Here is a 104,279-nt window from a genome sequence, read left to right on the forward strand (position 1 = left end):
GCCTTATGGATTTAAACAGGTTCAGTGGCGGGATTTCCCGGACTACTTCAAGTTGCCACTAGGACGTTCAACGTATAAGCACATTGACGACGCAACTTATGCCCGGGTTAAGGCAATCGAGACCCAGGCGCCGTTTGACAGTGCATTGATGGTGCCATTACTCATTAACCATGCGTTTCAAGATTGGCGTGACGTGATTAAACAGCTCAACGTGCCGTTTTTGATTATTGCCGGTGAGCAGTCCCCGTATTTTGATTCAGATTTTGCGGCGGTCACGGCTAAGATGGCGCGCCATGGTCAGAGCCTTGTGATTCCCGAAGCGGGACATATCGTGATGGCTGAACAGTCGGCTGCCTTTAATGAAGCGTTACTAACGTTTTTAAAAACGCTTTGATGATTTGAATGAATGCTGAGGTGTTTAAATGTCAATTCATAGTAACAACTTTTTCTCGAATACGTTACGGCGCTCAGTAACGGTACAGGTCGTTTTACCCGAACCATTGACGCCGACGGGGAGTGTGGCACCCGATTATTGCAGTGGGCGTCAAGCGTTACCGACGGTGTGGTTGTTGCACGGGTTAGGGGGAGACGCCACGACCTGGCTGCGCGAAACGGCGATTGAGCGGTTAGCGACCCAGTACCGGGTGGCCGTCGTGATGCCACAAACGGAACGGGGCTTTTACACGGATATGGTGGCGGGACCGAAGTACTGGACGTTTATGACGACCGAATTACCGGCGCGAATGCGTTACCTCTTTCCACTGAGTGATGATCCTAAGAAAAACATGGTGGCGGGAAACTCGATGGGTGGCTATGGTGCGTTGCGCTGGGCGTTGACGTATCCACAACGGTTTGCGGCGGTGGCGGCGATGTCACCAGTCACGGACATTGCCCAGTTTCGAACTGACAAGGCGGCCATTATGCCGGATATGGACATTGCGTTTGATCCAGATAAAATGACGGGTACCGCCAACGATGTGAACTGGTTACTTGAACAGCTAAAGCCTGAACGGTCGACGCTCCGCGTGTTAATGACGACGGGAAGTCAGGACATGTTGCGAGCCATGGATGAGGCGAGTCGGCCACACTTTGAGGCCAAACTCGGTGACCGCTTCACTTGGCGTGAGTTACCCGGTCGCCATGATTGGCCCCTGTGGGTTGCGCAGTTGCCCGCGGTGATGCATTGGCTAGTTAAGGGGACATGGCGAGAAGTTTAAGCAAGCCAAGATTTTTGAGAGTTAAAATAAGACCGATGGGTACACGAAAAGAGCAGCACCTCATATATGTAGGCGCTGCTCTTTTAGATTGTCGTTTAATTAGTCTAACACTTCGTCACGAGCAAACCGGAAACGTAGGAACTTCCCAATTTCCGTCACGATCAGGACGACGATTCCGCAGACGATTGGAATACCCCAACCGTACCAGAAGTTGATGTTGGTAGTATGGAAGACTGATTGCATGAACGGCAAGTAGATAATGCCGAGCTGCAACAGGATCAGGATACCGATGATATAGAACGCCATCTTGTTTTGGAAGAAGTACTTGGAAATAACCGGGTGGTCGTTTCGCAAGTTGAACAGGTAGAAGATCTTCCCAAAAATGATAATGTTCAGTGACATCGTACTTCCGACTACGTTTGGTAGCCCAATTGCGGTCAAGTAGTCGTAAGCAAAGATGCCTAAGCCAGAAATCAACAAGGAAACGTAGAATATTTCAAACGAGTCCAGCTTGTTTAGCAAGCCCGCCTTAACGTTCCGTGGCCCCCGGGACATGATGCCAGCCTCGGGTGGCTCGAAAATGAACGCAAACTGGATGGTCAGTGCGGAGACCATGTTGATCCATAGCAACTGGGTCGGGTACAGTGGTAATTCGTGTCCCATCAAGATACTGATGATAACGACTAACCCTTCAGCAAAACTAGTTGGGAGTAAGAAGCGAATCGTTTTCCGAATGTTATCGAAGACGTGGCGACCTTCACGCACGGCGGCAACGATATCAGCGAAGTCATCGTCCGCAAGTACCATGTCAGCGGATTCCTTGGCCACTTCGGTCCCCTTGATCCCCATCGCAACCCCAATGTCAGCTTGCTTTAGGGCGGGCGCATCGTTGACCCCGTCACCAGTCATGGAAACCACGTGATCGTTTGCTTGTTGCGCACGGACAATTCGCAATTTGTTGTTAGGTGTCGCGCGTGCAAAGACGTTGTAATCGTCAATCTTAGCCTTTAACTCGGCGTCATCCATGGCGTCAATTTCAGGCCCCGTAATGGCATTGACGGTTGGTGCCAAGTTTAACTTGTTGGCAATTGCCATCGCAGTATCCGGGTGGTCCCCGGTAATCATTTTAACTTGTACGCCAGCTTGGCGGAGTTCGGCAATGGCTTTAGCCGCTTCTTCGCGTGGCGGGTCAATGATCCCAACTAAGCCGGCTAAGTTTAAGCCGCCAATTTGTTGGGCATCGATTTCCGTGACGTTATCGGAAACGGGGAGGTAAGCCAAACCAACGACCCGTAAGCCGTCCGCCGTTAACTCATCCATCGCCTGGTCCCAGTAAGTAGGTTGATCAGCTTGTTTGGTTAACCGTAAGATGGTTGCGGGTGACCCTTTGACCATCAGGAACCGTTGGCCATCTAAATCGGCTAAGCGGGCGGAAAAACGAAAGGCGGAGTCAAATGGGAGTGAGTCGACCTCATCAACTTCGGGATCGTGACCAGTCATTTTCCGGTACAAGGTTGTTAACGCCCCGTCGGTTGGTTCACCGGTCAGTTCCCAACGATTATTTTCAAAGTGTAACTGTGCGTCGGTTGTTTGTCCGGCAATTTTGACGAGCCATTCCATGTTACGGTCGGCATGCCAGTCAACGGCTTTACCGTGTAACTTCAACGCACCGTCAAAGTTAACACCACCGTTGTCGTCGTAACCCACACCGGTCACGTCAAACGTGTTGTCAGGGGTAACGACTTTAGTTACGGTCATTTCGTTTTTAGTTAAAGTCCCGGTTTTATCAGTGTTGACGATATCCACGGCCCCTAAAGTTTCAACGGCGGGAAGCGACTTAACGATAACGTTTTTCTTCGTCATTTGACGGGTTCCCATCGCAAGGACCACGGACGTGCTAGCTGGCAATCCTTCAGGCATTGAGCCCACGACCATTGTAATAACGGCGATTAAAAGGGTTGGTAAGCTGTAAATCTTCGTTACTAGCCCTAATACAAATAGTAAGACGGCCGCCACAACGATGGCGACGGAAAGCCAGAGACCTAAGGAATTTAAGTTCCGCATTAATGGTGTTGAAGTTTGTTTAACTTCACTAACGGATTGTTGAATATGCCCAATTTCAGTATCTTCAGCGGTGGCTGTAACGAGCCCGAAGGCGGAACCACTAGTGACCGCGGTTGATGCGTAGACCATGTTTTTACGGTCGGCCAAGGCTAACTGGTCAGCCGTCATGGGTTCTTCTTGTTTCTCAACGGCGTTCGTTTCACCGGTTAAAACGGATTCCTGAACGTTGAAGTTGTCCGCGGAGATAAGACGCATGTCCGCGGGAACCGCGTCACCGGCTTCCAAGTTAACGAGGTCACCGACGACTAGGTCACGCGCATCAATTTCGAGTTTCTTTCCGTCACGAATCACAAAGTTTTTTGAAATCAACATTTCGCGGATACGCTCTAAGGCGTTACCCGCTTGCCGTTCTTGAACATATCCGATAATCGCGTTGGCAATGATAACTAAGCCAATAACGACGGAGTCCGAGTAACGGTGCATGAAAAACGTTAAGATCGCGGCGGCCGCTAAAATATAAATAATACTGTTATTAAACTGCTTGATGAATTGGACGAACCGGGATGTACGTTTCGTTTCCAATTCGTTTCGACCGTCGTGTTGTAAACGGTCAGCAGCTTCGGCAATACTTAGCCCATCTTGTGGATCCGTATGGTACTTAGTAGCTAAAGCCGATTCATCAAGCTGCCACAACTTGACCGGATCAGGTGGGACCTGATCATCAGTAGTTGCTTCCGTGGTGTTCAATCTATGGGTGTTATCTTTTATCATTCAATCCACTCCTAAAAAATTTATTATATTATCGATTGGGGTCATTAAAGTCTCGGCGTTTCTTGCGCATTGTGTAGGACAATTTCGCCACATCCCTTCCATATATGCATTGTTTGTTTAATATATTATATATGATGAACGTTATTTTTAGGTATTAAAATGTTTAACAATTTTGTGTCTGAAAATTACGAGTGTGACAATTGGGTATCACTGAATAGTGATAAAAACAGGTGACGCCCGGATAAAGGGGCACCACCTGCATGTGATTACGCTTCAATTGGATCCTTCATTAATAACCATAAAATCAAATAAACGATGATTCCTGGAAACACGGGTGTAATAGATAAAACAACAAATAGTAGCCGTGCGACGTTAGCATTCCAGTTGAAATGTTCAGCCAGTCCACCGACAACGCCAGCAAAGACGCGGTCGTGTGCTGAACGATGAATATTAATTTTCATAGTTTAGTACCCCTTTTTAAATTACTACACTTAATGTAGCAGGTTTACTTACAAACGGCCACTAATTCGCATAGGGTTTAAGAATTAACTAGCAATTAGCAGTCCAACATCTGGAGTGCTAATTGCTTGCATCGATAAATAAAGCTGGTAGTATATAAGTCGAAGGTCAGGAAAGGTCAAATAAAATAAAACCGCCGGCCCGTATAATTAGCCAAGCATTATGAATGAAAGGGGACTGTTAGTATGGCTAACACTTTAATGAACAAAAATGATTTTGGTATGTTGGATCCTTTTGCACGAATGGCGCAGGATTTCTGGGCACCGTTTACTAGTATGGATCAAGCGTTGAAGACGGACATTGATGAAACGGATGACCGTTATCAAGTTAAGGTCGACGTTCCAGGAATTGATAAGCAGGACGTTAAGTTAGATTACCGCGACAACGTATTGTCGATCAAAGTTCAAAAGAACAGCTTTGTTGATCATGAAGACAAAGATCAAAACGTTGTCTTGAATGAACGTCATGCTGGCACGTTACAACGTCAGTACGTTTTACCAAACGTCGCCGCTGATAAGATCAGTGCGACCCAAACGGCTGGTGTTTTGACGATCACGTTACCTAAGACGGCACCCGCAAAAGATGCTGGTCACATTGAAATTCAGTAATTAACGTTATAGATAGTTAAAAAGCACGCGTCCGTAATCACACGGACGCGTGCTTTTTGCTGTCTCGGTGAACACACCCAAAAATTTCCCGGGAAATAGCTGTAATTTCGTGCAAAAAATATGATAAGCTAATTATCATGACACTTACTGAAAATTAGTTGTTACTAGATTTGGAGATGACAGACGTGGATGACGCAGAACGTGAGCGCGGACCATGGCATCGTAATTTAATTGTTCTATGGTTTTGTACGTTTGTTGCCGGGATGGCTTTTAGTGAAATTATGCCATTCCTTTCATTATTCGTTAGTCAATTAGGTGATTTTACTAAGGCGCAGGTCACGTTTTATAGTGGTTTGGCCTTTGCTGCGGACTACGCGATTTCTGCAATCTCAGCCCCGTTATGGGGAATCATTGCGGATAAAAAAGGCCGTAAGATTATGCTGTTACGGGCTTCACTCGGAATGGCCGTTGCGATGGGGTTAATGGGATTTGTGACCAGCGTTTGGCAATTGATTGCTTTACGGGCGCTTCAAGGCGTTTTTGCGGGCTTTATTTCTAACGCGCAGGCGCTAGTGGCCTCACAGACCCCGCGCCAATATAGTGGCCGGGCGCTCAGCACTTTGATTACTGGGGCCGTTAGTGGGCAATTGTTCGGACCAGTTATTGGTGGCTTTTTAGCTCAATTGTTTTCCATTCGCAATACCTTCTTCATTACGGCGGGCCTCTTGATGGTCGCATTTTTGATGAGCTTGATCTTTGTTCAGGAGCACTTTAAGCCGGTGGAACATCATCGGCAACCGGGTGAGAGTCGTAACCCGTTAGCGGCGTTTAAAAATCCAATGCTGATCATCGTTATGCTTTGTTCAACGGCAATTGTTCAATTTGGGAATGCGTCAATTGCGCCCATCATTAGCCTGTATGTGCGAGAACTAATGAATTACCGTGGCCCCATTACGGTGGTTGCGGGAATTATTGCCGCGCTTCCCGGGATTTCTAACATTATTGCTGCGCCCCGGTTAGGACGTTATGGCGATCATCATGGTTCGGGACGTGTACTTGTCTTCGGCTATATTTTTGCGGTCATTATGTACTTCCCACAGGGGATTGTAACGAGTGTCATTGCACTTGGAATACTGCGATTTGCGATTGGAATTTCTGATGGTGCGTTGTACCCGGAGATTCAAACGGTTTTAACCAAAAATACGCCAGTCCACTTAACGTCGACGGTCTTTAGCTATAATCAATCGTTTCAAGCGATTGGGAATATGCTGGGGGCGTTACTAGGCGGGCTTGTCGCAGGTTGGTTTAATTATAATGCCGTCTTTATCATGACGGCGGTGTTGTTGTTGATCAACTTGGGATTAGTCTTGTGGTTAGTACCCGATATTTGGAAAAGAGAAAAACGAAGTACCGAGTAAATGATGAGCGTTTGGGGAGCAACAGTCCCAAGCGCTTTTTTGATGAGGATAATTTTTGGCAGAAAAAATCATTGTCTTCGAGTAGGTCGAAGGGGCTAAACTAGCCATATTTCAATTATAGAAGTTATGTAGAGGTGTTAAATATGGCAATTATTCAAATCTTAATGGTCGTACTAGTAGCAACTGGGTTACTTACTTTAGTGGGGGACCCCACCGTTCATGTGCAACCACAACGGATCAAACAGCATCAATTAAATCACAAACACTAACGGATAACGATTGTTCTCCGGTAATGAGCAGTTCCCGTAGAGTGGGTAAAATGTTTGACCCACTCAATACTGGGAGTAAACTGGGTTAGGATAACGAAATAATACTGATTATGATAGGAGCGATTGAATGACAACAATTAATGCAGCTAATGCGGGAACGTATTCGTTTGATGATCAGTTCAAGGTTAATCGGCTTGGGTACGGCACCATGCAATTAACGGGTCCTGGAACTTGGGGTCCCTATGCTGATCCTGAAAATGGAATCAAGGTTATTAAAAAGGCTTTGGAATACGGCGTCAACTTCTTTGACACGGCGGATTCGTACGGGCCATGGTTTGCGGATCGGTACTTAGCAGCCGGCTTAAGTGGTGCGCAAAATCGCGATCAAATTTTTATTTCGGATAAGGTTGGTCAAACGCGGCAAGGGCCAAATATTTGGACGCCGCATGGTGAACCTAACTATCTGCGGCAACAAGTAGAAGTTTCAATGATGACCTTAGGAATCGATCATGAAGACCTCGTATTCTTACACCGAATCGATGATCATTTTTCAATTGCGGATCAAGTTGGTGAATTGAAGCAGTTACAAGACGAAGGCAAGATTAAACATATCGGGTTGAGCCAGGTCACCGTGGACCAAATCAAAGAGGCTCAAAAAGTGGCTAAAATCGATGCGATTGAAAACTTGTTCAACGTTTCAGATCATCGTGATGACGACGTGGTTGATTACGCGGCTTCACAAAACATGGCGTTCTTGCCGTGGTTCCCGTTAGCAACCGGTGAACTGGCACAGCCAGGTAGTGTACTGAGTACCATGGCACAAAAATACCAAGTTAGTCCTGCGCAAATTGCGTTAGCTTGGTTGTTGAAGCGGTCGGATAATATTTTGCCAATTCCTGGGACGAGTTCCGTGGAACATTTGGCAGATAACGTTGCAGCCGCAAACGTTGAATTATCGACGGCCGACTTTAATGGGTTGAGCCAATTGAGTCAAAAATAATCACAATATGAAATTATTATAACCGCCCAAGATAAAGCCGTTCGCTGGTTTCATCTTGGACGGTTTGTTTGTGATGCTTGTTTTCAAAACGCCCTGTGGTTAAAATGGATAAACAGATTGAGAGAGGATCGATGAAATGAGTACACGACTAATGAGTGACCACCCAGCAATTTATTTGGCGGGTCCTTGGTTTACGCCGGGACAACCCGAACGATTAGCAAAAATCGAGCGGTTAATGGATGATATGGGGCTGACCTACTACAGTCCGCGACTGGACGGCATTGATTTGACGCCTGATGCGACTGAAGCAGACCGAAACACAGTCTTTGCGGACAACGTGTTGCATTTAAAACGGGCTAAGTTAGTGGTCGCCGTTGTTGATGGTTTTGACACTGGCACAATTTGGGAAACTGGAACAGCGTATGGTCTGGATATTCCAGTGGCCTACTATGGTGAAACTTTAGGTGAGGGCACCTTTAACGTGATGTTAGCAAAATCTGGGAAGGCCACGATTGAAAATATGACCGATTTAAAAGCTTTTTTACAAGATCCAACCTCGGATGCGTTTCAATATACGGGTACGATTCGTTAATCTTGAATGAACAGTCAAGATAAGAAACGTGGTCCAAAAGGCAGTTTGTTTCGCTTAACCCGAAATCAGCGACCGTTCTAAACCCAAGAATAATCACTGATTTCACGTTAATGCTCACAAACTAACCGTCTTTTGGGCCACTCTTTTATCGTGAATTGAATTTAAAGTTATGAACGAGCTTTGGAAAGATATACTGATCAGCAGCGGCAATGATGACACCGTTCATCAGGATCGAGTAGAGGGTCCCAATGTTCACGGCCAAAACTCGATGGGTGATCACAAAGGTTATTAAAATAACGATAATTGGTGGGACGAAGTCGATCAACTGCGATGCGGTTGCGTTTTCCTTTAAATACATAAAACGCAAAATGTTCGTTGTATCATCGTTAGGGTGCATAAAGATGTTAGCGCGTTGGTACATCGAAATGGCAATGCAAAAGGCAGAGACACCTAAAATCGATAGAAGCATGCGCACAAACCATGGTAGCGCGGGCACCCCGAGCCATGTAAAACCTTTGATAAAAATATCAATAAAATAGCTAAAAACTAGCACGTAGACGATCTCGCCCCCGAAGCGAGGTAAGTCTATGTGCCGAATCAGCACTTGATTAGTCAGTGCGTTGATCAAGCCAATGATGAACAGCAAGATACCGACGTCCGGACCAAAGGCAGCGTGTAAGTTGACCGCTGCGGCCGTCCAAATGCCGCTGCCGACATTGGAAGTCACGCACAGTGCGTTACCGCAGGCGTTTAAAGCCAAACTAAAAATTAATGCGATGATTCGGGTGGGTAACGTATTACGAGTAGGACCGTTTACCGGCAAAAAAATCCCTCCAAAAATAATGATTCGATAGTTAATCTTAAAGCATTTAATGGGCTGGTAAAAGGGGCACAGCTCATAATATTAATAGAAAGTTTAAATGGTTTTTGATTTTATGATTAAAATAATTCAAACTTTGCGACTAAACTAACGCTAACGTAAAGTTTGAATGGCAAGCGATGGCGTTAATAACTAACGGTGTTATAGGATTATCGTGACAACACTTATTAAGCTTTTATGAAAAGAAGTAAAAATTTTCAGTTCAAACTGGACAAGCACTATCCAAGTTGTATAATGTACCTGTAAGCGTTATCAAACATTGAAAAACCTATTTTGGGGGCGTTATTATGGTTAAAAGTAAAGCAATTATGATTGGTGCCGGGCTATCAAACATGGCCGCGGCTGTATATTTGATTCAAGATGGTCATTGGGATGGCAAGGACATCACTTTCTACGGCGTTGATATGCATGGTGCTAACGATGGTGGTTCTACCACTGATTTTACCAATGAGTATTGGAACAAGAATCATCCGATGGAAAACACAACGGGTTACGTTGCCCGTGGTGGTCGGATGCTGAACTACCGGACGTACGTTGACTTAATGGATTTATTGGACCGGATTCCTTCCGTAACGGAACCAGGGATGACGGCCGCTGAGGATACGCGTGATTTTGACTCGAAACATCGGACTTACGACATTGCACGTTTGATGCAAGGTGGTAAGGGCATTATTGATGCAGGCAAGTTGGGCATGAATAACAAGGACCGGACGTTACTAAGCAAGTTAGTTTTGATGCCAGATAGCGAAGAAACTAAGCTCGATAACGTTTCAATTGCGGACTACTTCAAAGAAGACCCACATATGTTCCAGACCAATTTCTGGTACATGTGGGAAACCACGTTTGCATTCAGAACCCAAAGCTCCGTTCAGGAACTGCGGCGTTATATGCACCAAATGATTTATGAATTCACACAAATTGAACATTTGGTTGGGGTTAACCGGACCCGTTACAATCAATTTGAAAGCATGATTTTACCACTGATCAAATACTTGGAAGCTCAAGATGTCACCTTCATCGATAACAAGATTGTTAAAGACTGGAAGTTCAAAGACACCGAAATGCAAGACGAGATCACGGTCACTGGCTTAGTCGTTGAGGATGTTAAGAGTGGTGATACCGAAGAAGTTGAAGTGGACGACGATACTGCCGTGATCTTCACGAACGGGTCAATCACCGACTCCGCAACGATGGGTGATTTCAACACACCAGCACCAGAAAACATGGAATACGGGCTCAGTGCGGCACTCTGGAAGAAAGCTACTGAACGTTTCTACAACTTAGGGACGCCAGACAAGTTCTTCAATGACCGCAATGCGAGTGAATGGTCCAGCTTCACGTTGACGACTAAGAACCACTTGTTCTTAAACGAAATCGTGCGGATCACCACTCAGGAACCCGGAAATGCGTTGAACTCCTTCCTTTCAACCACGCCAATTACGCCGTTGAATCAAAAGGATGTTAACATGTCGATCGTGGTTCACCATCAACCACACTTTACGACCCAGAAGCCAAATGAAACGGTTCTTTGGGGCTACTTCCTCTACCCACGTCGTAAGGGTGAATTTGTACACAAGCCTTACATTGAAATGACTGGGAAAGAAATGGCCCAAGAATTGATTGGCCAGTTATCCAAGGTTGATCCTGGTCCTGGTAACATTAAGGATAAGGAAAAAGAAATCATGGATAGCATCATTAACAACATTCCTGTTTACATGCCATATGCCTCCGCACTCTTCAACAACCGGGCAAAGTCCGATCGTCCAGAAGTTTTGCCAAAGCATTCGACTAACTTGGCCTTCACGGGTGAATTTGCGGAACAACCTTACCAGATGATCTTCACAGAACAAAGTGCGGTTCGTTCTGGTGAAATTGCCGCTTACCACTTTGCCGGTGTACCAATGGAAAACTTGGTTAAGACACCACGTTACGACAAGGATCCTAAGACCTTGCTCAAAGCAACTAAGAAAATGTTTAGCTAATTAATTAGCCATTAAAATATGAAACGGCGTTGTGCAATTGCACGGCGCCGTTTTGTTGTGTCTTTGGGGGTTCTTTCTGAAGACGTGACGGTAAGATATGGTATGCTAGAACGGCACCTTTTTAAGAGGGGAGTGGGCGCCATGCCAGCGATGACCACTTTAGTGACACCCGCAGAAAATCGCTTCTTTTTGTTAAGCGAGCGGGTACGGCGGCAAAGCAGTTTGCAGCAAATTAGTCCACTATTACGTGAACACGTCACAATCAAAGCGGACAGTGACTTTTTGAAGCCGACGGTCCGTAACTTAATTATTCAAAAACACGCGGATTGGTTAACCGCTTGTAGTCACGAGTGGCAACTACTAGCTAGCTTGCCTTACGTGATTAATCCGAGTGAATCCCGGACTCAGTGGCGGCATTGCGAACTGTGCCACAAGCCGGTGCGCTATGAATATCACGTTCAAAATAAACACAACCACCAGGAATTAGTGGTGGGTTCGGAGTGCGTTAAAAAGTTCATGAACGCTGAAACCCGCTATTTGATGGTGATTACAACTGAAGATAACCGCAACGCGGTCCAGCAGTATCAGACTCTGACAGAGGCAGTGCCCGTTGTGCCAACAATTATGTTTAAGCAGCCGTGGCTACCGGATCTACCAGTGAGCCAGCGTCCGCAGGCACAACAGCTGCGGCAGACGACAACGGATACGGTGACGACGTACCTAAGACGCAGAACGACTAAGCTCCCGTTGCGTGAGTTGCGTCCGGCCGAGCAGACTTATCAGCGTCTGGCTGCCGACGAACAAGCCGTTGTGGCTGCTGAAAAGCACGCTGCCCAACAGCGATTAGTACAAGACCAGCAACAACGCCAAATCGATGCGCAACAGTCTGTGAATGCGGCCGAACAAAAGTTACGCAATAGCCGGGCATACCGCCGTTACTTGAGTCAGTTAGCCGCAATTATCGTGACGCGTCCTGAACGCCCAGAAGCCAAACAACGATTTGAAAAGTTAACGGTACCTGCCATGTCAAAAACGTTAGTCAATTCCTACCAATTTGGGCAAATGGTGATTGAGTACCGGCAGACGGGACGGATTCAAGTACGTCGGCTGGCCATGTTAGACCACCAATTCGTACAAGATCTCGACCAAACGACCCGTGAATTAGATCAGCGGCAAACGACCCGTTTCTACGACGACGTCTTCAACAGTTGTTGGGGATGGACTTATCATCAAGCAGCGAACCAGCGAGCGGATTGGCAACGATTGTTAACGACGCGCTGGGCGTCCCAACTGACGCTGACATGGTTTGAGCAATTGTGTGACCAGTCGACAGTGACGCAGATTGAAACGTGGTTAGGGGCTCACGCAACGGAAACGATGCAACGTGAACTTGGTCGGCGGTTGGCTGCCAATCCCGAGTTAGGGGTAATTGCACGGCAACGACTGACTAAGGGTGAGCTACAAACCTTTTGTCGGCGTGAACTGGCGACTAGCGAGACGATGGCAGACTTTAACCAGCGCTTTGATCAGCAGTATCACTTAGCAATGGAACGACAAGCCGAATTACACGAAACGTTAAGTTACTTTTATGTGGCGCAACATAGTGAGACTGACCACCAGACGGCGATTCGACGCTTCCAGTGGCTATTAGAACACCGGTAAGAATGTTTCACGTGAAACATCTTAATTGAGTGGCAAGATGCTTCTGAAACGATAAGACAAGCTAGAAAAAAGATGGCTGTAAGCCATCTTTTTTTGACTGTTTTCATTATCCATTTTGAAAATTAGTAGATATTATGAAATTAATAACTAGTGTGTGATGATGCGTTGATAGCCCCATACGCGCGTACTATTTGTTCGCCAATTTGCGTTTCAACTTTGCTGATGTAATGAGTGTCATCTAAAGGAAATTCAGAGTTGGCTTTAACAGGTATAATGACTGCACCTGCGATTTTTTGATTGATTTGCTCAACATAGTGTTCAGTTGTGTCCTGTTGAAGATGATAGTATTCAGCTAAAGCCTTAGCCGTATCTCCCAGTGGAAACGTGTATTTTTTGAGCAGATCATTGTATCTTATCGTAGTTCTACCAACTACTACTACTTTTCCCATATCTGATATTTCTACCCAGAGATAGCTATCCAGCAGTCTGCGATTGTTTTGCGAAAACTCTTTAAATTTATTTTTGATATACTGTTCCTTATCTTTCTGGTCTTGATTAGTAAGATCCAGTGAGACAGAAAAGATGTTTTCGACATCAGCAGCAGAAGGATTAACAAGACTGTTTGCCAAAGGCTCTAAATTTGTACAACACAAGTCAGAATCTGCTTTCAGAGTATTACACCCCAGACCAAGTAGTTGTTTAATTTGATCCGCAGCTTCTTCTGGTGATCCAAGCGATACTAAATGAGTGCATTTTGGTGTAGTTGTCATACCATTTTCTCCTCAGTAGTCGGTTTAATTTAGTAATCTGTTCTTAAAGCAACACAGGTTACAAAACTAACTATGCAATAATAAATGTGAAAATTCCAAAATAAACACCTCTAGCATAAAGAAATTATATGGAATTATTTGGTAGTAGGAAAGTTGGGCCTTAGAAGGCCGGTGGCACACTGAAATAGTATTGGATTGTTCCACGTGAAACATTATTTAGTTAGATTTTTGACTAAAATAGGGCCACCCAACAGCGTTTGCTGGGTGGCCCTATTTAAAAGGTTATTTATTTAAATGGATTCCAAAAACGTCCGCCGTTAACCTTAAACAGGGCAATGCCAAGTAAAATTAACAAGGCCACGACTAGTAACGCGAGGTAATCGTTACGCTTGAACTTCTGCGCCATGTACCACGTCCGTTTTTTGCCCTTACCAAAGCGGCGTAATTCCATCGCTTGGCTGATCACTTCAATCCGATCCAGGCTGGAAAAAATCAGGGGTAGCATAATTTGAATACCACCTTTGACTCGAGTCATAAATTTCGCCTTTTTAGAAATTTCAAACCCACGGGCTTGTTGCGCTAAGCTGATTGTCCGGTAATCCGATTGAACATCCGGAATATAGCGGAGCGCAATGGCGACCGAGTAGCTGATACGATAGGAAATCCCAATCTTATTCAGACTAGCTGCGAATTCACTAGGGTTGGTCGTCATCAAAAAAATCAATGCCAACGGAACCGCGAACGTGTACTTAAGAAGTAAGTTGAACTCGTAAAAGAGTTGCTCCGTCGTCAAGTTAAAGTAGTGGTTAGAACTCCCTAGTAGTAGGTGTTCGGTGCCATAAATATCGACTCCATAATGGGGGGCAAAGACGTAGACCATGACGAGGTTCAACACGGAAAAACCGATGATAACACTCATCACAAAGGATACGTCGCGATATTTGATTTTTGAAAATCGAAATAAGATTAACGAGAAGACCATGATACCGAGCAAATAACGGGTATCGAATGTCATCATGCCAATGACGGATAAGCCGACAAAGCTAAGCAACTTGGTACTACCACTCAAACGGTTTAAGAAGGTGTGCCTGTCATCGTAACCAATCAATAGTTGATGTTGCATCAGCGCGCCTCCCGTTCAGCCTGAACAAACTTAGCCACAAATTCGGTTGGATTGATCGCGTGGGCCGCCGCCAACGAATAGAGGCTCGTCTTGGCTAATGAAGCTTGGTCAATAATGGTGTCGTTTGTGAGAACGTCGGCCGGCGCTGCGTCCATTAAAATATTCCCACTACCCAGAACAATCGTCCGGTCAGTGTATTCGAGCATGAGGTGCATGTCATGGGTAATCAACATGATGGTCATGTCCTTTTCATGGTTGATTTTCGTTAAAAAGCCCATCATTTCGGTATAGTGTTGTAGGTCTTGTCCCGCAGTAGGTTCATCAAGAATGAGCATCGCTGGTTCTAGGACTAAAATTGCCGCAATCGTCACGCGTTTCTTTTGGCCAAAACTCAGTGCCGAAATGGGCCAGTGCCGGAATTCGTAAAGTCCACAGACTTTTAAAACGTCGTAAACGCGTTGCTCAATGGTATCAGGATCAACACCCCGTAAAACTAGTCCGGCCGCGACTTCATCGTAGATCAGTGTTTTTGAAATCATCTGGTTAGGGTCTTGCAAAATGTAACCGATCTGATCGGCCCGTTCTTTGACGGATTGGTGTTCCAACGGTTGCCCGTTGAAGGTCATGTGACCCTGTTGAGGGGTCAAAAAGCCAGTAATCAAGTTACTGAGCGTCGATTTACCAGTCCCGTTTTGGCCAACGAGGCTGACCATCTCACCCCGATTGAGGGTAGTCGAGAGGTCATTAATGATGGGTGCCTTGGGGTCGTATCCAAAGGTCAAGTGGTCGATGGTTAGTAGTGGGTCCGGGTGCTGGACGGGTGCCTTTAAGGTTACCCCCGCTGTCCAGCGTTGTAGCTGGTCCGTTAAATCTGGAACCTGTAAATTGGCTAAAGAATCGATGTGTTGGCACGTGTCGAGATCAACGCCAGCAAGCTTTAAAGCCGATAAATATAACGGCTCACGCAATCCAAGCTGGGCCATTAAGGACTGCCGCAAAATGGCTTCGGGCTTGTCATCGGCCACAATGGCACCGTCTTGCATGACGATTAAGCGGTCGATTGGCTGTTGCAACACATCTTCAATTCGGTGTTCGATAATCACCACGGTCAAATCTTGCGTATGGGTCAAGTGATCGATCAAGGCCATCGACGCCTTACCAGAAGCGGGATCGAGGCTTGCCAACGGTTCGTCAAACAGCAAGATTTTACTGTTGTCGATTAAGACGCCGGCCATGGAGACCCGTTGTTTTTGACCACCGGAGAGTTCCTGTGGCCGATGGGTCAATAAGTCCTTTAAATCTAACGTCGTTGCCCATTTTGCGGTTGCTTTTTGCATCTCGTCCTGCGATTGTTGGTCGTTTTCCAGTGAGAACGCCATGTCTTCGACAACGGTCAGGCCAACAAATTGGCTGTCGGGGTCTTGGAGGACGGTACCGACGTTCATGGAGAGGTCAAAAATAGAACTCTTCGTCACTTCTTTGCCGGCGACCATGGCAGTTCCAGCCACTTTTCCAGGATAGGATTGTGGAATGAGTCCGTTCAAACATCGCCCTAAGGTGGACTTTCCAGAACCGGATGGTCCCGCGATCAGAACCTTTTCACCGGGATAAATATCCAGATTGATATGGCGTAACGTCGGTTCAGTTTGGCTGTTATATTGAAATGAAAAGTCTTTAAAGCTAATGATTGGTGCGGTCATAGTATTAACGTTCCTTTTTTAGGCTCCCACGTTGGGTCCGAGTCCGTGAGTATAAAACTAGTAGGATGGTCCCAATGATGGCAACTGAGATTGAGTCGATGATCCAGGTTGTGACGCCTTGCACGTACACTTTCGTTGCTGGTTCATGATAAATAATGATATCACCGGTTGGTGCCAAAAGCACCCACCCAACAAAGTTAACGACGACTTGGTAAATGTTGAACCAAACTAATTTTGATGTGGAAAGGGCGCCGTTAGCGATTTTGAGCCGGTTTTTTGCTAACCCGAATGCGACTCCGATTAAACCATCAACGATGACCCATGTCCACCATGGTGAACCATAAGTGACGAAATCGTTTAAAGCGTGGCCGATGAATACGGCTAGGCCGGCAGCGACTGGCCCAAAGATGGCGCCGAGTAAGGCCAGAAAACCAATGGAGACGTTGACCTGGGTATTAGGAATCCCGGTTGGAATGGCCACGAACTTCATTAAAACAAAGATGACGGCGGCGCCAATCCCAGTAGCGACGACGGTACGGATTGAATTAGATTGCTGATTTTGCATGCAAAACACTCCTTAGATATGAATAATAATGGCAAACAACGGTGATGAGCGGTATGGCAACGAAAAAAACGCGCCTGAAAGTTTACACTTTCAAGGACGCGTTTGTGCGTGTTACCACCTAGATTTTCCCCAAAGGGACTCGTCTTGATGTTAACGGATCGCTCCGACTAAGGTTGATTAGTGGCCCTAGTAGCTTCTTCGAGACCATCTTCGATTAACGTTGTCACCGTTTTGCACCAAACACGGCTCTCTAAAGGCAAAGGTTAATCTACTCATCTCGTCACAGCTTTTTCTCATCTGAATTTAACTTATTACAGCATACGCCAAACCGTAAACCATCGCAAGCAAAACCAAGCGAAGGGCAGCGGTTACATGGGATTGGTCAGTAATTACTTTATGTCTGCAACGTAAAGTAATCAAACTATTATAGTAGGTATTAAAGGACAACGACGGTTCGACAGCACTAATTGAACAAAGATAATAAAAGTATATACAAATGATTTCATTTAGCTATTAAAAGGGGTAAACTAGTTACCAAGAACTTATTAAAGAAAGAATGTGACTAATTTGGCTTACAAGTATGAAACGATTGCCGACAGCTTACGAAACGATATCAAGTCCGGCAAATATACACCAGGTGAATTAATGCCGGATCAAAATAAGCTAGCGGCAAAGTTTGATACGACCCGGATTACGATCCACAAAGCGATTCAATTATTGATCATTGAAGGCATGGTCTACTCGAAACGGGGCGCCGGGACCTTTGTACGCAAAGACTTCAGTTTAACGGAGCATCGGCAAGAAACGCAAGTTGACCGCCCGCTGGGAACGACCCGGACGCATGAGGGAAAAAAGGTCACGAGTAAGGTTTTGGAACTAGAAGCCCGTTTACCGACCAAACGTGAAGCCGAACAGCTGATGATTGACGAAATGGATCCCGTTTACGTGATTCGGCGGACACGGTTCGTTGATGGCAAAATTTGGGCCTACGAGCACACGATTATGCCAACTGGCCTGGTCACATTGACGAAGAAAGTTTTGGAAGGTTCTATTTATGGCTATTTGGAACGGGAGCACGGCATGAAGATTGCCGGCTCCCACCGGATCATCTCTGCGGCCAAGGCAACGGATGAGGATGTCGAAGCCATGGGTGCGACCTTAAATGAGCCCGTTTTAGTCATTAACCAGGTCAGTTACATGGATGATGGTCAACCGTTTGAAGTTTCGGAATCACATTTTCCGTACGCAACGAGTACCGTGGTTGCGGACATTCAAGTGCATTAAAAAGACGTTAGTACGACCAAAGAATAGTGAAATAACGCTTCTAAGAAGTCACCGCAGATTTCCGCGGTGACTTTTTTGATATGCAGTGTGATTATACCGCCTAAAACACTGGTGTAGATTGCATTAGATTACTAAGAGCGTCATAATTAAGTTAGTGAAAGTAAGCGCTTTATTTAGCCTAATTAGGGGGGAACGCATATGCCAGAAAATTTTTACCAACGGCTGATCGATAAGTATGAACCAATGACGGAAGCCGCTTTTTTAACGCTCGTGAGTGTTCGTAAGCCAATCAAAAGTGAAGATATTCCCGCAAAGATTGCGGCGTTGACGGACAACAAGCTACAACTTGGTTTGGGGACGCTATTCACTAATTTACATGCCATGACAAGGGACTATCTCATGACCGAACAAGTGGATGATGACGATGTACACACGTACGAAATCACGGGGAGTGGTGAATCCGTTTTGGAAGCGGAATACGCACGTTTAAAGCTACTCAATCAAATCTGCGAGAATGAAAAGATTCAGGAATAACCGACAAATAATCGGGGGAGTATTGGAAAGAAGGGGATTCAATGCGTCGGTATAAATTGATAATCAAGGGTTCAGAGACTGAATTAAAATGGTTGAACCACTTGGCTAAAAAGGGGTGGCTCTTAACAAGTGTTCGCGGCAACTGGTACCAGTTTACCAAGACGTCCAAAACGTACCGCCTGTTTAGTGAGTACGTCACGGATGACGTGGCCACTGATTTGAAGCAGCCACAAGGACCGTTTCAAGTGTTAACAACGGTTCATTTAACGAATCCAGAGATTTGGGTTTGTTACTCGGGAACGACTGAGCCGCAATTACAAGCAACCAGGGTCGATGCGGGTGATGCGGAATTGCAATTAAAAATTGCCTTAGCGATGCGAGCACACCTGTTAAATAGGATGAACATTCTCTTTGCGTTAGGATTGCTCCTCGTTATCGGGTTAATCTACTTTAACGTTTTCACGGATGACGGTATGGAGTGGATCGTTTTCTTTTGGTTAGTGATTAGCTTTACACCGGCCTTTATGGCGGGAAAAGTGCACCGGCAGTCCAATGCTTTGCGCGTCCGCACCGGTGACTATCGGGGCGCTTGGCGACCAACTCAGCACGTCTTTTTGAATCATATGTCACATGATTTGGACTTAGATAAGGTCAAAGATATTGGTGAATGGACGTTGGTCGGCCATGATCAAAAGGGGATGTACTGGTATGACGTGCGGTCATTAGCCAGTTTAGCTGAAATTAAGAAAACGCTACAGCCAATTGTTGGTGATAGCGTTGACATATCGGTTATGAGCTACTTAGGCTTAGCGCCAATCGGGTATATTTAACCATTACAGGGAAGTGATTTTATGTGGAAGCATCGGTTTATGATCAAGGGGTCCAAGGAAGAGTTGGCGTGGCTGAATCGGGAAGCTAAACGCCATTATTTGTTAGTCGGTATTTGGAACAGTTGGTACCACTTTAAGCGGGTCACAACGACCTACCAAATTTTTAGCGAGTACGTCGCTACGGATTTTGTGCCAGAGTTGGCGAAGGCGAATCAACAGTTCAAGGTGTTGGCAACTTATGAAGTGTCCAATCCAGATATTCAAGTTGTCTACACGGGGACGGATCGAGCGACCACCACTAAGGTGTTACCTGGCGACCCTCAAATGCGGTTAAAAGTGGGCCTTCGAATGCGTGATCAGGCCATGAATACCGTCAACGTGGTGATCTATTCGGCGGTGGCACTCTTAGGAATTGTGATATTCCTGATTTTAAATATCGATGATGCAAATCAGGGTGAAAATGCGATGACCATTTGGTTCTTTGCGGCGGTGATCATCGGGGTGGTCGTCTTTCGACTTTACCGGGCAGCTAAGCAACTTCAAGATCAAATTGTTATCTTGAGACGGGATACGGAAAACTATGATGGCGCGTGGATGCCGACGATGCACGTGTTCATCGATCCGTTGACGACGGATTTGGATACCGAAGCGTTAAAGAGCCTTGGTCGGTGGTCGTTAGTTAATCGGACGAGTAAAGGGGCTTACTGGTACGACCTGCAGACGTTGGCCAGTGCGTCAGATATTAAAGCGAGTTTAAAGCCATATACCACGCCAACAACGCGTGTCAGCGTTGTCAGCTGGCTGGGCTTGGCACCATTAGGGTGGTTTATGTAATCAAAAGTGAGACTAGGATAACGACCTGGTCTCACTTTTTTTACTTTTTCTTATAAATTAAATAATATCAAATGACAATAAATAAAATAAGTAGTATTCTGAATTAGAAGACAAAGCCGGAATGTGTGGTATGTTTATTAAGTTATTTTTGATTATTAAAATGAAAATAAATTATACTATGAATATTTTTGTATTCATCACATTATTTTCACAAAATCAGTTTACCTTATAGATATAAACAATCAGTCAAAGCTGGCTGAAGAGTCGTCAAAACTTAGCGAGGTGATTTTGATGCGACTAAAAGATTTAACAGGAGAGACCTTTAGCCGTTTAACAGTGGTTGAACGTGCTGAAAGTGCGCCTAACGGTAATGCGCGGTGGTTGTGTCAATGTTCATGCGGTCGGCAGGTCGTTGTTGACAGCTACCGGTTGCGAAAAGGAATCACAAAGAGTTGTGGCTGTTTGCGCGCCGATGTGAGTCGGAAAAATATTTTTGAAAATCCTAAGACCCGTAAGAATATGGGCCGTAGTGATAATTTACCCCTATATCAAGGAACGTCGGTTGATCGTTTGAAGCCCAATAGTCGGAATCGTAGCGGCGTGATTGGCGTATCGTTTGATCGTTGCTCACAAAAGTGGGTCGCACGCTTAATGTATCGCGGTCGGTTAGTGTTGAACCAACAATTCGCCGATATGGATGATGCCATCTTGGCGCGTCGGCAGGCTGAAAAGCGCTATGTGATGCCCGTTTTGGCAGAATACGAGAAAAGCAGTGCAGAATAGTTTGGTACATAGAAGCCACCAGTTAAATTTTTTGACTGGTGGCTTTTTTGCATTGAAATTTCCCGGGAAATAATCCGCTTAATTTTAACAAGCCGATAAAATTGAGTTGCTTTAAGGAATCATTTAGACTTAGCAGTAGTCAAAATGAACGGAGGATGTAACGGATGGAAATGGGATTGGAACATAAGCGGGTGTTAGTAACTGGTTCGACTAAAGGAATTGGGCGCGCCATTGCGACCGCCTTTGCTAAAGAAGGTGCGGACGTCGTCATTAATGGTCGGCGGGCGGACACGGTCCAAGCAGTCGTTGAGCAACTAGCAGCTGCGTATCCAGAAACGACGCCAGTGGCAGCGCCGTTTGATATTAGCGACCCAACGGAAGCTGAAAAGTTATTCAAGTCAGTGTCGACGGTCGACGTTTTGGTCAACAACATGGGGATTTTTGCCCCCATGGCGTATGCCGATATTGATGATGCAACTTGGGACCGCTTCTTTAAGGTCAACGTCTTGTCTGGTAACCGCCTAGCGAAACATTATTTGCCATCGATGTTAGCTAATGACTTTGGACGCATTATTTTTATTGCGAGTGAAGAGGCGGTCATGCCGTCCGGTGAAATGCCCCAGTATTCAATGACCAAGTCCATGAATTTATCATTAGCAAAAAGCTTGTCCAAGTTAACCGTGGGAACGCACGTGACGGTGAACACGGTCATGCCCGGTTCGACTTTGACGGAAGGCGTTCAGCATATGTTGGACGAAATGTACGCGGATTCTGATTTACCAAAGGATCAGTGGGAACATGACTTTATGGTAAATCACCGGCCGTTGTCTCAGATCCAGCGGTTGATCCGTCCCGAAGAGATTGGCCGGTTAACGGTGTTTGTAGCCAGTCCGTTTGCTAGTAGCTTTTCCGGCGAAGCGTTGCGTGCCGACGGTGGCTTGGTCCCAACTTTGTATTAAAATAGTCAACAGTAAGCGTTTGGAAATTATCCAAACGCTTTTTTGGTGCGTAAAAAGCGGTTATAGCGGGGAATCTGGCATGTTAGTAAATAGAAATTTAAAATATTGACTGGTCAGTCATTGACTTATGAGTCAATGACGATTATGATTGCTTTTGAATTTAAACGGACGGCAAATTGCCGCCGTGATGGGAGTGAAAAATATGTCAAAACAAGCACCAGTACTAGAAGTAACCCATTTACAGAAACGCTTTGGTAAGTTTAACGCATTGAAAGATATTGATTTTGCAATTTATCCCGGAGAAGTTTTTGGTTTTATTGGCCCCAACGGCGCCGGTAAATCGACGACGATTCGGATTTTATTAGGAATTTTACGGGCCAGTGGGGGTTCAGCGACCATCTTTGGTCAGGACGTCTGGCATGACAGTGTTGCAATTCACCAACGGATTGCGTACGTTCCCGGCGACGTTTATCTGTGGCCTAATTTGAGTGGGGGCGAAGTCATTGACCTCTTCTTAAAGTTAAACGGTGAAAAGCATAGCGCCCATACCGACGAACTAATTAAAAAGTTCGCACTTGATCCACGCAAAAAAGCGCGCACTTATTCGAAGGGTAACCGGCAAAAAGTCGCGTTGATTGCGGCGTTTTCAACGGATGCGGATTTCTATATTTTTGACGAACCAACCTCTGGGCTAGATCCGTTGAACGAGCAGACGTTCCAAAATGAAGTCTTGAAGCTAAAACAACGGGGAAAGAGTGTGCTGCTATCGAGTCATATTCTTTCCGAAGTGGAAAAAATGTGTGATCGGATCGGCATTATTCGTGAAGGTCAAGTCGTTGAGACCGGGACCTTGGCCGAGATGCGTCATTTGACCCGAACAACCGTCGACGTTCAAACGAAGCAGGTCCTAGATGGTATTGACCAACTACCCGGTGTTCATGGCATGACGGTTAAATCAGGTCCTAACCACGTCAGTCTAGCGGTTGATGCTGATCAGCTCACAGCCGTGATGGCATTTCTAACGGCACGGGAACTCGTTAGCTTAACGACGACGCCCCCAACGTTGGAAGACTTGTTCATGCGCTATTATGAGAAGAACGGGCAAACGCCGGATGGGAAGTGATGGTGATGAATTTAACACAACTATTTCAGCGGACTGGCTTGCTAATTCGTTTTAATCTCAAACGCGACTGGGTCAAACTGGTTTTGTGGATCGTCATTATGGCGAGCCTATTAACGGCAGTTGCAGCTAAATTTGATACCATTTACAGTGATCAAACGGCTATTAATGAAATTATTAAAACTTTGAAGACGCCTGCCATGGTTTCACTCTTTGGGGCGTTTACGGCGCAACATCCGTACACGACGGCCAAGGTATTTGCGACTGAAATGGTCGTCTTTATGGCCCTGTTTATGGTCATTATGAATATTATGATTGGGGTCGCGGCAACTCGTGGGGACGAAGATGACGGATTACTAGAATTGATCCGTGCACACGCAGTTGGTCGGGGGGCGCCCCTGCTGGCTGGTGCGGTTGAATTGACCCTGCTTAATGGGTTGATTGGCTTACTCTTTAGCTTGGGATTACAAGTTGCGGGGATGCCCGGTGCGGATACGACCGGTAACTGGTTAATTGGTTTGGCGTTAGCAGCGTTGGGCTGGGCATTTGGTATGCTGACCCTAGTCGTTGCGCAGTTGGCCAACAACGCGAGTGGGGCAACCATGCTAAGTTACGCTATTTTAGGTGTGATGTACGTGGTTCGAATGAGTACCGATGTCAGCCATCCAAAATTGACGTGGTGGATTCCATTTGGCTGGATCGAAAAAATCAGCGCCTATCAAGCTAACCATTGGCTACCAGTCATTGCGTACGTCCTATTTGGATTAGTTTGCCTAGTCTTAGCGCTAGGATTGAGTCTTCAGCGTGACCTCGGTGCGGGGCTAATTACCGTGCGTCAAGGCCGGCAACGCGCTAGTCGCTGGCTTCGGGGGCCCGTTAGCCTGTTATGGCGGCAATCACGGGGCGTAATAATTGCCTGGATCATCGGGAATCTTATCCTCGGGGTGGCCTATGGATCGGTCTTTAATACCATTGGTGACCTGGCAAAAAGTAACCCAATGATTAAGCAATTATTGGGAGCGACGGCCCTTGCATCCGCGAACCGACTCATTGTGAAAAACTTTATTGCTATTTTGGCGGTTGTGATGGTAATCGTGGCACTCATTGCCGCAGTTCAGCTCATGTTGAAGCTGGTCAGTGATGAAAATAAAGGCTATTTACACCAAATTTCTGCAACGGCAACCTCACGTTGGCACGTCTGGGCTAGTTATACTGGTTGGGCCATGTTGACGAGCATCGTGGTTCTGTTTGCTGGTCTTGGCGGGATGTATCTGATGGGTGCCGCTGATATGAAGGACCCGATTAGCTGGTTGACTTACTGGCACGTCTTTTTGGCGTATGTCCCAGCAATGTTAGTAATGATCGCCTTTGCCAGCCTATTGACGGGGTGGCTACCAAAGTGGCGGTACTTAGCCTGGGCCTGGGTGGCCTACGCCTTTTTCTCCCTGTATTTAGGCAACTTGATTGACCTGCCGAAGTGGGCGAAGCATTTGACCCCGTTAGGCTTTGTGAATAAAGTTCCGCTTAAAGCCGTTGTTTGGTCAACCAACTGGTGGTGCCTTGCGCTGACTGTGCTAATATTAGTTGTAGCAGCAATTGGCTACCGGCGACGTGATTTAGCCCAGTAGCGGAAGGGAGTCAGGGAGATGACCAAACAAAAAACGTCTAAGGATCCCCAAAAAGAGGCCCGTATAATGCAGGCCGCACTCCACGCTTTTGCGGAAGCTGGTTATCGGGATGCTAAAACGGATCTGATTGCGGAAAAAGCCCAGGTCTCTAAAGGGTTGATCTTCCACTATTATGGCAGTAAACAAGCGCTATACGTACTCACCGTACAGACCGCCACGCAGACGATTATGGACAGTATTGATCCCCGGGCGTACGAAGCACCCAGTGACTTAGTGGCATTGGTCGTGCGGGGCACTAAATATAAGAGTGCGTTCGGTCGCACCCATCCAGACGAGATGCAGTTATTAATTAACGCATACGGTGAGGTCGATCAATTACCAGCGAAGGTCCAGACACAGATCAAAGAACTGTATACGCAAAGTATTGCGGTCACTCAGCATTTGATTCAAGACGTTTTGGCGCAGATGAAATTACGTCCGGAATTGAAGCAAGACGATGTCGTTGATTTGATTGTGGGTGTCTATAATCAGATTTTTGCGGAATTTCAAGTCCACATGGCTAAAAATCATGACGTTAAGTCGATGGACGATGTGCAATGGATCGTTGAGCGGGCTAAAACCTACATGGGAATTTTAGAATATGGCTTTACTGAACCAAAGCAGTAATTAATTTTAGAGTTTGGATACAAAAAATGAACGGCTAACTGGCGATAATCGTCGGTTAGCCGTTCATTTTTTAGTTGAGCTCTAAGGGTTAAAAGTCATAAAAAATTGATACCAGCAATATACCAACAAATTTGGTGAACTTGCCGTTTCCGGCCGGCCATGATTTCACCTTGAGTTGAGATGTTAAAGGTTTCAAGCTGAAATATTGGATCAGCTATTCGACGGTGATGAGGACTTCTTCCGAAATTACTTGGTCAAAGTTAGGTTGAATAAAGAGAACGGTGACTTTGGCTTGGCCGCGTTGAAGGCCCTTGATAACCCCCGCATGTGAGACGGACAAAATAGTGTCGTCTTCAGAAGTAAAACTATAGTGGCCCCCGCGAGTGTTTGCTGGGAGGGTCATCGCGGCAATTTGGACACTTTCGTTAACTTTAAGGTGTTGGTCAACTTTAATAATCAGTTGGCGTGCTTTAAATTCGTCTTCGGGAATGTCCGAATTGACGTCATCAGTTGGTCGAATAACACTGGCCGGATTCCCGCCAAGAATAACTGAACCGTCAACGTAAGAACGGGTCACGACGGCCCCAGCACCAACGATGGTTTTGTTTCCCAGGGTGACGCCACCCATGATGGTTGCGCCAGCGCCAATCCAGCAATCGGCCCCGATTTTAATGGGCTTGGTGAACATTTTACCCAGCTGGCGGCTGTCCGCGTGTAGGGGATGGTAGTCAGTAATCAGTTGGCAGCGTGGGCCAATTAAAGTTCGGCTACCAATTTCAATTTTGGCATGGTCCATAAAATCACAGTCGTAATTGATCATGGCACCTTCACCGAGAAAGGTATTGATGCCCGTACTCATCCGAATGGGACCAAACACTAAGTTGGACTCGTCGGCCTGACCGAATAAATGTTGTTTAACCGTTTCCGGATCCATTTCTTGATCCCCGTAATTAAATTTAAACGTTAATTGACTAGCTCGTGTCATGACGCGGGCAATTTCTGGGTCTGCGACGTCGTACCACCCGCCATTTTTCATTTTATTAAATTCTGTTTGATCTAACGTATGCTCCTCCATGCGTGTTCCTCCTCAAATCCTCAGGAATAAGTCCTGTGTAAAGTATAGCAGTGCACGGGACCTATTTGGCTTGACTAAATAATACAGTTATCTTTTTATAGTATGTCGTTATTTTTGATCAAGGTGATCAATGAACGCTTTTTAACCCTTGAAGGGGGCCAAAATGTGGTAAGTTAGAGGTAATAAATTAACGAGGTGAAAAACCAGGATGAATTTGAATTTAACCGCTAAACAGAGCCAACAGTGGCGGCAACTGCTGAGCTTAATGGATGATAATTTAATGGCCCTGGTGGCCGATATGGAAGCGTCAGGTAAAATGGCGCCTACCGTTTTGACGGCGCTACAAAAACGTGGCTTGCCACGAACAGGATTGTCCGCCGACGCGGACCGGTTGAGTGAGCAGACCTTGGGTGTTCTTGCAATGGCACAGCAATCGGCTAGTTTGGCCACGCTACTGGCAACTTGGTGGCAAGTGGTTGATGCCGTTACAACTTACGGAACGGCACAACAAAAACACGATTACTTAGAAACGCTACAGCTAATGGGATTACCCGCTATGGGTGCACCCGCAACGGCTGCCGTTACGGCCATGCCAGTGGCCGACGGTTGGCAGTTGACGGGGACGGTGACACACGTAATTAATACGGGAATGGCACAGACGTACTTAGTTTTAGCTCAAACGCCACCTGACGTGCCAAGTGCCTTCTTAGTGCGGGCGGATCAACCTGGGGTGAAAGTCGTCAATCAGCTTGAAACGTTAGGCTTGCGGGGCTTAGCACTGGCGGATTTAACGCTTGAACAGGTCAAAGTGACGGCTAGTGATCGGCTAGGCGCCATTGGGCAGGGCTTGGCGATCTTTCAGCGGGTTCAAGCCGTTGGTCAGATGATGCTCAGTGCCGTTGGTGCGGGGATTTTAGAGCATGCGGGTCGGCAGATTCAACAACTGGCCCTGATGGAACAACCCCCGTTAGCCGAATTAACGCCACTGCTGGCAACGTCCCGTGCGTTGACCCTGGGTGCTTTATCAACGGCCAGTCAGGCTGATGAAAATGACGCCTTTTTCCAGTCAGCTGCTCTGACGGCTTGGCAAACGGTGAGTCAAAGTACGCCCCAGTTGCTCAGCGTGACGACCTTGATTGGGGACTTAGCGTACGGTGTGCGATCACCAATGATGGCACTCACACAGGACCTAGAAATGCTGCCACTATTAGTCGGAACGGCGCATCACCTGGCCACCACATTTGCGACCCATACGTTGAACGCCCCAGCGGTTGAAGCGGCTACTAGTGAAGCTCACAAGGAGCCCGAACAGTTAGCCGTATCAGATCTGCACCGGGTTGTTAAGAAGCTGAATTTGACCAAGGACGTTCCCGTTAACGTAGGGAGTATTGCGACGGCCAAACGGATTGTGACTTTGGGCCGGGGCGCACTGGATCCTGCCGTATTATTACAAGCACAACAGCTAGCTAAGTGGATTGGGGCGGCCATTGCGGTCACTCAACCATTGACGAGCTTGGAGCAGTTCAGTATTGATCAACAGATCGGTGGGGACGCGGTGTCCGTAGCTCCCGAAGTCTTGATCAATCTAGGCGTATCGGGTGATGACCAATATTTAGCTGGTATCGCGGGTGCGCGGCACGTCCTATCCGTTAATCGCGATGCGACTGCACCGATTATGGCGGCGTCACACCAAGTATTTGTAGGCGACGTGACAACGTTTTTAGACGGAATGGTCGCCGCGTTGAATTAAAGATACGTGTCATTATAAAGAGAGTGGTCCAAAAGGCGGTTAATTTGCGAGCATTAACGTGAAAGCAGTGATTATTCCTGGGTTTTGGAATAGTCACTGCTTTCGGGTTAAGCGGAACAAATTGCCTTTTGGCCCACGTTTCGACCATAACAATAGGAAAAACCAACCATTTTCTGATTGGCTTTTTGAGTTTTGTCCCAAACGCTTTTTATATTGTGAAGGCTTATCAATCTGATGGGTAAGAAGTTGATTAGGATTTACGCTTAGGGGTTATTAAGCTAAAGCTGGCATGTTAAACTAAAATAATAAATTCACAATATCTTATTTATCGAGGGGGAACAGATAATGAAGACACGCTTATTTTCAGTCATTGCCAGCTTAACGTTGGTGACTGCTAGTTTGGCAGGATGTGGTAATGCCAACACGACCAAGAAGAGTAGCAGTAGTAGCAGTTCCAAAAAAACGGAGGTGACTACGGGGGCGTCAAAGACCCAGTATTCAGCCGTTAAAGACCTGAAGTCGAAGTACGACGTCGTCATCGTTGGTGCCGGTGGTGCTGGGATGTCTGCCGCATTAGCTGCGAAAGAAAAAGGACTCAAACCCGTTATCTTAGAAAAGATGCCGGTCGCTGGCGGGAACACGTTAAAGGCTTCCTCCGGGATGAACGCTTCGGAAACGAAGGTTCAAAAGAAAGCGGGCGTCAAGGACTCTAACGATAAGTTCTACAAAGAGACGCTTGAAGGTGGCCACGGGACGAACGACAAGAAGATGTTACGCTTCTTCGTTGACCATTCCGCCAGTGCTGTTGATTGGTTAGACGGCATGGGCATCAAGCTGAATAACTTAACGATTACCGGTGGGATGAGCGTTAAACGGACGCACCGCCCAGCGGATGGTTCCGCGGTCGGGGGTTACTTAGTCAGTGGTTTACTCCGCAACGTTAAGAAAAATAACATACCAATTTATGTCAATGCCGACGTCACTAAAATCAATGAAAAGTCGGGTAAAGTTGACGGTGTCAAAGTTAAGTTTAACCAAGATAAGACAAAAACAATTAGTTCTAAAGCAGTTATTGTGACAACCGGTGGCTTTGGTGCAAGCAAGGCCATGATTAAGAAATACCGTCCGGACCTGTCCAAGTACGTCACGACCAACCAAGCCGGGAGTACTGGTGACGGAATCAAAATGATCCGGTCACTGGGTGGCTACACGGTTGATATGGACAAGATTCAAATTCACCCAACGGTTTACCAAAAGCCGCCATACTTAGTTGGTGAAGCAGTACGTGGTGAAGGTGGTATCCTGGTCAACAAACAAGGGAAACGGTTCACCAACGAAATGGGGACCCGTGACGTGGTTTCCGCAGCCATTAACAAGCAATCCGGCAAGTACGCTTACGTGCTCTTTGACGGCGGCGTTAAGAAGCGGGTCACGGCTATCAACCAGTACCAGAAGAAGGGTATGGTCGTTTCAGCCGACAGTCTCGCGGGCTTAGCTAAGAAGCTTGGCGTTTCCAGTGACAACTTAGCCACAACCGTTAAAACGTGGAATAAGGACGTCAAGAACAAGAAGGATGGCCAATTCAAACGGACGACTGGGATGGATCATCAGCTGAATACACCGAAGCATTACGCAATTAAGATTGCACCTGGGATTCACTACACAATGGGTGGGGTCAAAATCAATCCACAGACCGAAGTATTGAAGAAGTCTGGTCAAGCAATCCCTGGTCTCTACGCTGCTGGTGAAGTCACCGGTGGACTGCACGGGGACAACCGGATCGGTGGGAACTCCGTTGCGGAAATCGTGATCTTTGGTCGCCAAGCTGGGACGCAGGTCGCAAAATACGTTAAATAATAGTGCATCAAAAAAAGAGCTGAATTTCAGCTCTTTTTTGATGCGCTAAATTTAAAGTTCCGACGCCTCCGCTCAACACAGTCTTGCTAGTGTAACTATGGTTAGCGGTGATTGAGTAGTCATTTAGCATTAGCTTCTTAGTTATTGCAGGTTAAATTTACTTGTGAGTTGGTTGAGTACTGGAATCTTGAAGAGCGCCAGTAGAACCGCGGTGTAGATCACGTACGTCACGATTTCTTGAATGAAGCGAGTCGTCAAGAGCGCCGCCCACGGTGTGAGGTACATGATATGTAACCACAAGCTGTTTAAAATGAAATTCCAGATGAAGACGACAATGAAGTTGGCGAGTAGTATTCGGGGCAAGGTCGCTTTGTGTTGAAACGTAATGCCGAAGGTTAACCCCGTCAAGAAGGCAGTCAGAATGAATCCCGGGAAAAAGGTAAATTTCGGGAAGAGGAGCATGCCTAAAAAATAGGCAAGAGCGGTGCTACCAGCCGTGACCAGTGGTGAAAAGAGGCGAGCCGTCAACGCAACGATGATAAAGGCAAAGGCAATTTTAGTCGTTAAAAATTGAATGGATAGCAAACTCCCCAGCACAATCTGCATAGCGGTGAGCACGCCTAGCGTTGTGATCTTTTTGACAATAGTTTGTGAGCCCATAGCGAATTGTTTCCCCCTAAGTGATGAATTAACTAGTATTGTAAGGGAAAAGGTGGGGTATTACTAGTCTAAATTATCTTTTTACGAGTGATATTGAGTTGAACGATATGGATTCAATGGTGACTAAGCTAGTCATGCTCGTAGTTAGTTGGTCGCTGGTAGCGTATTGTGAGTAAATTACGCAATACTTATGCAATCGCTTGCAATAATGTTGAAAACGTTTTATATTTAAGCCTGTAGAAACATTCGATTGGAGGGGACAACATGGCAACAATCAAAGATGTTGCCAAGCGCGCGGGGGTTTCGCCATCAACGGCGTCCCGTGCAATGCATGGTAGCAAAGTCATCAGTAAGCCAACGCGGGATAAGGTTATTAAAGCTGCTCGTGAATTGAACTACGCACCGGATTTCAATGCGCAAAATTTAGCCACTAAAGCTAGTAATACGATTGGCGTCGTTTTACCAGTTGATCATCATGAAATTTTTTCAAACCCATTTTTCTTGGAAATGATTCGGGGAATTAACGAAGTTTGTAGCAAGAACGGGTCAATGACGACCCTCGCCACGGGGATTTCCAGTGACGAACTCGTGCATAATATTGACGTCATGATTGCGCAAGGCCACATTCGCAATTTTATTTTGTTGTACTCAGAAAAAAATGATCCGGTGGTCGAACGACTGAATCATTTTGACGTGCAGTACGTCATTATTGGTAAGCCCTATCAGGAAGTCAATAAAACGTCCTACGTCGATAACGACAACGTACAAGCCGGAACGGACGCGGCCCAGTACTTAGTTGATCGCGGTCATCAGCGGATTTGTTTTCTATATTCAGACTTGTCCAAAATGGTTCAGGGTGACCGGATGCTCGGGTACCAGCGGACAATGATGCAACACCAATTACCAAGCATTTTATTAGAAGCGCGATTCGAAGACCATGCCTCGGGAGTCAAATCCATGAAGCATTTCTTTGAACAATATCCAGATGTGACCGGTTTTGTGGCGGTCGATGATATGATGGCGCTTAAGCTGCAACAAGTGTTACATAACGATCCGGAATGGAAGGTCAAGCAGTTCTCACTGATTGGGTTCAATAATTCGATCTTTTCAGAGTTAGCGCACCCGACCTTGACGTCAGTTGCGGTCTTTCCACAACGCTTAGGCGAAGAAGCGGCTAAAATCGTGATGACTGACCGGCCGGCTGAAGAGTTATCAACGGCTGTGATTGTGCCCCACCAAATCGTTACCAGACATTCGGTGCACCCAATCAGGTCATTAAAATAAAGCATCGGGATTGAGCGGCAGCTAAAGAGGGGGAATTTAGTCGATGGCAACGTTAAACGACGTCGCTAAGCGGGCCAACGTTTCTAAAATGACGGTTTCGCGAGCGATCAATCATCCAGAACAGGTCCGACCAGAATTACGAGATAGTATTTTGCACGTGATGGCTGAGTTAAATTATCAGCCCAATGCGGCTGCGCGAGCGCTGGTCAGTCGGCGGACCCGTGTGGTCAAATTAACGATTTTTGAAGATATGGACACCACTGAGCCTTATTACATGATGTTATTAGCAGGAATCGCGAATGAGTTAAACCAACATCAATACGCGCTACAATTGGCGACTCGCAATAGTTACGAGGTCGGCGAATGTGACGGCTACATCTTAACGGGAATTCGGCAAAAAAATTACGCCTGGGTCGAGCAACTCAAACAACCAGTTGTCTTTTTTGGCCGTAATCAGCAGGGTTATGACTACGTTGATACGAATAACTACCAAGCGATTCAAGATAGTTCGGCGTATGCCATTCAAAGTGGGTACACTAACCTCGTCTTTGTTGGCATTGCAGTAGATGAGCCTTTTGAACAGGACCGTGAACGGGGATTCCGTGATTTTATCACGGCTAATCAGGTTAGCGGCCAGTTGGTTCAGTTGGCCAATCACTGCCACGTCGCAACGGACTATGTGCGGCAACACTGGGCCGATTTTCCTAGCAATACGGCGTTTATTTGCGCAAGTGACCGTTTAGGAATTGGCATTGAAGACGGCATTATCCTGCAAGGAAAGCGGGTCCCTGAAGATTACGGCGTGATTGGGTTTGATGGGGTCCTACTGAATCAAATTGCGTCGAAACGCCTAACAACAATGAAGCAACCTTTGGAAGCAATGGGTCGAGCTGCGGTCAGACTACTTTTGGCAAACATTGCCAATCCTGGTTCACCCGCTACCCCCCATGACCAAGAAAAAATTATTATTAATTCACGGTTGTCGATTGCAGAATCGACCCGGTGATAGAGGAGCTTAGTAATGAGTAAACACTGGTATGACCAACAAACGATTTATCAAATTTATCCTAAAAGTTTTAACGATAGTAACCACGATGGCATTGGGGATATCCCCGGTATCACGGCGAAAGTGCCCTATTTAAAAAAACTAGGAATTACGACGCTGTGGTTGAATCCGATTTATCAGTCACCGCAAGTCGATAACGGTTACGACGTCTCGGATTATTACCAAGTTGATCCAAGCCTGGGGACGATGGCTGAAGTTGAAGAACTCATCAAGACGGTCCACGCAAACGGGATGTACATTCTGTTTGATTTCGTTTTAAACCACACTTCTGATCAACACCCGTGGTTTAAAAAAGCGGTAGCTGATCCGAATAGCCCGTACCGGGATTACTACTTATGGGAAGATCCAGCCGCGGATGGCGGCCGTCCTAATAATTGGGGGTCCTTCTTCGGCGGGAGCGTCTGGGAAAAAGATCCTGCGGGCGGGCCACAATATTATTTCCACTTATTTGATAAGCGGATGCCCGATTTAAATTGGAAAAATCCAGCCGTCCAGCAGGCGATGCGCGATGTCGCTGAGTTCTGGGTGGAAAAGGGAATCGATGGCTTACGGTTGGACGCCTTTATCCACTTAGCTAAGGCTGATTTTCGTCAGAATTATCCGAGTGCGACTGGGGATCAAACGCCAATTATTAGTGACATGTTTTACGCGCATCTTCCTAAGGTACATCAATATTTACATGACTTTGTCGCGGGAATCAAAGCAAAACATCCTGAAACTTACGTTGTGGGCGAAGCGTCGTCAGCCGATGCCCATTTGATGGTCGATTACACGAAGCCGGGGACGGACGAATGTGATAACGTCATCACGTTTAAGACGTTTGCGGATGATAATTCGGGGGATGACCCAACGTTCTCTGACATGTTCCAACCACGACCAATGGATGTGACGACTTATAAACAGCATACGGTTGGGATTCAAGCCGCCTTGGCAGATACCAGTTTACCAACGCTTTATTGGAATAATCATGACATGGCGCGGGTGGCAACGCGTTATGGCGATGCTAATTATCCACTGGCAAGTGCCAAATCGTTAGCGACGGCGCTGTACTTGCAGCGCGGAATTCCAATCATCTATTATGGTGAGGAATTGGGCTTAACGAATATTCGTTACGATAACGTGGCCGACTTTGAAGACCAAACGGTACCGGGATTTGTTGCCAGTGCTAAAGCGGCGGGTAAGTCACAGGCTGCCATAATGGACATGCTCAACCGCACCCATAAGATGGCGGGCCGCGGTCCGATGCAATGGGATGACAGCCAGTATCACGGTTTCTCAGATCACTTGCCATGGAAACACGGTGCAACCGATCGCATGAATGCACATGATGAGATGACCGATGAGAACAGTGTGTTCAATTACTACCGTGAATTGCTTAAATTGAAACGGCAAGCACCGTTCACAAGTGGCCAGTTCATCATGTTACCGAGTGATCAACGGTTCTTTACTTACTTGATCGATGATACGAGCGAACGCGCTGCGGTCATCTGTAACTTAACGGATCAACCACAAACTTATACGTTACCGTTTGCAGGGAAGCGGGTCTTGCTCGTGCAGGGCGGGGCAACCGTTGCGGCTGACCAAGTGACCTTACCCGCTTGGAGTAACATCGTTGTCCAAGCAAAGTAATGCAAGTATTGGTTGATTATTCAACGATTGGTATAGTATTAACTACACTAATGTTTGTAAACAAAAATCGTTAACATTTTATAAATTGGTATAAATGTTGATATGACAGTAAATCCCAGCTAATTATCTAGCTGGGATTTATTTTTTAACAAATATTGTTAACGTTAACATTACGAAAACGCTTGCGAAAGCGTTTGCACAGTTGCATAATAAATTATGGTAAATGAATTAAGATACTTCGCAAGGAGGAAGCACTATGAGTACTTGGAAAAAGTTGGGGATGGGTGTTTTAGCCACGGGCTTAGCACTCACGCTTGTAGGTTGTGGTAATAGTAAGTCTTCATCCAGCTCTTCATCAAAGATGGGTAAGACATTAAAGGTTTCTGCGGACCCTTCATATAAATCATATATGAAGTCTGTGATTCCTGCGTTTGAAAAGAAGAACAACGTTAAGGTGAAGGTTTCATACAAGGCCATGCTTGATGAAGACGACGCTTTGAAGTTGGACGGTCCTTCAGGTAAGGGTCCTGATGTTTTGATGGCACCATACGACCGGGTTGGTCAAATGGCGTCACAGGGACAATTAGCAACGGCCAAGTTAGTTAACGGTCGTTACAATGCAACGGGTAAGAAATCCGTTACCTATAAAGGTAAGGTTTACGCCGCACCCGTTACGATCGAATCTGATGTGCTCTACTACAACAAGAAGTTGATCAAGAACGCACCTAAGTCATTCACTGAACTTGAAAAGTTAACTAAGGATAAGAAGTATGCTTACGCTAACGACAAGTCGAAGTCAGTTGCTTTCTTAACACAATGGACTAACTTCTATAACTCATTCGGTGTGATCAAGGGTTACGGTGGCTACGTCTTCGGTTATAACAACACCAACGCTAAGAAGATGGGCTTGAACAACTCTGGCGCCGTTGAAGGGTTAAGCTACATGACCAAATGGTTCACGAAGTACTGGCCAAGTGGGATGCAAAACGTCACTTCAAACGAAAACTTTGTAACGTCACAATTTACTTCTGGCAAGACCGCTGCCGTTATCGATGGTCCTTGGATGGCTGCAACTTACAAGAAGTCTAAGATTGATTACGGGGTTGCCGTTTTACCTACTTTGAACAATGGTAAGGATTATCAAGCGTTTGCCGGTGGGAAAGCTTGGGCGGTTTCTAACTACTCTAAGAACAAGACCGCAGCACAAGCTTGGTTAGACTACATTTCAAACGATGCTAGTCAAAAGAGTCTTTACAAGTCTGCTAGTGAAATTCCAGCAAACACCGCTGCACGTAAGTCAGCTGTTGCGACTGGTAATGACATGGCAAGCGCTGTTTCCAAACAATATGACAAGGATGTTCCTTTGATCAACTTGCCACAAATGTCTGAAGTTTGGACCCCAGCACAAACAATGGTTACTAACGCTGCTAGTGGCAAGATGACACCAAAACAAGCTGCTAACAAAGCACAAAAGACCATTTTAACTAATATTTCTCAGAAATATGATAAATAGTCATTATTTTAAATAGCGTTTAAGGGGGCTGAAACAAAATTCGTTTTGTCTCAGCCTTTTTAAAAGAAAAAAAGCACTTAATTTAGGATTTATTAGGAAAGGGGTACGGGCGACATGCAGAAAAAAGATGCAAAAAAAGCGCAACGCCTGTCAATTATTCCCGGGTTGGGTCAGTTCTATAATGGCCAAACAATCAAGGGTGTCCTCTTTATCATCATTTTATTGGCATTCGTAGCAGAGTTTGCCTTAGTTGGGGTTAGCGCGTTCGCTAACTTGTTCACATTGGGTTCTGTCTCAATGGAAGACAACTCATTGTTCATGATGATTTATGGGACGTTACAGATTTTACTGACCATTGTGTTCCTAGTATTTTGGATCGCGAACATGTACGATGCCAAGCACGTAGCACAATTGATCAACAATGGTAAAAAAGTTTCACACACGTTTAAAGAATTAGGCGCGAACTTGTTGGACGGTGGGTTTGCTTACTTACTGACCACACCAGCTTACTTCCTGATGATTTTCACGATCGTGTTCCCGGTACTGGTTACCTTACTGATGGCCTTTACCAACTATGACTTTGCCCACATTCCACCAGCAATGTTGCTGGACTGGATTGGCTTCAAGAACTTCACGTCAATGTTCTTCTTGAGTAGTTACCGGGCAACGTTTAACGCCGTCTTTGGCTGGACCGTTATTTGGACGGTCTGCGCGACGACTTTACAAATCATCATTGGGATCGCAACGGCGGTTATTGCCAACCAAAACTTTATCAAGGGCAAGCGGCTATTTGGGGTTATCTTCTTACTCCCATGGGCCATTCCAGCCTTCGTTTCCATCATGAGTTTTTCAAACATTTTCAACGATTCAGCCGGTGCCATCAACGTGCAAGTCATTGGCTTATGGAACACCTTGGTTCCATTTGCCCACATTGCACCGATCCACTGGATGACCGATACGTTCTGGACGAAAGTTGCCATTATTATGATTCAAGGCTGGCTTGGATTCCCATACATCTATGTGATGATTACCGGGATCTTGCAAGCCATTCCCGAAGATTTATACGAAGCCGCAACTTTGGATGGGGCGACCGTGATGCAAAAGTTCAACAAAATCACGTTACCAACCATCTTTGCGATTGCAGCACCAATCTTCGTGACACAATACACGTTTAACTTCAATAATTTCTCGATGATCTACCTGTTCAACCAAGGTGGTCCCGGTGATGTCGGTGCAAATGCCGGTGGGACTGATATCTTGATTTCATGGATTTACAAATTAACGACTGGGACGTCACCACAGTACTCACTTGCGGCTGCCGTTACGTTAATTATTTCCGTACTGGTTATTGGGATTTCACTGATCGTCTTCAAGAAGACGCACGCGTTCGAAATGGGGGACTAGGTTATGGAAAATGCAACTGCACCAACTAAAAATGTAAATTCCAAACAAAATAGCGCCCGGCGGCATCGTTTTTGGAAAGAGTTCTTCACGTATTTTTACATGGCGATCTTAGCGATTATTATTATCTATCCGGTATTAATTACCTTCATTACCGCCTTCAAGGATGCCAACGTATCCGCGTTCGTTCTTGATTTCGGCGGCAAATGGACCTTAGCCAACTTCAAAGACCTCTTTACCACGACGCTGTACGGTAGCTGGTACTTGAACACCATGGTGATTTCAATTTCATGTATGGTCATTCAAGTTATCGTTGTAACCTTAGCGGGTTACGTTTACAGTCGTTACCGTTTTGCTGGTAAGAAATTCAGTTTAACTTTCTTCATCGTTATCCAAATGGTGCCAACCATGGCTGCCTTGACCGCTTACTACGTCTTGGCCAACATGTTAAATGCGTTGGACCACTACTGGTTCTTGACCGCCATTTACATTGGTGGTGGGATTCCACAAAACACTTGGTTGATGAAGGGTTACTTTGATAACGTTCCTTATGACTTGGATGAATCAGCTAAGTTGGACGGGGCCGGAAACTTCAAGATCTTCTGGTCAATCGTCTTACCACTAGTTAAACCAATGATCGCGGTTCAAGCGCTCTGGGCCTTCATGTCACCAGTTCAAGATTACCTGATGGCGAAGTTCTTATTGACGTCTGAATCACATTACACGGTTGCCGTGGGGTTACAAACATTCATTAATAACGCTCAAAATCAACAAGTCGTCTTATTCTCGGCCGGTGCGATTCTAGTGGCGTTACCAATTGCCTGCCTGTTCTTCTACCTACAACGGTTCTTCGTTTCTGGACTACTTGCCGGTGGGAGCAAAGGTTAAAACAAATTTTAGTAGGGGTGAATTTAGATGCAGATTTCAGCAAAAAAGGAAGGATCCATCGCATTTCCGGTCCGGTTTTTTGGCAGCCTCTTCTCACCTCGAAGAATGTTTGCGAACCGTGACAAATATAACTGGTTACAAATCATCGTGATTTTTCTATTCTTAACCGCGGTGATGTTGATGCCAATTCCGTTTTATTATAATCATCAAACCAACTTCAACTTAAAGCCGTTTTTACCAACGATTGATCGCATGGCTGACAGTTCGGCGATGCAGACGGCCTTTAAGCAAGCAACGTTTAAAGATCAACAATTTACCAACGTGAAACACCAAGTGATCCTGAGCAATCAGCATGAAGTGGCGGGCTTTAACTTAACCGCTGCGGACGTGGCCGGACGTAAAAGCGTGATTAATTTACACGCCAAAACGTTCCAAGTCAAAGCAGTCGGTAGTGAGTTTAGTGCTAAGTACGTACCAACGTACAATTTAAAGACCAATGCGCATGACTTCTTGGTGGACTCTTGGTATCAAAGTAACAAAGTGATGATTGGGCTCTTTATGTTAATGACGCTTGGCCTAATCATCGTGGGGGTCAACTTGATCCTCGTTAATGGCGCGGCGTTCTTCTTATTCTTGTCGCGACATAACAAAATCACTCATATTCGCAACTACCGTGAAGCTGTCAACCTGTCATTAATGATGATGGGGATTGGTAGTTTGCTTGCGATGGTCATTGGCTTGATTCACTTTGACGTGACGATCGAGCTAACGGTCCAGTCGTTGAGCTTAGCCTTCGTTGTGTTATGGGTTTACCTTAAGACTAAATTTAAAGATCCAGAAGTTGATGAAGCCGGTGTCTTTTAACGGCTGGTCAACAATCAAAGAGAAATGAGGAAGATTAATGGCACGCGATACGCAAACGAATTTACGCAACGACATGATTTATTCCGTGTTCGTACGTAACTACTCAAAATCTGGTAAATTCGCCGCAGTCACTGCTGATCTACAACGGATCAAGGACCTCGGTACTGATATCTTGTGGTTATTACCAATTTATCCAATTGGTGAAGCCAACCGTAAAGGGACCCTCGGATCACCTTACGCCATTAAAGATTATCGCGGAATCAACCCAGAATATGGGACCTTGGACGACTTCAAAGCGTTGACGGACCGAGCACATGAACTCGGGATGAAGGTAATGTTAGACATCGTCTATAATCACACGTCACCCGATTCCGTACTGGCGACAAAGCATCCAGAATGGTTCTATCATGATGCTGATGGTCAGTTGATGAACAAAGTCGGTGACTGGAGCGACGTAAAGGATTTGGATTATGGTCAGCATGATTTATGGCAATACCAGATCGACACCTTACTTTACTGGAGCCAGTTCGTTGATGGGTTCCGTTGCGACGTTGCGCCATTAGTCCCACTCGATTTTTGGCTAGAAGCTCGTCGACAAGTTAACGCCAAACATCCTGGTACGTTGTGGTTAGCTGAATCAGCCGGAAGTGGCTTTATTCAGGAACTACGGGCACAAGGGTACGTAGGGTTATCTGATAGTGAACTGTACCAAGCCTTTGATATGACTTACGATTACGACGTCTTCGGTGATTTCAAGGATTACTGGCAAGGACGGCGCACGGTGGATGGCTACGTGGACTTGCTTCAACGGCAAGACGCGACCTTCCCCGCAAACTATATCAAGATGCGTTTCTTAGAAAATCACGACAACGCCCGAATGATGAGCTTGTTACACAGTCAGCCGGAAGCCGTCAATAATTTGACGTGGATCTTCTTGCAGCGCGGGATTCCGCTAATTTACAACGGGCAAGAATTTTTAGCCGAACACGAACCGTCACTCTTTGATAAGGATGACATCGTGGACGACAAGCATGGTGACATCACGGCATTGATTCAAAAGCTCGTTGCAATTAAGAAGTTGCCAATTATGCGTGCCGCTGATTATCAGCTTGCGGTGGTTGAAGATGGCATCATCAAAGTGACGTATCGTGGTGCGGGTGAAGCACTCGTTGCCTGGATTCCGTTAAAGGGCCAAGTAAGTGAAGTTGCAACGACCTTGCAAGCCAACACTTATCAGAACTTATTAACGGAAACCGCCGTTAAAGTCAGTGACGGTAAAATTGCGGTTAACGGCCAACCCGTTTTAATTAAATATGCCACGGATACAGCGGCCACTAAGGTTGCTGATCAATCTAACTAGCTGAAAGTCAGCTTTAATTTTTGAACGTAAAAGCAACCGGTTGCAGTCGGTTGCGTATTAGGACGTAGCTTAGTAGTGAGAAAATAGGGGAGTGGATTTCGATGGTTGAAATGAATCTCGAACACATTTACAAAAAATACGAAGGTAACGAAAAGTACTCCGTTACTGATATGAACTTAGATATTAAAGATGGGGAATTCATCTTCTTCATTGGCCCATCTGGTTGTGGGAAGTCAACCACGTTACGTATGATTGCCGGACTAGAAGACATCACAAAGGGTGACTTCAAGATGAACGGTCAAGTCATGAACGACGTGGAACCTAAGAACCGAGACATTGCGATGGTTTTCCAAACTTACGCTTTGTACCCAAACATGTCCGTTTTCGACAACATGGCCTTCGGGTTAAAGATTCGGAAGACGTACAGCAATACTGAAATTAAGAAACGGGTCGACAACGCTGCTGAACAACTTGGTTTGACCGACTTCTTGCAACGGCGCCCCGCTAACCTTTCCGGTGGGCAACGTCAACGGGTTGCTTTAGGCCGAGCAATTGTTCGGGATGCCGGCACGTTCTTACTTGATGAACCACTATCTAACTTGGATGCCAAGTTACGGGTCGACATGCGGACCACGATTGCCCAAATGCACCAGCGTTTAAAGACTAACATGATTTACGTCACCCATGACCAAATTGAAGCGATGACCATGGCTGACCGGATCGTGATTATGAACGATGGTAAGATCATGCAAGTTGGGACCCCGCATCAACTTTATAATGAACCAGTTAACCAATTCGTGGCTGGTTTCATGGGGTCGCCATCAATGAACTTCTTTAACGCAACCTTACACGATGGTCGCGTGACGGATGGCGAAGGCTTGGACGTTGCCGTACCAGAAGGGCAATTAAAGACTTTGAAGGCCCAAGGTTACGACCAAAAAGAAATGATTGTCGGGATTCGTCCAGAAGATATTCACGCTGAACGGATTGCGCTTGAAGCAATGCCAGATTCAATCGTTAACACGAAAGTCGTCGTTTCAGAATTCTTAGGTGCCGAAAGCATGCTTTATTGCAAAGCTGGCAAGTCTAAGTTTACGGCCCAAGTTGATGCGCGTGATTACCACAATCCTGGTGAAAACGTCGAAGTTGCTTTTGAAATGGCCAAGGCACATTTCTTCGATCCAGAAACAAAGGATGTTATTCGTTAATTCGTCCAAGGAGGAGCAATTCTAATGAAACGTATTTTTGAAGTGAATCCGTGGCACGTGGTCAGTCATGAACTGGTTCCAACGGATAAACGATTACAAGAAAGCATGACGAGCATCGGCAACGGCTACATGGGGATGCGCGGTATGTTTGAAGAACACTACTCTAACGATACTTTGAAAGGTATCTATGTCGGGGGCGTTTGGTACCCTGACAAGACGCGTGTTGGCTGGTGGAAGAATGGTTATCCCGATTATTTCGGTAAGGTCGTCAATGCGGTTAACTTCATTAAAGTTAACTTGACGATCGACGGGGACCAGGTTGATTTAGCTAAGGACGACATTAGCGACTTTATGGTCGATTTGGACATGCACACCGGTGTTCTCCGGCGTTCGTTCATCGTGACTAAGGGTGAAAAGAAAGTCCAATTCTTGATTGATCGTTTTGTCAGTGCCGCTCAAAAGGAATTATTTGACGTCCACTATAGCGTTCACAACTTGAGTGCGGAACCCGTCCAAATTGGCTTTATTTCCCAAATTGACGCCGACGTTTTCAACGAAGACGCTAACTACGACGAACAATTCTGGCAAGTTCTCGATAAAAGTCACGCGCTGACTGGCGGGAGTATGGTCGCTGAAACTAAACCAAATGATTTTGGCACCCCACGCTTTACACTAGGCATGCAAATGTTGCACGTGACGGATCTCCGCGGTGTGGATGCACCGGAAACGGAAAAAGCTGTTACGAACATTTTCCGCGGGACTTTAGCGCCTGATGAGACCAAGAACTTTGAAAAACGAGTCATCGTGGTCACTTCCCGTGATTATAAAGATATCAAAACGCTACGTAGCGGTTTGGCAACATTGACAGAAAACGTCAATGCGCAATCATACGAAGAATTATTGCAAGCGCACCAAGCAGTCTGGGCGAAGCGCTGGGAATTGGCTGACGTGGTCATTGATGGTGACGACGCGGCCCAACAGGGGATTCGTTTCAACCTCTTCCAGTTATTCTCAACGTACTATGGTGAAGACAAACGCTTGAACTTAGGACCAAAGGGCTTTACCGGTGAAAAATACGGTGGTGCGACTTACTGGGATACCGAAGCTTTCGGGGTACCATTCTACTTGTCATTAGCCAAGCCGAAAGTTACCGAAAACTTATTGGAATACCGCTACAACCAGCTGGCAGGTGCGTTCCATAACGCTAAGCAGCAAGGGTTGGCAGGGGCACTCTACCCAATGGTGACCTTTAATGGGATCGAATGTCATAACGAATGGGAAATCACCTTTGAAGAAATTCATCGGAACGGTTCCATTGCTTATGCCATCTTTAACTACACCCGCTATACCGGTGATGAGACATACTTGAAGACCAAAGGGATCGACGTTTTGACGGCCATCTCACGTTTTTGGGCCGACCGGGTACACTTCTCAGAACGTAAGCAAATGTACATGATTCATGGTGTGACTGGGCCCAATGAGTATGAAAATAATGTCAATAACAACTGGTATACCAACCTGATGGCACGTTGGACATTGAAATACACATTGGCTAGCTTAAAGAAGGTCAGTGCTGAAAAGCAACAAGCCCTAGACGTCACCGACGCTGAACTGGCGAAATGGCAAGATATCGTGGACCGGATGTATTTGCCACACGATGACAAACTCGGCATCTTTGTTCAACACGATACGTTCCTGGATAAGGATTTGAAGCCCGTTTCGACGATTCCAGCGGATCAACGTCCAATCAACCAACACTGGTCATGGGACCATATTTTGCGGTCACCATACATCAAGCAGGCGGACGTCTTACAAGGTATCTACTACTTCATGGACCGGTTCACACCGGAACAGAAGAAGGCCAACTTTGACTTCTACGAACCGTTAACGGTCCACGAATCCAGCTTGTCGCCCGCAGTTCACGCTGTATTAGCGGCGGACCTGCACTACGAAGACAAAGCGGTTGAAATGTATCAACGGACTGCTCGGTTGGACCTTGATAACTACAACAACGACACGGTCGACGGCTTACACATTACGTCGATGACCGGTTCGTGGTTAGCAATCGTACAAGGCTTTGCTGGAATGCGTGTTAAGGACGATACGTTGGCGTTTGCACCATTTGTCCCTAACGCTTGGACACATTATCAGTTCCACGTTAACTTCCGTGGTCGGCTCTTAAAAGTCGACGTCAATCAACAAGGAACGACAGTGACACTCGTCTCTGGTGAACCATTGACCATTGAATTGAACGGTAACGCGGTGAAGGTTGCCGATACCGTTTCAACGAAATAAACACACTTGACCCTAACCTGGCCGAAACTGGTTAAGGTCAAGTCCTAACCCTAGAATGATTAACCCTCATTCTAACCTACTCCTAAATAGACGCCCATCTGCGAATGGACGTCTTTTTTGAGTTCTATGGATGGCAAATAATATCCGCTCCGTCAGTCAGCGTCGGTGTGCTGTGGGGCCGGTCGCAGCCACAGTGCGGTCTGCTCCCTCAATTCCAAGCCGATAACCCGCGTCTTGGAATCGTCCCGCAACATCCAGCCGGTGCCCTCCGGCTGATGTTGCCGGCACAGCACATCAACGCTGACTGACTGCGCTAAATATAGTCCTGCTATCATGAGTGACTGACATTTATTGAATATTGATAGTATCAGGGGAGGTTGAAAATTAAATTTCGAGATTGATTACGGTTGTATCAGTATTAGACTAATACAAATTAACTACTTGTGAGTTAGCCCGGTTACCACTGAGCATCCGATTAAAGCTACATTTATAGGCAACTTTCAGCTATGCTTTGGTTGCTGACAAACTTAACCGGTTTGTTTTAAAGCAATCTTAGCGTAGCCGGCAGAACCAGCGGGCCGTGTTGGCACTGTTAGCTGGCGTTGTTTGCCAGGTTATAGTTGAAAGACTCGTCCTTTGAGGCTTTCAAGCGAGGCGGAAGACCGTTCTTTGTCTGTAGCCGACCCCATGGCCCACTGATTCTGCCGGCGAAGCGCCGAAAATACTAATCTTCTAACGATAAGTAGTGTGATGGCAACGATTGAACTAGTTTTCGCACTTTCAACCTTCAGATAAATAACATTAAAAAAACAGCTTGTAGGATCAAATATGACCTTATAAGCTGATTCTATTTGGAAATGATTATTTCGCGACAATTAATTGGCCGCTGTACGGTTCATCCAGCAACGTGTGCCCCTGAATGAAGCCATCCAGTGTAAAGGGTAGCTGCTGCGCAATGTCGACGGTTAACTGCCCCGTTCTGAGTAACTTGAATAGCATCTGCAAGGTGGCCTGATCCGAAATCACATTCGTTGGATGCAGTACCTGGAACCGGATCGACTTACTAGTTGCGGGTAGGTGGGTCGCAAATGACGCGATGGTCGCGTTAAACTTTGCCATTGCGAGATCGTCCTTACCGTTAGTGTTGTCGTGACTGACGTTGATAATCACGTCGCCCCGGTCTGCTAAAACGTGGACCGGATTTTGACGGTCGGGCGCGACAACTTGTTCAACCCCGAGTGCGGTCAACTTGTCAGTAAAGTGCGACGGGGCAATGGCAATGACGTTTGCACCTAGACGCTGTGCCAACTGGATCGTTAACATTCCGACCATACTGCCGGCACCTTGGACGATCACGGTCTGATCCTTCTGGACGTCCGCAAAGTAACGGACGGCTTTATAGGCGGTGATCCCCGGCGTAATTAAACTGGCTGCTTGTGCGGGAGTAACGTCGTTTGGCACCGTCACGGCTAAGTCGCTATCCAGCGTAACTTGCTCAGCGTAGGTGTGTTGAGCGTGGGCCGCAACGAGGGTTCCAATGTCCAACCCCGTTACCCCGGGACCGACTTTGAGCACCTTGCCCACGACGTCGTGTCCAGGAATGGTTGGTAAAACTAAGTCGGTTCCCGTGCCTAGACGTTCGCGGCGGTCCTGGTCGTTCAAATTGACAGCGAGTGTTTCAATAGTAATTTGATTATTAGCTGGTTCAAGTACCGGTTGAGTAATCGTTTCAAAAACGGCGGGTCCCCCAAATTTACGATAACCATATGCAAGCATTAATATCCCCTCCTTGGCAAAAGCATGCTTTCGCTTAATTGTAGCGGGGAACCTGCTGAAATCACAAGCGGGTACCATTACTTTCCGGTTTGTGTTTAGTCAATAATAAAAGAAGTGTTTTTAGTTGCTTTGATTGGTAACAGGCGTTTGACGCTTAAGTCCCACACCAGTGAAGCCACTGATGATTGAAAAGATTGGCGATAGTAGGCTAAAGAAGCAGAACGGCAAGTAAGCCAGCGTTGAAACGCCAAGCGTGTTAGCGGCAAAGGCCCCCGCAACGCCCCATGGAATGAGGTAGTTGATCACTGTACCACCATCTTCTAGTACCCGGCTAAGGGCTAAGTTTGCTAGCCCCCGTTGGTTAAAGGTCGATTTAAATGCTTTACCCGGAAGAATAACGGAGAGGTATTGTTCACCGACAAAGATATTGACTCCGATTCCGGCTAGGATAGCAGCGGTGACGGTCGCGCCGGTGCCCTTTAAACGTTTAGCTAGTGGGACCATGGCCGTTTGAATCAAGTTGAATTTCATTAACAGGCCACCGAGTGAGAGCGTCAGCAAAATGAGTGAAACGGTGCCCATCATGGCGCTAATGCCGCCCCGTGATAAGAGGGCGTCGACACTGGCATTACCCGTTTTAGCGACAAAGCCGGTTTCAATCATGCCGGCAATTTTGCTCAGCGCAATGTGGGGTTGTTCAATAAAAATCATGACGATGGCCAAGCCAATGTTCATCAGTAAAGTTGGGATGGCTGGAATTTTAAGTAGGGCGCATGCAAACATCACAATGAGTGGTAAAGCGGCCCACCAACTGATCGTGAAGTTCTGGTTCAGCACCGTTAAGGTCGTTTGGATTTTACCCAGGTTGTTGCCCGTCGCTGCCCCCGTTCCTAAAACGGTGTACAAGATCAAAGAGACGATGAAGGCGGGAATTGTAGACCACATTAAGTTGCGAATGTGACTGAATAAGTCGCTTTCAGCGATGGCTGACGCTAAGTTAGTTGAATCGGACAGTGGGGAGGTTTTATCCCCAAAGATGGCGCCGGAAATAATGGCACCGGCGACTAACGCTGGGTCGATCCCCATGGTGGTCCCGATACCAAATAAGGCAATCCCGATGGTCGAGATAATGGTAAAGGCGCTCCCGATAGACGTTCCGATGATGGCACAAACGAGGAAAACGGACGGAACGAACCACTTCACGGAAATCAGGTTAAACCCAAAAACCATCATGGAAGGGATGATTCCGGCAGCAATCCAGACGCTGATTAGCGCTCCGATTAGTAAGAAAATAAAGATGGGGATGATCCCGGTCTTGATCCCGTCGACGATGCCACTGTGAATGTCGTCCCAGTGGGCGCCCCGAATGCGAGCCCAGAGAATGACTAAGGCAATAACTAAGATAACAGGGGTCTGTGGTGAGAGCCCGAATTTAATTACGCCGAGTCCCATAATTGCTAACATGATGAGTAAGACGGTTAAGGATTCTGGTAGGTGAACTGGCCGCCATCGTTTTGAATTTTCCATAATTAACACTCCTTTTATTTGGCTATAAAAAAATCGTCCCCGTTGCAATTATTGCAACAGGGACGATTGATTAGACCGTGGTACCACCCAGCTTGAGCCGCAAAATCGGCTCCACTCACTAGCAGTTAACGGGTCTAGTTATTATCCGCCGGGCGTACCCGGACTGTACCTACCGTATTTCATCGTAATTAGCCTGATCGGTTCGCAGCAACCACCGACTTTCTGACACACAGCTAATCCGCTACTTAAGAGTAGGGTTATCGTTCGTTATTTGATTATTGTGTGATGATAGCATGCTTGATTTGAAACGTCAACTAACGAATAAATTTATTAATTTTAAAATGGCTAGTCGTGGAGGCGCCCGATAGTTGATAAATATGGTAAATAACCGTTAAGTAATGGCTGATAGACAGTACGTGAGTATAGGTAAAATGATAAAATAGCCGTAAGTGTAAGCGGTTTAAAATAAAGAATTAAAGCGTACGCCAGTATAAAAAATTTAAGGAGTGATTGTAATGACTAACCCATGGTGGCAATCAGCCGTCGTTTATCAAATTTATCCCCGTTCATTTCAAGATTCAAACGGTGACGGTATCGGTGACTTGCCCGGGATTACGCAACGTCTGAACTATGTGAAACGGTTAGGGGCCGATGTGATTTGGCTCAACCCAATCTACCGGTCGCCCGGTGTTGATAACGGGTATGATATTAGCGATTATTACGACATTAACCCGGAATTTGGCACGATGGCTGACTTTGATCAGCTTCTAGCGACCGCCCACGAGAAGGGCTTGAAGATCATGATGGATATCGTGGTCAACCACTCTTCTAATCAGAATAAGTGGTTCAAAGAGAGTGCTAAGAGCCGTGATAATGCATATTCCGATTATTACATTTGGCGTGATCCAGTCGATGGTCACGCGCCCAATAATTGGGGTGGCTTCTTTGGCGGTTCCGTCTGGGAATACGTCGAAAGTCGTCAACAGTACTATCTGCATTCATTTGCCGTGGAACAACCCGACCTGAATTGGGAAAATCCAAAATTGCGGCAATCCGTGTACGACATGATGAATTTTTGGGTCAATAAAGGTGTCGATGGTTTTCGCCTCGACGTCATTAACTTGATTTCCAAACCCGCCAGCTTTGCGGACGGTCAGCCAAACGACGGTGAACCGTACGCGGACATTGGTCCAATCATCGCTAATGGTCCCCGTTTGAACGAATATTTACAGGAAATGAATAAACAAGTCTTTGCGGGTCACGATTTAATCACGGTTGGTGAGACACCGAACGCTACTGTAAGCGACGCACAACGGCTCGCAGGCTTAAACGAACATGAACTGAACATGGTATTTGAATTTGAACACATGGGTCTGGATGGCAATCCTAATCCACAGTTAGGCAAGTGGAATGATCAACCCGTCAAGTTAGTTGACCTCAAGCAGTCAATGACCAAGTGGCAAAACGGATTACACGGCACCGCGTGGAATAGCCTCTATTGGAATAATCATGATCAGCCCCGGATTGTTTCCCGGTTTGGTGACGAACGGCCAGCTTACCGGCAACGTTCTGCTAAGATGCTAGCGACGTTGCTGCACTTCTTACAGGGGACCCCTTATGTCTACGAGGGTGAAGAATTAGGGATGACTAACGCCCATTTCACCAAGCTGTCCGATTACCAAGATTTGGAATCAATCAACGCTTATCACCATTTTGTGGATGAAGAGGGCGTCCTTTCGGCGGATACGATGTTACGTTATTTGGCCAATTGTTCACGGGATAACGCACGGACACCGATGCAGTGGAATGGGGCGTTAAACGCCGGTTTCTCGAATGCTAAGCCGTGGCTACCAGTTAACCCAAATCACAACCACATCAACGCAGAGGCGGCCCAGGTGACCCCCAATTCGACGTTTAGTTATTACCAGCACTTAATCAAGCTACGTCATCAGTTACCGGTTATCACCACGGGTAAGTATCAATTGTTATTAGCTGACGACACTTCGGTTTATGCTTATACGCGTCAAACGGATGATCAGACCTTACTAGTCATCTGTAATTTCACGCCGGAAACCCAAACGCGTCACTTTGAACAACTACCAGCGGATGCAAGGTTACTCATCAGTAATTACGATGATGACCACGGTGATACGTTACGTGCTTACGAAGCTAAGGTTTACTATTATTAAAAATAAAGGTCGAAAGATTTACTGCGTGACGGTCGATTTTGAAATTGCCGCTCTGCCGAGCAGAATCGGTGTGCTGTGAGGGACGGTCTCAGCCAAAGGACGGTCTGAGACCTCAATTCAAAGCCGATAGCCCACGTCTTTGAATTGCCCGGCAACATTGGCCGTAAGACCCGCTGGTCAATGTTGCCGCCACTGCACATCAATCCTGCTCGACTTCGCTAAATTCAGTTTTACTATTGTGAATAGGTTAAATTTGTTGAATGCTCGGAGGTTGCCACTGATAGCATCGATCGTGATGGTGGCGTTTGGGCGGTGGCTTTTCCGGCCTTACGCCACGGACGGTCCGGAACAATTGTGGTCTTTGCAATTGATCCGGGCGAGGGTTAAGACCGTTTCTCAGGCTTAACCCGGTCCCACGACCGCATGTTATCAGTGGCAGCCGGACTAGGTAATTGATACTGTGGGATTAATTCAAATTTTTATCTTACAATGTTTAGAAACTAAAAATCGTGCGTTCAGAATTGTCATAATGATTCTGAACGCACGATTTTTAAATGTTAAATTATTGTTCTTGAACGGCTTCATCGGCCTCGAAAGTTTTTTCGATAATATCCATGACTTGTTTGAATAAGCCAATTGGAAATTGGTGGGCCCGGCGAATCAAATTGATATGAACACTTGGAACTTGAACATCCTCAATTGGAATTTCAACCAAGTCGCTCTGTGCTGGGGCAGTGATGTCCGAGACAAAACCGAGGGCTAAGTCTTCTTGAACTAGGCCACTGACAAGCGTGCTACTATCGGATTCAAAGAGCACTTGTGGTTTGATGGAGAGTTGTTCAGCTAATTGATGGAAAACTAATTTGTTTAGATAAGTAGCGTTTAAAATAACAAAGGGTGATTTTAAAGCCTCTTCAAACGTTGGGTGTTCCATTTTTGCTAATGGATGTTCAGGACTGGCAAGAATTTTGAACTTAAATGGTCGTAACGGGGTGACCGCTAGTCGTTCATCTAAAGTTTGATCCAGGTTACCGCTGATTGCTAAGTCGAGTTGACCACCTAAAACTTGTTTGACCAGTTGGTTAGCGCCCATTTCAACGGTATGGACGCTACTAAGTAAGTCTTGTTCCAAAATTGGCTTGGTCAGGGCCGGTAAGTAATGTTCACTGACGGAAGGTTCAATGCCGAGCCGAAGCGTATGTTGACGCAAGTGGCTGATCGATTCATTGACGTGCTGCCAGTTAGAAATAATATCGTTAGCGGCTAATAAAAGTTGTTGACCACTAGGCGTTAGCACTAGCGCCTTGGTCTTAGCTTGACGAAAGAAGAGCGTTGTTTGGAAATGCCGTTCGAGACGCTTGATTGCTTGCGAAATGGTTGGCTGGCTTACATGAAAATCGGCCGCCGTTTGCGTGTAACTTTGTGTACTAATTAAACGTTGAAAATAGTACAGATCCTTAATATTCATGAAAATGTAGCTTCCATAAAAATTATTAATGTTGTTTTAGCAATTAATAATCACAAATAAGCAGGCCTCAACCCGAAGATGATTATCAAATAGATTTATCATATGACAAGTTAATCATAACATGATTAACGATTCGAAAGTGGTACCGTTAATCATAGTCGTAATGATTGGGTGCTGTCAACGATAATGGTTGAGGTATTGAAACTATTATGATTATTAATAATACCAAAAACATCGATTGGTCTAGGTGCCGTTACAATAGGATTTACCTTTTTTTACCATAGCTTTGGTTTATTAGTTGAGGTGTTGTTGGATCATCATTTACTTTTAAGAGCCAAATGGTGGAATAACAAGCTAATAAAGCGGTAATTAGGTGAAAACTGAACTTAAAGTTAAGGTGTTCAACGGATAAACGAAATTTATAATGATAATTTATAAATTAAAGTCTTTAAGCTTATGAATTTTAAGCAACAAGGACTTTGTATAAAAATTAGTTATCAGTTAAGGTGGTGTCATATATCAGCTGATAAACGAAACAGTGGGCTAAAAAGTTGAATACTGATTGGAGCCGTGCGGTTTCAGACGAACATCCGCGATTATAGTGAAATTAAAGTTAACCCCTTTAAACTATAAACCGAACGAATAAGAACAAGCGCCATTATTTTTGATAATTGCAACTGAACAATAACTTGCGCAAAAGATTATAAAAAACAGTTATCGGTTAAGGGGCTGTTTTAGTTTTGAAATGGCCGCTGGGACAATTAATGTCCCAATAGCAAACTAGTCAAATTTAGCGATGAACCCCAGGTAACTATTTCAACTTAACATAATTAATTATAATACTAAAGGAATTAAAAAGGTTAAAAATGCCGAAATAACAGTCGGTTAGTTAATTGGGTATAATTATTACTTATACAAGTGACTGAACGAACGTCAAATTACTAGTAACGACGCGTGTAAACTAAAACGCTTAGCAAATCCGATCTGGGATCTGCTAAGCGTTTTAGTTTTTATAACGGTCAGCCTAACGACGGTTTTGCGGACGACGTTGATCGTGTTTGATTCTGACTGATTGGGCAGCGGGTACGCGATTACTGGCAGCAACACCAGCAACGGCTGCTAAGCCGGCTGCGACTAAAAGACCTGCTAATAACATGGACAGCCCCTCCTTAATTGTTCAAACCACGTCTTTGATACTTGCAAGTTTAGGTGATTAACTTAACAAATGCAATTATTTTGCCGGGTTCTTAAATTGAACTTGAATAACTTGAAATTTTCTTAAGTAATTGCTTGTTATTGTTGATACGTGCAAAGGCAGTTGCGTCGTTCAGGTATTCTTGAACTTTGCTTGGCTCGCCGATGAGTTGTGCTTGTAAAAACTTGATCCAAGCAGCGTAGTAGGTCACGTGAAAACGGGAACAGATGTTAATGCCGTAATCCAACAGTTTCAAACTTTGGGTCGGCTGGTCAATGCTGGCGTAGAAGTTACCAGTATAGTAGGCCAAGTTAATGACCCGCCAGACGCTCGCCGTGGTTTCTAAGGGCAGGTTAGGTAAAGCGTGTCGGACTTTTTCAAAGTAGTACTGGGCCTTGTTAGGGTCATGGTTAAACTGATAAGCAATCCCAGTGCCACAGTAAGCTAACTGGGTATAGATTGTTGTGTGCGATTCGTCAAGATCAGTAATAATCTGATCGAAGTTGAACAGGACGTCGCTGATCGGGTGATGGTTCAAAGCGGCCACGTATCCCTTTAAATAACAATATTGGAGCTTTGTTTCGCGGTCATGCCGGGGATCATCAGCAATTTTAGCTAATAAAGTTTCGGCATCACGATATTCACTGGTAATTAAATCAAATTCAATTTTTTCAAGCACCTTTAATACCGCTGCGTCAGCAACCCGTTCCGTTGGAAAAACATCTTCTAATTGGAGATTTAAGCGCTGACAGAGTTGTGCCACAATCCGAATTGCGGGCGCTTTGCCGTTGTTTTCAAACTTACTGAGGGTGGCTTGGGTACAAATGCCCTCAGCTAAGGCTTTTTGGGATAAACCCAAAGCTTTGCGGCGGGCAATAAATAGTTCGATATTCAAGTTGACACTTCCTTTTTACCAAACTAAAGCAGTTTTGTAAAACGCTTTCAATGTCAATTTAACACCGTTAATATAATCTTGTCAATATTTATACGTAATAAAAATTATTCTTAAAATATATAAATCTAATTACAAATAATATAATCAAAGCGTGCCAACGGTTAGCGGTGCCAGCGCATTGTGTATTCAGGTTGATTCGTCGCTTTATCAATCTGTTGCTCGTGAACGTGAAAACCGCTGTGGTGATAAAAGGCGACTGCGGGTCGGTTAGCGACGTAGACGGAAAGTTGCAGCTTATGGGTCAGTTCTTTGGCAGCGGCTAGTAACGCCGTCCCGACGCCTTGCTGTTGGGCACCTGCTTGCACGAAGATTCCCGCAACGTAGTGCCCTTGTAAGCCAATAAAACCGACGATTTTTTCGGCGGTTGTGGCAATAATCAGTTGGGCTTGTGGTAGGGCGGTCCGGACTGCTGGTGCCTGCTTACGCCAATAGTCAGCCTTGATAAATGGGTGGGCCTTCAGGTTGCCGTGGAGCCAAATCGTCATCAGTTGATCGAGTTGTTCAGTGGTGGGGTGGTGCAATAAATAGGTTTGCATAGGTCTTCCTTGTTCATAAATTAGCGGTATTGATAATAAAAATCGCTTGTGTGGTTTTAAAAAATAGGATTCATCAACTAAATACGTAATTAGTAGTAGCAATCCGTTTAATTCTTGAAAATAAATAAGGTGCATTCACGCTATCCTGAACAACGGATGGGTGAATACACCTTATTCATTATTAAATGTTAAATCGTTGTGTGCTGGACTTTATTTGGCCATGTAAGCACCCTTGAAGTTGTAGTTGATACCGGCTGTGTTGTAAACGAGCCCTTTCAACTTAGGGTTGACCATTTGTGCAATGACGTTTTGAGAAAGTGGGGCGACGCCTTGATCAGTACCGATGATTTTTTCAGCTTTAGCAAGTTGTTCCCAACGGGTCGCGGTGCTGGTCGTTGCGTTAGCGGCGCTGATAGCACTGTCGTAATCAGAATTTGTCCATTTCCCAAAGTTGTAGTCGTTCTTAGACGTCATGATGCCTAAGTCAGAGATTGGGTCGGAGAAGTCGGCTTGCCATGCGGAGATAACTAACTGGAAGTTCCCAGCGGTTTCACGTGCAATCCGAGTCTTGTAAGGAACGGTAACGCTATTGACCTTCAAACCAGGCAATTCCTTTTCCAATTGACCTTGGACGTATTCGGAGATGGCCTTCATTTGATCGGTATCGTCGTGCGTCAACGTAACGGTCAACGACTTCTTACCGACTTCCTTAAGACCTTCTTGCCAGAGTTTTTTAGCCTTGGCGTTATCTTGAGTGACTGAATCGGCAACGGTATTTTCAGTTGCGAAGTCTTTTCCAGTTGTTGGATCCTTCGCTAAGCCACTAGTGGCGAAGCCCTTTGGTGTAACGGAACCGTCACCGAGGACGTCGTTAACGAGTTGCTTACGGTCTAACGTTAATGACATGGCTTGACGAAGTTTCGTGTTAGCCAAAGCCTTGACTTTCTTTTGGTTGAATTCAAGGTAGTTCAAACGTGAAGACTTACGGATGACCAACTTACTGTTGTTCTTTTCGTTTTTAACTTGTTGACCTGAAAGGACGGCGGCATCAAGCTTGCCACTCTGGAATAAGTTAAATGCGGTCGTTGTTGATTTAACCACTTGGTCGTTGATCTTTGTTAAGTAGACGTGTTTCTTGTCCCAGTAGTCCGTGTTACGAACAAGGGTCCAAGTTGAGTTAGTCCCTTTCCAACCAGTCATCTTAAATGGCCCGTCATAGACCATCTTGCTGGCGCTAGTCCCGTATTGCTTGCCATATTTTTGAACGGCGTGTTGGTTTTGTGGGAAGAAGACCACGAAGCCCATCAGGAGTTTAAAGTATTGCATTGGTTTTTCCAGCGTGACGGTCAACTTGTACTTGCCATCCGCCTTGATGCCTAAAGTAGAAGGACTCGCTTTCCCTGCAGTGATCTTATCAGCGTTCTTGATGCCAGAATACAGGTAAGCGTATTGAGAAGCGGTCTTAGGGTTAACGGTGCGGCGCCAACCATAAACGAAGTCTTGGGCGGTTACTTTATCACCGTTGCTCCATTTGGCATTTTTACGTAATGTGAAGGTATAAGTTTTCTTATCCTTCGAGACCGTGGTCCCCGTTGCAATCCCTGGTGTGACCTTGCTATCTTTGCCTAAACGGTACAGGCCTTCTTGCGAGTTACTGATCATGGTCCCACTAATAACATCGGTTGCCATTGACGGGTCAAGTGTTGTAATGTCTTGCCCGTTTTCAGACCAATTTAAAACCTGGGTCTTGGCCATGCCAGCGGTGGTATTACCCGCGTTTGCTGCATTAGAATCTGCCGACTTGCTACCACAACCAACCAATAAGCCACCAGCTGTGACGGTAACTGCTGCTGCTGTTGCTAAAAATTTCCATTTCATAAAATAAGTGCCCCCTACTCAAGTGACTATGTACGATATAAAAATGAGAATACATTAAAAACAGATTAAAATCAATATTTAATTTTTAATGTTTTGAACAGAAACACCAAAAAAGCAGTCCTATCAAGGGTTGATAGGACTGCTTTGGTTAGAAAGTTTTTTATCCAAATTGGAAAAGACTAGGCGTTAGCAATCAACCGAACACGGGTCACTGCTGGAATAGCGTTGAGCGCCGTAATCAATTGTTGGCTATTTTGATGGTCTAAAGCGTCGACGTCGATAATCGTGTAGGCCGTTTGGTGTTTAGCCGCGTTCGCCATGGTAGCGATGTTCAAGTTGGCAGCCGCCAACTTAGACGTAATCTGGCTCACCATGTTAGGGACGTTGTCGTGAATTACGGTAAAACGGTAGGCGGCGTTAAACGGGACGGTTAAGTCGGGTAAATTAATGGCTGACTTGACGTTACCGGTTTCTAAGTAAGTCATGATCGTCTTGGCGGCCTGGGTTGCCCCGTTGACCTCCGCTTCAATCGTGGAGCCGCCGATGTGAGGCGTGACCGTTACGTCATCGCGGTTAGCCAGCTGGGGTTCGCCAAAGTCGGTGTAGTAGTGCGTGAGGTGGTGCGCGTCCAGCGCTGCCACGGCCGCTGCATTATTGACGATGCCAATGCGTGAGTAGTTGAACAGGTTGGCGCCGGCGGGCATTGCCGCCAACTCGTCGGGACCAATCAAATTTAAAGTGTCCTCATTTTTAGGCACATGCACGGTGACGTAGTCCGCATGTTTGACCGCATCTTTAAGCGTTGCAGCGCGTTGAACTTGTTTCGCAATGTTCCAAGCGGCGTCTGCGGATAAGTAGGGATCGTAGCCAATCACGTTCATACCAAGCGTCAACGCGGCGTTAGCCACTAATGACCCGACGTGCCCCAGACCAATCACGGCCAAGGTTTTACCTAACAGTTCCGTGCCATTAAACTTCGTTTTGTCATGTTCGGTCCGCTGAGAAACGTCTGCCTCAGTGTGTTTGGCGGAGTAGCTGGTCGCGGCCATCAAGTTCCGTGAAGAGATAATTAACAGCGCAATGACCAGTTCTTTGACGGCGTTAGCGTTACTACCGGGAGTATTGAACACGGCGGTACCGTTGGCGGTCGCCTGGTCGACGGGGACGTTGTTGACGCCGGCGCCCGCCCGGACGATCACTTTCAGTGATTCGGGTAAGGTCTGTTGGTGCAAATTAACCGAGCGAATTAAGTAGGCATCGGGATGCTCGGACTGATTTAACGTGTAATTTTGAGTGAACGTATTGAGCCCAGCTTGGGCAATCGCATTATAAGTTTTAACTTGATACATTAGTTCAGCACTCCTTTGGCATGAGTGGCTTCAAAAGTAGCGAGATAATCGACGAGGGCGTCGACGCCAGCTAGTGGCATGGCGTTATACAGACTAGCGCGCATCCCGCCAACTAGTCGGTGGCCCTTTAGATTTAGGAGACCTTGATCCGTGGCGCCAGCAATGAATTGGGCATCTAACGCAGGGTCACCCGTCATGAACGGCACGTTCATCGTGGAACGGTCGCTGGGTATAACCGGGTTATTGAATAATTGAGATTGATCCAAGAAGTCGTACAGCCGGGCCGCTTTTTCTTGGTTGCGTTGGGCCATTGCGGCAAGTCCGCCTTGAGCCTTTAACCACTTGAGGACGAGTCCCGCTGCGTAAATGGCAAAGACCGGTGGCGTGTTAAACATTGATTGTTTCTCCGCAAAGAGCTGGTAGTCGAGCATGCTTGGTAAATTCTTGGCGTGGCCAATCAAATCGTCACGGACGATCACAATGGTTAAGCCGGCAGGACCTAAGTTCTTTTGAGCCCCGGCAAAAATCATACCGAAGTCGGTGACGTTATAAGGTTGACCCAAGAAATTGGACGACATGTCGGCGACTAACGGGACGTGACCAGTATCTGGAAGTTTTGTGTACATTGTTCCTTCAATGGTGTTGTTCGTGGTAAGGTGAACGTAGTCTAAATTTTGGTCGACTGGTCCTTGTAGTTGCGGTAGCGCCGTGAAGTGGTTATCAGTGCCCGTTGCTAAAATGTCGACTTGGGTGGCCACTCGCCGGGCTTCATCAGCAGCCCGGCTGGCCCAATGCCCGCTATCAAGTAAGCCGATGTGGTGGTGGGCGGTGGCTAGGTTAAGTGGTGCGGCTGTAAATTGCAACGTCCCGCCGCCTTGGAAAAAGAGGACGCGGTAGTTGTTTGGAATTTGCATTAAGTCGCGCAAATCTTGTTCGGCGTCGTTGATGACTTGTTCAAACAGTTGCGAGCGGTGGGAGATTTCCATGATGCTCATTCCTGAGTCTTGAAACGACGGTAATTCAGCTTGAATCTGATCAATGACCGGTTTCGGCATGACGGCTGGACCGGCAGAAAAGTTATACGTTGGCATAAAAAAATCCCCACTTTCAAATTAGTGACTAACCAAATGACTATAAAAAAGCCCTCGTAGTCAATTCGACTACCAGGACTGTTAATTAATCAGTATTATAACCGCCCTCGTCATCGAATGTGATTGAACATCCGTGCTGGGGCTTGATTTGCTCACGCGAAATTAGGCCAACACAGATGGGTGTGTAGACCAGGAGGAGACGATTAAATTAGCATTACGATTAATAGTCATAAAACTCACTCCTTGATTTCAATGACTACAATTTATCAAGAGAAACTTATTTTGTCAAGTCAACAAATGAGAAAAATTATGTCATAATTAAGAAAAGCACAGCGTCGTTCATAAATATTTAATTTTACAGGAGACTAGTATGACAACCTTTTACATCGTTCGCCACGGACAAACGACGGCGAACGCCCAAAATTTGAAACAGGGCACCATTAATACGGCAGTTACCCAGCTAAATAAGGTGGGACAACGGCAAGCGCAGGAGCTGCACGCGACGTTTGACATTAGTTTTGCCGACCGACTGATTTGTAGCCCGTTGGATCGAACCCGGGCGACGGCCGCGATTTTAAACCGGGGGCGGGATTTGCCACTGACCACGGATGAACGGTTATTAGAGATTTCATACGGTCAGTGGGACGGTCAAGATAACGCAAAGTTATTGGCAACGTACCCTCAGTACTTTGATCCATTTTTAAAAGACGTCTTACCGACCTACGTTTCGGTAGCGACGGCGGGCGAGACGTTTGACCACGTCATTCAACGGGCCCAAGCCTTTTTGACAACCACGGCGGCGCAGTATCCCGATGACAAGATTATTGTGGTGACCCACGGTTTTACCGTCAAAGCCATGGCGCTAGCCGTATTGCAACCGCAAGACCCAATGAGCTTACCGGAACCAGAAAATACTAGCGTCACTAAAATCACGGTGGACGTAGCCACGCAACGGGAATTTTTGAGCTATTATAATCGGCATAGTAGTTTTTAATGTCCCCCTTAACGAATACGCGATTTCGGCCTACAATGGAAAGTAGTTTGGGGTAATCACGCACTGTTGCTCCTTACCCCAAACGGCGTATCAATCAGGCAGCAACAGCAGACATCACATATAAACTCCTAAGTGAGGCAATCCTGGCGACTTGCGAGGACTGCCTTTTTTGTGTTTAAGGTTATAATGTAACCGTTAACTAAAATTATTTAAGGTGGTATTAGTATGACATATTCAGCAGCAAGTACCCGCTATGATGAACTACCGATTCGCCGGGTTGGTAGGACTGGATTGCAGTTACCAATTGTTTCGTTAGGATTGTGGCGGAACTTTGGTGACGAACAACCCTATGCGAATTCGCGTAAAGTTGTGCTCGATGCGTTTGATCACGGGGTCTTTAGTTTTGACCTCGCCAATAATTATGGGCCGTCTAAAGGATCGGCAGAACAAACCTTTGGGAAAATTTTCCAAGACGACTTAAAACCTTATCGTGATGAATTGGTGATTACAACGAAGGCTGGCTATCCGGCATGGCCAGGACCATACGGCGCTTTTGGGTCACGTAAGACGTTGATCAGTTCATTGGACCGTAGCTTGAAACGGATGCATTTGGATTATGTCGATTTATACTACTCACACCGGCCAGATCCAGACATTGATTTACAAGAAACTGCGCAGGCTCTCGATCAAGTTGTACGGCAGGGGAAGGCCATGTACGTCGGAATCTCAAATTACGACCGGGACCAAACCGCAGAAATGATCGGCTACTTTAAGGACATGCACACGCCGTTCACCGTTAACCAATTTTCTTACAACATGTTGCATGAAACAGCCCAAACGACTGGGTTGATTGATTTGTTGGCGCAAAATGGGGCCGGTTTAGTCGCGTATGGTCCGTTGGCGGAAGGCTTGCTAACGCAACGTTACTTAGACGGAATCCCCGCTGACTTTCCAATTCACCGGACCAATAAATACTTGCTAGCTAACGGGACCGATGCGGTTGTCAAGCGGCTAAATGACTTGAACGCCGTGGCGCAACACCGTGGCCAAACGTTAGCCCAGATGGCGTTAGCTTGGCTGTTGCGATCTGAAGCTGTTACCAGTGTCATTATCGGGACGACTAGCATCGCGCACTTACACGCAAACTTGGACGCCGCTAAACAGTTGATGTTCAGCGATGAAGAGGTCGCAACAATCAAACAAATTTTGAAAAAATAGTGACTGAGTTTAACCAGAATAAAAACCACGTCCCAACGCCCCCTTCGACGAGGGAGGTTGGGACGTGGTTTTCGTTAGCACACGAAACGTGCAATGTGATGTTCAGATTCTAAAAATGTTCGGTTACTCGGGTAGTTAACTGGGTGATTGGTTTTAACGTGAAAACATTCAAATGCCGGAAATCCCGTCCTAGCAACGTCATCAAATTGTAATAGTTTATTACGAACGTACGTTCTAAAAGTGTGCTATGATAAAGCTACTATTTTCGATGAGGTGATCTGAATGGAACAGCTGAAACCAATTGAAGCTTCGTTGTTACAAGCTTATGAATTAAATTGTGTGGTGCGATTGACCTTAGCGGACGGCGAACGTCCGAGTGGGTTGATTGCCGCCGTCAACGCGTCGGCGCTCTTTTTGAACCAGCAGGCCGGCGTCGTTAACCAAATTGCGCTCAGTGACGTTACCGCCATTGATTTCTTAAAAGAGTCGTGGTGGCAGCGTTAATCCTGAAGATCAGATAAGGTGTCTGTAATCCAGCGCGATTTTGGCGCAAAATCATAAAAAAGTTGTCCAGCAGGCTTGCTGAACAACTTTTTTAGTGGACAGACGATACTGACAACGTTTAGTTTTCGGGGTCACGGAGCTCGTTAACGAGTTCGGGATCGGGACTGACCGTAATTGTCCGGGCCGGGCCGCTAAACGTTACTAGGCCCGATTTAGCGCCCTTAGGTTTATGCATTTGACCAACTTTTAAGCAGTCGACTGGAACTCGGCGCATCTTCTTACCCTTGCTGTAATAGGCGGTCAAAACGGCGGCTTCTTGTAAGGTGCGCTCACTAGGGTTGGTACTGTGAATGACGACGTGTGAGCCGGGAATTTCACCGCCAGCGTGCATCCAGTAATAATCTTTCCGCGCGGTCATCGTTAAGTGGTCGTTTTGGTAACTATTTTTGCCGACCTCGACTAAAACGTGGTCGTGCGTGTGGAACCGCCGTGGGTGGGCTGGTTCGGGTGCTTTGGATGAGTGCAAAACTTGGGTGTGAATGACGCTCTGCTCAATCAGACTTTGTTTTAATTGGGCCACTTGATCAGGGTCAGTGGGGTCAAACGCGGCCTGCTGGGCCAGTTGTTGCTGCAATTCAGCTTCGGCTAATTCACGGTTATGAATGACCGTGTTCAGGCCGCGCTTACTCTTACGGTAACGATGAAAGTATTCTTCGGCGTTGGCGATAATGGATTTAGTCGCGTCGAGTTTGATCGTTAACTTTGTTTCGGGTTGACGGTAGTCGGGTAATTCGACAAAATTATGGTGGCCGTCAATTTGACTTGCATACGTTTTTAACAACGTCCCCTTAACTTGGAGTTCAGTTGCGTCGGGCATGTGGTCGATGGCCTTACTTAGAGATTCAATTTGTTTTTTAGTGTGATGAAGCTGGTGTGCAAGGCCTTTTTGCACCAGTTCAGCGTCGGTAATATCGGGCATGAGAAGTTCCTTTCTGTAAAACTTGATTAGTTTTATTATACATCTTGAAAATTAGTTCACTATTTTTCAGAAAAGTTCGGTATTCTATTAGAGGGAGAGTGATCATTGAGATGCAAAAAACATTAATTATTAACGCAGGTAGCTCATCGTTAAAGTGGCAATTATTTGAAATGCCCGCTGAAACGGTGGTTGCTAGTGGCTTGGTTGAACGAATCAGTATGCCAGGCTCGATTTTTACAATTAAGTATGGTGACCATCAGAAGTATGAAACAACGGTTGATAACTTGGATCAAAACCACGCGGCCAAGTTGATGCTGACGGAATTACAACGGTTAGCAATCATTCAGTCGTTGGATGAGATTACGGCGGTAGCGCACCGGGTCGTTGCGGGTGGCGAAACGTTCAAACACGCCGTCGAAGTGACGCCGGATGTTTTACAAGCCATCAAAGATTTGAGTAACTTTGCACCACTGCATAATCCGATGGAAGCAAAGGGAATCGAAACGATGGCCCAAGCTTTGCCAAACGTGAAGCAGTACGCCGTCTTTGACAGCCAATTCTTTACCGATTTACCTGAAAAGAATGCCATCTACAGCTTACCGTATGAATTGACGAATAAGTATCATATTCGGCGCTACGGTGAACACGGTATCTCACACGGTTACTTAACTGGCCGGGCCGCCGAATTATTGGGTCAATCTAAGGAATCCCTTGATTTAGTCACGTTACACTTAGGGAGCGGGGCCTCGTTAGCCGCTGTCAAAGATGGTAAGGCCTTCGATACATCAATGGGCTTTACACCGTTGACCGGGGTAACGATGGGAACGCGGGCCGGTGACGTTGACCCGTCAATTTTACCGTTCTTAATGCAGGCTGAAAATATTAGTGACCCTAATGAAATTATGATGATGCTTAATAATGAATCTGGCTTATTAGGGGTTTCAGGAATTTCACCCGATATGCGTGAGATTCGGGCCCAAGCAGCGACGAATCCACGGGCGAAGTTGGCCATTGAAATCTTTGTTAACCGGATCGTCAAATACGCTGGGAGCTACTTAACCGAATTAAACGGTGCCGATGCCATTATTTTTGCTGGGGGCATTGGGGAACACAACGCACCGTTGCGGCAACAAATCGTTGACGGGCTACAGATCTTTGGGGTGAAATTAGACACCCAGTTGAATGATGCTGGTCAAGAAGGCGTCATCAGTAGTGCTGATTCCAAGATCAAGGTCTTGTTAATTCCAACCAATGAAGAGCTAGCGATGGTTCGACAGGTTGCGGCGTTACAAGATTAATTAAGCTTCCGTTAATTTGGGACAAGTCACTAGGCGTTCATCAGACAGCATGCTAGACTACTTGCTAAGAAGACAGTTAATGTCGACCGTAAGGAGGGAAGCTCCTGTTTGGGGCGCAACAATGATCGGTTTTTTGATTGCTTTAGTGATTGGCTTTTGGTTACTAAAAGTTTTCTTTAAAATTGGGTTTAAATTAATCGGTTTAATTTTTACCGTCATCATCGGGCTATTCTTGCTTAAAATGGCGCTGTGGATTGGCGTGGCCGTTTTGGCACTCGGAGGAATCGCTTTATTTGCGAGTCCGTTTCAAAATTAAAATAATAGCGTGGGACAAAGGGCGAAACAGACTACCCTTTTGCCCACGTTTTGACCATAGTAATGGGAAAAACCATGCAGAAATAGTTGATATTTCTACATGGTTTTTTGTCTCTCGTTTTAAATTAAGGTGCCAATTAAGGTTAAGCCAAGTCCACCCAGCAGGCTGAGACCTAAATAGGACCAGGCTGTTTGTCGGTGATGGTTACGACTGAGTAAGACGACCTCGTTAATCATGGTGGAGAAAGTCGTGTACCCGCCCATAATGCCAGTCCCTAAGAAGACTTGCCAGTTTAATGGTAGGTGGTGCGTCAAGATCATGCCTAATAGTAATGAGCCGGTCAAGTTGATAAAGAGGGTGGCAACGGGCAGCGGCCACCGACCGTTGAGTGGTTGGGCGAGGCGCATCAGGCCAAAGCGACACAGTGCCCCGACTGCGGCGCCACTGCCGGCTAATATGATGAGTGTTAGCATCAAGCATCGTCCCCCGATAACCAGTTCTCACTGAGTAAATTACCAGCTAATCCAGCAAGTAATCCTAAGCCGAGACTGACACCGATATATAGTATTGCCAAAACGCTATGGTCGTTTTGCAAGAGCTGTAGCGTTTCACTGGTGAAAGTTGAAAAGGTCGTAAAACTGCCAACCAGGCCAACGCTCATCCCCGTTACAACGGCTTCCGAAAGGGACAGTCGAGCGGGCAAGAGGCCCGTAATTAAGCTTAAAATAAAGGCACCGGTAATATTAATAATGGCGGTGATCCAAAAATGCTGGGGCCAAGTCACGATTAAGCTAAGTAACTCCCGTAAGCCGCCACCTAGCATAGCAAAAACCGTAATGGCAAGGACCTTTTTCAAATATGACACCCACTTTCAGAAAGTGATTTAAGTTTACTGAAAGTCAGCGGGAAATTCAACTGGAGCTAGTTGCAAAATTATTTTAAACATGCTATTGTATAAATCAACTTATGAAAGTACGGAGGATTTCAGCCAATGCGCAACTAATTAATTCTGGTAACTGAACAGTCATTGACCCAATAAATAAGGGGTGGACTGTCGTTTTTGGGATTAATTAGTGGTGCTGGCGAAATCTAAATGCCAGCGCTCCTGGATGCAGGAACGCTTTTTTTGTGTTTATATTTAGCGCGCACACCGCGAATGTCCCACGAGTTAAAGGGGATTTTGATATGACAGAAATAAAATTAACGAACATTGAAAAGTTAGTGGCGGGCCGGCCACTATTTACGATTAAAGATTTAACGGCATCGGATGGTGCGCACATTGGGATTGTTGGCCGCAACGGGGCGGGAAAGTCGACCTTAGCGCACATTTTAACGGGGACGGATCACGACTATCAGGGCCAACTAATCATTGATGCACCGGTAGTGTACGTGCCGCAGATTGCACCGACCTTTGACCAAAGTGGGGGTCAGGCGATGTTGGCCCGAGTTCGGGAAGCCTTAAGTCAACGCCCAGAAATTTTGATTTTAGACGAACCGTCGTCGAACTTGGATGAAGCCCATCAGGATTGGTTAGCCAAAAAACTGAAGCGATTTAGGGGTATTTTACTGTTGATCTCACATGATCGGCAATTGTTAAATGCGGTGACCACGACAACTTGGGCGGTCGTTCATCAGGAATTCAAGATGTATCCGGGTAACTATGCGCACTACCATGCGATTGAGCAACAACAGTTAGTGACCCAAGAAGCCGCGTATACGCGCCAAGCTCGCCACCTGCAGGATCTGAAAAAGGCGACCCAGGCGCGACATGAAAAGGCCCAACGCATCCGCAAAGGAAACAAGCGCATGACCGCGGCTGAACGTGCGAACTCCAAGTCGTTGCGGGAAGCGACGGCAGCCAAGATGGACCGGAGCGCCAAGAAGTTAGTTGAACGTGGCGAACGGGAGGCGACGGTGGCTAAGCCGTTCACGCAAACCGGTTTTAAGTTAGTAGCAACTGATTTTCCTCATTTTACCGGAAAAGCGGTCGTGACCGCCTTGGACATGCAACTGGTGGAATATGGCAAAACGTTGCTAAAGCCAACGACGTTTCAGATTAAACCACAATCACGGGTGACGCTGGTTGGTCCTAATGGTAGTGGTAAAACGACCTTGTTAAAGGCCATTTTAGCGGGTCAGACACCGGGATTGACCTTGGCACCCGCAGCGAAAGCTGGTGTCTTCAATCAGGATATGACGGCTCTAGATGGTCATTTGACCGTCTGGCAAACGGTGCGTGCCGCGAGTCACTTACCCGATCAGACCATCCGAAACGTGATGGGCGCGCTCGGGTTACCCGCCCGCTTTTACCCGCAGCTGGTCGCTGAACTTAGCGGTGGCGAACTGGTCAAACTACAATTGGTTCGAATCTTAGTTGGTGACTACAACGTGCTGATGCTAGATGAACCGACTAACTATTTAGACGTTGACGCCCTTGATGCGTTAGCGGATTATTTACAGCATTATCCGGGGACGGTCATTTTCGTTTCCCATGATGATCCGTTTAGAGAAGCCGTGGCGACCCGGACCCTAGTATTTAAAGGTCACGAGTTAATCGATCCAGACAAAGAAGTGCAGGCGCCCAAGCAGTCGGTTGACTTGCCACTGTTGCAATTCAAGTACGACCAAATGATGGCTGACCCTAACGCTAAGACGGCTGATATTCAGGCCCTTAAGCAGCAGATTGACGCAGCTAAAGCACACTAATTTGATCAAACATACGGAACGATTAAAAAAGACGTACCATCCATTTAAGCAAAAGTGGATAGTGCGTCTTTTTAGGTTAACGCCACGGCATAACGAACACGCCGACTTGTAGTAGTAGGACGCCGCCAATTAAAATGACCCAGTCACTGGTACGTATCTGGATTTGACGGTAATGTGTCCGGGGCGCGTCTTCCACAAAACCGTGTGAGGACATCGCCTGGGCAAGGTTTTGTGACCAGTTAATGGCGATTAAAATGGCTTTGAAGTAAAGCTGGGGTGACCAAAATGAAAGGGTCTGTCCCCGCATTAAGCCCGCGGCACGAATGACCTGCACCTCGTGTTTGATCTTTGGGGCCAAATTATAGGCAGCTAGGACCCCGTAAGCGAACTTAGAAGGTAAATGGCAGTTCTGTTCTAAGGAATCAGCCAAGGCTAAGACGTCGGTCGTCAGGGTCAGCGTGGCACCGGTAAAGACAAACGCGTAGATTCGGGTGAACAGGACCCACGCCATCAGTTCCTTTTGCCCGGTACCGTTGATGTACTGAGTGCTCCAGAGCCCAATCGCTGGAATTAACGGCACAATTAGGAGCCAGAGGAGCGTTCGGAGCTTAACGCGACAGGCTAGTAGGTAAATAATTGATAGAACGACTAGTGCGACGTTTAAGCTAACGATATTTGTAAACGAAATTTCAAGTGCCACGATCAGTAGTAGCAATAATTTCAGGCTAGGATTCATGAGTCGCACCCCCGTATTGTAATCGGTGATCAGCCAGTCGCAGGTGATAGTCGATTAGTGGGGTTAACCCGGTGAGTTGGTGACTAATAATAATCAAAGTCTGATGAGTTTCCCGCAAAGTTGTTTGGAGCAGTCCAACGAGAGCGTGAATGGACTTTAAATCCAATCCCTTCAGTGGTTCATCCATTAACAAGACCGGTGACTGCATAATGAGCATTAATAAGATTTGTAACTTCTTTTTTTGCCCCTCACTCAGGGTATAAATGACCTGACCATCACGGCCCGCCAAGTTAAGTTGCGTCAGGGCCGCTTGGATGCGTGCGGGTGTAAAGTAATCGCTGTACGCGTACTTTTGGCTCTGTGCGAGTTCTTCCGCCACGGTGATGTTAAAAAATTGAGCTTCGGCGTCTTGAAATAGTAACGCAACTTGCCGCGCGTAGCGTTTTTGCCGGAACTTTTGAATGTCTCGGCCCTGATAGCTGATGGTGCCGTCGTAAGGATTTAAACGCACGAGGGCCTCGAACAAGGTGGATTTACCAGTCCCATTTGCCCCCGTAATTAGCGTGTTGTGGTGGGCATGAAGTTGTAGGTCGGTCGGGGTCAGCAAGGTATGTTCACCTTGACTGAGGCCCACCTGGTGGAGGTCAAATAACGGTTGTTCAACAACTGATGGTACCGGCCACGTTGGCAGCGCTTGCGGTTGAAAGGCCGCAAATAACTGCGCCCAGTCTGTCTGGGGGAGCATCTTCAATTGGTGTTCTGGCGTAATTTGAACCACGTGATCGACGAGCTCATCATAGCCCGCGTAGTCGTGGTCAGCCAAAATAATGGTTTTACCACGGTGATCACGCAATTCGACCAACCGCCGCAATAAGCCGGCCCGAGCAATTGGATCAACACTCGCAAACGGTTCGTCTAGCAAAATGACGTCGCTATCCATCGCAACGATGACCGCTAAGGCGACTTTTTGTTTTTCACCGCCAGATAACTGACTAAGGAGTCGTTTCTGTAAGTTGCGAATACCGACAAAATCGAGGGCACTTGTGAGGCGGTGCATGATAATTTGTGGGTCATTCTGCTGGTTTTCTAACGCAAAGATCAGTTCGTGTTCAACCGTATCCATAGCGAACTGCTGGTTAGGATTTTGAAACATCATGGCGACGCGCTTGGACCGGTCAGTTGCGGGGATGTCGCCAAGGAGAGCTTGGTCATAACGAATCTGGCCGTGTTCAGCTGGCAGCGACAATAGGCCCGCAATTAACTGCAGTAACGTTGATTTACCAGTCCCCGAAGGCCCCGTCAGTAGGGTGAACTGGTGGGCGGGAAACTGAGTAGTGACGTGTTCAAAAATGGGCGTCTGCGCCGATGAATACGTATAAGATAAATTTTCAAGCGCAATCGTCGCCATGAAAAAGGACCTCCGAAAAATTAGTTAGTGTGTGTTTTTTTAAGAACATGGCTCCGGTCCAATAAATCCGTAATGGCACGGGTCAGTAACCCGCCAAAAACGAACATCGAACAGAACCGGATGACGAAGAAAAGTAGGAGTAGCCATAATTGTAACTTGGCGTACCCGCTACGTGCTAAGTCCCAACCAAAAGTGACGATGGTCGTGGTGGCAGCGGTCGCAACCAAGCCTAACCAGTCATAATGTTTGTACCGGGTCAGCGTGAAACCTAATTCTGATCCGACCCCTTGTAAGACACCTGAGATCATCGTTGAGGCACCCCATTGTCCCCCGAAAAGCATTTCAACAACGGATGCTAAAAATTCACCGAGGACTGAAGATCCTTTGATTCGTAACATGTAGCCGGCAAGCATTCCGGGCATACACCAGAGTCCGAGCAACAACTCGTTTGGAATTTGGCTCAAGCCTAACGGTGCGAATACCGCGGCCAAAATATCGTAAATATAGTTGGTCCCTAGGAAAATAATACCGAAGAAAACGCCAATTAAAGCTAATAAAATAATGTCACTTAAATACCAATCTTTTACCCATTTCACAAGTGAAACCTCCCATAATATCTGATTCATTCACAGCATCCGTGCGACAAAAAACGCCTACCACGCAAAACGGCGGTAGACGGCTAAGTCATCATTGATGGTTCCCCAAATAAAAGCATTGCTTCCTGCGCTGGCATTGTCCAGATTCAGGTTCAATGGGTATTATCTCAGCCGTAGTTGGCACCCCAGTTGCTATTGTGGATGATAGGATTAGTGTAACGGAAAAATTTAGGAAGCGCAATCAAAATCCGTCGATTAGAAAGCAAAGTTCACTAGAAAATCAAGAATATGTGGTTTACTAAGAATAGTAGCTAAAAAAGTAAACTTTGTTAGGAGGGTTGCTCCATGACGACGGAGATTTATGATTTTACGGAAACTGAAATGAGTGGTGAGACCCTGGCGTTGTCCCAATACCGTGGAAAAGTGTTACTGATTGTGAACACGGCCAGCAATTGCGGCCTGGCGCCGCAGTTCAAGGGATTGGAGACGTTATATCGGCGCTATCAAGGTGAGGGACTAGTGATTTTAGGCCTGCCATCGAACCAATTTCATCAGGAAAAAGCGGATGACACTGAGACGCACGACTATTGTCAGCGGCACTACGGCGTGACGTTCCCGATGACGAAACGGGTGATGGTCAATGGCGACGAAGCTGATCCGTTGTTCACCTATCTAAAACGGACGGCGGGTCACGGCCGAATCAAGTGGAATTTCACGAAATTCTTAATTGGGCGTGATGGACGCGTCTTAAATCGCTTCGCCCCCACAACGCGTCCAATTGCCTTTGAAACAGCAATTCAAGATGCGTTAGCTGATCGATAATGATTAGAAATAAGTTAGGAGTGGCATTAGTTGGAAACATATACGTTGAGGGACGGTTTGACCGTCCCTAAGGTTGGATTTGGAACTTATAAATTAAACGGAGCCCACGGTGTTCAGGTGATTGATTCAGCGATTGACCGGGGCTACCGGTTGTTGGATACGGCGTTTAATTATGAAAATGAAGGGGCCGTTGGTGAGGCGGTCCGGCGTTCTTCCGTGCCACGTTCGGAATTGATTATCTCTTCAAAGTTACCGGGCCGGCACCACGCCTATGATCAAGCAATTGAAACGATTCAGGAATCACTGTATCGCGCTGGGTTAGACTACTATGACCTTTACTTGATCCACTGGCCAAATCCGAAAGAAGATCACTACGTTGAAGCTTGGCAAGCGTTGATTGACGCGCAAAAGTTGGGATTGGTTCGCTCGATTGGGGTTTCAAACTTTTTGCCAGCGCACTTAGACCGTTTGGAAAAAGAAACGGGCGTGATGCCTGTCATCAACCAAGTGGAACTCCACCCGTACTTTAACCAGCAGGCCCAACGCGACTACGATGCCGCCCACGGTATTTTGACGCAGGACTGGAGTCCATTGGGGCGCGCCAGTGAAATGTTACAAAATCCAGTTTTGAAAGAAATCGCGGCGCGTTATCAGAAGAACGTCGGCCAATTGATTTTGCGGTGGGAAGTTCAATTAGGAACGTTACCAATTCCGAAGTCGTCTACGCCTAAACGGCAATTAGGTAATCGCGATATCTTTGACTTTGAAATTACCGCTGAAGACATGGCGACCATCAATGGCCTGAGTTCTGCGGATGGTCGGTTGAAGAATCAGAATCCGGCCTTTTACCAAGAGTTTTAAGTGTAAGGGCTAATAAATGTGAATAAAAGATAACCCAGCGTTAAAGGCCACAGATTATACTAACCAATCTGGTAGTACGATCTGTAGCTTTTAACGCTGGGTTATTTTAGTGGCTGTTCTTTTAAAACTTAGTCATGGTTAATGGTGATAATTTTAACTTGGTAATTGCCGTTCGGTGCGCTGACCGTCACAACGTCACCCGTACTGTGATTTGCGAGTGCGGCCCCGATTGGAGAGGTGAAGGAGATTTTGTTTTCTTCTAAGTTAGCTTCTTGCTTCCCAACGAGCTGATAGGTGAGCTGGTCATGATCATCCATAAACTCAATGGTCACAAACTTGCCAATGTCCAGTTTGTCATTATCTGCTGGCTGAACGACCTGCGCGTATTGGAGCTGTTTGTTTAAAAAGCGTAACCGGCTTTCTAAGCGTCCTAAATCACGTTTAGCATTCGTATACTCGGCATTTTCCGAACGGTCACCAAGCGCTGCTGCGGCGGCCAAGACTTTGATGCGGTGGGGGCGTTGGTCCTTTAAGCTTTCAATTTCTTGTTCAATGGCGTGATAGCCCGCGGGCGTCATTTTATTAAAAGTTGGTTCCATGGTCTCAAACCTCGATTATCTTGAATTTCTGGGAATAGTTTACCGCAATGGTGGATAAATTCAATGGGAGCCAAATGGAACTAGTATTTTGCCGGATTTAGCGCAATAATCGAACCGGTTCATAAATATTTTTATAAAAGGGGATTGCATGATGAATTTGATTACTAAATTAGGGGTTGTAACGTTAGCCGCTGTGACGGTTGCGCCATTAGCAAGTACCGTTGCGCCGGTCACCGCACAAGCTAAGACGGTAAAAAAGAGTAGCAAGAAGAAAGCCAAAACTTACAAAATTAGCAAAAACATTCTTAAGAGTCATAAAAAGGTTATGGTGAAACTTGAGACAAAACGCCGTCGGGGAATGGTTTTGTTACAGACGAGCAAGAAAAACTTACGGATTATCTGTAACTTCAGCTCTGAAACTTCGCACATTAATTATAAAATCAAGAAGCAAACGGTTAAGGGTAGCACGATGACTTTAAAGTTAACGCCAAAGTTAAGTAAAGCTGACATTAAATATGGTTTTGCGAAGGGTTCAGGAACAATCAAGTTAGTTCGCAAAGGGAAGAATAGCTATACGATTCCGACTATTTACGCTTCTGATCAGTACCGGATCAACGGTCACAAGTATCAAAATTACAATATGTGGCAAAAACCTAAGAAGGTTTCAGTAAAGAAGTTACAAGTTATGAGTTTAGCTAAGCTGAAGTCTATCCGTGGCCTTTTTGCTTCAGATTACAAGTTCTAGTAAATCGCCGAAAGAAGAGGTCACTTGAGAGGAAAATCGCAAGTAACCTCTTTTTTAGTGACCGAACGATGAGTGAAAATAGAAAAAAGGCAAAAAAATAGCCAATAGCTTTCCAGGCCTTGGCTAGTCGTAGAGTTTCTCACGCTCTACGGAGTTACGAACAAGTTAAGTATAGGCAAAATAATCAGAAAATACAATTTATTTGTTATGAATCTAAGGCGGAAACTGACAATAATGAGAACGCTATCAAACAAAAAATGAATTATTTGAAGCAAACCCCTTGAATTTTAGTCTAGACCAATATACAATTGGACTATACCAAACAAAGAGGGAGTCAGTTAATTATGAAAGTTATCGTAGTAAAGGATCAAGCTGCCGGCGGCAAAGAAGGATACAAAGTATTTAAGGATGCTCTGGACAATGGGGCAAAAGTATTTGGGTTGGCAACTGGTTCAACTCCTATCACGACTTACAAGGAAATCATCAATAGTGATTTAGATTTCAGTAACTGCACGTCTGTTAACTTGGACGAATATGTTGGTATTGCACCAGACAACGAACAAAGTTACAAGTACTTCATGCAAACAAACTTATTTAACGACAAGCCATTCAAGGAATCATTCTTACCAAATGGTTTAGCTTCAGACCCAGAAGCAGAAGTAAAACGTTATGACAAAGTTATTGACGAACACCCAATTGACTTACAAATTTTAGGCCTTGGCCGTAACGGTCACATTGGCTTTAACGAACCAGGTACGTCACGCGACGTTACAACCCACGTGGTTGATTTAACGGAATCAACGATTGAAGCAAACTCACGCTTCTTCGCCAGCGAAAACGATGTTCCTAAGCAAGCCTTCTCAATGGGCTTAGCTTCCATCATGAAGAGCAAGCACTTATTGCTTGAAGCCTTTGGTGAAAATAAGGCCGATGCCGTTAAAGGCATGATCGAAGGTCCTGATACCGTTGACTTACCAGCAAGTATCTTGCAAAACCATCCGAACGTAACCGTTGTGATTGATGAAGCGGCTGCAAGTAAGTTAAGCAAAAAATACTAAACTTTAACAGTTAATAAAAACGTCCGGTAACTTGAAAAAGTTATTGGACGTTTTTGTCGTTTATTTTAAGACATGAAATTTTTGCAGCAGTGTAATAGGTGATTTTTATAGGTTTCGTTTTACCCCAGCCATGCATAGTCTTTTTCTTGACGGCTTTGCCAAGATATTTCTGAATATAGGGATTAACCTTGGCGAATTTTTTCTTACCTTGTTTAGCAGTTTTGACATTGACTAGGTTTATGCTAAATGGACTAGAAGATTGCCAAGATTTTTGGGCAAAAAGGTAACCTAAAAAATGTCGATTCGACAGTACAGTGCTATTTACTAATCCTTTGTCCGCAAGATGATACCTGGTTGGCCAACTGAAATAAAATTTTGGAGCGCTAGAGTCTTTAAAATAAGCTTTTACTTGTTAGTTGCTGAAATAACTATAAAGGCGTATATGATAGCTAATATGGCAATTACGATCAGCAGAAGAACGCCTAATAGTTTGTGCCAAATATTCTGAGAAAAATACGGTAAAAACTCAAGATATGTTCCTATTAGCAAGATTCCCGCACCTGATCCACCTAATTTGAAATCGGTGTTTACTGCAATAAAGGGTACTACGAGAATAGCTAGTATACCGATGACACCCATTAAATTGATTATGTTGTTTTCTGAAATGAAATTATATTTCATTGATATGACCATCCTTTGTACTTCCAAGAATGAACGGTGAATTTTCTTCCACAACTAAAGCTACAAATTAAATTATTTTTTTACTTTAAGTTGACGATAGGCTTTAGAGCAGTGTAGTAAGTCACTTTGATGTGCTTGAGTTTACCTTGTCCATGTACGGACGTCTTTTTGACGGACTTGCCGAGGTATTTCTTGATATACGGATTGATTTTAGCGTAATCATGACGGTTCTTTTTCGCAGTTTTTACGCTATTCACACCCATCCCATAAGGGTTAGGATTTTCCCAAGATTTCTGGCCAATTCCTTTCTTGGACTTGGACCAAATATTGAAGGTGTAGTAATGTTCTTCTTCGTTGTAGGCAATTAAGACTTTATGATGCTTAATCGTCGTTTGCCGGACCGTCTCACCACCGACGCCGTGGGCAAAGTAAAGGGTGTTGGACTTGGCACCAGTAACTTTATAAGGCGTGAAGTATTGTTCGCTATTATAAACGGCACTATTTGGATTGCGAGAGTGCCGGTATTTAGAATTACCAAAGCGTTTGGCGGTTACCTTAATTTTATACGTTTTTCCCTTGGCTTTTTGATACCAAGTTCCCCGAAATTTCTTCGGCATACTCTTTAGTTTGTGTGTCTTAATTGCGGCTTGTGCCGATACCGGTTGTTGGTTAAGGCCAATAACGCCGATCCCCATGAGCGCAGTCGTTAGCGCGAGTTCTTTAACAAGTTTGTGCATGTGATTTCCCTCCAAATATAAATAACTTTATAATTATAGCGCTAAAAATTGACGTGGAATCATTAATTTATGCATAAATACCCAGCGTCTATCTTGCTAAACGATGTGCGTAACCGCTAAAATTAAAGTAGCAAAAGAAGTCGGGGTGGGAAACATCGGAGTAACGAGCAATACTATTAGTATTGATTGTGGCGCTGATTGCTATCGGGGGACTTGGGATTCGACGTCATCAGCCTCAATTGATCATCATTGCGAGCTTAGGGTTAGCTCTAATTGTGATTGGCATGATCTGGTTTATTTTGACACCAGATCCCAATGGCGCAGCAATCATGTTATAAAAGTAAAGACACCACTTAGATGGTACTAAAAGAGAAGCATTCCCAAAAAAGGATGCTTCTCTTTTAACTTGATCCATAGAGAAATTAGGATTAAATAGATTATTCAGCGTGGCATCAGTGGGTACAATAGCTAATCATCAATCTCGTCCCATTCGTTATCTTCCTGTGAAACACTATCACGAAAACCGGTCCAATCGGTTTCATTATCAAATAAATTATTGCGTAGAGGCGTCATGACAAGCGTATCACCCAACTTGACGATCTTGTACTCATCGCCGGCCACCGCTTTTAGCTCAGGGGGGAAGATAGCACCGACAGAATTTCCAAATTTGCGCATTGTTATTTCCATACCGCACACTCCTCAAGTATTTGATGTTATACCGAATATAATTTGATTCAACCCGATAGACAACAAATCAGTCTCAGTAAAATAGAAAAAACCGCCACAACAGAAACCCATTAATATGCTTCTGCTGCGGCGGTTTTTAAATGTGTTTACAGGTTCTGGCCCTTTTCCCAAGTCGTTGCGGAAAGGAGTAGCCCTTGCTTAACCAGTTGGTCGAACAAGGTGTGAGTCCGTTTGGAGATTTCGCCGGCCGTTGCAGCGTTGGCCTTAGTCAAAAAGTCGGTAGCGTCGCCAGTAATTGTGGCGTCGGCCTTAGCCACTTGTTCGCGGGCGAAGGATTGGCAACCGTCTTTGTAAGCGTTGACGGTTTCAGCAAATTCGTGCCAGTGGGGTTCGATGAGCACTGACAAAGTCTTGGACAACCAGTAAACGTTGTTAACGTCGACGTTAGCCGTGGTGTTTTGATAATCAAGCGGTGTGTCCTTGATGTTAGTAAAGAATGGAACGTATGGTGCGTAGGCAAAGAAGCCCATGGCGACCCATTGAATCGCAGCTTGTTCTGCGGGAACGTCGTTGCGAATTTGTAAAATCGATGAACACTGGTTACGGTCCATGGCGATTGAACGGTAACGTTTTTGTTCCCGTTGATCACCAGAAGCAAAGGTGCCGAATGGATCGTACGGGGTCCCGTTGTAATGGGATGACAAGAAGAACTGAACGTCTTCAATTGCGAGTTTCTTGCTAGGTTGCCGGAACATTGGCATGTCTTGATCGGTTGGTTGCTGTTCAATTTCAGGATTGAACAACTTTTGACCGTACCATGTCCGGGGTGTGTTGTAGTAGGCGTCAGCTTCACTCTGCGTACCGAAAATTTCGCGGAAGTTAAAGTGACCCGGATTAGGGTTTAGATGGTTCTTTTCAACGAATTCAGCTAAATCACTGGCCCCAAGAAAGTTTTCAGTATCACTCAGGTCCATTTCTTGAACAACGGTTTGGTTAGGGACGATGGCGTAAGTGTCATCGGGAACGCGGACAGCGCCCCAGTGGTGACCACCGGCCGTTTCGAGAATCCAGATATCATTTTGGTCGTTGAAGGCAATGCTGTTACTTTCACCCGTACCGTATTTTTCAAGGAGGGCCCCTAAACGCTGAACACCTTCCTTAGCACTTTTGATGTAGGGCAATACTAAGGTGACCATGGCCTCTTCATCCACACCATCGTGGACGAGCGGGTCGTAACCGAGGACGCGGACGTTCGTTGCCGTAGTTTCAGTGGCACTCATGCCGACGTTTAGTTCGTTGATTCCGGCTTCTTCATATTGACCATCACTTTGGTCAGCTTGTGGCGTTGCCGTGTAGCGGTAAGCGTGGTCCGGTAGTGGCACCGTTACACCGGTCGTTACGGAATGGTACGTCGCGTTGGACTGGTCCTTAGCGGCGTGAACCACGAATTTAATGGGGTTGATCGGACCGTAACCATCTTCGTTACGAGCAACGATCGTTGAACCGTCCATACTGGCGGCTTTCCCGACTAATATTTCAGTACAATCAGAATCTTTCTTCATTGGATAATTCCCCCTTGGTAATTCCAGTATAGGAGTCTGAAAATGAATTTCAACGGCAAAACGGGGCGTGTGAGATTGAGGGTGGGGGTGGCGTGACGAACGCAGTAAACCAAAAACAACAGCAAAATCAGCGATTTTTGCGATCATACACTTGTGAAAGCGTAATCATGAGTGGCGCATTTTGTCGTCTATAAGGGCTTTCATTGCTTTTAAATCGGCATTCCTATATTTTGTGCCAACTTTGACACTTGTGAATGGTTGAGTTTAATTGTGGCACAGTTTGGTGTGCCAAAGGTCTGCCTAGAACTTCTTGAAACCGTTTTCCTGTCCCGATATGATAGAGACGTTAAGAAAAAGGAAGGAGCTTTATCAGATGAGTGAAAATGTAAATACAAATGCAACGCCAACCGCTCCCGCTGCAAAGAAAAAAGTGGGTCTCAAAGCGCGCGTTCAAAAATTTGGGAGTGCCTTAAGTAACATGGTCATGCCAAACATCGGGGCCTTCATCGCTTGGGGGCTAATTACCGCGATCTTTATGGCCGGTGGTTGGTGGCCAAACGCTGGATTAGCAAAGATGATTCAGCCAATGGTTCATTATTTATTGCCATTATTAATTGCCTTTACCGGTGGTAGTATGATTGCCGGACATCGTGGCGGGGTCGTTGGGGCCATCGCAACAATGGGTGTCATTGTTGGTTCAAGCATTCCAATGTTTATCGGTGCCATGATTATGGGTCCTTTAGGTGGCTGGGTCATCAAGAAATGGGATGACGCCGTTTCCGATAAGATCAAGAGTGGTTTCGAAATGTTAGTCAACAACTTCTCAGCTGGGATTATTGGGATGCTGTTAGCAATTGTTGGTTACTTTGCCATCGGTCCAGTGGTTACCGGCGCGAGTGCCTTAATGGCCGCCGGTGTTAACTGGATCATTAAGATGAAGTTATTACCATTAGCAAACGTCTTCATTGAACCAGCTAAGATTTTGTTCTTGAACAACGCGATTAATCAAGGTATCTTGACACCGCTTGGGATTCAAGCCGCAGCCAGTGCCGGTAAGTCAATCTTGTTCTTACTTGAACCAGATCCAGGTCCAGGTCTTGGGATTCTGTTAGCCTTTGCCTTATTTGGTAAGGGAACTGCCAAGGCTTCCGCACCAAGTGCAATCATCATTCACTTCTTCGGTGGGATTCATGAAATTTACTTCCCATACGTATTAATGAAGCCAGCATTGTTCTTGGCCGTTATCGCCGGTGGTGTTACTGGGACTGCAACCTTCAGTATTTTAAACGTTGGTTTACGTTCAACCCCATCCCCTGGTTCGATTATTTCGTTATTATTAATGTCACCAAAGAGTTTACCAAACTATATCGGGTTACTGGTTGGGGTTACCTTAGCAACCTTAGCTTCCTTCATCGTTGCCGCAATCATCTTGAAGCGTGACAAGTCCGGTGCAACCGCTGACTTAGCTACGGCTCAAGGTCAAATGAGCGCAATGAAGAACGGTAACGCTGAAACTACTGAAGGTAGCAATGCTGAACCAGCTGACGTGATTGCTTCTTATAAAGACGTTGACCACATCATCTTCGCCTGTGACGCTGGGATGGGTTCATCCGCAATGGGTGCTTCCTTACTCCGTGACAAGGTCAAGAAGGCCGGTATCAACATGTCCGTTACCAACACGGCTATCAGTAATTTGAAAGATGAACCAGGCTTATTAGTCATTACGCAAAACGAATTAGCTGACCGGGCCGCTCAAAAAGCACCACACGCCCTCCGGTTATCCGTTGATAATTTCTTAAGCAGTCCAAAGTACGATCAAGTGGTTGTGAACTTAAAAGCGCGTGATCAAGTTAGTGATGAACCAGCACCAGCTTCTGAAGCACCCGCAGCGCCAAGTGATGACGCAAGCGATTTACCAGCTGGTTTGAATTTATCAGTTGTTGATGAAATTGTCTTTGTTCACCACGATGGTCATCTTGGTACGGCAACGATGGCAACATCATTGATGAAGGATCGCATTAAGAAAGCCAATAAACAAGTTAATGTTAAGAACTTAGGTATTGATGAATTGGCTGATGCCAACAGTCTGTTAGTTGTTTCCAGCCCAGAAGCTGCTAAGAACTTACGGACTCGTTACACGCAAGTTCAAATACTAGTCACTGATGATCTTTTGAGCTCACCTAAATATGATAAAATAGTATCAGGATTGAAATAAATCGATATAAATACTGTTATTGTATGAGGTGGCTCCATGGTTAAGTTCACGCAGCGTCAAGACGAATTATTACAATTGTTGTTAGCAAATCCCAGTGGCCTTTCAATGGGTCGGATTGAAACCGGTCTCAACAGTAGCCGGCGGACGATTTACCGCGAGTTTAGTAACTTAGAGCTGGTCTTACAAAATGCCGGCTTGAAGGTGGTTAACGTGACGCACCGGTTTCAACTAACCGGGGCAGAAGCGGCCTTAGCTGAGTTTAAAAGCCAGCTAACGGCGGGACACGAAATTGCACCAGCATTTGATTCGCAGACGCGTCAAAATGCGCTAGCTTGCCGGATTCTCATGTCAGATCGGTCAATGAAGTTAAAAGAGTTGGCGATTGATTTTGATGTCAGCGTGGCGACCATTTCTAACGATTTGACCACGCTAGGCACACCGTTTGATGATTATGATTTATCAATTGAGCGGTTAAAGTCCCGCGGCATTCAAGTTGCGGGCACAGAAGGTAATATTCGGAATCTGTTTGCCACGATCTTGAATAATGAAATTAATGATTACGAGTTTTTCAAGACAATCGGCAAACTCAACCAGGGCTTGGCTGTCTCGGCCAGCGACGAACAATCGTACTTCTTGAACTTATTAGATGCCGGCACGTTATTGATTTGTTACCATGCCGTTCGGGATTTAAAAAAGAAGTACTTTGCGTCGGTACCGGATGGTCAGTTGCAACAACTGATCATTACCTTGACGACCGGGGTCATGCGGTTGAAGAGTCATAAGCGCGTCACGTATTTACGGGGCATCAATCGCGATGACTTTCTCAAATATCAGCGCATTGCGCTTGCTATCATGACCCAGTTGCCAGCGGACGTTAAAGCCGTTATCACGGGCGCGGAAATTGATTTTCTAGCCCAGCAGATTAAGGGATTAACGTTTCGCATTGACCAGGACGCCTCGTTATCGAACTACGATTTACAACTCACTTATCAGGTGAAGAAGTTAATCGACGCGGTTGCCTATCACTTTAATTGGTCGTTTGGGACCGATGATCGGTTACTGAATAACTTGACGGCGCACATGCAAATTGCGTTGCAACGTAACGGTGTTAATGGTCCAGTACCACCGAGTCCGGAACTGCAAGAGGTTCGCGAACAGTACCCGAAATTATATTCGGCGGTCGTGCGGAGTTTTACCAGCACGTTCCCGGATCAAGATTTTAAAGCGGATGAGTTAACGTATTTGTTGATTCACTTCGCCAGTACGTATGAGCAACAATTAAGTCACCAAGCCTTAAAGGTGTTGGTACTCTGTCCGAATGGGATGACGACCGCGCGGATCTTAAAGACCCGTTTGGCACGCTTAGTTCCAGAGATTACCACCATTGAAGTCGCTCGAATTGGGAACCTTGGTCAAATCAACTTACAAGGATTTGACATGATTCTCTCGACGACGACGCTGCCCGGGTTCAAGTTGAACTACCGGGTGGTCAGCCCGTTGTTACTTGAAAATGAAGTCAGTTCGTTACGTGAATATATCCACCAGTATTATCCAAGTACGCTGGCGGTTGAAGCACCTGCCGTTGATGAAACGACGACGAATCTGGACTTTGATACCGTGTATCAACGAATGACAATCGCTAAACAAATTCTGAATCGGTTTACGATCACCCCCATTAGAAACGATCGTGAAACTATTGCGGAGACCTTAGTTAAGATCACTAAGCATATTGATTCGAATTTGATACATGACCCCCTAGAAGTTGCAGGGCGGTTGTTACATCGTTTGAGTAGAGCACCGGTTGGTATCCCTAACACCAACCTGGCGCTAGTGCACACGTTAAGTCAACAGGTGACCGCTCCGTATTGTGCCATCTTTGAGCTGGATCAGCCGATCACCTTTAAGAGTATGGATCAAAGCGAGATTCGACTTCAACGAATTGTGTTGATGCTCGGTCCCGAAAACATCAGCGACTTTGAAAATCGTTTGATGGGTAAGTTGAGTGCGTTAGTCATTGAGAGTTTGGATAACACCCAGACTTTTATGACCGGTGATCGCCAACAACTATATCAGTTAATTAGCAAAGCCTTTTTGAACGAACTAACGAAATAGAGTAGGTGAATAGAATGGAAGCTTTAGATAAAAAAATGATTGCGTTGAACCAACAAGTAGCAACGCAAGAAGAAGGCATCCGCTTAGCCGGTCAACTTTTGGTCGATGGCGGCTGTGTCGAGCCCGAATATATTGACGCGATGCAAGCGCGTAACAAGGATGTTTCCGTTTATATGGGTAATTTCATTGCCATCCCCCATGGTACTGAAGATGGCATGAAACACATTAAAAAGACCGGTATTTCAGTGGTCCAAGTACCAATGGGTGTTAGCTGGGGCGACCCAGGCAATAACGATGATGACAAGACCGTCACAGTTATCTTCGGGATTGCCGGGTTGAACGGTGAACACTTGAACCTCTTGTCTCAGATTGCGATATACTGCAGCGATGTCGCCAACGTGGCGAAATTAGCGGACGCTCAATCTGAAGATGAAATCATAAATCTATTAAAGGAAGTTGATTAGAATGTTAGACGTACATTTTGGCGCAGGTAATATTGGTCGGGGCTTCATTGGCGAAACCTTGGCTGACAACGGCTTTAAGATCACTTTCGTTGATGTTAACGAAACTTTGATCGATGAATTAAATAAACGCAATGGTTACACCATTGAATTGGCTGCAGAAGGTCAAAAGCATATTGAAGTTCACGATGTAAAGGGGATTAACAACGGCAAAGATCCTAAGGCAGTTGCTGAAGAAATTGCCCAAGCTGACATGGTTACGACCGCGATTGGGCCAAAGATCTTGAAGTTCATCGCGCCACTCATTGCCGACGGGTTAAAGTTACGGCATGTTAACAACAATACGACTCCAATTGACATTATTGCGTGCGAAAACATGATTGGTGGGAGCCAATCATTGAAGAAGTCGGTTTACGAATCCTTAGACGATAGCGAACAAGCTTGGGCCGACGAAAATGCCGGGTTCCCAAACGCCGCTGTTGACCGGATCGTGCCACTTCAAAAGCATGACGATCCATTGTTTGTTTCCGTTGAACCATTCAAGGAATGGGTTATCGACAAGTCACAAATGAAGAACCCTAAGATTGAATTAAAGGGTGTCGACTATGCGGACGATTTGGAACCATATATCGAACGTAAGTTATTCTCCGTTAACACTGGTCACGCCACCGTTGCTTACACTGGTAACATCAAGGGCTACAAGACCATTGGTGAAGCCGTTAAAGACGACAGCGTGGTTGACCAAGCTAAGCGCGTCTTAGGCGAAACTGGGGACTTGTTGATTCAGAAGTGGGGCTTTGATCCTGAAGTTCACCACGCTTACCAAAAGAAGATTTTGAGCCGGTTTGAAAACCCATATATCTCAGATGATATCGAACGGGTTGGCCGGACCCCAATTCGGAAACTTGGTTATGACGAACGCTTCATCCGTCCAATTCGCGAATTGAAGGACCGTGGTCGCGACTACAGCGCCCTCATTGATACGGTTGGTGAAATGTTCTTCTTCAACTACCCTAACGATAGCGAAAGCGTTAAGTTACAAGAGATGTTGAAAGACGAACCAATTGAACAAGTTATCCGCGAAACCACTGGTTTAAAGGATGACGACCTAATTAATGAAATTAAAGCTTCTTACGAAAAGCATTTAGCTGCAACTAAGTAGCATACAAAAAATAAAGTACCGGGATCACAAACCGCCATAGTGATCCGGTACTTTATTTTTTTGTGGTTAAAGGTTGAAAGTGAAACTTTGGGATTGATTACTGTTGTATCAATATCTGGACTAATACAAATTAGTAGTCCGGTTGCCACTGATGATATCGGTCGTGGGACCGGGCCTAGCCTGGGAAGCGGTCTAGGCCCTCGCCCGGAACACTTGCAAAAGACGCAATTGTCCCGGACCGTCCGTGGCCTAAAACCGGAAAATCACCGTTTAAGGCTACCTTCACGACCGATATCATCAGTGGCAACCTCCGATTATCCGACAGTAATAACAATAGTAAGTCCGTTTTGAGCAGAGTCGGATAATTAAGGAATAATTAGTTCCAGAATTGCCACCACGGTTTGGCCTGTTGTTTGGCCGCCTGCTCGTCTAAGCGGTCCAACACGAGGTTGAGTCGGTAGTTGAGGGAATCTAACCGGCGAATGATTATTTCTTGTTGCTTGGCAAGCTCGGCGTTACTAGGACCACTTGGTTGAGCAGTTGCGGGTTGCACCGGCTTAACTGGTTTTGCGGCAGGGGTCACTGTTTCTTCTACGGAGGATTCGCTAGTTGGTTGTGTCCCCTGTTCATTAAAGGTCTGGTCTAAGGCGTTGGCCAGCGTTGCACCCTGTTCAGTGAGCTCAATGGCTGCCTTGAAGGTTGCGAGGTCTGCCTGATTGTACAGGCGGTGACTACTGTCAGTCGTTCTAAAACGGGTCTCGTCATTGAGTTGGTTTTCGACTAACGTACTGTATTTGCGCAAGGTGACTGCCTTGATGCCAAGTTGTTTAGCAGCAACCGAGGCTACTAGTTTCGTTTCCTGTTCGGAATTAATTGTTTGTTCAGACAAAGTAAGCACTCCCTTAAGATATATCGTTTCTATAACGCTATTATATCGAATTTTTGAATGAACGAACACCGTTATGCGCTTTATTAGTGACCGGGGTTCAGGCTTTTAGAACGTGATGAGTGGTCAAAACATGCTATGATAAGACGTAAAATTAATTGAAGTGAGGATCTTTAAATATGATTGAACCAGTAGATGCGACCACTTTTGAAACGGTGGCCGACGGGACGGCGTTAACGGTGGTTGATTTCTGGGCGGATTGGTGTGGACCGTGTAAGATGCAGACGCCAGCCCTAGAAGCGTTAGACGAAGACTACGACGGAAAAATTAAATTCGCCTCTCTAGACGTTGACCAGTACAAAGAAATTGCGGAAAAGTTTGAAATTATGAGTATTCCGGCCCTCGTTGTTTTTAAGAACGGAAAGCCGGCTGAAAAGGTGGTTGGGTTCCATCCGCAAGCAGCGTTAAAAAAATATTTAGATCAAAAATTGGCTGAAGTAACAAAAGCCGAATAGAACAAAAAAGACGTCCGTTAAGGCGTCTTTTTTGTTACTTGTATACTTATATTTTTGATAAATTACAATTGATGTCAAATTAAAGTCTGCTAAGTTTTCATGAAAACAACCTGCCGAATTGGTCGTGGTTGGAACAGAAAGCTTATTAATAATAAAAGAGTCAGGGGTTTTACAATATAATTAGCGGTATTCGTGTTACATTAAAATGAAATAAATCGTTTTTGGGGGAACGCTTTATGAAAAAAATTGTTTGGTTACTACGTTTAGGAATCGTCGCCTTTGGGGCGTTGTTGGTTTTTGAATCGATCGAAGCACCGAAACATGAGCCAGCACCGAGTGTTTACGTTGTTAATCCAGCCGTTGAAAACAAAACGGCTCAGCACAGTTCCAACGGACAAGTGCGGTTACCACACGAAGTCCTGCACGCACCACAGACGGTACCCGTAGCGGCGCCACAATCACTGGCATCGTAATTTTTAATCGAAGAAATAGGAAAGGCCTTAATCACCCACTCGTTGGGTAACTAAGGCCTTTTTGACTGCTTAGAGCTGATTGTAGATGGTTTCAATTAAATCGTCGCTATTATCAATTAGCTGGCGGTTGAGTGAGATCAAGTACCGGGGTTTCAGTGGATTGACGATGTTATGAAAAGTATCCTGAATAAGACAACCGGTCAGGGTGAAGGTGGCCTGATGATCCTGAACAATAATGCTGAAGTTGCGTGGATCATTAGTCACGATAACGTTAGCACCAATCAAATGTGTCAGGTTCAGCCCCAGCGTCGCCGTTGAGTTAGTTAGCCCGGTCAGCCCGGTTTGTTTAATAAGTTGGATGGCCGCGTCAATGCGTTCTAACGCGGTGTACATCGAAAGCTTAGGCGTTTCGGTGGTATTGGATCGGTGCATATATGGTCCCAGTACTAAGTTCATTACAAGTCCCCCCAACCTTTGTTTATTAACCTAATCATAATAGCTAAGGGGGGATTAGGCGAAGATTGCAACGTGTTTGGCCGGTTAGTTGGGTGACTTTATGGGTTAGCTTCGTTCAATTGCCAAACAAAAAAATTCTCGGTCGTGACCGAGAATTTCAAGGATTATTAATCAGTTTCATTTTTACGTGAGGATACGGCTAGTTCGGGGAACCAGATGGCGATTTCGTGATGCGCATTTTCACGGCTGTCAGAAGTGTGAATAATGTTTCTCAAGATCCCGTCAGGATAATCATGCGCATAGTCGCCCCGAATCGAACCGGGTTGTGCATCGGATGGCCGCGTATTGCCAGCTAAGTGGTGGATGGCTTTGACAACGCTAGCGCCGCTGACGATGATGGCAACCAATGGGCCTTCCATCATGTAGGTCTCGATTTCTTTGAAGTAAGGTTTTCCCACTTTTTCAGCATAGTGAGCTTGAAGTTGTTCTTCAGTTGCGTTGGTGACTTTCAGGGCGGAAATCTGATAACCCTTTTGTTCTAAACGAGAAATGATATCTCCGATGTGTCCTTCAGCGACCCCATCGGGTTTTACGAGAACCAAAGTTTTTTCTGAATTTGCCATAATAAACCCCTCCTCAAGTTAAGTAAGCGCTTTCATCGCTGCTGATTAAATTGTAGATTAATTTGATGAGTGCGTCAACTAGAATCGTGTGGGGAACGTCACAATCTCAAAAAGGGGTTAAAGATGATGATAGTTCTTTTTGACCAATGAAATCGTTATAATGGGGATAGCTTAAAATAAAAGGGATTGATACAGCATGCCACCACTTGATTTAACACATATTCGTCAGCACCACACCGTTGCCGAATTGATTGCGCTCGGGAAAGCCCGGCGCCAAACCACGTCGTTTGACCAGCTAGGAACGTTTACACCAGTTGAGCGGAATGCGGGTGCGTATTTGAAACACGTTCGTGCGATGTTAGTACCGGAATTATTGCCACTGCGCCGTGAGCGCATGTCAGCTTCCGCGTTTGCTTTTTTTCGGGGTTCCGTGGAACTGATGGATTATGATTTGGATTATCAAAAGTCAACGGAGATCCCAGCCGTTGTTTGTGGTGATGCGCACCTAGGTAATTTCGGGTTTTACGCGTCGCCAGAACGGCGGCTCGTCTTTGACCTTAACGATTTTGACGAAGCGGGCGTTCACCCGTGGGAATGGGATTTACGCCGATTACTCGTCAGCATTATTTTGGCCGCTCGTGACTCGAACTTTAAGCCTAAAAAGGTGGACAAACTCGTCCGGACAGCCAGTGCTAGTTACCGCGAAGCGATTAAACGCATGTTTGACCAAACCACGTTGGATCGTTTCTACCGGGATAATGAAGTTCAAGCCGTTCTGAATTTTGGTGGGCAGCCGGAAGACACGGCGAACTTTATTGCGGATTTGGTCAAAAAGGCCCAAAAACGGAATTCGGAACAGGTTGTACGTAAATTTACTTGGACGAATAGCCGTGGTGAGCGTCAGTTTAAGGATAACGCACCGCGCTCCGTACACATTGACAAGAAGACGTATCAGGGCTTAAAGCACGGCATTCAAGAATATTTGCTCAGTGTTCGAACGGACGTCGCCTTACTATTGTCACAATATGAAGTGACTGATATTATTCGTCACAGTGTGGGTGTGGGGAGCTTTGGGTCGCTATGCTACCTGGTCTTGTTAACGAGTACGGATGGTAGTCACATGGTCTTACAGATCAAAGAGGCGCTACCGACTCGTAAAGTGGGAAGTCAGTCCCAACAGGATTTGACGGCAGCCCTCGAACTTTCCGAAGGGCAACGGATCGTCAGTTCACAGCGAATCTTACAAGCCACTTCGGATGTCTTTTTAGGCTACTTCCAAATGGCCAACAAGAGTTTCTACGTGCGTCAATTCCGTGATATGAAGGAGTCAATCGATATTCCAACTTTGGACTGGGGACAATTTTCAGCGTACGCAAATACGTGCGCAATGATCTTGGCGCAAGCTCATGCACAGAGTCCAACTGCGGCGATGATTCGGGGCTACATTGGTAGTACGACGAAGTTCGATGATGCCATGGCAAACTGGTCAGAGGCCTACGTTGAACAAGTTGAAGCGGACTATCAAGATTTTTTGGATAAGCCATAAATGCAGTAGTACGAGGGGATTAGCGGATGCTAGTCCTTTTTTTAAATAAATAAATCAAAATGATTGCACTTTAATGATTTATTGATATACTTACTATTAGTAAGTGAAACTGATTTGAAAGGACTGTTAATAAATATGACAAAATATGGTGTAATTGTAGGTTCCATTCGTAAAAATTCTTATTCTAAAGGGGTGGCTGACGCAATCGTTGCGGGCTTACCAGAAGATGCGGAAGTCACGTATTTAAACATCGCTAAGTTACCACTTTACAATCAAGACTACGATGAGGCTTCACCGGCTGAATATACCGAATTCCGGAATGCCGTTGCGGCGCAAGATGCAATTATCTTCGTGACGCCTGAACACAACCGTAGTATTCCAGCCGCTTTGAAGAACGCCTTGGACGTTGCTTCTCGTCCATGGGGCCAAAGCGTTTGGGGCGGCAAGCCAGCGTTGGTTGCGTCACAATCAATTTCTGGAATCTCTGGCGTTTTAGCACACCACGTCTTACGTCAATCATTGGTATTCTTAGACATGCCAACGATGCAACAGCCTGAATTATATATCGGTAATACGGATAAGTTATCCGACGAAAACGGCCACATCACTAACGAAGGTACGCAGTCTTTCTTAGCAGGTGCGGGTAAGCAATTTAGCGAATTTGCAGCTAAGTTCATCAAGTAGTTTCAGCTGAAGTTGAGCTTTAATCCATAAGTTATTAAAATAAGCAAAAAGGTGGTGCCTTCAAAATCTTGAAGGCACCACCTTTTTATATAACCTGTTTATTTATTCCAAAGGTACTTAGCGTCAAAGTCGTGGTCGTATGAAGATAAGATCTTAGGACCATCGTCCGTAACAACTAAAGTGTGTTCGTATTGGCAACTAAGGCTACCGTCTAAGGTCCGAACGGTCCAGCCGTCGTCAGCGGTTTCGCCAGAACGCCAGTCACCGATATTAACCATTGGTTCGATGGTGATGGTCATACCGGCCTTTAAACGGGTCCCGTGTCCAGCTTCACCATAGTGAGGAACGTCAGGCTTTTCGTGCATCGTCGGTCCAATCCCATGGCCGATGTATTCGCGGACCACGCCGTAACCCATTTCGTTTTCGGCGTAGTTTTGAATGGCCCAACCAATGTCACCAATTCGGTTACCGACAACGGCTTGGTCAATACCCAAGTAGAGGGCTTTCAAGGTAACGTCCATTAACTTTTTAACTTCGGGTGATGGCGTACCAGCAACGAATGCGTGGCATGAGTCACTCAAGTAGCCGTGGTAGTTAATAACGGTGTCGACTTTTAAGAGGTCGCCATCCTTAACTAAAATGTCTTTGCTAGGGCAACCGTGACAAATCATGTCGTTAACGCTGACACAAGTTGAGTACTTGTAGCCTTCAAAGTTTAATTCACCAGGGGTAGCGTCATGGGCGATGATGAATTCGTATGCGAAATGGTCAACGTCCCAAGTAGTTATTCCGGGTTTGATGTAATCTTCCAAGGCGTGGAAGAGGCCGACCATGATGTCGCCGGCTTCTTGCATTCCCTTAATCTCGCGATCTGATTTAAGAGTTATCATGTAATCCTCCAAAAATATTAAATATATTGTAGATAAAATAATGTCCATCCCTAGTATACTGCAACGGCAGATATCCGACAAAAAGCAATGTTCAAGAATGGGGACACAGTGGGGATTTGGGCAAGCAAGTTGCGATATTTAACTGCAATCGCTTTCAGAAAAAAGCCCAAAAAAATTTCCAGTCCAAAAAGGCCCGTGTGGCGGGCTGAATCCGGATTGGTTGTTTACAACGCGTTTAATATTCAAGAATTTGGACTTTTCATCGTCAAAGTTAATGATACAATATATAGTGTTGTTTCGAACAGAAGCACTACATATGGTAGTGGATCGTGACTAGTTGGCCAACTGGACACTAACAACCGCATATTGATAAACGGAAAGAGGAGCATGATTTTGAGTAATTATTTTAAATTTTTATCACACCAATTGAAAGGTTGGCCGCAACAGAATTACTATTTATTCTTCTTTAGCTTAGGTTGTCAGGTGATGACGCTGGTTAACGCGCCAATCACAACGTTATCCATTCTAACATTTATTGGGACGACTTTGGGTGTCCTTTGTGTGTTGGCCATCAACGCTGCTAAGTCAGTGAATGGTTGGCTAGGGCTAATTTCCGCAGCTTGCTTTATCGTCGTTGGGTTTTCAGCAAAGAACTACCTCAGCATTGGTGAACAGCTTGCCTACGTTGTGACCCTGGATATTCCAGTGTTACTGAGTGCTGGTTGGAACGTGAACATGGTTTCCAAGATTCGGAAGTTTACGGGCCGGACTTGGGTTGTTGCCATTGTATCAACCTTAGTCGTCTATGGGATTTCGGGTTACTTAATCGGTGCTTTGACCGATGATCCGCGGCCGTGGATCGATGCAATCAGCTTTGCAATCTGCTTAACTGCCGGTGTCATCTGCTTCCTACGTTACAACAACCAGTACTTCTGGTGGGTTGCTTCCGGGTTGGCACAGATGGTGCTGTGGTTCATTTCCTTCCGTCAAGGATCTGCAACTTTAGCCATGTTCATCAACAGTTCCGTTTACTTGATGAATGACGTCTTAGCTTTCACCGTTTCACCTTGGTATAACAAGCATGAGCGGGCCCGTTTGATTGCCGAAGAGCAAGCGGCAGCGGCTAAGAAGGCTGATGCGACCACTGAGGATCACGCCTTTAGTTTGAATCATTAAGAATATTAACGAATTAATCGCCCATGACCTAGTCATAGGCGATTTTTTAGTCTTGTCTAGACATCTTATACAAGTTAATTATATATACAAACTCCTATATATAGCTATTTTGGAAGTTTTCATTTTTAACGTTGACAACTTGTCTAAACAAGTATATATTCATAAATGAAAGCGCTAACGAGAAAGAGGGCGGTGGTCATGATTAATAAATCGGCACTCGTTTATGACGATTTAATGCAGAAAATCGATGCGGAAGTCTACCAGTTAGGGACTTATTTACCTAGTGAGAACCAGCTGTGTGACCTTTACGGGATTTCAAGGGAGACTGGGCGTAAGGCTTTAGCTACGCTGGCAGAGAACGGGTATATTCAAAAGATTCGGGGCAAGGGCTCACTGGTGATTGAACATCGCCAGTATGAATTCCCAGTTTCAGGAATTGTGAGTTACAAAGAGCTTGCACAGAAGTTGCACATTGCGACCGAAAACGTGGTTTATGGGTATGATCCAGAGGCAACGTTGCCCATCGCCGCGTTTGCTTCGTTGGGCGTTGACCTAACGGAGGAACCGGTAACGGCAATCAAACGCGTTCGGGTCATTGATGACGAACCAGACATTATTGATAAGGATTATATTTTGAAATCAGTGATCCCAGACGTTCCACGCAAGGCTGCCGAGGATTCACTCTACGCTTATTTTGAAGATGAGTTGGGGTTAGAAATTGGGTACGCCACGAAGGAAATTACGATGGAACCAGCGAACGCTGAGGACCGGGCGGAACTGAACTTAGATCCCGGCGCCTACATGGCAGTTGTTCGTAGCGTGACCAGTTTAACGGATGCGCGGGCGTTCCAGTTTACGGAATCGCGACACCGCGCGGATAAGTTCCGTTTCCGCGACTTTGCTCGCCGGCAACGGAAACCAATGTAAACAAATTAAAAGTGGAGAACTGCAATGAAATTATCACAACAAGTTATTTACCAGATTTACCCGAAGTCCTTTTATGATAGCGATGGGGATGGTGTCGGTGACCTGCGGGGCATTATCCAAAAAATTCCCTATCTGAAAAAATTGAATATCGACATGATTTGGTTCAACCCATTTTTTGTTTCACCACAAAATGATAATGGCTACGATATTGCTGATTACTACCGAATCGATCCGCAATTTGGGACCATGAGTGATTTTGAAGAATTGGTCGCCAAGCTAAAGGCGGTCCATATCGGCGTCATGCTTGATATGGTCTTCAACCATACTTCGACCCAGCATCCGTGGTTTCAACGCGCATTAGCGGGTGATAAGAAGTATCAAGCTTTCTACTATTTGCGCCCGGCAAAAGCGGACGGTAGTTTACCAACTAATTGGGAATCAAAGTTCGGGGGCTCAGCCTGGGCGCCGTTTGGGGAGACTGACTTGTACTATCTCCACTTATACGATGAAACGCAGGCGGATCTCGATTGGCATAACCCCGAAGTGCGGGCAGCCTGTGCCGCCGTGGTCAACTTCTGGCGTGACAAGGGTGTGACCGGGTTCCGGTTTGACGTCATCAACGTTACGGGAAAATCCGAACAGTTGGTAGACGCACCCGCGGGCGTAGCGTCCAAAACGCTATATACCGATACGCCAATCGTCCATGACTATTTGAAAGAACTCAATCGTACTAGTTACGGTCAGGATCCGGACAGTGTCACGGTGGGTGAAATGTCATCCACAACCATTCGCAACAGTGTTGGGTATACGAACCCCGCTAACCACGAACTGTCGATGGTCTTTAACTTCCATCACCTCAAGACCGATTACGTTGATGGTCGTAAGTGGTCGCGAATGGCCTTTGATTTCCCCCGGTTAAAACAGTTACTGGATGACTGGGCGACTGGGATGAACGCTGGTGGTGGCTGGCAAGCCTTATTCTGGAATAACCATGACCAACCGCGGGCCCTTAACCGCTTTGGGGATGCCGGTAAGTATCGCATTAAGTCGGCTGAGATGCTCGCCACGGTGATTCATTTGATGCGCGGGACGCCGTTTATTTACATGGGAGAAGAGATTGGGATGACTGATCCGGACTACCCATCGATGGCGGATTACGTGGATATCGAAGCGCTGAATGCTTATCGGGCCCTCATTCGTAGCGGGTATAGTCATGCGGATGCGTTTACCATTGTGAAGACTAAGGCCCGTGATAATTCACGGACACCGATGCAGTGGGATGCCAGTGCGACCGCGGGCTTTACGACTGGTCGGCCGTGGTTACGACCAACCAATCAGGATCAGATTAACGTGGCAGATGAATTGGCACACGGGGAACTCTTCAAGTATTACCAAACGTTAATTCGATTACGGAAGACGATGCCAATCATTGCGGATGGTGACTACCAGACGTGGCGCTTAGATGATGAGCATGTCTTTGGCTACTGGCGCACCCTGGGTTCCCAGCGCCTACTCGTTTTAAATAATTTTTATTCGAACGCAACAGTGGTTGCGCTACCGACTGAGATGGTTGATGCCCAAGTGGTGTTATCCAACTACGATAACGTGGATGTGCAGCCCAAGATGGTCTTGAAACCATATCAATCGATTATTTTGTCACAGGGTTAGGATTGGAGGAGAGTATTATGGCACACGCACAAACGGTTACAATTTTATCACCGGTTGCCGGTGAAGTAATTCCGTTAGCGGCTGTTAAAGATCCCGTCTTTTCTGCTGGAATGATGGGACTAGGATTTGGGGTTCAGCCGACTAGTGGCGACATCGTGGCGCCCGTTAGTGGGAAGGTCACAATGATCGCGGAAACGAAACACGCGTTGGGGTTTACGACGCCAGACAACAATTTGGAAGTTTTAGTTCACTTAGGCATTGATACGGTTGATTTAAAGGGGACGCCGTTCAAATTGACGGTGGCGGCTGGTGATGAAGTTAAGGCTGGCGACACCATCGCAACGATGGACCTCGCAATGATCGAAAAGGCTAACCGGCAGACGACAGTCGTCTTAGCCGTGACCAATTCGAGTGATAAGTTGGACGGCTTAGACGTGACGACTGGGACGCAGACCGCTGGCGCAGTCGTTGCGACGGGGCGGCTAAATGCGAATACGTTCAACGCGAAGCGTCAGGGACGCCTCCCTAAAGCTGGCAAGTATGATCAGTTAGCAGCTGACATCGTTGAAAATGTCGGTGGTGTGGAAAACATTAGTAGCTTGATTCATTGCATTACCCGGTTGCGGTTCTACTTAAAAGATGAGAGTAAAGCTAACGATGACGTGGTGGCCAACTTAAAGGGCGTCATTGACATTGCCAAAGCGGGCGGCCAATATCAAGTCGTGATTGGACCAGCCGTTACGGACGTTTATGACGCGGTAATTAAGTTAATTGGACCAGAATTTTCAAACGATTCTGAAACGGCCAAGGCCGTAGCCGAAACGAACGCGGCGGCCAACCGGCCAGATACTGCGTGGGGCCTAGTCAAATGGGGCTTCAGTAATTTGATTGGGGTCATCACGGGGTCCATGATTCCCGTCATCGGACTGTTAGCCGCTTCAGGGATTTTAAAGGGGATCTTGGCGTTACTGATTACCTTTAAGGTCGTTAGCACGACGGCCCCAACCTACGTCATTATTAGTGCGATGGGGGATTCCGTCTTCTACTTCCTACCAATCTTTGTTGGCTTCACAGCCGCTAAAAAACTCGGCTCCGATCCCGTTATCATGGGGATTATCGGTGGGGTTTTGACGTACCCATCGATTGTTGCGATTGCAACTAAGGGTAAAGTCGTCAGCACGTTATTTGGAATGGGTATCAACGCTAACTTCTTTGGGTTACCATTCCACGTGGCCTCATACACTTATTCAATCTTCCCAATGATTGCTGGTGCCTGGTTGGCTAGCAAGTTGGAACCATGGCTCAAGCGTGTGATCCCAACCGTATTACGGATGATTTTCGTGCCATTATTTGAAGTTGTCATCGTGTCAGGCGCTATTTTGATTTTCCTTGGCCCAGTTATCACGATCTTCTCGACCGGTTTAGCAAACTTAATTGTCACAGTCTACAACTTGAGTCCCGCTATTTCTGGATTGATCATCGGGGGCTTCTATCAAGTCTTGGTTATTTTCGGGTTACACTGGGCCGTTATTCCAATTGTGGCCAACGATATTGCGACCACGGGCCACAGTTATTTGAACGCCATTATTTCCGCAACGATGGTTGCTCAAGGTGGCGCGGTTATGGCGATTGCGCTGAAGTCTAAGTTAGCAAACATTCAAGAACTTGCATGGCCCGCAACGATCTCTGCATTTTGTGGGGTTACTGAACCCGCGATGTACGGGATTAACTTGAAGTACGGCCGCGCGTTCATCACAGCTAGCATCGGTTCCGCAGTCGGTGGGTTTTTAACTGGTTTGATGCGGGTTAATATGTGGGGCTTTACCGGTTCTTTGATTGGGGTCACCTCCTTTGTTAACCCTCAAAAGGGGATCGACTTTAGCTTTTACGGGTTCTTAATCGCGTCACTTGCAACGATTATCGTCTCCTTCACGTTAACCTGGATGTTTGGGTTTAAGGATGAAGACGCTGAAGCAGTCAAAACTGCACCGAAGAAGCGGCATCTAGGCCAAGTGGCTTAATCACTTACGATATAAATTGAATTCAAAAGGACCGTCACGCAAAATCCAAGCGGGTTTTGCATGACGGTCCTTTTGTAATGAATGTGCAAGCCATCTTGTTATGAACTGATTGCGGCTAAGCGCGCCTGTTGTCGAATTGCTTCGACGTAAATGCGGACGAAGTCGGTCCCGTAAGTCACGGCGAGCTGTTGTTCTAGGCTCGGGGTTGGGGGCAGTTCTTTAAGTAATGGTCGAATCCATTGATTGGTTGGCAATAAGCGGAGTAGCTGATGACTTGTAAACTGTGAAAATAGCAAATTACGACCAAAATACTTACCGACGCGTGCTTGAAAAACTGGCTGCTTAACTGGCACCAGTTGAAGACTACTGTTGTTCATATTACCTAGTAATAATTTGGCACTTGGAAAGTCGTCGTGTAAGTCTAAACGGTGGTTCTTATAAGCTTTAGCGATTACTGGTGATAACTGGACTAACCAGATTAACTGGTGTTGTTCTAAGTGCAAAATCAAACGTAAGGTGATGACATCGGTCGTACTAAGATGATAACTGTAACGTTGAAGCGTTTTGGCGGTTAACCGGTTGCGTAAAGTTTGTTGGACGGCAGCAAAGTTGCCAGCCTCCCAAGTCACGGTCAATTGATCGTGATTGGTCAGCCACAGTTTGTGGTCGGCAATTCGCAAAGTCAGAAAATTCGGTGTGAGACCGTACGGCTGGTCCAGCATGAGCAGCCAGTAGGAGCTGGCGCTGGAACGCGCAAAGTTGCGGGCTAAAACGTGGGCGTTAGTCGGTAGTGCCATTTGAACGGCGAGTTGAAGTCGTCGGCGGTCATCCGCGGCGCTAACAAATTGATGTGGATCATGTGTGATCCGACGTTTGGCCATGGGTATCCCCTCCTAACTGATAAAACACCTTAAGTATAGGTCAAATCACAGCGAACGACACGCCAAAGGTGTTTTTTGTTTAGGCTGTGATGAATCGTTCGAATTCGGCCCGTTCCAACTAAAAAATGGGCGTTATAATGGACGGCGAAAACGCCTGTTGCTTGAAAAATTATAGGGGGGCTTGTTAATGAGTTTATGGACGATTGAAGCGGACCAGCCAACAAGAGAATTGGCCTCGCAGTTGACGGTTAGCAACGGCCTAATTGGGGTCAAAGATTTAACGGAGATTCCCGGATTACGGCGGGGACCGCAAACCGATACCGTCGTTTATATCAACGGGTTTTATGATTATGAGCCCATTCATTATGGGGAGGCCCAATTTGGGTTTCCCCAACGCAACCAAATGATGGTGCCGTTACCGGCACCGACCCGGTTTGATTTATGGTTGGACGATGTACCAGTGGACCTTAACCAAGGAAAAGTTCTCGCGGAGCACTACCAGCTCTCAATGCGTACTGGCCAGTTTCAGCATACGCTGACCTGGGAAGAGCGGCGAACGGGGCATCAATTAGAGATTGTGCTGACCCGGTTAACGAGTTTGAAAACTGCGTCCTTGCTAACTCAACGAATTCAGGTCCGCGCTTTAAACTTTAAGGGTGGCCGGTTACGCGTTATTTCGGGGCTGCACGTCCACGGGATGGTTCAAACTAAGAAATTTGATCCCCGGTTAGCGGGGGTTGATATTTCCGATATTTTGGCGCACCAACAAGTGACGCCGCTTTCCGCGACGATGCGCGGGACGACTTTTACGGCTTCAAGTAGTGCGCGAAAGTTAAGTACGGTCACGCACTACGATCATCCCGGCCAGTGGCTGACCGATGGCAACTGGATGAGTCAGTTTGATTTAAAGCAAGCACCGGTTGCGATGACAAAAACGGTTTGGTATAAGCTGGGCCCCGTTGCTGTGGATGCAACGGTCAAACACGCATTAACCCGGTCGTTTACTGAGATAGCCGCAATGCAGCGCGCAGTCCTTGAGACTTTCTGGCAGACTAGCGATGTCGCCATTACCGGCGATGATGAGTCGCAACGCGGTATCCGCTTTTCACAATTTGGGTTGTTACAAGCGCTGGGCGTTCATGCGGGTCAGCAAGGGATTGCCGCTAAAGGACTCACGGGCAGTGGTTATAGTGGCCACTATTTCTGGGATACTGAAATCTACGAAGCGCCATTTTTCTACTGGAATCATCCTGAATTGGCTCGACGACTATTGATGGTCCGCTATCGTCAGTTGGCACACGCTGAAACTTATGCGCAGTCATTGGGACTTACAGGGGCGTTATTCCCATGGCGAACCATTAACGGGGAAGAATCATCCGCCTACTTTCCAGCTAGCACTGCCGCCATTCATATCGATGCGGACATCGCGTATTTGGTGATCCGATACTATCAAATTACGCACGATAATGACTTCATGGAAAAGTACGGGGCCGAACTGTTGTTAGCAACGTGCCGCTTTTACCTTGGATACGGAAATTTTGATCCGCGCAAAGGGTTCGTGTTGAACACCGTGACGGGTCCGGACGAGTACACGGCGTTGGTCAACAACAACGCCTATACGAATTACATGGTGCAATTTGAGATGCGGTATTTAACACAGCATTTTGCTAGAACTGACCTGCAACGTTTCCACGTGACGGTCACGGAATGGCGTGAGCTACAACGAGCAGCTGAGCAAATGTACTCTGAAACGCATGGTGACCTGATTGCGCAGGATGACAGCTTCCTGTCTAAGCGCAAAATTGATTTAAAGCAAATTCCACGTGACAACTTTCCGTTACTAACCCACTACCATCCGCTGGTGTTGTACCGGTTACAGGTCTTAAAGCAGGCTGACTTACTGTTAGCCATGGTGTTGTTGCCTGAACAGTTTACGACGGCACAGGTGCAGACTAACTATGATTACTACGAACCGATAACGACGCATGATTCGTCGTTATCGCCCGCCATTTACGCCATTGCGGCGGCCCGGTTAGGACAAGCGGCTGGTGCGATTAAGTTCTTTAAACGGACGGTCAATACGGACTTGCAAAACTTACAAGGTAACACGGCTGACGGACTGCACCTTGCTGCAATGGGGGGCAGCTGGATTACGTTTGCTTGGGGACTGATGGGATTAACGGTCGATGACCACCATGCTACGTTACAGCCAACCTTGCCGCAGGGGTGGACGCGGTGTACGTTTAATTTGCGTTACCGCGGTGAAGTTTATGCGATAACGGTGACACCTACGACCTTGAAGGTGACGGGTGGCACCAAGCAAAGTATTAAGATTGACCAAGAGCAGCGGTTGATTACGCTGACACCAGTCTCAAAGTAGCGACTGGATGTCACCGTTGCTATTAGTCCTAAACAGAATATCAACTAGTCCAAACACGATTTGTTTACGTCGTTTAGAAACCGTAAACTTAAAATGTAGGCAAAGCGAATATGACGTGATCAAGCTGAAAGAGTGAGGGCTAAAGATGAAACGAATTATTGTTGGGATTACGGGTGCGTCCGGGACGATTTATGCTGTTGATTTGTTGGAAAAATTACACCAATTACCCGACGTAGAAGTACACCTCGTGATGAGCACGTGGGCGAAGAAAAACTTGGCCCTGGAAACGGACTACGACTTAAAGCAGTTAACGGCACTGGCTGATAAGACGTACCATATCAATGATCAAGGTGCCACGATTGCCAGCGGGTCGTTTCTAAATGATGGGATGGTCATTGTGCCCGCTAGTATGAAGACGGTGGCGGGGATTGCGGCCGGCTACGGGGATGATCTGATCGCCCGCGCGGCGGACGTCACAATTAAAGAACAGCGTAAATTAGTCATTGTTCCACGTGAAACACCGTTGAGTGTGATTCATTTAGAGAACTTAACGCGCCTGGCTAAGGTGGGTGCGCAGATTGTACCACCAATTCCGGCATTTTATAATCATCCGCAGACGATTCAAGATTTGGTCAACCACCAAACGATGAAAATCTTAGACGCCTTTCACATTCATAACGAAACGGATCGTCGGTGGGAAGGGGACTAAAGATGCCAACGTTTAAGGCAGAACAAGCGGGGTACGCAATGACTGCGACGCTCCAACGAATTGGGTTTGACTTACTGATTGTCGTAACGGGTGGCACGAACCCGCACATCGGGGACGTGACTACGGTGACTGCTACGACCCCCGCGCAAACGGTCAAGTTTCCTAGCCATGACGGACGGTTCCATAAGGACAATTTTATTTCTGACCGGTTGGCAGTCCAGCTACAACCTTACCTATCGGGTAGTTGTACGATTACCGCGGGCATTCACGTCAATCAGATTACGAAGGCGCAGATTGCGGCGGCTGCGCCAATGACTGAGTCCCTTGGTCAACAAATTATTGATTGGTTGGCAGCACACCCGGTAAAAGCAGCGCGACCCGTTTATTATCAAAAGGATGAACAACCTAAATAAGCTTCTAAGCATAACCAAAAGGCGCCTCAGCGAAATTAAGCTGAAGCGCCTTTGTTAGGGTCTAAAGGTTAACGATAAAAAAATAGGATTCTTCATCGCTCCGCCGGACAGAACCAGTGGGCTGTGGGGTCGGCTACAGCCAAAGTACGGGCTTCCGCCTCGCTTGTAAGCCTTAAAGCCCAAGTCTTCCAAGACGCCCCGCCATGTCACCTGGCATAAATCGCCAGCCAACATGGCCGACACTGCCCACTGGTTCTGCCGGCTTCGCTAGGGTTGATTAAAAGCAAGCTAAATCAATTTTTATTTAACTAGAGGTCGACCATGATAAATCTGTCGTGGCGGGTGAAATCAGTGGCGACCGGAATAGCTTACAAACAGCCAATTTTGTTAGTCCAGCCATTGATACAACAGTAACTAATCCTTAAATTTAGGTTTTTAGTTAGGATTTAGAATCGCTAAAATGATAGCAAGTGCTCAATTTTGCCGGGCTTCTTTTTTAGCTTGTTCGACTAAAATGTTATCGACAATGTCTTGCAGGCTGGTTCGGGCCAACCGGGCCTCGGCCGCCATCTGTGCGTCTTGGTAGTACTGCTTCAAAACGGTTTGGATATTGCCACCAACGATGCACGCGGGATTGGTCTTGGGGTCGACTGCGAATAATGGCTTATCCCCCTCTACGGCGTAAAAGACGCTGAGTAGCGAAATGTCAGTGAGTGGCTTTGCCAAAGCTGGTTGGGCCGTCCCGGGCGTTGTGGTAATGAGACCCGCTTTGCGAAGCTTACTCATTAATCGCCGGACAACCACCGGACTCGTCTCAATACTGGCGGCGATGGCATCTGAAGTCAATTTCGTGTCAGCGTAGATTTTAAGGTAGGCTAACAAATGGATTGAATCACTAAACCGAGTAGAAACGCGCATTTTGATCACTTCCTGTAACTTTATTAATTACCGAGATTATAAACTATCGGGAGTATAAAAGCAATCATTGCTATTTTGTTCGGTATATATGTAACTTTTGATCGATAATAGTTGTTTCGGTTTGCCGAATCGTTTATGATGAGATTACCAAAAATTGAGCAGTCACTGCAAAAGGAGTCAAACCATGAGCGAAATTGAAACCATCCAGGCTTACTACGCGGCCTCATTGGGGAAGGATGGTCGAATCACGCGTACGCAGCGCCAAATTTTAGCTGCGGCGCTCGACTTGTTTTCGGAAAAGGGGTACGAAGAAGTCGGCACGCGCGAGATTGCTGAACGAGCCGGGGTTGCGGAAGGCACGCTTTTTCATAACTTTGTGAGTAAGAACGGGATTTTAGAGGCCATTATGCAGCCTATTGTCAAAAGTGTTTTACCAACCATGCTTAATACGTTAGACCAAGCCGTCTTAGATCAAAATAGCGATACTTTGGCCAGTTTCGTGGTGGCTTTGGTTCGGGATCGGGTGGTCTTTGTGATGCGTAACCAAGCGTCGCTAGCCGTGATTCTATCGCAGTTTTTTAATAATGCGGCGGATCGGGCAGCGGTACTCAGCATGGTTTCACCAACGATTTTAGAACAGGCTAATCAAGCCATGGATCGGCTTAAAGCGTCAGGGGAGTTGGTTGATTGGCCGAACCGAATTATTTTACAGCTTGTTTTTTCAACGATCGGTGGTTACGTCGTTGATCGGGTTCTCTATCCAGAAGCTAATCCAGTCAGCCCGCAGCAGGTGACGCAGTATCTCAGTGATTTCTTAGTCAACGGATTAAATCCGCGGCGAATCCCCTTACACGTTGATGAGACTAGTTTTTAGATGATTTAGGAATGCCAAAGAAATAATTGAAAACATTTGACTAATTTATTGATGATGATATACTACCAATTGGAATTAAAGTGAGCGCTCAATTTGAGCCGCACTGTTGAGGATCACACAGTAGTCCACAACCTGAATTCTAAACCAATAGAAGAGAGGGTTTCATAATGAAATCAGCAAAAACGAAGGACCACGCGACAATGGCTGCCAAGAAGTCAGAAAAGGCAGTTCACTCAACGGGTGCCGATAGTAAGAGCTTGGACGAAGTGAATGGGAGTGTCCGGGTACCAAAGGACGCCAATTTCTGGCGAACTTTGATTGCCTACACCGGACCGGGCGCTCTGGTAGCAGTCGGTTACATGGACCCAGGGAACTGGATCACGTCGATTGCTGGGGGTTCACAGTATAAGTACGCGTTGCTTTCCGTAATCTTACTTTCAAGTTTGATTGCGATGTTGCTACAAGCGATGGCAGCGCGTCTTGGGATTGTTACTGGGAAAGATTTAGCGCAACTCACACGTGAGCGAACTTCCAAATCTATGGGGATTTTCCTATGGATTGTCACGGAACTGGCCATTATTGCGACCGACATGGCCGAAATTATCGGTTCCGGGATCGCGCTCAAATTATTATTTGGTTTTCCACTGATCGTCGGTATTCTAATTACCACGGCCGACGTCTTACTCCTGTTACTATTAATGAAATTAGGCTTCCGTAAAATTGAAGCCATCGTGGCCACTCTGGTTGCAGTTATTTTATTCGTATTCATGTATGAAGTTATTATTTCACAACCAAACGTCCCGCAAATGCTAAAAGGGTACGTGCCAACAACGGAAATTGTCAGCAATTCTTCCATGTTGTACCTTGCGTTAGGGATTGTCGGTGCGACCGTTATGCCGCATAACTTGTATTTAGGGTCATCAATTTCTCAAACGCGTCAAGTTGATCGGAATGATGAAAAGGAAGTTGCCAAGGCCGTTAAGTTCACGACCATTGATTCTAACATCCAATTATCAGTTGCGTTCGTTGTTAACAGTTTGCTCCTGATTTTAGGTGCGGCACTGTTCTTTGGAACGAAGGGTGACTTAGGTCGTTTCGTTGACCTGTATAACGCGTTGGGCGACAGCAAGATCGTTGGGGCGATTGCGAGTCCCGTACTGAGCATGCTGTTTGCCGTTGCGTTACTTTCTTCCGGCCAAAGTTCAACCATTACCGGGACGCTTTCCGGGCAGATTATTATGGAAGGTTTTATCCGGTTACGGATGCCACTTTGGGCCCAACGGTTACTCACACGGTTGATTTCCGTTGCGCCAGTCCTAGCCTTTGCCATTTACTACCACGGTAATGAAGCTAAGATTGAAAGTTTACTAACGTTATCGCAAGTGTTCTTGAGTATTGCCTTACCGTTTGCCATGATTCCACTGGTTAAATTCACGAGTGATGCCAAACTGATGGGGAACTTCAAGAACCGGTTATGGGTCAAATGGACGGCGTGGGTAATTACCGCGATTCTAATTGTATTGAACGTCTGGTTGATTCTCCAAACCCTTCATTTAGTTTAAAAAATCGTTTTAAAAAGATAATGCGTACTTACCAGGTTAGCTTGGTAGGCACGCATTTTTTGTTGGGGTAAGGGTGAAAGGTGTTGCAGTAATGAGGTTGGCTAGACACGGGATAAGGCCGTTTTCTATATCATAGAGATCTGTCAGATGCGTTTGTGTCACGTGATGGCGGGCGCTAGCCAACAGTTCACGCTGGGTGAGTTGGATTTGATTGGCTGGGAGAATCAAGTCTGGTTGGCTCGCCCTAGTGATTGGAAGTGCGTTGTCGTGAACGAGGTAAGTGAACCTTGGTGCGGTATTTAAAATTAGCGTTAGCATACTGATCTCATGGGGATCGAGTTGGGCGGCTAGTTGTTCAGTTTGCAGGGGAGAATAGACCATCGCGGCGTAGGCTTGCGGGGTTAGCTTAGGCAAGTGGTGACTTGGCGGTGTCAGGGTCACCGTCAATCCGAGTTGCCAGCTGGCAAGCAGCAAAATGGGGATGGTCGCCACTTGGGTCGGGCTAATCAAGATCGTTTGCCCGGCGTTGACGTTTTGTTGCTTAAGGCTGGTTCGACAGAGGGTCAGGTCTTCAAGCAGGTCAGCGCCGGTGTATCGGCTCCCGTTAACATCCGTTAAAACGGGCGTCTGATAGTGTTGTTGTAATTGTTTTGTGATGAGTTGCGTTAATTGCCGCATGCCCGCACCTTCTTTCAAGCTACTTCGTGTACTTCATTTTATCTAAACTTTGGCTACTAGTGTCGACGGTTTCTAACATTTGCGATTGTAAAGTTTTGGTTGCTAGTTTAGTCGCACGAGGCGTAAGGTCATGGGCTGGCTTGTTGGCTGTCCCTAGTGCCAAATTGGTTTCGTGATCGACGTGGTTGACGAGGCTGGTCGTAGTGGGCGCGGGTGTGTTGACCGTGTTGGCAGAAGCGGTGGCGGTAGTAGCGAACAGGGTCCCGGCGGCCATTAAAGTAATCGTTAATTTTGTAAATAAATTTTTCATAATAATCAAACTCCTTTTTGACTGATGAATCGGGTGACTAGTTATTCAGCGGTTGGCATGAGCCAGTCGTTTGAAAGCAATTGGTGGAAATGTTTACCGAGCGGCACCCACAATTTCGATTTGTTGATATTGCGAAGCGTGTCCCAGAATAGCGGGTCCTGCATCTGGTCGTCACTGAGTTTGACCTTGACGTATTCGCCGTCTTCGGTTTTAGCAATGACGAGTGGGTACATCACTTTGATAATTTGTGCAGCGTTAATATTCTTAATTTTGGGGTCGGTATCTAATAACATAAGCAAAATCTCCTTGCCTGAAATGGCTTGATTGGTTTAATTGAATGACTATAGTTTACCGAGAATCCGGGGGACAAACTATCGAGTTTCAATAAGCTTTATCTAAGAAATTCTTAGACTTGTATTTATAAAATGGTTATTGGCGCGGTGACGCACTTTGAGGCTCGTTCCATTAGACCATAAAACAAGTCCCCCACAGGCAATTTTGCGTGTGGGGGACTTGTCGCTTCCGGCCGCCCATGATTTCACCTGCCGCGGCGACCGGACTAAGCCTGAGAAGCGGTCTTAGTACTCGCTTGCAAGCCGCAACCCCACGTCTCGCAAGACGTCGGTGGCGTAAACCGGAA

The 104,279-nt window shown here is 46.1% G+C and carries 97 protein-coding genes and 1 riboswitch (1 of these 98 only partly in view); of the genes, 59 read left to right on the top strand and 38 right to left on the bottom strand.

The genetic code is table 11. The features are described 5' to 3' along the window. Positions 1-394, top strand: the 3' portion of a protein-coding gene (locus tag IV64_RS05855) for an alpha/beta fold hydrolase (RefSeq protein ID WP_057706199.1). It extends 389 nt beyond the left edge of the window; 394 of the gene's 783 nt are visible here — the last part of the coding sequence; the start codon falls outside the window, past its left edge; it ends in the stop codon at positions 392-394. Between the two features lie 28 nt (positions 395-422). Next, positions 423-1,217 (top strand): alpha/beta hydrolase, encoded by a 795-nt coding sequence (locus IV64_RS05860; protein WP_057706200.1) that lies wholly within the window; start codon positions 423-425, stop codon positions 1,215-1,217. A 99-nt stretch (positions 1,218-1,316) separates the two neighbouring features. Here the strand turns inward: IV64_RS05860 and IV64_RS05865 are convergent, their stop codons facing one another. Beyond that, the gene (locus tag IV64_RS05865; RefSeq protein ID WP_057706201.1) at positions 1,317-4,052 is read right to left on the bottom strand and encodes an HAD-IC family P-type ATPase; all 2,736 of its coding nucleotides are present in this window, start codon (positions 4,050-4,052) and stop codon (positions 1,317-1,319) included. Between the two features lie 266 nt (positions 4,053-4,318). Then, the gene (locus tag IV64_RS05870; RefSeq protein WP_057706202.1) at positions 4,319-4,513 is read right to left on the bottom strand and encodes a PspC domain-containing protein; all 195 of its coding nucleotides are present in this window, start codon (positions 4,511-4,513) and stop codon (positions 4,319-4,321) included. Between the two features lie 243 nt (positions 4,514-4,756). Between IV64_RS05870 and IV64_RS05875 the strand changes: the two genes are divergently transcribed. From IV64_RS05875 to IV64_RS05890, 5 genes are all read left to right on the top strand, one after another. Next, complete coding sequence (locus IV64_RS05875) at positions 4,757-5,179, top strand: Hsp20/alpha crystallin family protein (protein ID WP_057706203.1); 423 nt, start codon at positions 4,757-4,759, stop codon at positions 5,177-5,179. 185 nt (positions 5,180-5,364) lie between these two features. Continuing rightward, complete coding sequence (locus IV64_RS05880; RefSeq protein WP_057706204.1) at positions 5,365-6,597, top strand: MFS transporter; 1,233 nt, start codon at positions 5,365-5,367, stop codon at positions 6,595-6,597. Positions 6,598-6,740: 143 nt separating this feature from the next. Then, positions 6,741-6,866, top strand: a complete 126-nt coding sequence (locus IV64_RS14755; protein ID WP_272946839.1) for a hypothetical protein — start codon at positions 6,741-6,743, stop codon at positions 6,864-6,866. Between the two features lie 127 nt (positions 6,867-6,993). Beyond that, complete coding sequence (locus tag IV64_RS05885; RefSeq protein WP_057706205.1) at positions 6,994-7,866, top strand: aldo/keto reductase; 873 nt, start codon at positions 6,994-6,996, stop codon at positions 7,864-7,866. A 136-nt stretch (positions 7,867-8,002) separates the two neighbouring features. Beyond that, entirely contained in the window at positions 8,003-8,458 is a 456-nt protein-coding gene (locus tag IV64_RS05890) for a nucleoside 2-deoxyribosyltransferase (RefSeq protein WP_057706206.1), read from the top strand. Between the two features lie 145 nt (positions 8,459-8,603). Here the strand turns inward: IV64_RS05890 and IV64_RS05895 are convergent, their stop codons facing one another. Then, positions 8,604-9,281 (bottom strand): DUF6198 family protein, encoded by a 678-nt coding sequence (locus IV64_RS05895; protein ID WP_476737442.1) that lies wholly within the window; start codon positions 9,279-9,281, stop codon positions 8,604-8,606. Positions 9,282-9,625: 344 nt separating this feature from the next. On the opposite strand from IV64_RS05895, the gene IV64_RS05900 reads away from it, so the two are divergent. Both IV64_RS05900 and IV64_RS05905 read left to right on the top strand, forming a co-directional pair. Beyond that, the gene (locus IV64_RS05900; RefSeq protein WP_057706207.1) at positions 9,626-11,320 is read left to right on the top strand and encodes an oleate hydratase; all 1,695 of its coding nucleotides are present in this window, start codon (positions 9,626-9,628) and stop codon (positions 11,318-11,320) included. 141 nt (positions 11,321-11,461) lie between these two features. Beyond that, positions 11,462-12,982 (top strand): hypothetical protein, encoded by a 1,521-nt coding sequence (locus IV64_RS05905; RefSeq protein ID WP_057706208.1) that lies wholly within the window; start codon positions 11,462-11,464, stop codon positions 12,980-12,982. A gap of 140 nt (positions 12,983-13,122) precedes the next feature. Here IV64_RS05905 and IV64_RS05910 read toward each other — a convergent pair whose 3' ends face one another. The 4 genes from IV64_RS05910 to IV64_RS05925 all read right to left on the bottom strand — a co-directional run bounded on the left by IV64_RS05910 (position 13,123) and on the right by IV64_RS05925 (position 17,140). Next, entirely contained in the window at positions 13,123-13,752 is a 630-nt protein-coding gene (locus tag IV64_RS05910; protein ID WP_057706209.1) for a hypothetical protein, read from the bottom strand. A gap of 286 nt (positions 13,753-14,038) precedes the next feature. Continuing rightward, a complete protein-coding gene (locus IV64_RS05915; RefSeq protein WP_057706210.1) occupies positions 14,039-14,875 on the bottom strand; it encodes an energy-coupling factor transporter transmembrane component T family protein in 837 nt (278 codons plus the stop codon). Continuing rightward, entirely contained in the window at positions 14,875-16,575 is a 1,701-nt protein-coding gene (locus IV64_RS05920; protein WP_057706211.1) for an ABC transporter ATP-binding protein, read from the bottom strand. The genes IV64_RS05915 and IV64_RS05920 overlap by 1 nt, the downstream gene beginning before the upstream one ends. A 4-nt stretch (positions 16,576-16,579) precedes the next feature. Continuing rightward, entirely contained in the window at positions 16,580-17,140 is a 561-nt protein-coding gene (locus IV64_RS05925; protein WP_057706212.1) for an ECF-type riboflavin transporter substrate-binding protein, read from the bottom strand. A gap of 567 nt (positions 17,141-17,707) precedes the next feature. On the opposite strand from IV64_RS05925, the gene IV64_RS05930 reads away from it, so the two are divergent. The 9 genes from IV64_RS05930 (at position 17,708) to IV64_RS05970 (ending at position 25,778) form a co-directional block, all read left to right on the top strand. After that, positions 17,708-18,424, top strand: a complete 717-nt coding sequence (locus IV64_RS05930) for a GntR family transcriptional regulator (RefSeq protein WP_057706213.1) — start codon at positions 17,708-17,710, stop codon at positions 18,422-18,424. Between the two features lie 198 nt (positions 18,425-18,622). Next, a complete protein-coding gene (locus IV64_RS05935; protein ID WP_057706214.1) occupies positions 18,623-18,958 on the top strand; it encodes a PadR family transcriptional regulator in 336 nt (111 codons plus the stop codon). Between the two features lie 41 nt (positions 18,959-18,999). Next, entirely contained in the window at positions 19,000-19,788 is a 789-nt protein-coding gene (locus IV64_RS05940) for a DUF2812 domain-containing protein (protein WP_057706215.1), read from the top strand. 21 nt (positions 19,789-19,809) lie between these two features. Beyond that, positions 19,810-20,622 (top strand): hypothetical protein, encoded by an 813-nt coding sequence (locus IV64_RS05945; protein WP_057706216.1) that lies wholly within the window; start codon positions 19,810-19,812, stop codon positions 20,620-20,622. Between the two features lie 291 nt (positions 20,623-20,913). Continuing rightward, positions 20,914-21,405 carry an alcohol dehydrogenase gene (locus tag IV64_RS05950; RefSeq protein WP_083491590.1) on the top strand — a complete coding sequence of 164 codons (492 nt, stop codon included), beginning with the start codon at positions 20,914-20,916 and terminating at the stop codon, positions 21,403-21,405. 164 nt (positions 21,406-21,569) lie between these two features. Then, positions 21,570-22,364, top strand: coding sequence for an SDR family NAD(P)-dependent oxidoreductase (locus IV64_RS05955; RefSeq protein WP_057706217.1), 795 nt, complete (start codon positions 21,570-21,572; stop codon positions 22,362-22,364). Between the two features lie 202 nt (positions 22,365-22,566). Beyond that, entirely contained in the window at positions 22,567-23,487 is a 921-nt protein-coding gene (locus IV64_RS05960) for an ABC transporter ATP-binding protein (protein WP_057706218.1), read from the top strand. Beyond that, the gene (locus tag IV64_RS05965) at positions 23,487-25,112 is read left to right on the top strand and encodes an ABC transporter permease (RefSeq protein ID WP_057706219.1); all 1,626 of its coding nucleotides are present in this window, start codon (positions 23,487-23,489) and stop codon (positions 25,110-25,112) included. Before IV64_RS05960 ends, IV64_RS05965 begins: the two co-directional genes overlap by 1 nt. Before the next feature lie 18 nt (positions 25,113-25,130). After that, positions 25,131-25,778, top strand: a complete 648-nt coding sequence (locus IV64_RS05970; protein ID WP_057706220.1) for a TetR/AcrR family transcriptional regulator — start codon at positions 25,131-25,133, stop codon at positions 25,776-25,778. Between the two features lie 214 nt (positions 25,779-25,992). Here the strand turns inward: IV64_RS05970 and IV64_RS05975 are convergent, their stop codons facing one another. Further along, entirely contained in the window at positions 25,993-26,853 is an 861-nt protein-coding gene (locus IV64_RS05975) for a DapH/DapD/GlmU-related protein (protein ID WP_057706221.1), read from the bottom strand. A 208-nt stretch (positions 26,854-27,061) separates the two neighbouring features. Here IV64_RS05975 and IV64_RS05980 point away from each other — a divergent pair, with 208 nt between their 5' ends. Together IV64_RS05980 and IV64_RS05985 are read left to right on the top strand one after the other, a co-directional pair. Then, on the top strand, positions 27,062-28,603 hold the full coding sequence (locus IV64_RS05980; RefSeq protein WP_057706222.1) for an FAD-binding protein: 1,542 nt from the start codon (positions 27,062-27,064) through the stop codon (positions 28,601-28,603). Positions 28,604-28,948: 345 nt separating this feature from the next. Next, on the top strand, positions 28,949-30,460 hold the full coding sequence (locus IV64_RS05985) for a flavocytochrome c (protein WP_057706223.1): 1,512 nt from the start codon (positions 28,949-28,951) through the stop codon (positions 30,458-30,460). A 141-nt stretch (positions 30,461-30,601) separates the two neighbouring features. Here IV64_RS05985 and IV64_RS05990 read toward each other — a convergent pair whose 3' ends face one another. After that, positions 30,602-31,120 (bottom strand): folate family ECF transporter S component, encoded by a 519-nt coding sequence (locus IV64_RS05990; protein ID WP_057706224.1) that lies wholly within the window; start codon positions 31,118-31,120, stop codon positions 30,602-30,604. 264 nt (positions 31,121-31,384) lie between these two features. Here IV64_RS05990 and IV64_RS05995 point away from each other — a divergent pair, with 264 nt between their 5' ends. The 10 genes from IV64_RS05995 (at position 31,385) to IV64_RS06040 (ending at position 44,628) form a co-directional block, all read left to right on the top strand. Next, complete coding sequence (locus IV64_RS05995) at positions 31,385-32,404, top strand: LacI family DNA-binding transcriptional regulator (RefSeq protein WP_057706225.1); 1,020 nt, start codon at positions 31,385-31,387, stop codon at positions 32,402-32,404. 43 nt (positions 32,405-32,447) lie between these two features. After that, complete coding sequence (locus IV64_RS06000; RefSeq protein ID WP_057706226.1) at positions 32,448-33,410, top strand: LacI family DNA-binding transcriptional regulator; 963 nt, start codon at positions 32,448-32,450, stop codon at positions 33,408-33,410. Positions 33,411-33,425: 15 nt separating this feature from the next. After that, entirely contained in the window at positions 33,426-35,099 is a 1,674-nt protein-coding gene (locus IV64_RS06005; RefSeq protein WP_057706227.1) for an alpha-glucosidase, read from the top strand. A gap of 256 nt (positions 35,100-35,355) precedes the next feature. Further along, entirely contained in the window at positions 35,356-36,612 is a 1,257-nt protein-coding gene (locus tag IV64_RS06010; protein ID WP_057706228.1) for an extracellular solute-binding protein, read from the top strand. Positions 36,613-36,726: 114 nt separating this feature from the next. Beyond that, complete coding sequence (locus IV64_RS06015; RefSeq protein WP_057706229.1) at positions 36,727-38,016, top strand: carbohydrate ABC transporter permease; 1,290 nt, start codon at positions 36,727-36,729, stop codon at positions 38,014-38,016. Positions 38,017-38,019: 3 nt separating this feature from the next. Further along, positions 38,020-38,901 (top strand): sugar ABC transporter permease, encoded by an 882-nt coding sequence (locus tag IV64_RS06020; protein ID WP_057706230.1) that lies wholly within the window; start codon positions 38,020-38,022, stop codon positions 38,899-38,901. A 27-nt stretch (positions 38,902-38,928) separates the two neighbouring features. Beyond that, on the top strand, positions 38,929-39,765 hold the full coding sequence (locus IV64_RS06025) for a DUF1189 domain-containing protein (RefSeq protein WP_157061067.1): 837 nt from the start codon (positions 38,929-38,931) through the stop codon (positions 39,763-39,765). Between the two features lie 37 nt (positions 39,766-39,802). Further along, positions 39,803-41,125 carry an alpha-amylase family glycosyl hydrolase gene (locus IV64_RS06030; RefSeq protein ID WP_057706231.1) on the top strand — a complete coding sequence of 441 codons (1,323 nt, stop codon included), beginning with the start codon at positions 39,803-39,805 and terminating at the stop codon, positions 41,123-41,125. 101 nt (positions 41,126-41,226) lie between these two features. After that, a complete protein-coding gene (locus tag IV64_RS06035; RefSeq protein ID WP_057706232.1) occupies positions 41,227-42,333 on the top strand; it encodes an ABC transporter ATP-binding protein in 1,107 nt (368 codons plus the stop codon). A 24-nt stretch (positions 42,334-42,357) separates the two neighbouring features. Further along, positions 42,358-44,628, top strand: a complete 2,271-nt coding sequence (locus tag IV64_RS06040; RefSeq protein ID WP_057706233.1) for a glycoside hydrolase family 65 protein — start codon at positions 42,358-42,360, stop codon at positions 44,626-44,628. Positions 44,629-45,489: 861 nt separating this feature from the next. On the opposite strand, the gene IV64_RS06045 is transcribed toward IV64_RS06040, so the two are convergent. Both IV64_RS06045 and nhaC read right to left on the bottom strand, forming a co-directional pair. Continuing rightward, entirely contained in the window at positions 45,490-46,404 is a 915-nt protein-coding gene (locus tag IV64_RS06045; protein WP_057706234.1) for an NADP-dependent oxidoreductase, read from the bottom strand. Positions 46,405-46,524: 120 nt separating this feature from the next. Then, on the bottom strand, positions 46,525-47,931 hold the full coding sequence (gene nhaC / locus IV64_RS06050) for a Na+/H+ antiporter NhaC (RefSeq protein WP_057706235.1): 1,407 nt from the start codon (positions 47,929-47,931) through the stop codon (positions 46,525-46,527). A gap of 515 nt (positions 47,932-48,446) precedes the next feature. Between nhaC and IV64_RS06055 the strand changes: the two genes are divergently transcribed. Further along, positions 48,447-50,120, top strand: coding sequence for a glycoside hydrolase family 13 protein (locus IV64_RS06055; RefSeq protein ID WP_057706236.1), 1,674 nt, complete (start codon positions 48,447-48,449; stop codon positions 50,118-50,120). Between the two features lie 562 nt (positions 50,121-50,682). Here IV64_RS06055 and IV64_RS06060 read toward each other — a convergent pair. From IV64_RS06060 to serC, 7 genes are all read right to left on the bottom strand, one after another. After that, positions 50,683-51,588: a LysR family transcriptional regulator gene (locus tag IV64_RS06060; protein WP_057706237.1), complete on the bottom strand. Its 906-nt coding sequence runs from the start codon at positions 51,586-51,588 to the stop codon at positions 50,683-50,685. 1,024 nt (positions 51,589-52,612) lie between these two features. Further along, entirely contained in the window at positions 52,613-52,744 is a 132-nt protein-coding gene (locus IV64_RS14760; protein WP_272946840.1) for a hypothetical protein, read from the bottom strand. A 91-nt stretch (positions 52,745-52,835) separates the two neighbouring features. Continuing rightward, the gene (locus IV64_RS06065; RefSeq protein WP_057706238.1) at positions 52,836-53,678 is read right to left on the bottom strand and encodes a helix-turn-helix domain-containing protein; all 843 of its coding nucleotides are present in this window, start codon (positions 53,676-53,678) and stop codon (positions 52,836-52,838) included. Between the two features lie 161 nt (positions 53,679-53,839). Beyond that, positions 53,840-54,274 carry a GNAT family N-acetyltransferase gene (locus tag IV64_RS06070; protein WP_057706239.1) on the bottom strand — a complete coding sequence of 145 codons (435 nt, stop codon included), beginning with the start codon at positions 54,272-54,274 and terminating at the stop codon, positions 53,840-53,842. Between the two features lie 210 nt (positions 54,275-54,484). Further along, on the bottom strand, positions 54,485-56,152 hold the full coding sequence (locus IV64_RS06075) for a peptide ABC transporter substrate-binding protein (RefSeq protein ID WP_057706240.1): 1,668 nt from the start codon (positions 56,150-56,152) through the stop codon (positions 54,485-54,487). 179 nt (positions 56,153-56,331) lie between these two features. Continuing rightward, complete coding sequence (locus tag IV64_RS06080) at positions 56,332-57,501, bottom strand: phosphoglycerate dehydrogenase (protein ID WP_057706241.1); 1,170 nt, start codon at positions 57,499-57,501, stop codon at positions 56,332-56,334. After that, entirely contained in the window at positions 57,501-58,592 is a 1,092-nt protein-coding gene (gene serC / locus IV64_RS06085; RefSeq protein WP_057706242.1) for a 3-phosphoserine/phosphohydroxythreonine transaminase, read from the bottom strand. Before serC ends, IV64_RS06080 begins: the two co-directional genes overlap by 1 nt. A gap of 370 nt (positions 58,593-58,962) precedes the next feature. Here serC and IV64_RS06090 point away from each other — a divergent pair, with 370 nt between their 5' ends. From IV64_RS06090 to IV64_RS06100, 3 genes are all read left to right on the top strand, one after another. Next, complete coding sequence (locus tag IV64_RS06090) at positions 58,963-59,586, top strand: histidine phosphatase family protein (protein WP_057706243.1); 624 nt, start codon at positions 58,963-58,965, stop codon at positions 59,584-59,586. A gap of 225 nt (positions 59,587-59,811) precedes the next feature. Further along, complete coding sequence (locus IV64_RS06095; RefSeq protein WP_057706244.1) at positions 59,812-60,804, top strand: aldo/keto reductase; 993 nt, start codon at positions 59,812-59,814, stop codon at positions 60,802-60,804. 282 nt (positions 60,805-61,086) lie between these two features. Beyond that, complete coding sequence (locus IV64_RS06100; protein ID WP_057706245.1) at positions 61,087-61,308, top strand: hypothetical protein; 222 nt, start codon at positions 61,087-61,089, stop codon at positions 61,306-61,308. A 118-nt stretch (positions 61,309-61,426) separates the two neighbouring features. On the opposite strand, the gene IV64_RS06105 is transcribed toward IV64_RS06100, so the two are convergent. After that, on the bottom strand, positions 61,427-62,326 hold the full coding sequence (locus IV64_RS06105) for an NFACT RNA binding domain-containing protein (protein WP_338033747.1): 900 nt from the start codon (positions 62,324-62,326) through the stop codon (positions 61,427-61,429). A gap of 71 nt (positions 62,327-62,397) precedes the next feature. Here IV64_RS06105 and IV64_RS06110 point away from each other — a divergent pair, with 71 nt between their 5' ends. Further along, positions 62,398-63,585 carry an acetate/propionate family kinase gene (locus tag IV64_RS06110; RefSeq protein ID WP_057706247.1) on the top strand — a complete coding sequence of 396 codons (1,188 nt, stop codon included), beginning with the start codon at positions 62,398-62,400 and terminating at the stop codon, positions 63,583-63,585. A gap of 121 nt (positions 63,586-63,706) precedes the next feature. Continuing rightward, positions 63,707-63,901, top strand: coding sequence for a hypothetical protein (locus IV64_RS06115; protein ID WP_057706248.1), 195 nt, complete (start codon positions 63,707-63,709; stop codon positions 63,899-63,901). 119 nt (positions 63,902-64,020) lie between these two features. Here the strand turns inward: IV64_RS06115 and IV64_RS06120 are convergent, their stop codons facing one another. Both IV64_RS06120 and IV64_RS06125 read right to left on the bottom strand, forming a co-directional pair. Further along, complete coding sequence (locus IV64_RS06120) at positions 64,021-64,374, bottom strand: fluoride efflux transporter FluC (protein WP_057706249.1); 354 nt, start codon at positions 64,372-64,374, stop codon at positions 64,021-64,023. Then, positions 64,374-64,757 carry a fluoride efflux transporter FluC gene (locus IV64_RS06125; RefSeq protein ID WP_057706250.1) on the bottom strand — a complete coding sequence of 128 codons (384 nt, stop codon included), beginning with the start codon at positions 64,755-64,757 and terminating at the stop codon, positions 64,374-64,376. The genes IV64_RS06120 and IV64_RS06125 overlap by 1 nt, the downstream gene beginning before the upstream one ends. Before the next feature lie 329 nt (positions 64,758-65,086). On the opposite strand from IV64_RS06125, the gene IV64_RS06130 reads away from it, so the two are divergent. Then, positions 65,087-66,607 carry an ATP-binding cassette domain-containing protein gene (locus tag IV64_RS06130; RefSeq protein WP_057706251.1) on the top strand — a complete coding sequence of 507 codons (1,521 nt, stop codon included), beginning with the start codon at positions 65,087-65,089 and terminating at the stop codon, positions 66,605-66,607. A 76-nt stretch (positions 66,608-66,683) separates the two neighbouring features. On the opposite strand, the gene IV64_RS06135 is transcribed toward IV64_RS06130, so the two are convergent. Genes IV64_RS06135 through IV64_RS06145 form a run of 3 tightly spaced genes read right to left on the bottom strand, consistent with a single transcriptional unit; the run spans position 66,684 to position 69,347 of the window. Beyond that, positions 66,684-67,343, bottom strand: a complete 660-nt coding sequence (locus IV64_RS06135; protein ID WP_057706252.1) for an energy-coupling factor transporter transmembrane component T family protein — start codon at positions 67,341-67,343, stop codon at positions 66,684-66,686. Next, positions 67,333-68,751 (bottom strand): ATP-binding cassette domain-containing protein, encoded by a 1,419-nt coding sequence (locus IV64_RS06140; protein ID WP_057706253.1) that lies wholly within the window; start codon positions 68,749-68,751, stop codon positions 67,333-67,335. Before IV64_RS06140 ends, IV64_RS06135 begins: the two co-directional genes overlap by 11 nt. A gap of 20 nt (positions 68,752-68,771) precedes the next feature. After that, positions 68,772-69,347: an ECF transporter S component gene (locus IV64_RS06145; protein WP_083491591.1), complete on the bottom strand. Its 576-nt coding sequence runs from the start codon at positions 69,345-69,347 to the stop codon at positions 68,772-68,774. A gap of 103 nt (positions 69,348-69,450) precedes the next feature. After that, positions 69,451-69,545: riboswitch (TPP riboswitch) on the bottom strand. A 147-nt stretch (positions 69,546-69,692) separates the two neighbouring features. Between IV64_RS06145 and IV64_RS06150 the strand changes: the two genes are divergently transcribed. After that, a complete protein-coding gene (locus IV64_RS06150) occupies positions 69,693-70,169 on the top strand; it encodes a glutathione peroxidase (protein ID WP_057706255.1) in 477 nt (158 codons plus the stop codon). 30 nt (positions 70,170-70,199) lie between these two features. Then, positions 70,200-71,030, top strand: a complete 831-nt coding sequence (locus tag IV64_RS06155) for an aldo/keto reductase (protein WP_057706256.1) — start codon at positions 70,200-70,202, stop codon at positions 71,028-71,030. A 128-nt stretch (positions 71,031-71,158) separates the two neighbouring features. Here IV64_RS06155 and greA read toward each other — a convergent pair whose 3' ends face one another. After that, a complete protein-coding gene (gene greA / locus IV64_RS06160; RefSeq protein WP_057706257.1) occupies positions 71,159-71,629 on the bottom strand; it encodes a transcription elongation factor GreA in 471 nt (156 codons plus the stop codon). Positions 71,630-71,780: 151 nt separating this feature from the next. On the opposite strand from greA, the gene IV64_RS06165 reads away from it, so the two are divergent. Both IV64_RS06165 and IV64_RS06170 read left to right on the top strand, forming a co-directional pair. Further along, a complete protein-coding gene (locus IV64_RS06165; protein WP_057706258.1) occupies positions 71,781-72,374 on the top strand; it encodes a hypothetical protein in 594 nt (197 codons plus the stop codon). 344 nt (positions 72,375-72,718) lie between these two features. After that, the gene (locus tag IV64_RS06170) at positions 72,719-73,432 is read left to right on the top strand and encodes a glucosamine-6-phosphate deaminase (protein ID WP_057706259.1); all 714 of its coding nucleotides are present in this window, start codon (positions 72,719-72,721) and stop codon (positions 73,430-73,432) included. 405 nt (positions 73,433-73,837) lie between these two features. Here IV64_RS06170 and IV64_RS06175 read toward each other — a convergent pair whose 3' ends face one another. Together IV64_RS06175 and IV64_RS06180 are read right to left on the bottom strand one after the other, a co-directional pair. Beyond that, positions 73,838-74,113 (bottom strand): hypothetical protein, encoded by a 276-nt coding sequence (locus IV64_RS06175; RefSeq protein ID WP_157061069.1) that lies wholly within the window; start codon positions 74,111-74,113, stop codon positions 73,838-73,840. Between the two features lie 80 nt (positions 74,114-74,193). Continuing rightward, complete coding sequence (locus IV64_RS06180) at positions 74,194-74,850, bottom strand: hypothetical protein (RefSeq protein WP_057706261.1); 657 nt, start codon at positions 74,848-74,850, stop codon at positions 74,194-74,196. A gap of 188 nt (positions 74,851-75,038) precedes the next feature. On the opposite strand from IV64_RS06180, the gene IV64_RS14340 reads away from it, so the two are divergent. Next, positions 75,039-75,188, top strand: coding sequence for a hypothetical protein (locus IV64_RS14340; protein WP_157061071.1), 150 nt, complete (start codon positions 75,039-75,041; stop codon positions 75,186-75,188). 130 nt (positions 75,189-75,318) lie between these two features. On the opposite strand, the gene IV64_RS06185 is transcribed toward IV64_RS14340, so the two are convergent. Next, the gene (locus IV64_RS06185; protein WP_057706262.1) at positions 75,319-75,537 is read right to left on the bottom strand and encodes an AbrB/MazE/SpoVT family DNA-binding domain-containing protein; all 219 of its coding nucleotides are present in this window, start codon (positions 75,535-75,537) and stop codon (positions 75,319-75,321) included. A 146-nt stretch (positions 75,538-75,683) separates the two neighbouring features. Next, entirely contained in the window at positions 75,684-77,099 is a 1,416-nt protein-coding gene (locus IV64_RS06190) for a C69 family dipeptidase (RefSeq protein WP_057706263.1), read from the bottom strand. A gap of 373 nt (positions 77,100-77,472) precedes the next feature. Between IV64_RS06190 and IV64_RS06195 the strand changes: the two genes are divergently transcribed. Genes IV64_RS06195 through IV64_RS06210 form a run of 4 tightly spaced genes read left to right on the top strand, consistent with a single transcriptional unit; the run spans position 77,473 to position 83,049 of the window. After that, positions 77,473-79,314 carry a PTS mannitol transporter subunit IIBC gene (locus IV64_RS06195; RefSeq protein ID WP_057706264.1) on the top strand — a complete coding sequence of 614 codons (1,842 nt, stop codon included), beginning with the start codon at positions 77,473-77,475 and terminating at the stop codon, positions 79,312-79,314. A 36-nt stretch (positions 79,315-79,350) separates the two neighbouring features. Beyond that, positions 79,351-81,426, top strand: coding sequence for a BglG family transcription antiterminator (locus IV64_RS06200; RefSeq protein WP_057706265.1), 2,076 nt, complete (start codon positions 79,351-79,353; stop codon positions 81,424-81,426). 14 nt (positions 81,427-81,440) lie between these two features. Beyond that, the gene (locus IV64_RS06205; protein WP_057706266.1) at positions 81,441-81,890 is read left to right on the top strand and encodes a PTS mannitol transporter subunit IIA; all 450 of its coding nucleotides are present in this window, start codon (positions 81,441-81,443) and stop codon (positions 81,888-81,890) included. 1 nt (position 81,891) lies between these two features. After that, positions 81,892-83,049, top strand: coding sequence for a mannitol-1-phosphate 5-dehydrogenase (locus IV64_RS06210; protein WP_057706267.1), 1,158 nt, complete (start codon positions 81,892-81,894; stop codon positions 83,047-83,049). A gap of 376 nt (positions 83,050-83,425) precedes the next feature. On the opposite strand, the gene IV64_RS06215 is transcribed toward IV64_RS06210, so the two are convergent. Continuing rightward, positions 83,426-83,938: a MerR family transcriptional regulator gene (locus IV64_RS06215; protein ID WP_057706268.1), complete on the bottom strand. Its 513-nt coding sequence runs from the start codon at positions 83,936-83,938 to the stop codon at positions 83,426-83,428. 176 nt (positions 83,939-84,114) lie between these two features. Here IV64_RS06215 and trxA point away from each other — a divergent pair, with 176 nt between their 5' ends. Both trxA and IV64_RS06225 read left to right on the top strand, forming a co-directional pair. Continuing rightward, positions 84,115-84,450, top strand: a complete 336-nt coding sequence (gene trxA, locus IV64_RS06220) for a thioredoxin (protein WP_057706269.1) — start codon at positions 84,115-84,117, stop codon at positions 84,448-84,450. Positions 84,451-84,686: 236 nt separating this feature from the next. Further along, the gene (locus IV64_RS06225) at positions 84,687-84,923 is read left to right on the top strand and encodes a hypothetical protein (protein WP_057706270.1); all 237 of its coding nucleotides are present in this window, start codon (positions 84,687-84,689) and stop codon (positions 84,921-84,923) included. Between the two features lie 69 nt (positions 84,924-84,992). Here IV64_RS06225 and IV64_RS06230 read toward each other — a convergent pair whose 3' ends face one another. Both IV64_RS06230 and ndk read right to left on the bottom strand, forming a co-directional pair. After that, positions 84,993-85,379, bottom strand: coding sequence for a hypothetical protein (locus tag IV64_RS06230; RefSeq protein WP_057706271.1), 387 nt, complete (start codon positions 85,377-85,379; stop codon positions 84,993-84,995). A 167-nt stretch (positions 85,380-85,546) separates the two neighbouring features. Then, a complete protein-coding gene (ndk, locus tag IV64_RS06235; RefSeq protein WP_057706272.1) occupies positions 85,547-86,002 on the bottom strand; it encodes a nucleoside-diphosphate kinase in 456 nt (151 codons plus the stop codon). A gap of 196 nt (positions 86,003-86,198) precedes the next feature. On the opposite strand from ndk, the gene IV64_RS06240 reads away from it, so the two are divergent. Then, positions 86,199-87,548, top strand: coding sequence for a DUF2252 domain-containing protein (locus IV64_RS06240; protein ID WP_057706273.1), 1,350 nt, complete (start codon positions 86,199-86,201; stop codon positions 87,546-87,548). Positions 87,549-87,683: 135 nt separating this feature from the next. Then, entirely contained in the window at positions 87,684-88,232 is a 549-nt protein-coding gene (locus IV64_RS06245) for an NADPH-dependent FMN reductase (RefSeq protein WP_057706275.1), read from the top strand. Between the two features lie 98 nt (positions 88,233-88,330). Here the strand turns inward: IV64_RS06245 and map are convergent, their stop codons facing one another. Beyond that, positions 88,331-89,122, bottom strand: coding sequence for a type I methionyl aminopeptidase (gene map / locus IV64_RS06250; RefSeq protein WP_057706276.1), 792 nt, complete (start codon positions 89,120-89,122; stop codon positions 88,331-88,333). A 387-nt stretch (positions 89,123-89,509) separates the two neighbouring features. Between map and pnuC the strand changes: the two genes are divergently transcribed. The 4 genes from pnuC to IV64_RS06270 all read left to right on the top strand — a co-directional run bounded on the left by pnuC (position 89,510) and on the right by IV64_RS06270 (position 94,914). Continuing rightward, positions 89,510-90,298 (top strand): nicotinamide riboside transporter PnuC, encoded by a 789-nt coding sequence (gene pnuC, locus IV64_RS06255; RefSeq protein ID WP_083491592.1) that lies wholly within the window; start codon positions 89,510-89,512, stop codon positions 90,296-90,298. Between the two features lie 201 nt (positions 90,299-90,499). Next, positions 90,500-91,225 carry a trehalose operon repressor gene (gene treR, locus IV64_RS06260; protein WP_057706596.1) on the top strand — a complete coding sequence of 242 codons (726 nt, stop codon included), beginning with the start codon at positions 90,500-90,502 and terminating at the stop codon, positions 91,223-91,225. A 24-nt stretch (positions 91,226-91,249) separates the two neighbouring features. Then, the gene (gene treC, locus IV64_RS06265; protein WP_057706281.1) at positions 91,250-92,893 is read left to right on the top strand and encodes an alpha,alpha-phosphotrehalase; all 1,644 of its coding nucleotides are present in this window, start codon (positions 91,250-91,252) and stop codon (positions 92,891-92,893) included. A gap of 17 nt (positions 92,894-92,910) precedes the next feature. Further along, positions 92,911-94,914: a PTS sugar transporter subunit IIABC gene (locus tag IV64_RS06270; RefSeq protein WP_057706283.1), complete on the top strand. Its 2,004-nt coding sequence runs from the start codon at positions 92,911-92,913 to the stop codon at positions 94,912-94,914. 98 nt (positions 94,915-95,012) lie between these two features. Here IV64_RS06270 and IV64_RS06275 read toward each other — a convergent pair whose 3' ends face one another. Further along, positions 95,013-95,795, bottom strand: a complete 783-nt coding sequence (locus IV64_RS06275) for a hypothetical protein (protein ID WP_057706286.1) — start codon at positions 95,793-95,795, stop codon at positions 95,013-95,015. 187 nt (positions 95,796-95,982) lie between these two features. On the opposite strand from IV64_RS06275, the gene IV64_RS06280 reads away from it, so the two are divergent. The 3 genes from IV64_RS06280 to lpdD all read left to right on the top strand — a co-directional run bounded on the left by IV64_RS06280 (position 95,983) and on the right by lpdD (position 99,297). Next, a complete protein-coding gene (locus IV64_RS06280) occupies positions 95,983-98,175 on the top strand; it encodes a glycoside hydrolase family 65 protein (RefSeq protein WP_057706288.1) in 2,193 nt (730 codons plus the stop codon). A 145-nt stretch (positions 98,176-98,320) separates the two neighbouring features. Continuing rightward, positions 98,321-98,884 carry a UbiX family flavin prenyltransferase gene (locus IV64_RS06285; protein ID WP_057706290.1) on the top strand — a complete coding sequence of 188 codons (564 nt, stop codon included), beginning with the start codon at positions 98,321-98,323 and terminating at the stop codon, positions 98,882-98,884. Positions 98,885-98,886: 2 nt separating this feature from the next. Then, entirely contained in the window at positions 98,887-99,297 is a 411-nt protein-coding gene (lpdD, locus tag IV64_RS06290) for a prenylated flavin chaperone LpdD (protein WP_057706292.1), read from the top strand. Between the two features lie 474 nt (positions 99,298-99,771). Here the strand turns inward: lpdD and IV64_RS06295 are convergent, their stop codons facing one another. Continuing rightward, a complete protein-coding gene (locus tag IV64_RS06295; RefSeq protein WP_057706294.1) occupies positions 99,772-100,215 on the bottom strand; it encodes an Rrf2 family transcriptional regulator in 444 nt (147 codons plus the stop codon). Between the two features lie 184 nt (positions 100,216-100,399). Between IV64_RS06295 and IV64_RS06300 the strand changes: the two genes are divergently transcribed. Both IV64_RS06300 and IV64_RS06305 read left to right on the top strand, forming a co-directional pair. Further along, positions 100,400-101,089, top strand: a complete 690-nt coding sequence (locus IV64_RS06300; protein ID WP_057706295.1) for a TetR/AcrR family transcriptional regulator — start codon at positions 100,400-100,402, stop codon at positions 101,087-101,089. A 200-nt stretch (positions 101,090-101,289) separates the two neighbouring features. After that, on the top strand, positions 101,290-102,651 hold the full coding sequence (locus tag IV64_RS06305) for an Nramp family divalent metal transporter (RefSeq protein ID WP_057706597.1): 1,362 nt from the start codon (positions 101,290-101,292) through the stop codon (positions 102,649-102,651). Positions 102,652-102,687: 36 nt separating this feature from the next. On the opposite strand, the gene IV64_RS06310 is transcribed toward IV64_RS06305, so the two are convergent. The 3 genes from IV64_RS06310 to IV64_RS06320 are packed head-to-tail and all read right to left on the bottom strand — an operon-like array spanning position 102,688 to position 103,932. Continuing rightward, on the bottom strand, positions 102,688-103,329 hold the full coding sequence (locus IV64_RS06310) for a hypothetical protein (protein WP_057706297.1): 642 nt from the start codon (positions 103,327-103,329) through the stop codon (positions 102,688-102,690). A gap of 19 nt (positions 103,330-103,348) precedes the next feature. Beyond that, positions 103,349-103,639 carry a hypothetical protein gene (locus IV64_RS06315; RefSeq protein ID WP_057706299.1) on the bottom strand — a complete coding sequence of 97 codons (291 nt, stop codon included), beginning with the start codon at positions 103,637-103,639 and terminating at the stop codon, positions 103,349-103,351. A 41-nt stretch (positions 103,640-103,680) separates the two neighbouring features. Continuing rightward, complete coding sequence (locus IV64_RS06320; RefSeq protein ID WP_057706300.1) at positions 103,681-103,932, bottom strand: hypothetical protein; 252 nt, start codon at positions 103,930-103,932, stop codon at positions 103,681-103,683. Positions 103,933-104,279 lie beyond the last annotated feature (347 nt).

This window comes from Lactiplantibacillus xiangfangensis (assembly GCF_001438845.1).
In the GTDB taxonomy this organism is placed as follows: domain Bacteria; phylum Bacillota; class Bacilli; order Lactobacillales; family Lactobacillaceae; genus Lactiplantibacillus; species Lactiplantibacillus xiangfangensis.

Bases quoted from the DNA above. Each gene is read 5' to 3' on its own strand.
- IV64_RS05860 (WP_057706200.1), top strand. From the start codon at position 423: ATGTCAATTCATAGTAACAACTTTTTCTCGAATACGTTACGGCGCTCA.
- IV64_RS05865 (WP_057706201.1), bottom strand. From the start codon at position 4,052: ATGATAAAAGATAACACCCATAGATTGAACACCACGGAAGCAACTACT.
- IV64_RS05870 (WP_057706202.1), bottom strand. From the start codon at position 4,513: ATGAAAATTAATATTCATCGTTCAGCACACGACCGCGTCTTTGCTGGC.
- IV64_RS05875 (WP_057706203.1), top strand. From the start codon at position 4,757: ATGGCTAACACTTTAATGAACAAAAATGATTTTGGTATGTTGGATCCT.
- IV64_RS14755 (WP_272946839.1), top strand. From the start codon at position 6,741: ATGGCAATTATTCAAATCTTAATGGTCGTACTAGTAGCAACTGGGTTA.
- IV64_RS05885 (WP_057706205.1), top strand. From the start codon at position 6,994: ATGACAACAATTAATGCAGCTAATGCGGGAACGTATTCGTTTGATGAT.
- IV64_RS05890 (WP_057706206.1), top strand. From the start codon at position 8,003: ATGAGTACACGACTAATGAGTGACCACCCAGCAATTTATTTGGCGGGT.
- IV64_RS05900 (WP_057706207.1), top strand. From the start codon at position 9,626: ATGGTTAAAAGTAAAGCAATTATGATTGGTGCCGGGCTATCAAACATG.
- IV64_RS05905 (WP_057706208.1), top strand. From the start codon at position 11,462: ATGCCAGCGATGACCACTTTAGTGACACCCGCAGAAAATCGCTTCTTT.
- IV64_RS05910 (WP_057706209.1), bottom strand. From the start codon at position 13,752: ATGACAACTACACCAAAATGCACTCATTTAGTATCGCTTGGATCACCA.
- IV64_RS05915 (WP_057706210.1), bottom strand. From the start codon at position 14,875: ATGCAACATCAACTATTGATTGGTTACGATGACAGGCACACCTTCTTA.
- IV64_RS05920 (WP_057706211.1), bottom strand. From the start codon at position 16,575: ATGACCGCACCAATCATTAGCTTTAAAGACTTTTCATTTCAATATAAC.
- IV64_RS05925 (WP_057706212.1), bottom strand. From the start codon at position 17,140: ATGCAAAATCAGCAATCTAATTCAATCCGTACCGTCGTCGCTACTGGG.
- IV64_RS05935 (WP_057706214.1), top strand. From the start codon at position 18,623: ATGCCAGAAAATTTTTACCAACGGCTGATCGATAAGTATGAACCAATG.
- IV64_RS05940 (WP_057706215.1), top strand. From the start codon at position 19,000: ATGCGTCGGTATAAATTGATAATCAAGGGTTCAGAGACTGAATTAAAA.
- IV64_RS05945 (WP_057706216.1), top strand. From the start codon at position 19,810: ATGTGGAAGCATCGGTTTATGATCAAGGGGTCCAAGGAAGAGTTGGCG.
- IV64_RS05950 (WP_083491590.1), top strand. From the start codon at position 20,914: ATGCGACTAAAAGATTTAACAGGAGAGACCTTTAGCCGTTTAACAGTG.
- IV64_RS05955 (WP_057706217.1), top strand. From the start codon at position 21,570: ATGGAAATGGGATTGGAACATAAGCGGGTGTTAGTAACTGGTTCGACT.
- IV64_RS05960 (WP_057706218.1), top strand. From the start codon at position 22,567: ATGTCAAAACAAGCACCAGTACTAGAAGTAACCCATTTACAGAAACGC.
- IV64_RS05965 (WP_057706219.1), top strand. From the start codon at position 23,487: ATGGTGATGAATTTAACACAACTATTTCAGCGGACTGGCTTGCTAATT.
- IV64_RS05970 (WP_057706220.1), top strand. From the start codon at position 25,131: ATGACCAAACAAAAAACGTCTAAGGATCCCCAAAAAGAGGCCCGTATA.
- IV64_RS05975 (WP_057706221.1), bottom strand. From the start codon at position 26,853: ATGGAGGAGCATACGTTAGATCAAACAGAATTTAATAAAATGAAAAAT.
- IV64_RS05980 (WP_057706222.1), top strand. From the start codon at position 27,062: ATGAATTTGAATTTAACCGCTAAACAGAGCCAACAGTGGCGGCAACTG.
- IV64_RS05985 (WP_057706223.1), top strand. From the start codon at position 28,949: ATGAAGACACGCTTATTTTCAGTCATTGCCAGCTTAACGTTGGTGACT.
- IV64_RS05990 (WP_057706224.1), bottom strand. From the start codon at position 31,120: ATGGGCTCACAAACTATTGTCAAAAAGATCACAACGCTAGGCGTGCTC.
- IV64_RS05995 (WP_057706225.1), top strand. From the start codon at position 31,385: ATGGCAACAATCAAAGATGTTGCCAAGCGCGCGGGGGTTTCGCCATCA.
- IV64_RS06000 (WP_057706226.1), top strand. From the start codon at position 32,448: ATGGCAACGTTAAACGACGTCGCTAAGCGGGCCAACGTTTCTAAAATG.
- IV64_RS06005 (WP_057706227.1), top strand. From the start codon at position 33,426: ATGAGTAAACACTGGTATGACCAACAAACGATTTATCAAATTTATCCT.
- IV64_RS06010 (WP_057706228.1), top strand. From the start codon at position 35,356: ATGAGTACTTGGAAAAAGTTGGGGATGGGTGTTTTAGCCACGGGCTTA.
- IV64_RS06015 (WP_057706229.1), top strand. From the start codon at position 36,727: ATGCAGAAAAAAGATGCAAAAAAAGCGCAACGCCTGTCAATTATTCCC.
- IV64_RS06020 (WP_057706230.1), top strand. From the start codon at position 38,020: ATGGAAAATGCAACTGCACCAACTAAAAATGTAAATTCCAAACAAAAT.
- IV64_RS06025 (WP_157061067.1), top strand. From the start codon at position 38,929: ATGCAGATTTCAGCAAAAAAGGAAGGATCCATCGCATTTCCGGTCCGG.
- IV64_RS06030 (WP_057706231.1), top strand. From the start codon at position 39,803: ATGGCACGCGATACGCAAACGAATTTACGCAACGACATGATTTATTCC.
- IV64_RS06035 (WP_057706232.1), top strand. From the start codon at position 41,227: ATGGTTGAAATGAATCTCGAACACATTTACAAAAAATACGAAGGTAAC.
- IV64_RS06040 (WP_057706233.1), top strand. From the start codon at position 42,358: ATGAAACGTATTTTTGAAGTGAATCCGTGGCACGTGGTCAGTCATGAA.
- IV64_RS06045 (WP_057706234.1), bottom strand. From the start codon at position 46,404: ATGCTTGCATATGGTTATCGTAAATTTGGGGGACCCGCCGTTTTTGAA.
- nhaC (WP_057706235.1), bottom strand. From the start codon at position 47,931: ATGGAAAATTCAAAACGATGGCGGCCAGTTCACCTACCAGAATCCTTA.
- IV64_RS06055 (WP_057706236.1), top strand. From the start codon at position 48,447: ATGACTAACCCATGGTGGCAATCAGCCGTCGTTTATCAAATTTATCCC.
- IV64_RS06060 (WP_057706237.1), bottom strand. From the start codon at position 51,588: ATGAATATTAAGGATCTGTACTATTTTCAACGTTTAATTAGTACACAA.
- IV64_RS14760 (WP_272946840.1), bottom strand. From the start codon at position 52,744: ATGTTATTAGCAGGTCTTTTAGTCGCAGCCGGCTTAGCAGCCGTTGCT.
- IV64_RS06070 (WP_057706239.1), bottom strand. From the start codon at position 54,274: ATGCAAACCTATTTATTGCACCACCCCACCACTGAACAACTCGATCAA.
- IV64_RS06075 (WP_057706240.1), bottom strand. From the start codon at position 56,152: ATGAAATGGAAATTTTTAGCAACAGCAGCAGCAGTTACCGTCACAGCT.
- IV64_RS06080 (WP_057706241.1), bottom strand. From the start codon at position 57,501: ATGTATCAAGTTAAAACTTATAATGCGATTGCCCAAGCTGGGCTCAAT.
- serC (WP_057706242.1), bottom strand. From the start codon at position 58,592: ATGCCAACGTATAACTTTTCTGCCGGTCCAGCCGTCATGCCGAAACCG.
- IV64_RS06090 (WP_057706243.1), top strand. From the start codon at position 58,963: ATGACAACCTTTTACATCGTTCGCCACGGACAAACGACGGCGAACGCC.
- IV64_RS06095 (WP_057706244.1), top strand. From the start codon at position 59,812: ATGACATATTCAGCAGCAAGTACCCGCTATGATGAACTACCGATTCGC.
- IV64_RS06100 (WP_057706245.1), top strand. From the start codon at position 61,087: ATGGAACAGCTGAAACCAATTGAAGCTTCGTTGTTACAAGCTTATGAA.
- IV64_RS06110 (WP_057706247.1), top strand. From the start codon at position 62,398: ATGCAAAAAACATTAATTATTAACGCAGGTAGCTCATCGTTAAAGTGG.
- IV64_RS06115 (WP_057706248.1), top strand. From the start codon at position 63,707: ATGATCGGTTTTTTGATTGCTTTAGTGATTGGCTTTTGGTTACTAAAA.
- IV64_RS06120 (WP_057706249.1), bottom strand. From the start codon at position 64,374: ATGCTAACACTCATCATATTAGCCGGCAGTGGCGCCGCAGTCGGGGCA.
- IV64_RS06130 (WP_057706251.1), top strand. From the start codon at position 65,087: ATGACAGAAATAAAATTAACGAACATTGAAAAGTTAGTGGCGGGCCGG.
- IV64_RS06135 (WP_057706252.1), bottom strand. From the start codon at position 67,343: ATGAATCCTAGCCTGAAATTATTGCTACTACTGATCGTGGCACTTGAA.
- IV64_RS06140 (WP_057706253.1), bottom strand. From the start codon at position 68,751: ATGGCGACGATTGCGCTTGAAAATTTATCTTATACGTATTCATCGGCG.
- IV64_RS06150 (WP_057706255.1), top strand. From the start codon at position 69,693: ATGACGACGGAGATTTATGATTTTACGGAAACTGAAATGAGTGGTGAG.
- greA (WP_057706257.1), bottom strand. From the start codon at position 71,629: ATGGAACCAACTTTTAATAAAATGACGCCCGCGGGCTATCACGCCATT.
- IV64_RS06165 (WP_057706258.1), top strand. From the start codon at position 71,781: ATGAATTTGATTACTAAATTAGGGGTTGTAACGTTAGCCGCTGTGACG.
- IV64_RS06170 (WP_057706259.1), top strand. From the start codon at position 72,719: ATGAAAGTTATCGTAGTAAAGGATCAAGCTGCCGGCGGCAAAGAAGGA.
- IV64_RS06175 (WP_157061069.1), bottom strand. From the start codon at position 74,113: ATGAAATATAATTTCATTTCAGAAAACAACATAATCAATTTAATGGGT.
- IV64_RS06180 (WP_057706261.1), bottom strand. From the start codon at position 74,850: ATGCACAAACTTGTTAAAGAACTCGCGCTAACGACTGCGCTCATGGGG.
- IV64_RS06185 (WP_057706262.1), bottom strand. From the start codon at position 75,537: ATGGAAATAACAATGCGCAAATTTGGAAATTCTGTCGGTGCTATCTTC.
- IV64_RS06190 (WP_057706263.1), bottom strand. From the start codon at position 77,099: ATGAAGAAAGATTCTGATTGTACTGAAATATTAGTCGGGAAAGCCGCC.
- IV64_RS06195 (WP_057706264.1), top strand. From the start codon at position 77,473: ATGAGTGAAAATGTAAATACAAATGCAACGCCAACCGCTCCCGCTGCA.
- IV64_RS06200 (WP_057706265.1), top strand. From the start codon at position 79,351: ATGGTTAAGTTCACGCAGCGTCAAGACGAATTATTACAATTGTTGTTA.
- IV64_RS06205 (WP_057706266.1), top strand. From the start codon at position 81,441: ATGGAAGCTTTAGATAAAAAAATGATTGCGTTGAACCAACAAGTAGCA.
- IV64_RS06210 (WP_057706267.1), top strand. From the start codon at position 81,892: ATGTTAGACGTACATTTTGGCGCAGGTAATATTGGTCGGGGCTTCATT.
- trxA (WP_057706269.1), top strand. From the start codon at position 84,115: ATGATTGAACCAGTAGATGCGACCACTTTTGAAACGGTGGCCGACGGG.
- IV64_RS06225 (WP_057706270.1), top strand. From the start codon at position 84,687: ATGAAAAAAATTGTTTGGTTACTACGTTTAGGAATCGTCGCCTTTGGG.
- IV64_RS06230 (WP_057706271.1), bottom strand. From the start codon at position 85,379: ATGAACTTAGTACTGGGACCATATATGCACCGATCCAATACCACCGAA.
- ndk (WP_057706272.1), bottom strand. From the start codon at position 86,002: ATGGCAAATTCAGAAAAAACTTTGGTTCTCGTAAAACCCGATGGGGTC.
- IV64_RS06240 (WP_057706273.1), top strand. From the start codon at position 86,199: ATGCCACCACTTGATTTAACACATATTCGTCAGCACCACACCGTTGCC.
- IV64_RS06245 (WP_057706275.1), top strand. From the start codon at position 87,684: ATGACAAAATATGGTGTAATTGTAGGTTCCATTCGTAAAAATTCTTAT.
- map (WP_057706276.1), bottom strand. From the start codon at position 89,122: ATGATAACTCTTAAATCAGATCGCGAGATTAAGGGAATGCAAGAAGCC.
- pnuC (WP_083491592.1), top strand. From the start codon at position 89,510: ATGATTTTGAGTAATTATTTTAAATTTTTATCACACCAATTGAAAGGT.
- treC (WP_057706281.1), top strand. From the start codon at position 91,250: ATGAAATTATCACAACAAGTTATTTACCAGATTTACCCGAAGTCCTTT.
- IV64_RS06270 (WP_057706283.1), top strand. From the start codon at position 92,911: ATGGCACACGCACAAACGGTTACAATTTTATCACCGGTTGCCGGTGAA.
- IV64_RS06275 (WP_057706286.1), bottom strand. From the start codon at position 95,795: ATGGCCAAACGTCGGATCACACATGATCCACATCAATTTGTTAGCGCC.
- IV64_RS06280 (WP_057706288.1), top strand. From the start codon at position 95,983: ATGAGTTTATGGACGATTGAAGCGGACCAGCCAACAAGAGAATTGGCC.
- IV64_RS06285 (WP_057706290.1), top strand. From the start codon at position 98,321: ATGAAACGAATTATTGTTGGGATTACGGGTGCGTCCGGGACGATTTAT.
- lpdD (WP_057706292.1), top strand. From the start codon at position 98,887: ATGCCAACGTTTAAGGCAGAACAAGCGGGGTACGCAATGACTGCGACG.
- IV64_RS06295 (WP_057706294.1), bottom strand. From the start codon at position 100,215: ATGCGCGTTTCTACTCGGTTTAGTGATTCAATCCATTTGTTAGCCTAC.
- IV64_RS06300 (WP_057706295.1), top strand. From the start codon at position 100,400: ATGAGCGAAATTGAAACCATCCAGGCTTACTACGCGGCCTCATTGGGG.
- IV64_RS06305 (WP_057706597.1), top strand. From the start codon at position 101,290: ATGGCTGCCAAGAAGTCAGAAAAGGCAGTTCACTCAACGGGTGCCGAT.
- IV64_RS06310 (WP_057706297.1), bottom strand. From the start codon at position 103,329: ATGCGGCAATTAACGCAACTCATCACAAAACAATTACAACAACACTAT.
- IV64_RS06315 (WP_057706299.1), bottom strand. From the start codon at position 103,639: ATGAAAAATTTATTTACAAAATTAACGATTACTTTAATGGCCGCCGGG.
- IV64_RS06320 (WP_057706300.1), bottom strand. From the start codon at position 103,932: ATGTTATTAGATACCGACCCCAAAATTAAGAATATTAACGCTGCACAA.